Raw genomic sequence first — 115,343 nt, 5'->3', positions numbered from 1 at the left:
CGCCAGTCGTCCAGGTGCAGGTCCAGGGCGTCCTCATCGCGCTGGTGATGCGATGAGGCGTCAATGGGCGAAGCCAGCAGCCACTCGGCCAGGCGGCGTGGGCGCGTGCCCTTGCGCAGGCGTGGCCATCCTTGGATGCCATCAGCGGTCAATCGCCAGGCCCAGGCGTGGGTATCGGGCAGCGGTTCGCCCTGGCGCAGAAGGGTCGGCAGGGCGGTGCCCAGTACTTCGCCCAGCGGGGCATGGGTATAGCGCGACAACCAGCGCAGCGATTCCAGCAGTTCCCCGTGCAGCAGCTGGGTCTCATCGAGCACCGCCAGCACCTGGCGCAGTTCGGGCATCCCGTCGCCGCGAGCGGCGATCGCGACCACCACGCCGATCATCTCGCGCGCACCGAAAGGCACCCGTACCCGTTTTCCGACGTCCGCCGCCGACGGCGAATGGTCCGCAGGCGGCAGGTAGTCGAACCCGCGCGGCAGGGGCAACGGCAGGGCGACGCGGAAGAGGGAATCGATGGACATCAGTGCCAGTTTACCGACGGCGGCAAGGGCATCGCTGCGCTTGCTGCAGTTGCACGTCATTGTTGCTCTGCGGATGACGAAAAGCCCGCAAGTCACCGTCATGCATGGAGATTCTTCTTTATCCACATGGCCTGTGGATAAAACTGTGCATCAACCCATTGCTCCACGCTTGCGGAGGCTTGCTGCAAGCTCCGGCGTGAGGTTGGCTAAAAAAACACCAACGAAACAAAGTTCATACGAATCAACAAATTACCCGTGAAACAAGAATGTAATGGGAGGCCCGGGTCAGGCTGCGGCAATGTATGTGACCTTCTGGTGACGGCTGTGCACAACCTGTTTTCGATGCAAACCCTTGCGGAGCCTGGGAGAGCAGGTTTCAGGAATCTGTCAAGCGCCGACCGCCGGGTCGGAAACGCTTCCACCGCGGCTATGATGCGGCGACGAATCCCCCGGTTCCCTGATGCACAGTCACTTGAATGAAGCCGCGGCCGTGCCGGCCGCCCTCTCGGCCTTCCTGCGCGGCGTCGAACGCCGCGGCGCCCTGTTCGCGGAACTCCAGTGCGGCGATCGAGACGCCGGCGACACCGCCTTGGCCGCTGCCTTGCGCGCGTTCCGCAACCATGCCGGTGAGCTCGCCATGGCCGGATGGCCGCGGCGTTTCTGGAGCCTGCTGGTCTCCGCCCCGCCCTTGCGCCAGGCGTCGGCCTTGGCCCATTGGCCGCCCGGCCTCCAGTCGCTGGCGCCACTGGACTCCGCTGCCCGCCGGGCGTTGTTGCTGCGCCTGGTGGCGGGATTGCCGGAGGAGGAAGCGGCGCTGGTGCTCGGGCTGGATACGACCGTCTATCAGCAGGCGTTGGCCGATGCCTGTCCGCGCGATGCCAACGGCCAGCCCGATGCGCAGGCCTGGCGCTCGCTGGCCGAAGCCATCCAGCAGCAACTGCGCGACCTGCCGCCGGAACGCCTGGCGCGTCTGGCGCGTCTGCGCGAGGAGGCCATCGCCGGCATCCGCCACGAACGTCCCCGCGTCGGCACGGCATCCGCCGCGCCGCGGGAACCGGCCGCGACATCCATTCGCCGTCGCTGGCCATGGGTGGCGCTGGTGCTGGGCGCGTGCGCGCTGGGGTTGGCGGCGACCTGGTGGTGGCCGCGAGGGGAGGCCCCGTCGACGGCCGACTCCGTCCTCGAACAAGGCGTCCAGCGCCTACGGGACGAAGTGGAAATCGGCCGCGAGGAATTGCCGGAACAGGCGCCGGCGGCACGCTTCGATGCGACCACCGCGTTGCTTGCTCACCCGGATTTCGAATTGGTGATGGATGCGCAGGAGGAAGCCCTGGCGCGCGATGCCGATTTCCACGCCTGGTACATGGCTGGCGCCAATGCGGTGGGCGAAGAGGCGATGCCCACGATCGAATCGCCGGTTGCGGACAGCACTGGTGCAGCGGAGACCTCCGATGCGCAGTTCTGAACGAGCGCAGAGCCATTCGCTCCCACGCGGGACTGCGCTGCTGCTCGCGGCGCTGCTGGCGATGTTGTCGCAGTGGGTGTCCGCCTCCGGCCCGGAAACGCTGGCCGAAGCGCGAGCACTGCAGGAGCAACGCGCGGCCCGTCTGCAGGCGATGAGTTCCGAACGACGCGTGCAGTTCGGGCAACGCCTGGCCGAGTGGAAGGCGCTGCCGCTGGCCGAACGCGAGGATCGTCGCGCGCGTTACCAGGCCTGGCTGCAGCTGGAGGAAGCCGAGCGCCTGCGCCTGCGCGCGGTCGCGGCGGAAATCGCAACCTTCCCTCCGCAACGGCAGCAGGCATTGCGGGCGCAGTTCGATGCGTTGGATGCCAGCCAGCGCCGGGGCTGGCGACTCGGGCCGACGCTGGGCGCGGACTACGAAAAGCTGCAGTCGCTGCTGGCCTTTGTTCCGTCCGGACAACGCTTGCCGCTGCTGGCTTCGCTGCGGGCGATGACCGCCGGACAGCGTGCCGAACTGGCGGTGCTGGCCCAGCGCACGCCGCCGCAGGATCGGCAGGCGTTGCGTGCGGAATTGCTGGCCCAGCCGGGGGGACAACTCGAGGCCTGGTTGCGGCGGAAGCTTGCGCGCTGATGGAGCCTCCGGAACCTCTCTTTTTGATCGTCATGAACCGACGAATGTCGGGTCATGACGATTTGCTTTTCTTGAAGTTTGTCTTGAATAGCCTGCCCACGTTCCCGACGAGTGAGCCGGCTCTGCCAAGCGGATGGCACGCGACGCACGAAACGCATCCGGGCGCTCGCTGGCCAGATAGGTTTTGAAGAAGCCGCAGGCATCGCCGGTTAAGATGGCGCCCCTGCCGCGACCCGGAAGCCGTGCCCCCGCACGCCCGCAGTCGGGCCTCGAGCCTTCACTCCATGCTTCCGGACTCCCCTACAAGCCCGCGCTTCGGCACAGAAATGCGCAGCACGGCCAAGCTCGCGTTTCCCTTGGTGCTCGGCCATGTCTCCACCGGTCTGATCGGCTTCGTCGACAACGTCATCGCCGGCCACCACGGCACCCAGACGCTGGCCGCGGTCACCATCGGCACGGCCTTGCTGTGGCTGCCGATGATGGTGCCGATCGGCACGCTGATTTCGTTGACCGCTTCGGTGTCGCAATTGAACGGTGCCGGGCGCCGCGACGAGATCGGCCCGCTGTTCCGCCAGGCGCTGTGGCTGGCGCTGGGGCTGGGCCTGCTGATGTTCGCATTCCTCAGTTTCATTCCCGCAGCCTTGGCACCGTTCGGCATCGCCACGGAAATCATTCCCGGCGCGCGCGGTTTCCTGCACGGGATCCGCTGGGGCGCGCCGGCGCTGACGTTGTTCTTCTGCATGCGCTACCTGAGCGAGGGCATGCACTGGACCCTGCCGACGATGCTGATCGGCTTCGGCGGGTTGGCATTGCTGGCACCGCTGGGCTATGCATTTACCTTCGGTCGCTATGGATTGCCGGAAATGGGCGCAGCGGGCCTGGGCGTGGCCTCGGCGATCATGATGTGGGCCCAGGCCACCGCCTTCGCAGTCTATCTGTGGAATGCGAAGCGCTTCGCCAGCCTGAAGTTGTTCGCGCGCTTCGACGGCCCGCACGTACAGCCGATCAGACAATTGCTGCGCACCGGTTTGCCGATCGGGGTGACGGTGCTGATGGAAGGCGGTTTGTTCATCGCCACCGCGCTGCTGATCGCGCGCCTGGGCGCGGTGCCGGCGGCGGCGCACCAGATCGCGATCAACGTGTCGGCGCTGTGTTTCATGATCCCGATGGGCGTGGCCGAGGCGACCACCGTGCGCGTAGGCCATGCGCTGGGCATGGGCGACGTCCTCGGCGTGCGCCGCGCGGCCCATGCCGGCTATGCGATCGTGCTGGGCACGCAGGCGCTGTCGGCGACGGCGCTGCTGCTGGGCCACGACGCGGTGGTGGCGTTGTACACGGGCGACCTGGCGGTGGCCGGGCTGGCCGGCAGCCTGCTGCTGTACGCGGCGGCGTTCCAGTTTCCCGATGGCATCCAGGTGCTGTCGGCGGGCGCATTGCGCGGGCTCAAGGACACACGGGTGCCGATGTGGCTGGCGGCGCTGTCCTATTGGGGCCTGGGCATGCCGCTCGGCGCAGGACTCGGCCTGGGCCTGGGCTGGGGCCCGCAGGGGATGTGGCTGGGTCTGATCCTGGGCTTGACCGCGGCCGCGATCCTGATGGGCGCGCGCTTCCGGCGCAGCAGCCGGCGTTTGCTGGCCGCCCCTCCAAGCGGCCCAGTGACTTAAGGGGCATGTAAGCGCCTTGTGCAACCGGTAAGCTGGCGTCAGTTTCCCGGAGCTCAGCCATGAATCAAGTCGTCCGTCGCGGTCCCATCGCCGCCTTTTTCGTCGGCCTGTGGGACGTGATGAATTTCACCCGCAGGCTGATCCTCAATTTCCTGTTCTTCGGCCTGCTGTTCCTGTGCCTGGCGCTGTTCCTGCTGGCGGTGGGGCGCGGCAACGGGGTGAAGCCACTGCTGGAGCGCACCACCCTGGTGATCGCGCCGGAAGGCAAGCTGGTCGAGCAGTACAGCAGCGACCCGGCGACGCGCGCGCTGGCCAAGGCCTTCGGCGACAAGAACGCCGAGGAAATCCAGCTGCGCGACCTGGTCCGGGCCATCGATGCGGCCAAGGACGACAAGAATATCGAGCGCGTGCTGTTGCGGGTGGACCAGCTGCAGCCCAGCGGTTACGCCTCGATGCGCGAAGTCGCCGCCGCGCTGGCGCGCCTGCGCGCTTCCGGCAAGCAGATCGTGTCCTTCGGCGAGAACCTGCAGCAGGCGCAATACCTGCTGGCCGCGCAGGCCAACGAGGTCTACATCGACCCGATGGGCAGCATGATGCTGGAAGGCCTCGGCCGTTACCGCCAGTACTACCGCCAGGGCCTGCAGGACAAGCTCGGCGTGGACGTGCACCTGTTCCGCGTCGGCGAGTTCAAGTCCGCCGCCGAGCCCTACATCCTCGACGCCGCCTCCAAGGAATCGAAGGAAGCCGACCTGTTCTGGATGAACGATATCTGGCAGCGTTATCTGGCCGACATCGCCAAGGCGCGCAAGCTGACGCCGGAACAACTGGCCTCGGGCATCGACACGCTGCCCGAAGGCATCGCCGCCGCTGGCGGCGACCTGGCCAAGTTCGCCCTGCAGCAGAAGCTGGTGGACGGGCTGAAGACCCAGGAAGAAGTCGAGACGCTGCTGACCGAGCGCGGCGTGGCCGATGAAGATTCCGACAATGGCTTCCGCAGTGTTTCCCTGGCCGGCTACCTGGCCCAGGTGGACGCCAGGCACCTGAAGATCGCCGACGAACGTCCGCAGGTCGCGGTGGTCGTGGCGGCCGGCGAGATCACCGACGGCGAACAGCCGCCCGGCTCCATCGGCGGCAAGTCCACTTCGGCGCTGTTGCGCGAAGCGCGCGACGACGACGACGTGAAGGCCGTGGTGCTGCGTGTGGATTCGCCCGGCGGCGGCGTGTATCCGTCGGAAGAGATCCGTCGCGAAGTCGCCGCGCTGAAGGCCGCCGGCAAGCCGGTGGTGGTGTCGATGGGCGACCTGGCCGCTTCCGGCGGCTACTGGATCTCGATGAACGCCGACCGCATCTACGCCGATCCCTCGACGATCACCGGTTCCATCGGCATCTTCGGCCTGATCCCCAACATCACCCGCACCCTGGACAAGGCGGGCGTGCATACCGACGGCGTCGGCACCACGCGCTTCGCCGGCGCGTTCGACATTTCGCGTCCTTTGGATCCGGCGGTGGGTCGCGTGATCCAGTCGGTGATCGACAAGGGCTATGCGGACTTCACCGGCAAGGTCGCCGCCGCGCGCAAGAAGCCGGTGGAAGAGATAGACGCCATCGCCCGCGGCCGCGTCTGGAGCGGTGCGCAGGCGAAGGAACGCGGTCTGGTCGACGAGCTCGGCGGCTTCGATGCTGCCGTCGTCGATGCCGCGGCGCGGGCCAAGCTGGGCAAGCCGGATGCGTACCGCGTGCGCTATATCGAGAAGGCGAATTCGCCGTTCCCGCAGTTCCTGGGATCGTTCGCCGGCAGCCGCCTGGGTGCGGCCTGGCTGCACGATTCCAGCTTCGCCCGCGCGCTGTTGCTGAAGACGATGCCGGAAACGGCGGCGCAACTGCACTTCGTCGAGGATTCGATCAACAACCGCAACGGCGCGCCGGTGAAGGCGCTGGTGTATTGCTTCTGCGGGCTCTAGTTTTGCGGAAGGGCTGAGCAAGCCCATGCTGTGGACACTTCAGCAACATAGCGGCGACCTCGGGGTCGCCGTTATGGTTTGCGATGTAGATCCGAGCTTGCTCGGATGTTTTTGATCCTGCACCGAGAGCATCCGAGCAAGCTCGGATCTACAAGGATTAAAGGTCCGCAAGCTCCGGCCTAACCCCTACCGGCCTCCCCTGCTGCGCAAGGGGGGAGTTTTCAATTCGTCACTGCCTCGATTTCCGCGCGTTGCTTCTCGGCCGCTTCCTGGGTCGCGGCCTCGACCGCCTTGGCCTGGTCGATCGGTCGTTTGATCGCATCGCGTAATTCGGTGGCGCTGGCCTTGGGTTCCGGCGGCTGTTCGAGCGGCGGCGGTTCGGGTTTGCAGGCGGTCAGGCACGAAACCAGCAGGAGTACCAGGAACGGGCTGGCGACGCGCGACATCGATGCATTCATGACGGGACCTCCGCAGGATCGTGGCGTTATGCTACGCGCATCGATGCGAGGACGATGCAATGACCCCCAATCGCTGGCGGCTGGACGGACAACTCGCGCTGGTCACCGGTGCCAGCGCCGGCATCGGCCTGGCCATCGCCCGCGAGCTGCTGGGCTTCGGCGCCGACGCGATGCTGGTCGCGCGCGATGCCGATGCGCTGGAAGCGGTGCGCGACGAGCTGGCCGACGAATTCCCGGATCGCGCCGTCCACGCCATGGCCGCGGACGTGGCCGACGACGAGGATCGCCGCGAAATCCTCGACTGGGTCGAGGACCAGGACGATGGACTCAACATCCTGGTCAACAACGCCGGCGGCAACCTGACCAAGGCCACGGTCGACTACACCGAGGACGAGTGGCGCGGGATCTTCGAGATCAACCTGTTCTCCGCGTTCGAGCTGTCGCGTTACGCGCATCCGCTGTTGACCCGGCACGCGGTGTCCAGCATCGTCAATGTCGGCAGCGTCTCCGGCGTCACCGCGGTGCGCAGCGGCGCTCCGTACGGAATGACCAAGGCCGCGCTGCAGCAGCTCACCCGCAACCTGGCGGTGGAGTGGGCCGAGGACGGCGTGCGCGTCAATGCGGTGGCGCCGTGGTACATCCGCACGCGACGCACCTCGGGCAAGCTGGCCGATGCGGATTACTACGAAGAGGTCATCGACCGCACTCCGATGCGCCGCATCGGCGAGCCGGAGGAAGTCGCCGCCGCCGTGGGTTTCCTGTGCCTGCCGGCGGCCAGCTACATCACCGGCGAATGCATCGCGGTGGATGGCGGGTTCCTGCGTTATGGCTTCTGATCGAGCCTTGTCCCCCGGGGGGGCTTCCTTTTGGGCGTAGATCCGAGCTTGCTCGGATGCTTTTCGCATGAAGACAGCGCTTTCGATTCTGTGCCAAGAGCAGCCGAGCAAGCTCGGCTCTACAAGGTGATCGGTCACTTGCCGCAGGTGCTCTGGTCCCAGATCTTGCGCGTGCGTTCGAACTCTTCCTTGTTCTTTTGTTCGTTGCCGGGCCGGGCGAAGCGCCAGGCCACTTCGGTTTCGCCCAGGCGCTTCTTCCACGCATCGCACAGCGCGCCATCGGCGACCCGCGCGCAGGTGTCGCGCCTCATTTCGCAGGCCGCGCCGGCGCCGCCCTGCGGATTGCCGTCCAGGCCGACCGTGCGCAGCGCCACGCATCGCGACTGCGGTTCCGCGTCCTCGGTGATGTAGCTGTCCTTGTCGTAGGTGATGCACTGGAACAGCACCGGCGGTGGCAACCGGTCCGCGTCGGCGATGGCGGCGACTTCCGGTACGGGTCCGCTGGTCAGTATCCCGGGATCGGCGGTCGGCGCCGACGCTGCCGCTGCCGCTGCAGGGGTGTATGCATCGGCAGGTGTAGTCGTTGTGGCTGCCGGTGCAGCCGCAGGTATTGGTGGCGGTGCGGAGGCCGTGCCCATCGGCACCGTATTGACGCTCTGCATCACCTTCTTTTCCTGCTGGTCGCCTTTCGGGCACGGCATGTTCTGCAGGGTCAGCGCGCCACTGGCATCGGTGCAACGGTAGAACACCACTTCCTCGGCGGACGCGAAGGACATCGACATCGACAAAAGCAGCAAGGCGCAAAGCATCTTCATCAGGGGTTTCCGCAATCGTTGGACAGGCGCGCATCGATGCCGCGTTGTTCGAGCTCCAGCTGGCGCCGCTCGCCCTGCATCGCGCTGTTGTAGCGACGGATGATTTCATAGCGGCGGTCGGACAGGCGATCGCAGACTTCTTCCTGCGGCAAGGCATGGCATTCGTCGCGGATCCAGGTCGTGCCCGCGGGCAGGATCATGCCGGGACGGGGTGGCCGGCCCGGCCCGGGACTTCCGGGTGGGTTGTCCGGCGCTCTGGACCCATGCCCACCGTTGCGATGCGACCACATCGGATAGCCCAGGGTCCAGAGCGGCACCGAGCGTGGATTGCCTTCGCCGTTGTCGCTGGTGTAACGATCGCCATCGACGGTCACGCATTCGTACATCGGCCGCGGCGGAGTGCGATAGACGACCCGCACTTCGCGCACCGGTGCTGCGGCGGGCGGCCCGGGTGCCGCGATCGGCGCGGTTCCCGGTGCGGGATCCTTCGGTCGCGCCATCGATCGCACCTGCTGGGTCTCGCCCTTCAGGCATGGCGAATCGCGCAGGGCCAGCTCGCCGCCGGGGCCGATGCAACGATAGATGGTGACGTCCTCGGCGCGGGCGGGCGACGGCAGCGACATCAGCGCCAGCATCAGCAATAGCGTCAGGAAGCGGAAAAAGGCCATATGCGCATCTTGCGCGCATCGATGGGCATGGAAAAGAGCGGCCGCTGCGCTGTTCAGGCTCTCAGGATCCGTCCACTGAGGGCTTCGCGGATCGTGGTGGGTGAGGACAGGCCGTTGGTTTCACCACCGGTCACGCCATCCACAGCGGCGACCAGCAGCGGATCCAGCGCATCGCGCGCCGAGGGTGCGGGCTGGCCGGCGCGGTTGGCGCTGGTGGAGACGATCGCGCCGCCGAAGGCGTTGCAGAGCTCCATCACCTGCGGATGCGCGCTGATGCGCACGGCGACGCTGTCATGGGCGCCGGTGATCCAGCCCGGCGCGGCGCTGGCGGCGGGCATGATCCAGGTATGCGGCCCGGGCCAGCTCGCCAGCACCTCGGCCAGGCGATCGGCGGGCAACGCGGCGATGTCCAGGAACGGGCGCAACTGCTCCAGCTGCGAAGCGACCAGGATCAGGCCCTTGTCCGTCGCGCGCTGCTTGATCGCCAGCAGGCGCAGCACCGCGGCTTCGTTGCGCGGGTCGCAACCCAGGCCCCATACGCCTTCGGTGGGATAGGCGATCACGCCGCCGGTGTGCAGAGCGGTGATGGCTTCGGAGAGGGAGAGGGCGGGGGTGGCCATGGGGATCGATTAACTCTAAACAGATCGAAACAGCTCGTCATTCCCGCGAAGGCGGGAATCGCTCATCAACCGTCGAATGGCGGGTCAACCCAGCGGTTTTGCTTTCCACGCGACCCGAAAAGCGGGAAGCCGCTGGATAATCAGCCTTGCAACTGCTGAAGAGCGATTCCCGCCTTCGCGGGAATGACGAGCTCTGAAGTCGCGTTGGTCCACAGCCTCAGCTCGCCGCCTTCTTGATCAACACCTTCTTGCCCGTGAACGGTTTGGGCGTGAGCAGTGCAGGCTCGGCGACGGGCTCGACTGCGGCGGCGGTTTTCTTCACTGTCTTCTTTGCGACTTTCCCGGCCGTCTTCTTCGTCGCCTTCTTCGCGGCCTTTTTCACCGCTTTCTTGGCCGGCGCTTTCTTCGCCGCGGTCTTCTTGGTCGCGGGTTCTTTCTTCGCCGCCGTCTTCTTGCCGAAACCCTTGCGCATCGGCTTGCCGGTTTCCTCCATCAGCTTGACCACTTCCTCCAGGGTCAGCGAAGCCGGTTCGCGGTCCTTGGGAATGCGGCCGTTGAGCTTGCCGTCGCTGATGTAGGGGCCGTAGCGGCCGTTCAGCACCTGGATCTCGCTGCCGTCGAATTCCTTGATGATGCGGTTGCGCGCGATCTCTTCCTTTTCCTCGATCAGGAACACCGCCCGAGCCAGGTCGATGGTGTAGGGGTCGTCTTCCTTCTTCAGCGAGGCGTACACGCTGCCGCGCTTGGCGAACGCGCCGAAGCGGCCGATGCCGACGCTGACTTCCTCGTCCTTGTCCTGGCCCAGCTTGCGCGGCAGCTTGAACAGCTCCAGCGCGTCCTCCAGGGAAATGGTGTGCATGCTCTGGCCGGGACGCAGCGAGGCGAAGGTAGGCTTCTCCTCCTCGTCCTCGGCGGTGCTGCCGATCGCCGCGTAGGGTCCGTAACGGCCCAGGCGCACGCTGACCGGCTTGCCCGACTTGGGGTCGGTTCCGAGTTCGCGCGCGCCGGTGGCCTGGCTGCGGTCCACCGATTCCATCTTGTCGTCGACCATCTGCTTGAACGGACCCCAGAACCGCTCCATCAGCGGCACCCATTCCTCTTCGCCGCGCGACACCGCATCCAGCTCGTCCTCGAGCTTGGCGGTGAAGTCGTAATCGACGTACTGGGTGAAATGCCCGCTGAGGAAGTTCGATACGGCGCGACCCACGTCGCTGGGCTTGAAGCGGCGGCTGTCGAGTTCGACGTACTTGCGGAACAGCAGGGTGGCGATGATCGAGGCGTAGGTCGAGGGCCGGCCGATGCCGTATTCCTCCAGCGTCTTCACCAGCGAGGCTTCGGAGAAGCGCGGCGGCGGCTCGGTGAAATGCTGGTCGGTGTGGATGCGATCGAGCGGGATGCGGTCGCCGGTCTTCATCGCCGGCAGCTTGCGGCCCTCGTCGTCCTCGTCGGCGTTCTTCGCGTCCTTGCCTTCCTCGTACACGGCCAGGAAGCCGGGATCGACCACGGTGGTGCCCGAGACGCGGAAGCTGTGCTCGCTGCCGGCGGCCAGGTCGACCGACACCGTGTTGAGCGTGGCCGGGACCATCTGCGAGGCGACCGCGCGCTTCCAGATCAGTTCGTACAGGCGGCGGCCGTCGTCGTCGAGGAAGCGCGAGACCTGGGCCGGCGTGCGCAGCGCGGAGGTCGGGCGCACCGCTTCGTGGGCTTCCTGCGCGTTCTTGGACTTGGTCTGGTAGGTGTTGGGCTTGTCCGGCAAGGCGCCGGTGCCGTAGTCCCGCGCGATCACGTCGCGGATCTCGCTGACCGCCTCGGCCGACAGGCTGACCGAGTCGGTACGCATGTAGCTGATCAGGCCGACCGTGCCTTCCTCGCCGATGTCCATGCCTTCATAGAGCTTCTGCGCCACCTGCATGGTGCGCTTGGTGGTGAAGCCGAGCTTGCGCGCGGCTTCCTGCTGCAGGGTGGAAGTGGTGAACGGCGCGGCCGGGCGGCGCTTGCGTTCCTTGCTGGTGACGTCGGTGACATGCAGCGCGCCTTGCGCGGCCTGCTGGATGCGCAGGCGCGCGGCTTCGGCGGTCTCGCCGTCGGTGATGGTGAACTGCTCGAACTTCTTGCCGTCGAGCTTGGTCAGGCGCGCGGTGAACTGCTGCGACGGGTGCAGGCACTCGGCCTCGATCGACCAGTACTCGCGGGCGATGAAGGCTTCGATCTCTTCCTCGCGCTCGACGATCATGCGCAGCGCCGGCGACTGCACGCGGCCGGCGGACAGGCCGCGCTGGACCTTGCGCCACAGCACCGGCGACAGGTTGAAACCGACCAGGTAATCCAGTGCGCGCCGCGCCTGCTGCGCATCGACCAGGTCGCCGGCGATCTGCCGTGGCTTGGTCATGGCTTCCTTGATCGCGCGCGGGGTGATCTCGGTGAACACCACCCGGTGCAGCGGCTTGTCCTTGAGCAGGCCGCGTTCCTTCAGGATCTCGGCGATGTGCCAGCTGATGGCTTCACCCTCGCGGTCCGGGTCGGTGGCCAGGAAGATGTCGTCGGCGCCCTTGGCCGCCTTGGCGATGGCCTCGACGTGCTTCTCGTTCTTCTCGATCAGGTCGTAGCGCATGGCGAAGCCGTTGTCCGGATCGACCGCGCCCTCCTTCGGCACCAGGTCGCGGACATGGCCGTAGGAGGCCAGGACAGTGAAGTCCTTGCCGAGGTATTTGTTGATCGTCTTGGCTTTCGCGGGCGATTCGACGATGAGCAGGTGCTTGGGCATGTCCGTGGGTTCGAACGCCGGTCGGGCCGGCGAGTGTCCTTCAAATGGATGGGCCGAAGAAGCCAACGCCCGGGGTGTGGGCCCCGGGCGTTCAGGTTTCTTCTATTTATAGTGGAATCATGCCGGGCCTCGCCTGTCAAGCAGCGGCTCCGGAAATCTCAGCGCAGCGAGCCCGCTATCCCGATCAGGGCGAACGCCACGATCAGGCCGAAGAACAGCAACAGGATGCCGAAAATGGCCAGGATGACCACGGTCACCGTGCCGAGCTCGCGTTTCTGCCATTCAGGATGGGCGGTAAACGCCCACTTATCCACTACCAGGGTGTCGCAGATCATGTCGTGCAGGCCCTGCTTGCGCTCGGTGAAGGCCGCCATGATCAGGCCGATGCACAGGATCAGCGAGCTCAGCAGGAAGGCGAAATAGCGGCCTATGCCGCGGGCGAAGCTGATCGCCTCGCCATCGGTGCGCACCACCTTGATGCCGATCGCCATCTTGCCCAGGGTGGCCTGGTTGGCGGAGGAGTGGAACCAGGCGTAATAGCCGGCGGTGATCGCGATCGACACCAGGTTGGTGACCAGCTGGATGGCGAGGAAGCCGCCACCGCCCAGTCCGCCGTTGAGGCCGAAGACCGCGCCGATCACCCCGCCGAGGATGGCCCCGATGATCCCGCCGACGATGCCGACCACGAAGCTGTCGATGATGTTGGCCGCGACGCGTTTCCAGAAACCGGCATGGACCACTTCGCCGCCGTGGATCGCCGCATTGCCGGAAACGAGGGTCGCGCGCGGCGGTGCGTAAGGCGAGTCCAGCATGGCCGGCGCCGGGTCGCCGAAAGCGCCGGCTGGCGGCGCGGCGAATGGATCGGCTTGCGCGGATCGCGCTTCGGTCGGCCTGGATTCCACCGGGGTGTAGAAGGTTTCCGCCGGCGCCTGGTGCAGGGCCAGTTCCTGGGTGAAGTCGCGCAGCGGCTGCCATTCGGCCAAGCCGTCGCGCCAGACCAGCGTATCCAGGCGCAGCTTGCCCTGGTGGAAGCGTTGCGCCATTTCATCCGCCGACAGCGGGCCTTGCCGTTGCTGCTCGGCATCGGCGTAATACCAGTTGGACATCAGGTTATCCCCAAGGATCGATTGCGGAAGTTAACGCAAGCCGCTGGCAGTCGCTATCCGCGGCAAGTGGTCGGCAGGTACTTGTCGTCGATTTCCGAACTGCATTCCCACGAGGCGTCGGAGGGGTCGTATTCCAGCCAGATCTTCTTGCCGTCCAGGCGATCGCTGCCGGCGTTGCGCAGGATCAATTCCATGCCGCAGCGCTTGCTCTCGAAGGTGCCGAGAGTGATCGAGGCGAGATGGGTGCCGGCATAGGTCCCGGGAGCACCGAAGTCGGCGTCGCCATTGCTGGGGCAGGTCGAATTGCCGGCTAGATATGCGGCGATGTCTGTCTTGAGTGGCGCCGCATCCAGCAGCGCCGCACTGGTTCTGGCGCGCAAGGTGTAGTCCTGGTAGGCGGGGATGGCGATCGCCGCCAGGATCGCGACCATGGGCACGGCCACGACCGCGGCCACGATCAACGCGATCATGCAGCCGGAAAGGCCGGATTTCGGCGCGGATTGCAGGGGCGAGGCGTAAGCGGCCGGAGCAGGACGGGAGGGGGGCAGCGGGGGCGGCAACGGCGCGCCGGTACTGTTCGCCAGGCCAAGCTCGACGGCGAAGTCCCCCAGCGGTTGCCATCCGGCCAGGCCATCGCGCCAGACCAGCGTGTCCAGGCCGATGCGGCCATGGCGGAACTGGGCGACCAGGTCGTCGCTGGGAAGCGGCCCCTGGCGTTGGTCGTTACCCGCGGAGTAGTACCAGTCGCTCATGCGTTCCCTGCAAGGTTGGGATCAAAGGAGTGGATTTCCGGCGCGCCAAGGAGTGGCGCCACCGAAAGCCTGTCCATGGTATTTCATGAGCGCGTGGCGAAGCGTGCGGTATTTCTTTGGGTAGGAGCGGGCCTTGCCCGCGATGCCTTCCGTGACGCGGCGGGAAAAGCATCGCGGGCAAGGCCCGCTCCTACAAGGCAATCGAATCGCGGGAAATCGCCCGCAGGCTCAGTGCACCGGCTCGGGTTCGTCCTCGAACATCTGGGTTTCCATCCACGCGTAGGCGGCTTCGGAACCGGGCTGGTTGAACAGCACCATCAGCACCACCCATTTCAGGTCGTCCAGGTCCAGCTCGTCCTGGTCCAGGGCCATGGCCCGGTCCAGCACCAGCTCGCGCTGGTCGGCATCGAGCACGCCGTGCTGTTCAAGGAACAGCACGAAGCCACGGCACTCCACGTCCAGCTTTTCCAGTTCGGGGCCGTGGTAGACGCGGGTCGGGCCACCGATGCGCGGTTCGCTGGCGGGCGGGCGCTGTTCGGCCAGGGCATCGAGCCAGTCGAACGCCTTGCTGATCTCGGTGGGGCTGAAACCGGCCTGGATCAGGCCGTTCTGCAGTGAGTCGCGGTCGCGGACCGGGTCCGCGTCTTCGGTGAAGTAGTGTTCGAACAGGTAAAGCAGTACATCCAGGATGCTCTCTTTCATTGCCCCTCGGCCTGCGTCCACGACGCTGTGGAGGAAAGAAACTAGGTCTTGCGCGAGTAGCGCCCGTGTTCGACCGCCACCCTTCCATCCAGTTCCATGACCAGCAGCATGGAGGACAGTTCGGCGGCCGTCAATCCGGTCCGCTCGACCAGCGAATCCATACCGGTTGGGTCGTGACCCAGGGCCAGCCACAAGGGCTGGTAGTCGGGATTCAGTGGCGCAAGCGTCGCACCCGGCCCGGTATGGGGGCGGACGGTGCTGCCCGCAAGCCGGCCGCGGAGGAAGTCGGCCAGTTCGCTGGCCATGGGAACCAGGGCGTCCAGCACCTCCTGGGCGCATTCCACCAGTCCGGCTCCGTCCCGGATCAGGCGATGGCAACCCCGCGCCAGCGGGTTGTGGATGGAGCCGGGCACGGCGAATACTTCGCGTCCGTAATCGCCGGCCTGACGCGCGGTGATCAGGGCGCCGGAATGCTCGGTCGCCTCCACCACCAGGGTGCCCAGGGCCAGCCCGGCCAGGATCCGGTTGCGGCTGGGAAAATGCGACGGCTTGGCCGCCGTGCCCGGCGGATGCTCGCTGACCACCGCCCCGCGCGCGGCGATGCGGTCGCGCAAGCCGGCATGCGATGACGGATAGGCCAGGTCCGGCCCGGTTCCGAGCACGGCGACCGTGAATCCGTTTTCCACCGCCAGCGCGGCTTCATGGGCGGCCGCGTCGATGCCGGCCGCCATGCCGCTGATCACCGAGGTGCCGGACAGGGCGAAAGCCCGGGCGAAGGCGCGCGCATTGTCGCGCCCGCCCGCGGTCGGCGAACGGCTGCCGACGACGGCCACGCCCGCATGCCAGAGCAGGGAAGGGTCGCCATCCACGAACAAAGCCAGCGGTGGGCTACCGATCCTGCGCAACAGGGGCGGGTAGTCGGGCTGGTGCCAGCCGAGCAGGTGGTGGCGCGGCTGCTGCAGCCAGTCCAGCGCGCGCTGCAGCGGGCCCGGCTCAGGCTCGCGCAGCCCCCGGATCTGCATCTCGCCCAAACCGGCGGCCCTCCAGGCGGAGGCCCCGGCGGCAAGGCTGCGCGTGGCGGTTCCATGGGCGTCCAGCAGGCCGCGCTTCGGCGCCACCGCGCCGCCGCACAGGATCAGTTTCAACAGGGCCAGGATGTCGTCTTCGTGCATGCACCCAGACTAGGCCGCAAACAGCGACGGCGCCCTAGGGCGCCGTCGCGATGCCGCATAGGAAACTTCCGGGATCCGGCTCAGTAAGCCGCATCCGGGTGCTTGAGCACGTAGCCCACGCGCGACGGCTTGGTGCCTTCCATGACCAGGCCGTAACTGACCTTCTCGAAGGTGCGGAACACCATCACGTGGCCTGCGTATTCGTCCGGCAGCTGGATCTGGCCCTTGCCGCGGCGGTTCTCGGTGGGGCGGGAGTCCTGCGGATCGTGCTGGCGGTCGATGATGCCGCTGCCTTCGCGCCAGATCGAGAACACCGTTCCGTTGTCGATGCCTTCGCGGCTGCCGCCGGAGATGGCGACCACGTCGCGTGGGCCGCCCGATGTCAGGGCGTCGGCCACCGCGGCGATCTGCAGCTTGCCTTCCGGCTGCAGCACCTTGGGCACATGCGGGAAGAACTGCAGGTCGTAAGGCTGGGCCTCGACCGGGATCAGGCGATCGCCGGGGCGGACCTCGTAACCATTGCCCTCGAGCACCAGGGTGGCGGTATCGGAACCCGGGACCACGCCGCGGGTCACCGCGCCGGTGGCGACTTGGGTGAGTTCGTATCCCAGCAATTCGAGCTGCGCGCCGGTGTCCAGCGCGGCGCTGTTCCAGCTGCGTTCCCAGTCGATGGTCTGCGAGCCGACGCGCTTGCCGCGGAAATCCAGGTCTTCCTTGTAGGTGCCGTAATGGCCGTCGGAGGTGAAGTGGGTCTGGGTATAGCGCAGGCCGGGGCGGACGATGGCGTAACGCTGGCCCACCTGGGCGCTATCCAGGCCCAGGGCGTAGACCATCTGCCCGGCCATGGCGTGCAGGCGATCGTCTTCCAGGCCGACCACGCGCGGCAGCTGTTCGAAGCTGTCGGTCACGCGCAGGTTCTTCAGGAACGGTTCGATGTCGGCCAGCGGGATGGCGCCGATCGGGGCCTCCTGGCGCGGGCCGGGCTGGATCGCGACGCGGTCCAGGTAGGCCAGGCTGATGACGTCGCCCGGATAGATCAGGTGCGGGTTCTTGATCTGCGGGTTGGCCTGCCAGATTTCCGGCCACAGCCAGGGCTTCTTGAGGAATTTCCCGGAGATGTCCCAGAGCGTGTCGCCCCGCTTCACCACATAGGTGTCGGGATGCGGGCCGGCCATTTCGGCGGCCGCGGCATAGGTGGCCACGATGAATGCGGCGGCGGCAAGAACCGTACGAAATTTTCTGAACATGATGATCCCCACCTGGATTTCCCGACCTGAGTCCCCCACAGGTTGTCCGCACTATAGTCCAGAAACCGGGCCACTAAGCAAGCCCGCGAGTTAGAATCCGTGAGGCCTTGCCGAATTCCGACGGCATCCACATTTACAAACGACCATGGCACTGCTTCCCATCCTCGAATTCCCCGATCCCCGGCTGCGCACCAAGGCAGTGGCGGTGGATCCTGCCCAGGTACCGGACCCGGTCTTCCAGCGCTTGCTCGATGACATGTTCGAAACCATGTACGAGGCCCCCGGCATCGGCCTGGCGGCCAGCCAGGTGGATGTGCACAAGCGCTTCATGGTCATCGACATCAGCGAGGACAAGTCGGCGCCGATGGTGTTCATCAACCCGGAAATCCTGTCCCGCGAAGGCGAGCAGGTCTACCAGGAAGGCTGCCTGTCGGTCCCCGGCATCTTCGCCGACGTGACCCGCGCCGACTCCATCGACGTGCGTTTCCTCGATCGCAGCGGGCAACCGCAGCGGCTGCAGGTCGACGGCCTGCTGGCGGTATGCATCCAGCACGAAATGGATCACCTGGAAGGCAAGCTGTTCGTCGACTACCTGTCGCCGCTGAAGCGCGAGATGGTCCGCAAGAAACTGGCCAAGCAGCGCAAGCTGGCGGGCGACGCGGCTTGATGCGGTGAAAGGGTGAGGCGCTGAAGGGTCGAGTCGCGCGCGCTGCAAAGTCGGCCGCGATGCGGCCTGCCAAGTGAACCCCGGTTTTGCTTTTGCCCGTCACCCTTCGCAGCGCACGTAGTGCGCGACTTAACTCTTTCCCATTGACCCCGCCATGAGAATTGTTTTTGCCGGCACGCCGGCCTTCGCCGTCCCCAGTCTTCGCGCCGCGCATGCGTACGGCGAAGTCGTCGCGGTGTACACCCAGCCCGACCGTCCCGCGGGGCGTGGGCGCGGCCTGGCCGCGTCGCCGGTGAAGCTGGAGGCGATCCAGCGCGGCATTCCGGTGCTGCAGCCGGAAACGCTGAAGCGCAAGGAATCGCAGCAAGCGCTGCGCGACCTGGCGCCGGACCTGATGGTCGTGGTCGCCTACGGCCTGATCCTGCCGCGCGCGGTGCTGGAAATCCCGCGTTTCGGTTGTTGGAACGTGCACGCCTCGCTGTTGCCGCGCTGGCGTGGTGCCGCGCCGATCCAGCGCGCGATCGAAGCCGGCGACGCCGAGACCGGGGTGTGCCTGATGAAGATGGAAGCCGGCCTGGACACCGGTCCGGTGCTGCTGGCCCACAAGACCCCGATCGGCCCGGAAGAGACGGGCGGACAACTGCACGACCGCCTGGCGGAACTGGGAGCGGGCGTACTTGCCGATGGACTGGCCCTGCGGCGTGCCGATGTATTGCCGTTGCCATGGGTACAGCCCGAGACCGGCGTGACCTACGCGCACAAGCTGGACAAGGCGGAAGCGCGCCTGGACTGGAACCAGCCCGCCGCAGTGCTGGCGCGCAAGGTGCGTGCGTTCGAGCCCTGGCCGGTGGCCGAAGCGATGGTCGCGGGCGAGCGCCTGCGCATCCACGGCGCCGTGGCCCTGGACCTGCCGCATGCCTTCGCGCCGGGCACGCTGCTGGCCGCCGGCAAGCAGGGCATCGATATCGCCTGCGCCGAAGGCGCGCTGCGCCTGCGCGTGGTCCAGCGCGAAGGCGGCAAGGCGATCACCGCCGCCGATTATCTGAACGCGCGCCGCGACCTGGCCGGGCCATGACCACTACGCCCTGGGGCGCAACGCCCACCCGCGCTGCCTCCGGGGATGCCGCGCCCGGCGTGGCCACGCGCGTGCTCGCCGCCAGGGTGCTGGACGCGGTGATCCATCGCGGCCGCTCGCTGAAAGGCGAACTGGCCACTGCGCTGGCGCAACTGGCCGATCCGCGCGATCGCGCGTTGCTGGAAGCCATCTGTTTCTCCGCGTTGCGGCAACGCGCGCGCTACGACGCGGCATTGCAGTCGTGGTTGCAGAAACCGCTAGGCGAAAAAGACGGCGATCTGCGCTCGCTGCTGCTGGCCGGCTTCGCCCAGATCGACGCCATGGGCCTGCCCGCGCATGCCGCCCTGTCGGCGACCGTCGAAGCCACCCGCGTGCTGGGTCGCCCGCACCAGGCCGGCATGGTCAATGCGCTGCTGCGCCGGGCGACGCGCGAAGGCTTCCCCGAATCCGATCCCGCCGCTGCCTGGCCGGCCTGGTTGCGCAAGAAAATCGGCCTGGACTGGGGCGATCGCGCGCCGGCGATCTTCGAGGCCAGCGCCCATGCCGCGCCGCTGTGGTTGCGGGTGAATCGGATGAAGGGAACGCGCGACGACTACGCTTCGCGCCTGCAGGCGGTCGATATCGATTCCACTGCCGATGGAAACCTGGCCGATGCGCTGCGCATCGATTCGCCGGTCGCGGTTTCCGCGCTTCCCGGCTTCGCCGGAGGCGATGCTTCCGTGCAGGACGGATCGGCGCAACAGGTCGCCGATGCGCTGGCGCCCGCGCCCGGTGCGCGCGTGCTAGACGCCTGCGCCGCGCCCGGCGGCAAGGCCGCGCATCTGCTGGAACGCGACCCGTCGTTGCGCCTGCTCGCGCTGGACGTGGACTCGCGCCGGCTCGATCGCGTCCGCGAAACGCTGCAGCGGGTGGGCGTTGCCGCGGAGTTCCGCGCCGCCGATGCCGGCGACCTGGCGGCCTGGTGGGAGGGCGAACCCTTCGATGCCGTGCTGCTGGACGCACCTTGTTCGGCCACCGGCATCGTCCGCCGGCAACCGGACGTGTTGCTGCATCGGCGACCGGAAGACCTGGTCGCCCTGGTCGCCTTGCAGGCGCGACTGCTGGATGCGTTGTGGAAAACGGTCCGGCCCGGCGGCGTGCTGCTCTATGCCACTTGTTCCCTCCTCAAGGACGAGAACGAGCGGCAGGCTGCCGGGTTCCTGGCGCGCACGCCGGATGCGCGCGCCGAACCGCTGGACGACCGCTACGGCCATGACGCAGGATCGGGACGCCAGCGCCTGCCGGGCGAACAGGGCATGGACGGGTTTTTCTATGCGCGCTTCACCCGGGCGTCCTGATCGGATCGGCTATCCTTCTGCTCTTGCTGCGCCTGACCGGACCCGGCCCGTGAAAATCTCCGTGATCATCAGCACCTACGATTCCAGGGACAGGTTGGAAAAGGTCCTGAAGGGTTATGCGTGCCAGACCTACCGGGATTTCGAGGTGATCGTGGCCGACGACGGTTCGCCATCCAGCACACAGGTCCTGGTCGAACGCCATGCACAGGATTATCCGGTGCCGCTGCGCCACTTCTGGCACGAAGACAAAGGCTATCGGCGCCAGGAGATCCTCAACAAGGTGATCCCGGCCACCGTGCACGAGTACATCCTGTTCACCGATGGCGACTGCATCCCGCGCAACGATTTCGTCGCCACGCACGCGCTGCATGCCGAGAGGGGGCGTTTCCTGTCGGGCGGTTACTGCAAGCTGGGCATGGACCTGAGCAAGATGATTTCCGCCGACGACATCGGCGAGGGGCGCTGCTTCGATCTGCAATGGCTGGAGCGGCAGGAACGCATGAATCTGTCGAATCGCCTCAAGTTGGACGCCGGTCCGATCGCCGGCAAGTTGCTCGATACCATCACCACGGCCAGACCTACTTTCAACAACTGCAATTCCTCCGCATGGAAGCAGGACCTGCTGGCCATCAATGGTTACGACGAGCGCATGAAGTACGGCGGTCCCGACCGTGAACTGGGCGAAAGACTCGAAAACTACGGCGTGAGGGGCAAGCAAATCCGCCATCGTGCGGTTTGCGTGCACCTGGACCATCCGCGCGCGTACAAGACCGAGGAGTCGGTGCGGAACAATCTTGCCATCCGCGCCGAGACGCGCAGGAAGAAGATCGTCTGGGCATCGTGCGGCATCAAGAAATCAGGTCTGACGCTTTTTACTACTCCATGAACAACGCCAATGTACTGCTGACCGCCCGGGAGCGTTATGCGTTGCCCATCCTGAAGCCGCTTGCCGATGCCTTGCTGCGGGCCGGATACAACGTGCATGCCTGGTTCGATGGGCCGCTCGCGGCCGCTGGCGAGTCGATGCCGGCGCCGGTCAGCATGGTCGATACCCGCGGAGCGGTAGCGCTGAAGCCGATGGCCGTGTTCTGCGCGATGGACTGGGTCCCGCCTTTTTTCGGCGGCGCCAAGGTGCAGCTGTTCCATGGATTCAACACAAGCAAGCATTCGGACAAGCGCGGCCATTTCCGCATCCGCGGCTTGTTCGACCTGTACTGCACCCAGGGGCCAGCGACCACGCTGCCCTTCCAGAAACTGGCCGATGAGCTGGGGCACTTCACCGTGGTTGAAACGGGCTGGCCCAAGCTGGATCCGCTGTTCCGCGACGATGGCGGCGCGGCGCGGCAGATGCGCGACCGCGCCCAAGGAAAGCAGGTGGTCATGTTCGCCTCCACTTTCACCGAGCGGGTAAGCGCCGCGCCGCATCTGTACGAGGCCATCAAGGAAAGCATGGCGAAAGACGGCCGCTACTGGCTGCTGACCCTGCACCCGAAGTGTCCGCCGGAATTGTTCGCGCGCTATCGCGCGTTGGCGGGTGAAAATGCGTTCTTCGTCGAGCCGGAGCAGATCGTCACCGCGCAACGCGCCGCGGACGTGTTGCTGTCCGATACCACTTCGGTGGTTCCCGAGTTCGTGGTCCAGCACAAGCCCGTGGTTACCTTCCGTCATCGGGTGCCGCAGAGCTACATGCTTGATTTCACCGAGGCGGCGCGATTGCCGGAAATGCTGGAACGGGCGTTCTCGCCTTCGCGAGAATTGCAATCGGCAATCGTCGCCTATGCCAACGACATCCATCCTTATCGCGATGGGCGATCGTCCGAACGGGTGATCAAGGCGGTGGAAGAGGTGGTCGCCGGCGGTCTCGGCAGGTTGAAGCCGAAACCGTTCATGACGAAGGTCCGCGACTTGCAGCTTCGCAAGCGGCTGGGCTATTGGGGGCCTCGGGCATGATGGAGCACGGGCATCGCCTTTCCCACGACGCATGTCCGTCGGGCTGAGCAGGCAATGGGCGCAAACGAACTCGCGGATATCGATGCCGTCGTCACCTGGGTGGACGGCGCCGATCCCGCCCACCAGCAGAAACTGTCCGCTTACCTGTCGCGGACCGGCAGCGTACGCGGCGGCAGCGCGCATACGACCCGGTTCAACGATGCCGGCGAACTGGATTACTGCCTGGCCTCGCTGTTGCGCTTCGCTCCGTGGTTGCGGCGTATCCATGTCGTCACCGACATGCAGGTTCCACGGCAGCTGCCGAGGCTCGCGGATTCGGCTTACGCCGATCGTGTGCGGCTGGTGGATCACCGCGAAATATTTTCCGGCTTCGAGGAATTCCTGCCCACGTTCAACAGCGAGTCCATCAGCAGCGTCCTTTGGCGAATTCCGGGGCTTGCCGAGCAATTCCTGTACATAAACGACGACATGATGCTGTTGCGCCCCGTCCGGGAAGCCGATTTCTTCCGTGACGGGAAAATGGTCGTGCGCGGGAAATGGCTGCCGCAGTCCGAATACGACTGGAAGCGCCGCGTCGCCGGATGGTGGAAGCGCCTGACCGGCACGGTTTCCGCTCGTCACAGCAATCTCGCTACCCAGCAGGCGGGCGCGCGGCTGGCTGGATTCGATCGTCGCTATTACCGGCTCTACCACAACCCATATCCCATGCGCCGTAGCCTGTTGAAAGACTACTTCGAGAAGAATCCGGAAAAGCTGACCGGCAACATCAGCCACCGGCTGCGATCGCCGACCCAGTTCAACAGCGAGAGCCTTTCGATACACCTGGGCATAGCGCACGAGGCCGCCCTCCTGGATAACGCCTTGTATACGGTGCAGCTCAAGCCGCGCGATCAGTCGTCGCTGCGCTTGTGGCACAAGATGGCGCGCGCCGATGCCGATCCGCGCGCGGCCTTCGTCGTGGTGCAAAGCCTGGAACTGGCATCGCCTGAAGTGCAGGCGAGGATCGTCGCCTGGCTGGATCGCCGTGTCGGACATCTGGAAGATGTCCTGAGTGGCGCTACCTCACCAGCGCAAACGCTTGCGGGCCAGTGAATCCGCAAGCCGGGCATACAGCGCCCGGGCCTCGTTTTGCGGCAGGAAGCGGATGCGTAGCGGCGGGGCCAAGCCGCCGGCGCCGGCGGTGTCCAGGCGCAAGGTGGAGGTGCCGAAGTGGCGGTCGATCGGCGAGCGCTCCAGCCGCAGCGCCTGCAGCTTGTCGATCTCGGCGAAGCGCCACCACCGCGACCACCAGCCGCTGCGCACCGCGACCAGGTGTTCGTCCACGGCATAGCCCTCGCGCCGCGCCCGCTGCCGCGAGGCGTACGCGCCCCAAGGCAGCCACAGCAGCGGCAGCAGCGTCCATGCGTTGCCTAGACGCAGCAGCAGGCCGCCCGTAAGCAGCACGCAGAAGATCGCTGTCGGCAGGAACAACCGCCACCACGTGCCCGCCGCCAGCGCGGTCCATTCGCCGCGCGGCCATTGCGCCTGCGGCAACAGGTGGCGGACCAGCGCGTCGCAAGCCTCGGGGGTGGCGATCGGCGCCACTTCCCTGAAGGCGCGGTGATCGCTCTTGCCCATTTCGGCGACGGCGGTGTCGACCTGCAGACTGCGACGTTTCAGCAGGCGATGCAGGAAGCCTTCGTGCAGCGTCCACGACTGGATGCGGCGGCGGGCGACGCTGGTGCGCAGTTTCGCCAGCAGCCCGCGTTCCACCGTCAGCCGCTTCTGTTCCTCGCTGAGCAGGAAGCCGTGGTACTGGACCAGCGCCAGCGCCACCGAAAGCAGGCGCAGCAGGACTACCGCCAGCAGCACCATCGCGGCCACGGCCGCGGCGGTGGTCATCCAGCCCAGCTGCAGGTGGCTGGCGTACCCGAACAGTTCGCGTCCGGTGGTCTCGAAAAAATTGGCGACCACGCGATCGGGAAACAGTTGCCAGGCGCCGCCGAATGCCGCCGCCACCACGATCATGCCGCGGTTGGAAACCAGGCCCAGGCGGACGACTTCGGCGGTGGGCAGCGACAACAGGCGATCGGCAGCGTTGGCCGGCGTGCCGGCCTCCGGCAGTTGCCCGCGATGCTTGATCAGGTCCTCCAGCGCCAATGCCTGGTCCAGCCGCAGCACCCGCATCTGCGCCTCGGGTTTCTGTCCGCCTGCCGATTCCAGCCTGACCTCGGCCACGCCGAACAACCGGTGCAGCAGCGACTGATGCAGGACCACGTTGTGGATGCGCGAATAGGGAATATCGCGCAGGTTGCGATGCAGCAGGCCGTCGCGGATGCTCAGGCCGTCCCTGCCGATGCGATAGCGGTAGGTGAAGTACTGCAGCAGCGAAACCACGACCAGTACGCCCACCGCGACCAGCGGTCCGATCCCGGCCCAGAAGCCGCCCGCGCCACCGCCGCCGAAGACCAGCAAGGCCAGCAGCGGCACGAGGAACTGCTTCAATTGCTGGACCAGCACGAACAGCCACGACCACGGATGCAGCCGGCGCTCGGTTTCGTTGTCCACGGGAGCGGCGGCCTGCATCACAACGCGTCGTCGTCGTGGTCCAGCTGGCGCGACAGGCGGTCGCGCAGGCGCTCGGCGTCGTCGCTGTCCAGCCCGGAAACCGCTACCGCCGCCATGCGCGTGCCCGCGGTATGGATCACCAGCGTGGCCAGCCGCAGCCCGCGCTGCAACGGGCCGCGCTTCAGGTCCAGGTGCTGGACCCGCGATATCGGTACCCGGCTTTCGGTCTGCCACCAGCGGCCCTGGCGCAGGGCGAAGCCGCCCGGGTCCAGCTTCCACAAGGTCCGGCGATGGCGCTTGACCCCGATCCAGGCGCCCAGGGCCGCGCCCAGCGCGCCGACGAGGGGTGACAGCAGCCAGGGCGTGACCCATTCGGTCAGTTGCGCCACGAAACCGGAGGCGATCGCGCAGGGAATGGCGAAGGCGATCGCCATGCCCAGTGCTGCCAGCCCGGCACCGCGCGGCGGCAGGCGTTGCCAGTCGACCGCAGGTACGGCGTCCTCCTGCGGGCGCTCAGGCGCAGCCTCGTCGTCAGGCATCGGCGTTTCGGGATCGCTCATGTCGGGTCCGCTTCCTTGTAGGGATTGAGTTCGCCACTACCCGGTGGGCGGAGGCTGTAGCGTTTATAGGTCCACTGGTACTGGGCCGGATCGCGACGCGCGATGCGCTCGACCATGCCGTTGAGCGCGGCCGTGGCGACTACCGGATCGGAATCGGCGATGCCTTCCGGAGCCGGTTCCACATGCAGCGCGAATTCCAGGTCGACGCCGGTGTGTTCGCACCAGGCGAACAGGACCGTGGCCCCGGTGCGTTCGGCCAATCGCGACACCAGGGTCATGGTCAGCGCCTGCACGCCGAAGAACGGCGCGAATTCGCCGTCGCCCAGCTTGGGCTGCTGGTCGGGCAGGATGCCGACCGCGCCGCCTTCCTTCAGCACCTTCCACAACTGCCGGACCGCGGGCCCTTCGGCGCGCACCTGGCGGATGTTGTCGGCGCTGCGGACACGCAACAGGAAGGCGTCGCCCACCCGGGATTGGGGAGGTGCATAAACGATGGCGACGGGGCCGCGCGAGGAAAGCCACTGGTTGAGCAGCTCCCAGTTGCCGAAATGCGGTGCGGCCACGATGACGCCTTTCCCCGATGCCAGTGCCGCGTCGTACAGCGCTTCGCCGTTCCGCTCGACCAGCCGCGACAGGTTGTCGGCGTGCGGCCGCGTCCAGAAACGCAGGGTTTCCAGTGCCTGGCGGGCGGTGCTGCGCAGGATTCGGGCGTGCAACTCGTCGCGCTGGGAGGGCAGCATTTCCGGATATACGAGTTGCAGGTTGCGTCGCGCCACCCTGCTTTCGCGAGCGTCCACGCGCCGCCACAGCCAGGCCAGCGCATCGCCCAAGCGGCGCAGCCACGGCCAGGGCAGGCGGGTCAGCAGGGCGGTGGCGCGATAGAGCAGGCCAGCCAGGAGTTCGGGTTTCATGCGGCGGAGTTTAGCGGGCGGGCGAGGAGTGAGCGGAGAGGAGTGAGGAGTGAGCGAAAGCGGTTACGCTCTGCCCCGTTCCTCGTTCCTCGTTCCTCGTTCCTCACTCTTCACTCCTCACTCTTCACTCTTCACTCTTCACTCCTCACTCCTCACTCCTCGCCCCATGCTCAGCCTCATCCAGCGCGTCACCCAGGCCTCCGTCAGCGTCGATGGCCAGGCAGTGGGCAGCATCGGCCCAGGCCTGCTGGCCCTGGTCGCGGTCGAACCCGGCGATGGCGAGACCCAGTTCCTGCGCATGGCCGAGCGCCTGCTGGGCTACCGGGTCTTCGCCGATGAGGCGGGGAAGATGAACCGGTCGCTGGCCGATACCGGAGGCGGCCTGTTGCTGGTCAGCCAGTTCACCCTGGCGGCCGATACCCGTTCTGGCATGCGCCCGAGCTTCACCACCGCCGCTCCGCCGGAAGAGGCTGAACGCGGCTACAACCGTCTGGTGGCGATCTGTCGCGAAAAGCACCTGCCGGGGGTGGAAACCGGGCGTTTCGGTGCCCATATGGTGATCAGCCTGGTCAACGACGGGCCGGTGACCTTCCTGCTGCGGCCTTGAATCCGGGCTGGAAAGGGCCCGGCTCTCGGCGTCCTAGCCGTGAACGGTGGCCCCAGGGCCCGGCGCGCTGCGGCGCGTTCGGCCTTGATCGTGGGCCAAACCGGTCGAGGCGCGGCCAAATCCCCAGCGGCGCAGTATAATGCTGGGTTCCCCATTCTCTTATCCGGTGGCGCAAGCACACATGGCCAACGAACGTCCTGCCCAACAATCCGACATCAAGCTGCTGATCAGCAAGGGCCTGGAACAGGGCTACCTGACCTTTGCCGAAGTCAACGACCACCTGCCCGACGACATCGTCGATGCGGAACAGATCGAAGACATCATCGGCATGATCAACGGCATGGGTATCGAGGTGCACGAAGTCGCGCCCGATGCCGAAACGCTGCTGCTCGCCGGCAACAGCACGGGCAACCGTGAAGTCGACGACACCGCCGCCGAGGAAGCCGCCGCGGCGCTGACCCTCGATACCGAAGGCGGTCGCACCACCGATCCCGTGCGCATGTACATGCGCGAGATGGGCACGGTCGAACTGCTGACCCGCGAAGGCGAAATCGCCATCGCCAAGCGTATCGAGGAAGGCCTGGGCCAGGTCCAGGCGTCGCTGGGCAGTTTCCCGTGGACGATCGAGTTGCTGCTGGAAGACTACGAAACCCACAAGGCCGGCAAGAAGCGCCTGGCCGAGATCGTGGTCGGCTTCAACGACCTGATCGAGGAGGTACCCGAACCCGTGGTCGTGGCGCCACCTGCGGCCGACGATGCCGAAGCCGAGGAAGACGAGGCCGAAGAGGCCGTCGAGGAAGAGGCCGAGGAAGCCGGCCCGACCGGTCCGGATCCGGAAGAAGTCGCGCGCCGCATGCAGGCGATGGCCGATGCCTACGCCAAGTTCAAGAAGTCCTATTCCAAGAGCGGCGCCGACAACAAGACCGCGGTCAAGTTGCGCGCCGAGATGGCGGAGGTCTTCGTCACCCTCAAGCTGCCGCTGGCGCTGACCGACACGCTGGTGCGCAAGCAGCGCGAGGTCGTGCAGCAGATCAAGGACCACGAGCGTCGCGTGCTGTACCTGTCGACCAACTCGGCGAAGATGCCGCGCAAGGATTTCATCCGCGCCTGGGAAGGCAACCAGACCAACCTGGGCTGGGTGGACGAAGTGCTCAAGCGCAAGCAGAAGTGGTCGTCGGCGCTGCGCGACGTGCGCGAGCAGATCATCGCCGAGCAGGAGGCGACCATCGCCATCGAGCACGCGATGCACCTGAGCCTTGCCGACATCAAGGAAATCAGCCGGACCATGGCCTATGGCGAGGCCAAGGCGCGCAAGGCCAAGAAGGAAATGGTCGAAGCCAACCTGCGCCTGGTCATCTCCATCGCCAAGAAGTACACCAACCGCGGCCTGCAGTTCCTCGACCTGATCCAGGAAGGCAACATCGGCCTGATGAAAGCGGTCGACAAGTTCGAATACCGTCGCGGCTACAAGTTCTCGACCTATGCCACCTGGTGGATCCGCCAGGCGATCACCCGCTCGATCGCCGACCAGGCGCGGACCATCCGCATCCCGGTGCACATGATCGAGACGATCAACAAGTTGAACCGCATTTCCCGGCAGATGCTCCAGCAGTACGGCCGCGAGGCCACGCCGGAGGAGCTGGCCAAGGAAATGGACATGCCCGAGGACAAGATCCGCAAGGTGATGAAGATCGCGAAGGAACCGATCTCCATGGAAACCCCGATCGGCGACGACGAGGATTCGCACCTGGGCGACTTCATCGAGGACACCAACGTCGAGTCCCCGATCGAGAACACGGTCAACATCAACCTGTCGGAAACCGTGCGCGACGTGCTCGCCGGCCTGACCCCGCGGGAAGCCAAGGTGCTGCGCATGCGCTTCGGCATCGACATGAACACCGACCACACCCTCGAGGAAGTCGGCAAGCAGTTCGATGTCACCCGCGAGCGCATCCGCCAGATAGAGGCCAAGGCCTTGCGCAAGCTGCGCCATCCCTCGCGCTCGGAACAGCTGCGCAGCTTCCTCGACATCGAGTAAGCCCGCCAACTCAACGGCGCATCGAAAAAGCCCCGCGCATGCGGGGCTTTTTTGTTCTTGCTGGATCAACGGAAAGGATCGCCGTTGCCGTAGGAGCGCCCCTTGGGCGCGAGCTCTCGGCTTGTTCCGCGATCGGATCGGAGAGCTCGCGCCCAAGGGGCGCTCCTACGGTGTCCTTTTCGTGCCGCGGCCCCGGCTTCGGCCTCGCATCGTGTCCTGGCGCTAACGAACCGATGTCTACAATCGACCGGTTGCCCCGAACCGTGACCCCGCAGGAGCCAAGGTGCGCAGAAGAGAAGTGATATTGGGCGGCCTGTCGCTGCCGGTCGCGGCGTTTGCCGGCAGCGGCTTGCTGGTCCCGCGCCTGCTGGCGGCCGAACGAGTGCAGGCTGCCTTCGACGCCGGCACCGTGCCCGCGCTGGCCAGGCAACTGGCCGCGACGCCTTTCCGCAAGCCCGCGGTGGAATTGCCGCCATGGCTGCGCGACATCGGTTACGACGCGTACCGCGGCATCCGTTTCAATCCCACGCATGCCCTGTGGCGCGAGCAGGGGCTGCCGTTCCAGGCCCAGTTCTTCCATCCGGGGTTCCTGTTCAAGGACCGGGTGCAGGTCTTCACCGTGGCCAACGGCCGCGCGAGCGAGGTTCCATATTCGTCGGATCTGTTCTCCTTCCCCGCCGGAACGGTGCCGGGCCGCAGCGCGAACGATCTCGGCTTCGCCGGCTTCCGCCTGCATGGCCGCCTCAACCGCGCCGACTATTTCGACGAGATCTGCGCCTTCCTCGGCGCCAGCTATTTCCGCGCGGTGGCCAAGGGCCAGGCCTACGGACTTTCCGCGCGCGGACTGGCATTGAACACGCTGCAACCGCAGGGCGAGGAATTCCCGGTGTTCCGCTCGTTCTGGCTGGAAACCCCGGGAGCCGGCGCCGACGCGGTGGTCGTGCATGCATTGATGGACAGTCCCAGCGTGTCCGGCGCGTTCCGTTTCGCCATCCATCCCGGAGAGGAAACCCGCTTCGACGTGCAGGCGCGCCTGTACCCGCGCGTGGAACTGGCCCATGCCGGCATCGCCGCGCTGACCAGCATGTATTCGTTCGGCGCCAGCGACCGTGCCGGCGTGGACGACTACCGACCCGCGGTGCACGACTCCGATGGCCTGGCGCTGTGGACCGGCGCCGGCGAACAGATCTGGCGACCGCTGCAGAATCCGGCCACCGTGCAGGACAGCGGCTTCGAGGATTCCAACCCGCGCGGCTTCGGACTGATGCAGCGCCAGCGCGATTTCGCCGACTACGCCGACGACGAGGCCCACTACGAACGCCGCCCCAGCCTGTGGGTGGAACCGGTCGGCGACTGGGGCAAGGGCAGCGTGCACCTGATCGAACTGCCGACCGACGACGAATACCACGACAACATCGTCGCCTTCTGGCGTCCCGCCGCGCCGCTGGCGGCCGGACGCGAATACCGCTTCGACTACCGCCTGCACTGGTGCAATGCGCACACCTGGAATCCGAAGTTGGCGAGCGTGGCCGACACGCGGATCGGCGCGGTGCCGAAGACCGGCGCGCGTCGTGTCGTCATCGATTTCGAGGGAGAAGCATTGAAAGGCCTGCAGGCGGAGTCGGGGGTCCAGGCCGACGTCTGGTCCAATACCGGCAAGCTGCTCAACCCAGTGGCCCATCCGCTGGCCACGACCGGCGGTTGGCGGATCGGCTTCGAACTCGACCCGGGCGATGCGAAAGCGGTAGAGCTGCATGCGCGACTGAAGAAAGATGCACAGCCGCTCTCGGAAACCTGGTTGTACCGTTGGACACCATGAGCCCGATGCCGGCGCAGGCGACGCAATCGGCCGCCTACGAATCGCTGCCCACGCCCGCGCCGATCGCGATGCCGGTGCAATCCCTGCGCGAAGGCCGCCTTGATCGTCGTGCGCTGTCAACCACACCGGCCCGCATCGGTTGGCGCCGCTTCTACATGATCGGCGGCACCATCGCCTTGACTGCGCTCGCGGCCTGGCAGATGTGGCGGGTGTTGCGGGTGGACGGACTGCAGGTACTGGAAGGCGCGCTGCTGCTGCTGTTCGTTTTCCTGTTCGCCTGGGTCGCGCAATCGCTGCTGGGCGCGCTCGCCGGTTTCGTGCTGCTGCTCGCGCGGGGGCCGGGCCGCCTGGGCATCGATCCATCCCAGCCCTTGCCGGTGCTCGGCGCGCGTACTGCGTTGCTGATGCCGACCTACAACGAGGATCCGCACCGGTTGATGGCCGGCCTGCAGGCGATCTACGAATCGGTCCGCGACACCGGCCAACTGCAATGCTTCGACTTCTTCATCCTCAGCGACACCACCCGCGCCGAAATCGCCGAAGGCGAAATCGCCGAGTTCCATGCCCTGCTCGAGCGCACCGGCGGCCAGTCGCGGATCTTCTACCGGCGGCGCGCGGACAACAGCGAACGCAAGGCGGGCAACATCGCCGAATGGGTGCGCCGCTTCGGCGCCGCGTATCCGCACATGCTGATCCTGGATGCGGACAGCCTGATGACCGGCGACACCATCGTCCGCCTCGCCGCGGCGATCGAAACCCATGCCGATGTCGGCCTGATCCAGTCGCTGCCGGTGATCGTCGGCGGCACCAGCCTGTTCGCGCGCATGCAGCAGTTCTCCGGTCGTGTCTATGGCCCGGTGATCGCGCATGGGGTGGCCTGGTGGCACGGTGCGGAAAGCAATTACTGGGGGCATAACGCGATCATCCGCACCCGTGCCTTCGCCGAATGCACCGGCCTGCCGCGATTGCCGGGCAAGAAGCCGTTCGGTGGCCACGTGCTCAGCCACGATTTCGTCGAAGCCGCGCTGATGCGCCGCGGCGGCTGGGCCCTGCACATGGTGCCGACCCTGCACGGCAGCTACGAGGAAGGTCCGCCTTCGCTGACCGACCTGCTGGTACGCGACCGGCGCTGGTGCCAGGGCAATCTGCAGCACGCCGCGGTGCTGCCCGCGCGCGGCCTGCACTGGGTCAACCGCTGGCATTTCATGATCGGCATCGGCCACTACTTCACCGCGCCGATGTGGGCCATGTTGATGCTGGTCGGCATCGGCATCCCCCTGGAACAGGCGGGCATCGATCCGAACGGGGGTGCACTGGCGTCGTTCTCGCCTGCCGCTTACTGGCGTTCGCTGGATCCGGAGCGGATCGTGTGGTTGTTCGTGGCGACCATGGGCGCGCTGTTCGCGCCCAAGATCCTCGGCTATCTGGCGATGCTGCTGGATCCGGCGCAGCGGCGCGGCTGCGGCGGCGCCTTGCGCGCCTTCGTCAGCATGTTGCTGGAAAGCGTGCTGGCCGCGCTGATGGCGCCGATCGTGATGTTCGTGCAATCGCGCGGCGTGGCCGAAGTGCTGGCCGGCCGGGATTCGGGCTGGGAATCGCAGCGTCGCGACGACGGCACCCTGCCTCTTTCCGCATTGCTGAAGAGTTACGGTGGCCTGAGCCTGTTCGGGCTGTTCGCCGGCGTGGTCGCCTTGTTCGTCTCGCCTTCGCTGGCGGCGTGGATGTCGCCGGTGATACTGGGGCTGGTGCTGGCCATCCCCATCGTCGCCCTGACCTCGGCGCGCACGCCGGGCCAATGGCTGCGGGAAAGGAAGTTGCTCAACATCCCCGAGGAAACGGACCCCCCGCCGATCCTGGTACGCGCCACCACGCTGCGCAGGCAATCCGCCTAGAGCTCGGCCAGGCATGCGCGGTCGGGAACCGGCCAGTTACAATTGCGTTTCGCTGCGGGCCCATAGCTCAATGGTTAGAGCAGAGGACTCATAATCCTTTGGTTCCAGGTTCGAGTCCTGGTGGGCCCACCAATCAGTCAGCTGTAAACCGCAAGGTAGCCAGAATCCGGAAAGTTCCCGGGGAAATGGCTGTGGTGTGTGCGGGCAGGGTTCTCTCCGCAGGCGAGAGCGGGGCATTTCAAGGTCGATTTCCCAGTGGCCCAAATGGCCAAGCAAAGGTATGGCCCTGAGGTTGGGCTGAGAGGGGCCGCTGTCGACCCAAAGCGCACCCCTACCTGCTTGATGCCTGAAACTGCCCGATGCATCGTCTTTGATCCGAAGTCAGGGCTCCGCCCCTCTCGGCATACTCCCGTCGGATGGCCAATGCCGCGGGATGCGATCGCTCAGTATCAGTTCGGCGTTGGCATGCTTGCCGTCGCGAAGATAGCCGACGGCAACGCGCGTTCCTGGCGGCAGCTCGCGCAGGATTTCGCGCCATTGGCCGAGGCCGCGCGTGGTGACCTGCTCACCTCGGATCGAGACGATGCGGTCGTTCTCCCGTAGCTGCGCCCGCTCCGCGGCACTGCCGGCGGCGACATCGCCAACCCGCAGAGTGGAGCCATCTGCCTGCAGCCATAACCCACTGCGGTCGAACGGTTCGGGTGCTGCATTCTCGGCATTGGGTGTCAGGTACATGCGTTTCGCGCCGTAATCCAGACCGACCGTGAATCGGCGCAACACGCCGCCGCCGAGGATCGCGCCGTAGTCGGAGATGGCCAAGGCACCCTTGTCGGTGGTCGACAGATCCCCTGCCAGCCCTTCGACATCGATACCACCCAGGCTGAGCACGCCCAGTCGCGCCGGGTGCGCGCGGGCCGGGCCACCGATGCCCCAACCGAGTACTGCTTCGCCACCGGCACGATATTTTTCGAGCAGCCCGTGCGAGCGCACGAAGGGACTGTTCAGGCTCAACGAACCACGCGAGCCCGAATCGATCCACAGCCGTAGTGGAATGCCATCCAGCGTGCCCGAGAGGACCGGTGCACGGTCATCCTGCTCGAAGGTAAGCGCCACCGCATTGCTTGGCGGCCGGTAACGCGACGGTTCGGCGAAGCTGAGCACGCGCGCGGCATAGTCGAAGGTGGTGACGAAGCGGCGGAATGTCTCGTAGCCGATGAAGCCGTCGTAGTGCACGCCCATCGAATTCAGTTGTTGGCCCAGGTCGATGACGTAGAACACGGGGCGGGGAAGGTGCGCGTCACCCACCTGGAGATGGCGCGCCTGCGCCAGGCTCAGTTCGACGGCATTGTCGCCAGCGCCGTTGATGCTCAGCTTGCCCGCGCTGGAGATGCCCAAGCGCTTGGCCGCCGACGGCGTCAGCAGATTCACTGCCCCGGTGTCGACCAGGAAACGCGCCGGTTGGCCATCGACCTTGGCATCCACATAGACGTGGTTGTTGACCAGGTCGAATGGGACGTGGGTGACGCCGTCCTTGTCGTCCACGTATCCGTCGGCGGGCATCGGCGGTGGTGCGAACGCCGGGTCCGTGGGGGCCGTGTTGATGCGGTAGCGATGTACCTGCAGTTCGCTGCGCAGGCGCGGGTCGCTGCGGCCGGCGCTGTCGGCATTGTCAGTGGTTATGCGGTGCGGCAGGCGCAGTCCGTCGACGTCCCGATAGTCCCCAAGTAAGGAGACCGTCGAGCCGAGGGCAACCGGCAGGACGATGCGGGTGAGCAGGCCGGATCCGGCATCGAACCAGAGTTCGAGCGGGTCGCCACCTTCCGGCGTCGCCGCGACGATGTCGTAGCGGCGGCCCTCGAGCGTCTGCGACCGTGCCGGTGCATAGCTGGCGGGCATACGCTCCGCATACCAGTAGGCCCGCGCCGCCAGCCATGCCTGGGTGCGAGCGTTGCGCCGAGGTACGATGCCGTCGAGCAACCCGATCTCGCCGCCGTGATCGCGCCGCCATGCGCGCTGGCCATCGTAGCCGTGGGCCAATTCGAACTTGCCCAGGCGCGAAGATTCGACATGCCGGCCGGTATCCAGGTCCTGGGTGAGCCGCCACGCGCCGGCCAGGCCGCCAGCGGATTTCTCGCCCTCGATCTGCAGGCTATGCACCGCTTCCCAGCGCGGGCCGCCGCTGCTGGCCTTTGCACGGGCCAGCACGGTCGCGGCATCCTGCCCCAGCGCGTGGATCGGGGCGACGGCCAACAGCATGCCGAGCACTACCAGTTTGAATCGCATGACTTCATCCGTTCCGCCGAGCCAGCGGCAATGAGAGCAAAGCCCGTCGCGATGGTCGTCCGATCGTGCAGGATCGGACGTTCAGTGGCAGGTGGCGGCGTCCGCGACCTTGGCCAGCTCGCGGCGATACTCGCGCGGCGTCCGTCCGGTCATGCGCTTGAACACGGTGTTGAACGTCGACTTGCTGCCGAATCCTGACACCAGTGCGATTTCGAGCACGCTACGGCGGTCGCCGGCACCGGCCAGGCAAGCTGTTGCGGTGGCGATACGGAAAGTGTTTACGAACTCGAAGAAGTTCTGCCCAAGACCTTGGTTCAGCGCTTGCGACACATGGTTCGGTGACCAGCCACTGCGCTGGCTCAGGCGCAAAAGGTCGAAGCCGGGATCGACATACAGGCGCTCGGTTTCCATCAGCCGGGTCAGTTCGGCGGCTATCGCCAAGCAGTGTGCAGGGCTAAGTCCGGAGCGCCGGTATCGCGCGTCCTCAGCCTCGACCTCGGGCTCGGTGACAGGCGTTTGGCATCCATTCGGCGGCATCAGTCCGGCTGGCACAAGGATGCGCTGGCGTAATCCGAACCAGGCCAGCAGGTATATCGCCGCTGTGGTCAACCAGTTCAGGCCGACGCCGAACCAGGCCCAGTTCGACACGTCTGTCGTTTGCGGCCAGCGATCAATAGCGCTGGAGATCCAGCAGGCTCCGATTACAGCGACTAGCCAGCGTAGCCAGCCCAGGTGAAGCGCGGCTTCGTCTGCGCTGACCTGTTCAAGCAACGGCCGCGCGCCATACGAACGCCACATGGCCGCGAGCAGGTAGGGTACGCCCTGGAACATCCAGCCATGGAAACTGATCAGGAATATCGCGTTGCCGGCCGCTGTGGCGTCGAATGGGAACAGTGCGTTCGCCAGAGAGATGACAAACGCAATCGCGCAAGGCAGCAGATGCCAGAGCGCAATTGAACGTCCCGGCACGCGGCCGCTCGACGTCAGCGCGACCGCGTAGCCGTATAGCAACGGACCCAGCAGGTAGACCAAGGGCACCTCGATCACACGCAGCCACCGGACCGTATCGACTGACAGCCAGGCTCCTCCGCCGAGCAGGAGGGTGCCCAACAGATGGGCCAAGGCAAAGCACGCGAAGAACGCGGTCAAGAAGCGGGCGGGGCGCGTATGCAATCCCCATCCCAGTGCAGCGGTCAATGAGGCCAGGCCGAGCACGGCAGCCCCTGCCGCCAGGTTAAGCAGGTCCGGTGGAGTCATGGGCGCAGAATTGCATTGGCGATAGTCACTATGGAGCTATTGGGTCGAATGGCGGCCGCGGACGAAGGCCGCAGCGAGGCGCAGCGCATCCTCCTCATCGGGATCGCTGCGCAGTGCGCGCACCAGTGGGAGATTGGTCGGCAGCGAGGACCGCAAGGATGGATCGACTTGCTATGCGCCACGGCCATTCAACCACTGCTGCAGTAACCATGACCACTGGTTGCCACCACTCTGGTCATCAACCCTTCCGAGTTTCGAGCATGCGCTGAAGCAACTCCCGGAGGAGCTGCTGATCCGATGCGCTGAGCTGCTCGATGATCGGTGCCAGCGCCTGTTGCCCCTGGACACGCAGCCGCTTGACGAGCTTGGCCCCATCGCTCGTCAGAAAAACGTCTGTTGCCCTTCCATCTTCTTCGTTCGGCGCACGCGCCACCAGCCCTTTCTTTTCTGCTCGGGCGATAAGCCCCGACATGGTCTGCTTCTCCAGCCCGAGGTAGTCGGCGAGTTCGGCCATCCGTGGGCGCCGATCCCACAGGATTCCCAGGACGCGGATCAGCGAGAGGGACAAGTCGTTCTCGGCACCAATCTTGTTGATCACGGCCATCGTGACAAAGGCGGTCGTCACGAGTGCATCGGCCAGCCCTTCGCCGGGTGCGGGGGACTGCTTCATGGATTTTTTGCTTTTCCTCATGTATTCGATCTTGACATGGTTCGTATTACGTATCAATAATAGATCGTATTACGAACTTTATGGGTCGAGAGCCCCCCGAAGGAGAGCCCCATGAAAGCTGCTGTCATATCCTCGTTCGACCAACCGCCGCACTACGGGGACTACGCCGATCCCGTGCCCAGAGGGCCGGGGGAAATGCTCGTCGAAGTGCTCGCGGCGGGCCTGCATCGCATCACTCGCGGCCAAGCCTCAGGCGTTCATTACTCCAGCAGCGGCGGGGGGCTGCCGCTCGTGCCGGGGGTCGATGGCGTCGGGCGCGGTATCGACGGCAAGTTGCGCTACTTCGTACAGGGGCCCGGGCAGATTGGGACGATGGCCGACAGAACGGTGATTGAACTCGACCACAGCATCGAACTGCCGAGCGACAGTGACCCGGTTACGGTCGCGGGCGCGATGAATCCCGCGATGGCGTCCTGGCTCGCGCTGCGTTGCCGCGTGCCGTTTCAGAGCGGGCAGAAGGTGCTCATCCTCGGTGCCACCGGAAGCTCAGGAAGCATGGCCGTGCAGATCGCCCAGCACCTGGGCGCGTCGCAGGTCATCGCCGCGGGGCGCGACGAGGAGAAGCTCGCGAAGCTGCCCGCGCTTGGCGCCACAGAGATCGTGACGCTGGGGGATGCCCGGTTAGGCGCCCTCGCGCACGACGTGGATGTCGTACTCGATCTCGTCTGGGGGGCGAGCGCGGTTCGCGTCATGGAAACCGTACTCAATCAACGGATGAATCGCAGTCTGCCGATCACCTGGATACATATCGGCTCGATGGCGGGAGAAGTCGCCGCCATTCCAGGGGCCTTCCTGCGATCTGCAGATCTCCGGATCGTGGGCAGCGGGTACGGCTCGGTGTCGGGTCGCGAGATCCTAATGGAGTTACCAGCGCTAGCGAAAGAGATCGCGCGAGGAACGTTCCGCATCGACGTGAAGGCCACGCCGCTCCGCGATGTGGGGCAAGCGTGGGCCGAGGCGGCCCATACCAGCGAGCGCATCGTCTTCACGCCATGACGAACGGTCAGCGCCCATTGGGACAGAGAACTGAAATGAGCACAGTCAAAGATCGAATGAGACTCCCCCTGATCGCGTTCTGCAGGCTTGTGTTCCTTGGCGTGGGTGCAGAGCAAGCGATGGTCTCTGGAATCTAACGGCGTTGGATTCCACCAAACTAACATCGTTAGACGGATAGGAAATGCGCGTAGCAATCAAGCGGAAGCAAATCGTCGAGGCGGCTTTTGGCCTGCTGGACGAGGGTGGGATCGAAGGGGTGAACCTGCGCAAGCTGGCTTGCAGCCTCGGTATCCGCGCGCCGTCGTTGTACTGGCATTTCACCAGCAAGCAGGCGCTGATCGATGCGGTGACCGATACCGATGCCCTGATCCAAGACATCGCACGCGAGATCCCGGAAGAGCAGAGCAGGCGCGCCACCCTGCAACAAATCGCGCGCGAGCTCCGCCAGGGCTTCAAGTCGCACCGGGATGGCGCACGAGTTCACGCGGGCACCTACATCGCCAGCGAGAACGTGCTGCGTGTGGCCGAAGCGACTATCGCGGCGCTGGTCGGTGCGGGCGCGGAGATCGAGCTCGCCGCCAGCACTGCCCTGGACCTCATTTGCTACGTGATGGGCTTCGTCATCGAAGAGCAGGCTTTGCCCGATCGCGGCGGCGATATCGCTGGAGTGCAGCAGGCCCTTCATGATCTTGCGGAGGCTAGGGATCCGCATTGCTGGCAAGCACGACAGGCTCTAAGCGAGCCTAACTTCAAGGCGCGGTTCGGGAACGGCGTGGATCTGCTGCTGGATGGCGTGCAACAGCGCTTGATCAATGCGCGCGCACGCGGACGCCCGATGAAAAACAAATTTCCCTCCTTCAATCTTGCTTCGGAGCGCCCGTGAACGCGTCATCCGGGTTGTATCCGAAAGCTATCGTCTCTATTACATCTGGCGGGCTACTTATGCGTGCAGTGTTCTTGTGTTGGTCATCGTTGATGGTCGTTGCAGTGTCGCTCTCGGCATGCGGAGCGGGTAGTGACGAGGAAGAGAAGAAGGCCGAGGGTGCGTCGTCGCTCACCGTGGCCCTGGTGACGGCCCAATCGCAGCCCATGGCGCGCAGCGTGCTCGTCTCCGGCCCGGTGTCGGCTTATGAAGAAATGCAGTTGGGGGTGGAGCTCAGCGGCCAGCGGGTGACGGCGCTCAACGTCGATGTGGGCCAAACGGTACGCAAGGGACAAGTGCTGCTTCAGCTGGATCATCGCACCTTGGACAGCGAACTGGCGCAGGCCGAGGCCTCGGTGCGGCAGGTGCAGGCGAGTTTGGATCTGGCCAAGGTCAGCTACGAGCGCGGCGCGAAATTGGCGGCCGAGCAATTGATCAGCGCGGGCAACCTGGACGAACTGCGCGCCACCCGGGTGCAGGCCGAGGCGCAACTGGCCACGACGCGGGCCGGGCGCGACGCAGCCAAGCTGCGTCGCGGTTTCGCTGAACTGCGCGCACCCGCCGACGGCGTGATTTCCAAGCGGCTGGTGCAACCGGGCCAGGTCGTGACCTCGGGCAGCGAGCTGCTGCGACTGATCCGCGACGGTCGCCTGGAATGGCGCGCCGAATTGCCGGAGGATCAGCTTGCCGGCGTCGCCGTCGGCAATACGGTCGAGCTGTCCTACGTAGGCAGCACCATCGCCGGTCGCATCCGTGCGGTCACCCCTGGCGTCGATGCGCAGACACGCACCGGCACGGTCTACGTCGACTTGCCGGAACCCGGCGCGCTCAAGACGGGCGTCTATGTCGAAGGCCACATCGTCACCGGCGCCGGCCGCGCCCTGATGGTACCCAGCGCCGCGGTGATACAGCGCGACGGACATAGCTACGTGTTCACGATGAAAGACAAGCAAATCGTGCAGCGCCAACGCGTGCGCACGGGCCAGACCACGCAGAACCTGGTCGAGATCATCGAAGGTTTGAAGCAAGGCGATCAGGTGGTCGCCAAGGGTGCCGGCTTCCTGGGCGATGGCGACCGCGTACGCGTGGTCTCGGCCGCGGCGGCCGGGGCGGGCACGCGATGAATTTCTCTTCTTGGGCGATCAGCCGGCCGTTACCAGCGCTGATGGCGTTCTTCGTGCTGTGCGTCGCCGGGCTATGGGGCTTCTACAAGCTGCCGGTGGCGCACTTCCCCGATATCGCATTCCCGATGACCACCGTCACGGTGACTCAGCCTGGTGCTTCGCCGAGTCAGCTCGAAGCCGAGGTCACGCGTAAGGTCGAGGACTCGGTGGCGACCGTCACCAACGTCAAGCGGGTGATATCCACCGTCAGCGAAGGCGTCAGCACCACCAGCATCGAGTTCCAGCTGGAAGCCGACCTGGCTACTGCGTTGGACGACACGCGCGATGCGGTCACGCGCATCCGCACCGACCTGCCGCAGGATGTCCAGGAACCGGTAATTTCGAAAGTCGATATAGGCGGCTCGCTGATGACCTACGCGCTGGTCGCGCCGAAGATGAGCGCCGACGAGGCGAGCTGGTTCGTCGACCGCGAAGTCGCGCGTGCGATGTATGGCGTGACTGGCGTCGCTCGTGTCACCCGCGTGGGTGGCGTGCAGCGCCAGGTGCGTGTGGACCTGGACCCGAACGCCTTGCAGGCCTTCGGCGTCACCGCCGGCGACGTGTCGCGGCAGCTGGCGCTGATCCAGGTCGAGCGTGCCGGCGGCAAGGCCGAGCTGGATGGCGCGCAGCAAACCATCCGCACGCTGGGCACGGTCGGCAATGCGCAGTCGCTGCGCGACTATTCGATCAGCCTGGCGGACGGACGCGCGGTGCGGCTGTCGACGCTGGCCAAGGTCACCGATGCGGCGGCCGATCCCACCGAAGCGGCGATGCTGGACGGCCGCGACGTGGTCGCCTTCTCGATGTCGCGCACCCGCGGCTCGAACGAAATCAAGGTCGAAGAGGGTGTGCACAAAGCACTCGCGGCGCTGAAGACAGCCCATCCGGACGTCGACTTCCGCCTGGTCACGACCGCCATCGATGAAACCCATCGCTCCTACGATTCGTCGATGACCATGCTGTACGAGGGCGCCTTGCTGGCGCTGCTGGTGGTGTGGCTATTCCTGCGCGACTGGCGCGCGACCTGGGTCTCGGCGCTGGCGCTGCCCTTGTCGATCATCCCGACGTTCGCGGTAATGTACTTCTTTGGTTTCACCCTCAATATGATCACCTTGCTTGCACTGTCGGTGGTGGTCGGCATCCTGGTCGATGACGCTATCGTCGAGATCGAGAATATCGTGCGCCACCTGCGCATGGGAAAGCCGCCGATCGAGGCGGCGCGCGAAGCCGCCGGCGAGATCGGCAACGCGGTGATCGCCACCTCGCTGACCCTGGCGGCGGTGTTCGTGCCGGTGGCGTTCATGCCCGGCATCGCCGGCAAGTTCTTCCGCGAGTTCGGCTGGACGGCGGCGACCGCGGTCCTGTTCTCGTTGCTGGTCGCGCGATTGTTGACGCCGATGATGGCCGCCTACCTGCTCAAGCCGCATGGCGAGGAGAAGGGTGACTCCAAGCTGATGCGCTGGTATCTGGGCTGGGTGGACGCAGCGCTGCGTCATCGCGCGCGTACCCTGTGGATCGCCACCGGGTTGTTCCTCGCCTCGCTGGCGCTGGTGCCGCTGATTCCGGCGACCTTCATTCCGCAATCCGATCTGGGCCGCAGCAATCTCAGTCTTGAGTTGCCGCCCGGCACGCGCTTGCAGGAAACCGTGGCCATGGCCGAACAGGCGCGCGGTCTGCTCAAGGACATCCCCGAACTCAAGCAGGTCTACATGGCGATTGGCAGCGCGCTGGATCTGGGCGATCCTTCGACCCCGGGCATCGGCGAATCGCGCAAGGCCACTCTGGTGCTGGACTGGGGCATGGCCGATGGTCGCGGGCGCGATCAACGTGAGCTGGAGCGCGAGGCGCGCACGCGCCTGGCCGATCTGGCCGGTGTGCGGGTGAGCTATGTCAGTTCCGAACCCGGCAACCAGCTGCAACTGGTGCTGTCCGGCGACGATCCGCAGCGCTTGCAGGAAGCGTCCATCGCTCTGGAGCGCGATCTGCGCGGCATTCCCGGCTTGGGTAGCGTCACTTCGTCCGCTTCGCTGCTGCGGCCCGAGATCCAGATCGTGCCCGATCCGGCGCGTGCGGCCGATCTGGGCGTGGCCACGGCCGATATCGCCGAGGCAGCGCGCATTGCGACCTCTGGCGACTACGAGCAGCGTCTGGCCAAACTCAATCTGCCGGACCGGCAAGTCCCGATCCGGGTCGGATTCGCCGAATCGACCTTGTCGAACCAGGCATTGATCGGTCAGCTACGCGTGCCTGGTCGCTACGGTCCTGTGCCGCTGGCTGCCGTGGCCGACATCCGGATGGGCAGCGGTCCATCTCTGATTTCGCGTTACCAGCGCCAGCGCAACGTCACCCTGACGGCAGAGCTCAATGGCCGCCCGCTGGGTGATGTCATGGAGGCCGTGCAGAAACTGCCGAGTGTTCAGCAGTTGCCGGCCGGAATCAGCTTCTTGAACACCGGCGATGCCGAAGTCTTCGTCGAATTGTTCGTCGGCTTCCTGCTGGCGATGGCGGCGGGCGTGATCTGCATCTATATGGTGCTCTTGCTGTTGTTCAACCATGCGCTGATGCCGCTGACGATTCTGACGGCCGTGCCCTTATGCGCCGGCGGTGCCTTCGGCGCTTTGCTGCTGACCCAGAACATGTTGTCGCTACCGGCGCTGATCGGCCTGCTCATGTTGATCGGCATCGCCACCAAGAACTCGATCCTGCTGGTGGATTACGCGGTCATTGCAGAGGACAAGCACGGGCTCAGCCAGCACGACGCCCTGATCGACGCATGCCGCAAGCGCGCCCAGCCGATCGTCATGACCACGCTGGCGATGGGCGCAGGCATGATGCCGATCGCACTGGGTTTCGCCGGCGATTCGAGTTTCCGGGCGCCGATGGCGATTGCGGTGATCGGCGGTCTGATCACATCCACGTTGTTGAGCTTGATAGTGATTCCTGCTGCATTCACCGTGATCGACGACTTGGATGAATGGATGGCAAGGCGGTTCCGGAATCGCTTGTCGCATCCGTCTTTGAAGCTGAAACACGAGCCGGACATTTGAGGTTGTATTTCTTCAGGTAGTTGCCGGCTTCGCGCGGGCGATATTTCCCATCGGCTATTGCCATTGCCTTAGTCCTCGTTTGGGTTTCTTGTTCGCGTCCGAAGTCGGTATCGCGCAAGCGACGCGATCTAGGCGACGGTCCGTTATCACCCTCAGGTGGCAGCTCAATCTTTTGAATATGGATGCGCGGTCCAAGGGCGAAAGATCAGAGGTATGCCGTTTGCTGGTTAGGCCAAAGCCACCTTCGGGCCGATCCGGTTCCAGCTGTCGAAGTCCGCTTCTAGCCGGGAGCGGGCCCACGCAAAACGAGTACACCTTGCGCGAAATGTCGGTTTCCGGCCCAAAGCGGTCATTGGCGCCCGCGCAATCCCCGCCATTTTGACGCCATGAATTAAGCACGGTTTGGCTATAGGGGCCACGAAGGGACTTCGAGAGCCATCAACCGCCGGATTTTTGCAGCGCAGTAGCCCCTCCCCCATCACTCGACACCATAGGACCTGACCATGACGCCAAGTTTTGCTTCTTCCGACCTTCGTCGCGCCAACCGGCCCAGTCTGAAGTTTCTCTTTGATCTGCCAGATCTTCCGCCAGTCCCTAGCGCGTCAAAGCGCGCGCCCAATTGGTATCTGCGCGCCAGCTTGATCGTGGGAGCCGCGCTTTTTGGTTTCTCCGCCTATTCCGCTCGTGCAGCAGAGCATGAGGTTGACGAGGAAGACCAGGACCAATCGCACTGGGGATTGGGCTTGGGTGCAGGAGTGATGCAAAAGCCGTATCGCGATATCGGCGCGGATACCTTGGCGCTGCCAATTATTGTTTATGACAGCGAGTGGATCGACGTGTCCGGCGGTTCAATCAGCCTCAAACTACCCTCTGCCGGACCCGTCTCATTCGCCTTGTCCGCGGATTTCTCCAACGACGGCTACGAGGCCTCCGACTCGTCCTTCCTGGCAGGCATGGACGAGCGAAAGGACATGTTCTGGGCAGGCGCGTTGGTGAGATGGGAAAACAGCGTCGCTGATCTTTCCGCAACCTGGTCCACCGACATTTCCGGCTACAGCAAGGGTCGAAAGTTCTCCATAGAAATTGAACGCTCCTTCGAGGCGGGGCGCTTCGAGTTCGCGCCGAGAATTCGCGCTGTTTGGCTGGATGAGAAATACGTCAATTATTACTACGGCATTCGAGCCGATGAAATCACACCCACTCGTGCTTTCTACGCACCCGAGGCCACGGTCAATGTGGAGGCTGGGCTACGGACGTCCTATCGCCTTCCTTCGGGCAAATCTTCTGTGTTCTTGGACCTGAGCGTGCAATCGTTGGGTGCCGAGATCAAGGACAGCCCCATCGTCGATGCATCGACCGAATCTTCCGTCTTCTTGGGCTACGTCCACACGTTCTGATCCCTGACGTCTCGCGTCAGGCAGTCCACTACAAGGCCTTTGTCTTCATGGGGGCCAAATGAAAGTTTCCGTGTCCCTGCTATTTCCTTTATCTGGGCTGATATGGATCGATTTCCCTTCAGAGATTTGCTTTGGGCTAGACGCCATGAAGGCCGAACAAGCTATACGCAGCGCTGAACATCTCTTGGAAGATGTGTTCAGATTTGCGGAAGGAACTGGCGGTCATGATGATCCGGCGTGGGGTTTCAGCGACAAGTATGGGGTCGCCGTCGCTGGATCGGCTTTGAAGCAGGCGGTGTTGTCGCTACTGCCGAAAGGGATTGGCGTTGAGTATCGGAAAGCTGCGCACATAGCGATTCACGATATTAGCCTGTAGCAAGTTACAAGTTGTATGTAAGAGGATTCTCGGCGCCGCGGCATCGACGTGACCAGTTTGCTCAGTGAAGAGGTCTGACAATTAATTGTAGCGGACAGTGCTCTCGAGCTTGCTGTGGCCAAGGAGGAGCTGCACCGCTCTAAGGTTTTTGGTCCGCCGGTAGATCAGAGCCGCCTTGGTCCGTCGCATCGTGTGTGTTCCATAGCAGGAACTATCCAAGCCGATCTCGTGCACCCAGCGGTGAACGATTCGAGCGTACTGACGGGTCGATAGGTGCGGCGAGTCGCCCCATCGACTTGGGAAGAAAAAGCCGGAGCTCCGAAGCCCTGCCGCATGGGTCCACGCCTGGAGAGCATCCTTGCTCATCTCGGTGATCTCGAGCCGGACTGGTCGCTGGGTCTTTCTCTGCATCACTACCGCACGCGAGTCGACGTGATTCTCGTGTGCGATATCGCCGACGCGAAGGCCCGGTAGGTCGCAGGCGCGGAGCTTCGAATCGATCGCCAAGTTGAACAGGGCGAGGTCTCTGAGGTTGCTGCGAAGTTGCAGCCGGACGCGGATCTCCCAAATCTCCCGGAGCTTGAGCGGCGCCTTTTGGCCGACGATCTTGCCTTTGTTTCAGGGCACGCGGCGGTGCCTGCGCTTTGCAGGCGTATCTCGATACCTTCCAGGCGGAGATCGCCTCCGAGTCGCAATCTCGGGCCTACACCTTGGCGACCCGACATGGCGTGCGGTGTCTCTGGCGAAGTTTTATGCGGAGAATGCGCTGGCGCCAGCCGTGGTTGAGGCATTGGCTGCTCGGAACCTCGTTGCGACTCCAGGGAGCGGCTGCGGATGATCCTGTGAGGTGGGGCGATCATGGAGGGCCGAGGCGAGACGCAGGAGGAGCGCACTGAATAGACGTGCGGCGAGCTTAATGCCCTATCTGCGTCCAGGTCCTGCGAATGGCGGTACTGCTGCCGGGCCTGACTTCCGCATCAGCGCCTGGGCAGTTCCCTGGTGATAATCAGCTCTCTTTTCTCGTTCCGTTCAAGGAAACCGCCGCGGGTCAGCTCTCCGATCACGTGGTTGACCATTTCCCGGGTCGCACCTATGCGGTTGGCGATCTCTTGCTGGGTAAGCGCTGCGGGTATGAGGCGGACCCCATTGTTGGGTCGGGCCGCTTGCTCAAGCAGTGCAACCGTGCGCTCGAATACGTCATTCAGCGCCAGCCGCTTGCTGAGCTGGGTTGCGTGGCGCACTCGCGCGATGAGTTTGCGGATAAGAAATTCAGCGAAGGCCGGATACGATCTGATCAAACCGTGCGTCAACGCCTGGTCCACGACGATGCAGTGCGCTTCGGTCAGGGCGCTGACGGAGGCCGATCGCACATCCCCGTCCAGGAAGAGCTCGCCAAAGAGCTCGCCTGCCCGCAGAACGTTGTAAACCAGCTCGCGTCCCCGCTCGTCCTGCGTATAGACCTTCAGTTCGCCGGAGACCAGGACATACAGGCAATCGGACCGCTCACCCTCCGCGATGACCTTCTGGTTGCGGGCAAAGATCCGGACTTCGCCGCGCTCGGCGAGTTCGGCCAGAAGGTCTGGGGGTAAAGGCTCAGATCGATCAAGCTCCATGGGACCCAAACCTGCTTTTTGACGGGATTTGCCGAGAGTGAGTTTAGCCGGGCGAGCGGCTAACCACGAGGCGTGTGAATTATTTACGTTGCTGCGCAACGAGGCGGCAATCCAGAATGAGGCCTGAGGTCGGGGTCCGGGGAGGGGAGTCATCAGAACGCTATTTTCGATTCGCGCCCGCTGCAGCCTCTGCTGTGCCGTGGCCCTGGAATACCTGCGGCACAAGGGGGATGTTCTGCCGACGAGAGTCGAATGGTGGCTGGTTATGGCGGCCGTGGCGTTCTGGGCGACCACCGCTTTCGAACTGTTCGCTTGGCAGCGGCCATGACCAGGCGCAGGCCCGGATCGGCATCCGAGACGCGAGGGGATCGCGCCATATGCAATGTCCATTCGCCCGGATTGAATCGGACGGTCTAGGCAAGGCAAGGGGGGAGCACACGTATCGATGCGCATGGCTTTCCATCGCTTCGGGCGGCGATGTGCGGAAAAAGGCCTGCGGACCGCGATCCCATCCGATACATGCCGATGATTTCAGCAGTTTCCGCTTGCTGGCTGCACGTAATCTTGCGGTAGATATCCGGCCTTTCGCCGTCCGCAAGAATTCCGCATGAAGACTCCCGCCGAAGTGCCATCGTTCATCGATCTCCAACGGTTCGCCAGGACTTCGCATCCACCCGCTGGCGAAGCGCCATTGGCGCGTCGATACCTGCCGCTGCCGCCGGGTCCGGTATCGGTGGGCGCGTTGCATGTCGAGCCGGGTCGGCACTCGGAGACGATGGACGCCGACGAGTTCGTGATCGTTTGCGACGGCACCGTCGCGTTGCATGGCGATGGCGCGATCCTGTCGCTCGCGCCGGGGCAGTCCGCGGTGATCCGCTGCGGAAGCGCCGTGCGCTGGGAGGCCGACACGCAGGCCTTGCTGGTTTTCATGCGCTACCGCGCGCAGCCCGGCGACGGCGCAGGTATCGTCCCGATCGACTACGAGGCGGAACTCGTTCCCTCCGGCGCTCCGTTGGCCGAACTGCTGACGACGCCGACGCCCGCGTGCAGGAACTTCACCGACTACCGTTCGACGGACGGGGAGTTCGTCTGCGGGACATGGGACTCCACACCCTATGCGCGGCGGGCCATGCGTTATCGCCATTACGAACTGATGTACCTGCTGGAAGGCGAAGTGAGCTTCGAAGATGCGGTCGGCGCGCAGGCCACGTTCGTCCGCGGAGACATCTTCCTGGTCCGGCAGGACGCCGAATGCAGTTGGGACAGCAAGGTCCACGTGCACAAGGCTTACGCGATCTGGCGCCCGGCTTGATGCGGCGATGCGCGCTGGGTGCGCCGCGGGAACCGCGTTGCGGTCGCGCCGGCTTCAGCTGGCCGCGGGCAACTGGCGTTCGACCAGCGCGGCGAACCAGGCGATGCCGAGCGGCAATGCGTCGTCGTTGAAGTCGTAGCCGGGATGGTGCAGGGGATGTTCGCCGTCCGCGCCGGGATCGGCGCGGCCCTGGCCCAGCCATAGATAGGCGCCGGGACGTGCCTGCAGCATGAAGGCGAAGTCTTCCGAGGTGAATGCCGGTGCCGGCGCCATTGCGGATTTCAGGCCCGCGGCCGCGGCGGCGGCGAGCGCGATGGCGGCTTCGTCGGCGCTGTTGATGGTGGCGGGGTAGTAACGCAGGTAGTCGATCTCCATGCGCGTGCCGGTGGAAGCGGCCACGCCGGCGGCGACTTCGCGCAGCCGCGCCTCGATCCGGTCCTGCACCTGCGGATTGAAGCTGCGCACGGTGCCGATCACGACGACCCTGGCGGGCAGCACGTTGTGCGCGTGGCCGCCTTCGACTTTGGTCACCGACAGCACCGCCGATTCGGTCGGGTCGATATCGCGCGCGACGATGGTGTTGAGCTGCAGGACCAGGTGGCTGGCCGCAAGGATCGCGTCGGGCGTGGTCTGCGGGAACGCGGCATGCCCGCCACGGCCCTGCACGACGATCTCGAAGCGGTCGGCGGCGGCCATGATCGGCCCCGGCCGCGTCTGCGCGGTGCCCAGCGGCAGCGAGGGCCAGTTGTGCAGTGCGTATACCGCATCGCAGGGGAAACGTTCGAACAACCCATCCTTGATCATCGCATCGGCGCCGCCCTGGCCTTCCTCGGCGGGCTGGAAGATGAAATGCACGATGCCGTCGAAGTCGCGGGTGCGCGCCAGGTGGCGCGCCGCGCCGACCAGCATCGTGGTGTGGCCATCGTGACCGCAACCGTGGTGCGCGCCGGGGTGCCGGCTGGCATGGGGCAGACCGCTGGTTTCGACGATGGGCAGCGCGTCCATGTCGGCGCGCAGGCCGATGCTGCGCCGACTGCCGCCGTTGCGAAGCGTCGCGACCACGCCGGTGCCGCCGATGCCGGTGGTCACTTCCAGCCCGAGTCCGCGCATCGCCTCGGCGACCCGCGCGGCGGTGCGGTGCTCGGCGAACGCCAGCTCGGGATGCGCGTGCAGGTCGTGACGCAGTTCCAGCAGATCTGGCAGCAGGTCGGCGAAGGGGATGGTGGTGTTCACGGGAATGGCGGGCGATGGGGAGGGGAGGGGAATGAGGGCGCTCACACAGACCGGGCCATCTGCATCGCAGGCCCGGCCGGGAGCGATGCCGGCACCGCGCTGGCCGGCTGCAGTGCGTATTGTCCGGGGGTCATGCCGCAATGATGCTTGAAATGGCGGGTGAAATGGCTCTGGTCGTAAAAGCCGCAGGCATCGGCCACCGTGGCGGCGGATACGCCCTGTTGCAGCAATTCGCGCGCGTGCTCGATCCGGCACAGGCTGATGTAGCGGTGCGGCGGCACGCCCATGTGCTGGCGGAAGACGATGGAGAAACGCCATGGACTGAGACCCGCCAGTTCAGCCAGGGTCCGCAGCGACAGGCGTTCGGCGAGATGGCGCTTCACGTGATCGGTCACGCGGGTCAGCGCCGGGAGGCAATGGGGCTCATCGGGACCGGAGTTATGCATCGCTTGAGCCTAAACCCGGCGCTGGCGACGGTGATGCTGCTATGCCCGCGGAGCGCGGTAGATCGTGAGGTTGTGCAGGTGCCGGCAGCAGAACATTTCGCCGCCGGCGGGGTCACGTCGCGGTGGCGAAGCGCGCGATGTCGTAAGGCGACAGGTCGATGTCGCTGCGTCCCCTGGCGATCAGGTCGGCCATCACTTCGCCCACGCCGGGGCTGATGGCGAAGCCTTCGCCGCAGAAGCCGAAGGCGTAGTACAGGCCATCGACCCTGGCGCTGGCGCCCATCACCGGCTTGTTGTCCGGCAGGTAGCTCTCAACGCCGCTCCACACGCGGATCAGTTGCACCCGCGCGAACGCGGGCACGAGGCGTTGCAGCTCGCGGAACTGGCGCAGGATGTTGTCGGGGTTGACGTGGGCGCGGGCGTTGTCCAGGTCGACTTCGGCGCGGCGGCCGCCGCCGATCACGATATTGCCGCGTTCGATCTGGCGGAAGTACATCACCTCGTCGATCAGTCCGGAGTTCACCGCGATCATCGGGCCCGAACGGTACGGCAACGGTTCGGTCACCGCCATCGACGGCGCGCGGAATTCCAGTGGCGCGGGCTCGCCGAACTGTTCGCTGAGCCTGCTCGACCACGCGCCGCAACACACCACCAGCTGTTCGCTGCGCCATTGGCGGCCGTCGATGCAGGTGGCAAGGAAGCCGCTGCCATCGCGTTCGATGTGGGCGACTTCGGTGTGCTCGTGCAGCTCCACGCCCAGTCGGCGCGCCGCGCGCGCGAACGCCGGTGCGGCGATACGAGGGTTGGCGTGACCGTCTTCCGGCGACAGCGAGCCCATCACGACCTTGTCGCTGAAGATGCCGACGTGCCGCTTGAGCTGCCGCGGGGTGAGCAAGGTCAGTTCCAGCCCGGCGTGGCGGATGTCGCGCGCGTACTCGGCCATCACGTCGGCGCGTTCCTGCGAATAGCACACGCGCAGGTGCCCGTAGGGGCGGAACTCCAGATCTTCGCCGAGCAGTTCGCGCACGCGGCTCCAGGTGCGCAGCGCGAGGTGCGCGATGGGCATCTGCTGCGGCGTGCGGCCCTGGCGGCGCACACCGCCGAAATTGGTGCCGCTGGCCTGGCGGCCGACCAGTTCGCGCTCGAGCAGAGTCACCGAACGCTCGTGCATCAGGCGCAGGAAGAAGGCCGTCGCCGTGCCGATCGCGCCGCCGCCCAGCACCAGCACGTCGGTCCGGGTGGGGGCGCTCATCGGTTCGGCTCCGCTTCCAGCGTGTCCATCTGCAGCGGCTTCACCGGCGCCTGCGTGCGGATGCGGCCCACCGCTTCGACCGGCAGGCCGCTGGCGGCGGCGATGATCTCGGCGGATGCGTGGCCGCAGTAGCGGCCCTGGCAACGGCCCATGCCGACCCGGCTGAAGGCCTTGGCGCGATTGACTTCGTGCGCTTCCTTGTCGCCCACGCAACTGCGCAGTTCGCCGGCGCTGATCACTTCGCAACGGCAGACCACGGTGTCGTCCGGCAGTCGCGCGGCGTACTGGTGCGGCCACGGGAAAGCGCGCGCCAGCCCTTCGCGGAAGCGCGCCATGATGCGCAACGTCGCATGCAGCGAAGGCGCTTCGGCTTGGTAACGCGTCCTGGCGCCGGCGACATCCAGGTCGGCCAAGGCGGCCAGCGCCGCCAGGCGTCCGGCCGCTTCGGCACCGTCCGCGCCGAGGATGCGCACTCCGTCGCCGGCGAGATAGATGCCGGACACGCTGCTGCGGCCATCGGCGTCCGCCTTCGGCAGCCATTGCCGGCTGACCCGGTCGAAGACGAATTCGCAACGGCCCAGGTCGGCGAGCTGGGATTCGCTGCGCAGATGCCAGCCCATGCCGACTGCGTCGCAGGCGAAGCGTTCTTCGCCGTGCGGACTGCGCACCACCACCGCGCTGACGCCGGATTCCGCGTCGCCTTCGATGCGCAGCGGCACGACTTCCTTGCGCAGGACCACCCCGGCCTTGCGCAGGTCGCGGATCAGGCCCAGTCCGCGCAGGGCCAGCGATGGGCGTGCGAAAAGTCCGCGCAGCGCCGCAAGCGACGGGTATTTCGGCGCCGTGTCGAGCACGGCGACGACCGTCGCGCCGGCGGCGACGTACTGGCTGGCGACCAGGTACAGCAGCGGCCCGCTGCCCATGAATACGACTTGCGAACCGATCGCGCAGGCCTGCGCCTTCAGTGCGATCTGCGATGCGCCCAGGCTGTAGCAGCCGGCCCGGTTCCAGCCGGGCACCGGCATCAGCCGGTCGGTGGCGCCGCAGCAGACGAGCAATGCATCGAACGGCAGGTTGGCCGCGCGTCCGTCCTGCACGACATGCAGGACACCGGCCGACAGGTTCCAGGCCAGCGTGTCGGGCCGGTAGTCGATGCGCTCGCGCAGGGCGTCGAAATCGCGATGCACCGATTCGGCCTTGCCGGCCTCGCTGCCGTACAGCTTCGTGTAGCTGCGGGTGAAGCCTTCCGGCTGGCGGCGATAGACCTGGCCGCCGGAACGCTGGCCTTCGTCGATGACGACCGGACGAATGCCCGCTTCCACCAGCGCCTGCGCGGCGCGCACGCCGGCAGGGCCGGCGCCGACCACGATGATGCGCGGCGCGGCGCTCACGGGAAATCCTTTTCGCCGGCCTGCAGGTGCGCGGAGAAGGCGGTCATCAGGCTCCAGTCGTCGTGCGGGGGATGGGTGAACACCGTCATGCCCTCGGCGAGCGGAGTGGAGCATGCGCGCACGCGTTTGCCGGCGCCGTCCCAGATCCAGCAATCCTGGCAGGCGCCCATCAGGCAGAAACCGGCGCGCTTGCCGTCGCCGAATTCCGAAGCGCGCACGCTGCCGCGGTTCTGCAGCACCGCCACCAGCAGGGTGTCGTCTTGCAGTGCCGACGCCGGCTCACCATCGAGGAAGAAACTCATGGTGGGGCGATCGGTTTCCGACAAGCGGACGAATCGCGGCCTGGGGTTCGGACTGGGCTGAGTCATGGAAGGCTAGAGGTGTTGGCTGAACAACTGTTCGATCGGCAAGTGGGATTTGATGAAGGGCGTCTTGATGACGATGTAGCTGAAGTACTTCTCGATGCCGAGGTTGCGTTCCAGCAGCTCTTCCATCAGCGTCTGGTAGTGGTTGACGCCGCGGACGACGAACTTGAGCAGGTAGTCGTAGCCGCCGCTGACCAGGTGGCACTCGATCACTTCGTCGACCAGGCGGATGGACCTCTCGAAGCGGCTGAAGTCCTCGGCATGGTGATCGGAGAGAGTGACCTGGGTGAACACCGTCAGCACGTCGCCGAGCTTGGCCAGGTCGATGTGCGCCGAATAGTTGGTGATGTAGCCGGCCTGCTCCAGCCGCTTGACCCGGACCAGGCAGGGGCTGGGCGACAGGCACACGGCGTTGGAGAGTTCGACGTTGGTGATCCGGCCGTTCTTCTGCAGATGGGCCAGGATGCGCAGATCGATGCGGTCCAGCTTGAAGAGATTGACCACGTTGGTTGCCTGAGAAGATTGGACGCCGATGATTCTGTTTATGGGAAGCGAATAGGTCAACGTCCATGACCGCTGGAGATGTCCGATCAGGCCTTCAGCGCCGCGCGCACTTCCGGCAGCGCGAGTACCTCGTCGAGGACGTGGCGCAGACGCTGGCCGAGCAATTCGCATTCCGCCTCGGTGATGCACAGCGCGGGCGCGAAACCGAGGATCTGGTCCGAGAAGGAGCGGAACACCAGCCGGTTGCGATAGGCGATTTCGCCGATCTTGTCGGCCAGGCCCAGCTTCGGATCGAAGCCCTGCTTGCCGGCCTTGTCGCTGACCAGTTCGATCGCGCCAAGCAATCCACGGTAGCGCACTTCGCCCACCAGCGGGTGGTCGGCGAGGCCGTCCAGCGCCCTGCCGAAATGCGCGGCGACCTTTTCCCCGTTCGCCAGCAATCCGCCTTCCTGGTACAGGCGAATCACTTCCAGGGCGACCGCGGCGGCGACCGGGTGACCCGAATAGGTCGCGCCGTGGCCGACGACCGCGCCGGGCGGCGTGTGGTCGGCGATGCCGGCGTATACCTTGTCCGACAGCAGGGTCGCGCCCATCGGGATGTAGCCTGCGGTCAGGCCCTTGGCCAGGGTCATCAGGTCCGGTTCCACGCCTTCGGCATCGCAGGCGAACATCGGCCCGGTGCGGCCGAAGCCGGTGATGACTTCGTCGACGACGAACAGGATGTCCAGTTCGCGCGCGGCGTCCTGCATCGCCTTCAGCCAGCCTTTCGGCGGAATGATCACGCCGCCCGAACCCTGGATGGGTTCGCAGAAGAACGCGGCCACGTTGTCGGCGCCCAGTTCCGCCACCTTGGCGCGCAGCGTGGCGACCGAGGCGGCGATGACCGCCTGCGGATCGGATTCGGCGCTGCGATACGGATTGGGCGAGGGGATGTAGTGCTGCGTCGGCAGCGGCAGGTCGAAACCGCGATGGAATGCGGTCAGCGCGGTCAGGCCGGCGCCGGTGGAAGACGAACCGTGGTAGCCGCGCTGCAGGGCGATGAAGTGCTTCTTGTGCGGGCGACCCATGCTGTTCCAGTACTGCACGATCAGGCGCACGGCCGCATCGACCGCGTCCGATCCGCCGCCACTGAAGTACACGTGGCGCAGCGATGCGGGGCTGATCTCGACCAGCTTCCTGGCCAGGCGGATCGCCGGTTCGCTGCCGAACGAGAAATAGCCCGTCGCATAGGGCAGCTTGCGCAATTGCTCGGTCGCCGCGTCGATCACGCTCTGCTGCCCGTAACCGATATTGACGCACCACAAGCCGGCGAAGGCATCGAGCAGTTCGTTGCCGTCGGCGTCGCGCAGGGTGCAGCCGTGGCCGGATTCCAGCACCGTCACGCCGCGTCGCTCGTGGGCGCGCCAGGCGGAGACGGGATGGATCAGATGCTCGCGGTCCAGGGCGCGCAGCGACTGCAGCGCGGATTGCCCTTGCGCTGCCGACGGGTCGGCGGGAGCTTCGATGACGATCGGAGCGGGAGTCGCATGTTGCATGACCTGAAACCTGATCGGGGATAGTGCCTACAGAGTAGGATTACCGCGATGGCGTTACGTGCCGTCGCGACGGCGCCCCGGGCCTGCGCATGCTGTTGTTTCTGTGCTGCCGGAAGAAGATGCGGCGCTGTGCCGCACGGCGGAGGTCCTAACCCAGCGCCTGGGACGCCAGCGCGAACAGGCGCGCGCCGCCCGCATCGCGGGGGGGCAGGGGGGCGCGGGTCATCGCGGTCACGGTGCCCGCGCGCTGCAACTGCAGCTCTTCCATCCAGGTAGTGAGGCCGGAATCGTAATCGAGATCGATACGGACGAAACGGCCTCCCGCGGCGCCGATCAGGTGTCCGATCAAGGCGCGTGCGCCGATATCGTTCGAAGCGACGACCGGGCCGACGACCACGCCGCGCCCGAAGCGGCGCAGGAACGCAAAACCATCCAGCGTGCCGTCGTGATCCAGCACCATGACCCGTTCGGAGGTGTCCAGCCAGGTACGCAGCAACTGCGGCCGCTCCCAGCCACGCGCCTGCCTGTCGAGTTCGAACAACGCCGGCTCGTCGCTGTTGTCCAGCGGACGCAGGCGCCAGCCTTCGTCCAGCGCGATCAATGGCGCGTTGCTGGCGACACCCTGGTGCTGGCGGATCTCGCCGGTGCGGACGAAGCCCATGCGTTCGTACAGGCCGCGGCCTTCTTCGGTGGCATGCAGGGAGACGATGCGGTCTTCCAGGCCTTCCAGAATCCGGTTCATCAGCGCGCTGCCGATGCGTCGGCCGCGCATCAGCCCGGAAACGATGACCAGGCCGATGGTGGCGTGGGTTTCGCCCCACAGCCAGCGCATCGTGGTGCCGACCAATTGGCCATCGACCGTAGCGACGATGCCTTCGCCCAGGGACAAGGCGGTGGACCAATCGCGCGGCCGATGCGGCCAGTGCAGATCCAATGACAGATTCCACGCCGCGTCGAGGTCATCGGCACGCATGGCGCGGTATTCGATGCCTTGCTCAGGCTGGGGGAGGGGGTGGCGTGTGCTGTTCATCGCTTGCGATCGACGGACGGACTAGGGCGAACGGTTAGCACCATACGCACGTGGATGCGTACCCTATAGGACATTCTTGTTGCGGCAAAGACCGCGGCGACAAAGCAGCAGCTTACGCTGCGCCCGGGCTGTCTGACGGTATATGTTGCGCGCGGATCCAGGCCGAAGCGGAGCAAATCCCGCCGACCTTTGATGGGAAGACGCGGTCTTCATGCCGCCGTGCCGCCATCCCACGCCTGTCCGGATTTATTCCTGCCGGCATCGATGCCTCCTTGCGGCGGTTCAATTTCCCCCGGTCCGCTCGCTCCCCGGGTCGTGGGCGACCGATTGCCGATGCAATCCGTCGATTGCCGGTGTCGTTTTGGCGAGCGACCGGCATTCCGTGCTGCGGACCGCAAGCAAAAACGCATGCGCGTGTCGTAAGAGGCGTCAATCGCGGAGATCGTCTGCGTGGCAACGTGTTCCAATCCATTCTTGTCCACGGCTAGTGACAAGCGTGGACCGGGGCATGTTGCGGGGTCGGCTGCGACCAGGCTGCTTGGCGGATGCCATATCCACTAACTGACGGATCATTAGAGGTATCGGAAGGTGGGGCGATGAAGGTGCAGTCGTACTGGATGGACACCGTGCCGCGGTATGGACCGCGGCAGAGCGATTGGCCGGATACGGTCGACGTGGCCATTGTCGGTGCCGGCTTCACCGGGCTTTCCGCGGCGCTGGCGCTGGCGGCGCGCGGAGCGAGGGTCGCGGTGCTGGAGGCCGGCGATCGCGTCGCCTCCGAGGCTTCCGGCCGCAATGGCGGTCACGTCAACAACGGCCTGGCGCACGACTACGGCGAACTCGCCGCGCGGGTCGGCATCGAACAGGCGCGAGCCTGGTACCGTGCTTACGACGATGCGGTCGATACCGTGGAACGCATCGTGCGCGAGGAAGCCATCGACTGCGGCTTTGCCCGCAACGGCAAGCTGAAGCTGGCGACGCGTCCCGGCCACTACGACGCGCTGGCGCGCAGCGCCGAACGGCTGGTCGCCGACGGCGTGGATACCGACGTGGAACTGCTGGACGGCGCGCGCGTGCGTTCCGAGGAGATCTGCAGCGGCCGTTTCTTCGGCGGCCTGGTCTACAAACGCAGCGCGCAGATGCACATGGGGCGTTTCGCCAACGGCCTGGCCGAGGCGGTCGAGCGCAAGGGCGGACAGATCCTGCTCGATGCCGAAGTCGAACGCATCGAACACGGCGGCGCCGGCAAGCCATCGGTGTTGCATACCTCGCGCGGTTCCGTGCGGGCGACGCAGGTGCTGCTGGCCAGTGGCGCCGGCCGCCACGGCAGCTATGGCGAATTCGGCTGGCTGCGCCGGCGCATGGTGCCGGTGGGCAGCTTCATCATCGCGACCGCGCCACTGGGGCGCGAACGCGCGCAGAAACTCATCGCCCGTCGTCGCACTTGCACCACGGTAGCCAACATCCACCACTATTTCCGCCTGACCGACGACGACCGCCTGATCCTCGGCGGACGCGCGCACTTCGGCATGTCCTCGCCGAAGTCGGACGCGCGCAGCGCACCGATCCTGCGCGAAGGCATGCTCGGCATCTTCCCGGAGTTGGCCGATGTCGCCGTCGACTATTGCTGGGGCGGGGTGGTGGACATGACCCGCGACCGCTTGCCGCAAGCCGGCGAGCGCGACGGCATCTGGTACAGCACCGGCTACAGCGGCCACGGCACGCAGATGTCGGTGCACATGGGCCAGGTGATGGCGAAGATCCTCGCTGGCGAGCCGCAGGACAACCCATGGGGCGGCCGGCCGTGGCCGGCCATTCCGGGCCATTTCGGCCCGCCGTGGTTCCTGCCGCTGGTCGGCGCCTACTATCGAACCAAGGACCGTTTTTCATGAATTTCCTCATGAATTTCCTCATGAACAGATCCTCGCTTCCGCCACGGCATCGCCGGCGCGCAGGCATCCTGCTGGCGGTTGGAATGCTGGCCACCGTGCCATCGGCTTTCGCGGTCGAAGGCCGCACGCCGGGCCTGGCGCGCGCGGTGGATGCCGCCTGGCAGCGCGCCGCCGAGGCGCGCCGTGCCGAAGGCGAAACCGTGCGTGCCGCAACCGGTCGGCGCATCGCGCGCAGTTTCGCCGCCGACGAACCGGCGTTGAGCTACACGCGCACCGATGGCGAGTGGTACGGCGGCAGCCGCGCCGCCGAGGGCAGGGAAACCGAAGTGGCGCTGAGCTGGCCGCTGTGGATGCCCGGCCAGCGCGGTGCGGCGCTGCGCGCCGCGCGCGCCGATGTCGGCTGGGCCGATGCCAACCTCGCGCTGACGCGACTGGAAGTGGCCGGCAAGGTGCGCGAAGCCGCATGGGACATCGCCGTGCGCCAGGCCGAACTGGAACTGGTGCAGGCCCGCGTCGGCTTCATGAAGAAACTGGCCGAGGACGTCGACCGCCGCGTCGGCGCCGGCGATCTTGCGCGCAGCGATGCGCTGGCCGCGCGCGCCGACTTGCTCGAGGCCGAAGCGGAACGGGCCGACGCGCAACGCGGACTGCGTGCCGCCCAGGCCGAATGGCGCGTGCTGACCGGGCTGGAAGAAATGCCCGACGCCAACGAAATCGAAAACGAATCGCACCTCGATGTGGACAAGCTGGTCGCCGACGCCGGTACACCGCCGGTGCTGGCCGCCGCCGAGCAAGCGGTGCAGCGCGCCGAAGGCCAGCTGACCGCGGTACGCCGTTCGCTGGGCACGCCGCCGGAACTGGCCATAGGCACCAAGAAAGAGGTTCCCGGCCCGGGCCTGCCAGGCGAAAACAGCTTGACCGTGGAGCTGCGCGTGCCGCTGGGCCTGGGTGCGCGCCGCAGCCAGCTGCGCGCGCAAGCTCAGACCGAGCTGGACGCCAGCCAGGCCGAACTGACCCTGGCGCGCAGTCGCCAGGCCGCCGCACTGGAAGAATCCAGATTGGCGATCGCGCTGGCCGACCAGCAACTCGACAGCGAACGCCAACGCACGCAGTTGCTGGGCGAACGTTCGCGCCTGATGCAGCGCGCGTTCGCCGCCGGCGAAATCGACCTGGCCGAACTGCTGCGCACATTGCGCACTTCCACCGAAGCCGACGCCTCGCTCGCACGCCGCCACGCCGAACACGGCCTGGCCCACGCCCGCCTTTTGCAAGTCATTGGAATGCTGCCATGAGACCGCTTGTACGCCTGTTTTTCCTGAGCCTGTTGCTCGCATCGCCACTGTCGCTGACGGCATCGCCGGGCGCGCACGGCCCCAACGGGGAGCATCTCGACGGCCCCGCCGCCGGCAACGCCAGCTCCGACGGTCGGCCGCGTGCGGAAGGCTACAGCGAGCTGTTCGAGTTCGTCGCGCACCTGGAACAGGGCGCGCTGACCATGATGATGAATGTCTTCGAGACCAACGAGCCGGTGGACGGCGCCGACGTCGAAATCGAATTCAACGGCATCAAGGACAAGGCCAAGTTCAACCCGATCACCGGCGTGTACCGCTTCGAAAGCGCCAAGCTGATCGAAGCGTTGTCCGTTCCGGGCAAACATCCGCTGGCGTTCAACGTGACCAAGGGCGACGACTTCGACATCGTTCCCGGCACCCTGGTGGTCAACGCGGACACGCACCCGCATGCCGGCGGCAACCTGCGCTGGTGGTTGCTCGGGGTGGGCCTGCTGCTGGCCGCCGCCCTCGTCGTTTTCCTGCGCCGTAGCCGTCGGCGCCTTGCCGGAGCCCGCGCATGAACCGCACCCTAGCCACCTGTGCCATCGCCGCGGCGCTGGCCGCGACCCTCAGTCTGCTGCTGACCGCCGCCGTCGACCTGCAGGCCTCGCCCGGCGCGCATGGCCCCAACGGCGAACACCTCGACGCCCCGGGCGCCGGAAGCAATCCCGCTGGCGTGGCGCGCCTGCCCGATGGCAGCGTCAACGTGCCGATGGCGTCGCAGCGGCGCATGGTCATCCGCACGCGCGTCGCCCCGGAAACCGATGCCGCCGCCAGCGTCGAACTGCTGGGCAAGGTCGCCAACGATCCCAATGCCGGCGGCCTGGTGCAGGCCACCAGCAGCGGGCGCATCGAGCCGGGCCCGGGCGGCTTGCCGGTCATCGGTCAAACGGTCAAGCGCGGCCAGGTACTGGGCTACGTGCGCTACAACGCCGACCCGTACGCGCGTTCCGAGCAACAGTCCAGGCTGGCCGAACTGCGCAGCAACCGCCAGTTGGCGCGGCAGAAGGTCGCGCGCCTCGAATCGCTGGCCGATGTGGTGCCGCGCAAGGAAATCGAACAGGCGCGTGCCGAACTGCAGGCGTTCAGCAGCAGCGAACGCAGCGTCGGCGCCGGCCTGGCCGGGCGCGAACCGCTCATCGCCCCGGTATCCGGCGTGATCGCACAGGCCAGCGTGATCACCGGCCAGGTGGTCGAAGTCCGCGACGTGCTGTTCCAGATCGTCGACCCGGCGCACTTGCTGATCGAGGCCACCACCGCCGACCCGACCTTGGCCGAACGCATCGAAAGCGCGCGCGTGGCCGAGGCGCACGGCGCGCAGCTGCAACTGGTCGGCGCCGCGCGCAGCCTGCGCGACGGCCTGATCCCGATGAGCTTCCGCGCCGGCGCCGACGACGAGCACGACAGCCTGCAACTGGTGGTCGGCCAGCCGGTCACGGTGATCGCGCAGTTGCGCGAGCGCAGCAAGGGCTACGTGCTGCCGAACGAAGCGGTGGTGCGCAACTCCGCCAACGAACCGATCGTGTGGATCAAGTCCGGCGCCGAGCGCTACATCCCGCAGCCGGTGCAGGTGCGTCCGCTGGATGCGCGCAACGTGGTCGTCATCCAGGGACTGGGCGAAGAGAACCGCGTCGTGGTGCAGGGCGCCGCGCTGATCGCACAGATCCGCTGACCATCCACTCCGGGAAATACTCATGTTCAATTGGATAGTCAGTTTCGCGTTGCGCAACCGCCTGATGGTGCTGGCCTTCGCCGCGCTCCTGCTGGTGTACGGCATCATCGTTTCGCTGCGCACGCCGGTGGACGTGTTCCCGACGCTGGACAAGCCGACGGTCACCGTGCTGACCGAAGCCGGCGGCATGGCGCCGGAAGAGGTCGAGCAGACCGTCACCTTCCCCATCGAAACCGCGCTCAACGGCATGCCGGGCGTGACCCGCGTGCGTTCCACCTCGGGCGTGGGCCTGTCGATCGTCTACGCCGAGTTCGACTGGGGTACCGACGTCTACCGCAACCGGCAGATGGTGGCCGAGCGCCTGGTGCTGGTGCGCGAGCAACTGCCCGACGGCCTGGCTCCGGCGATGGGCCCGGTCAGTTCGATCATGGGCGAGATCATGCTGGTCGCGCTGCCGTTGTCCGCCGATGGCCACGCCGACGACCCGATGAAGGTGCGCGAGTACGTCGACTACGTGCTGCGCCCGCGTTTGCTGGCGGTGCCCGGCGTGTCCCAGGTGATTCCCATCGGTGGCGACGTGCGTACCCTGCGCGTTGAACCCGACACCGCGCGCATGGCCATGACCGGCGTGTCGCTGACCGAAATGAAGGACGCGCTGGCCGGATTCGCCAGCAACGCCGGCGGCGGCTTCATCGACCTCAACAGCCGCGAATACCTGATCCGCCACATCGGCCGCAGCCTGCGCATCGAAGACCTGCAGAACGTGCCGGTCGGCTGGAAGGACGGCGACGCGGTGCTGCTGTCGCAGGTGGCGCAGGTGCGCTATGCGCCGGCCAACAAGCGTGGCGACGCCAGCTATTCCGGATCGCCGGCGGTGATCGTCAGCGTGCAGAAACAGACGGGTGGCGACACGGTGAAGATCACCGAGGCGCTGGAAGGCGCGCTGGGCGAACTGGCCCAGGGCCTGCCGCACGGCGTCGAGAAGCCGCGCGTGCTGTTCCGCCAGGCGGACTTCATCGAAGCCTCCATCGGCAACGTTGCAGAGGCGTTGCGCGACGGCGCCATCATGGTCGCGATCGTGCTGTTCGCGTTCCTGCTGTCGGCGCGCACCACGTTGATCTCGCTGCTGGCGATCCCGTTGTCGCTGGCCGCGGCGGCGCTGGTGTTCCGCTACCTGGGCCTGTCGATCAACGTGATGACCATGGGCGGCCTGGCCATCGCCATCGGCGAACTGGTCGACGACGCGGTCGTCGACATCGAAAACATCCAGCGCCGGCTGAAGCAGAATCGCCTGCTGCCGGAGCCGCTGCCGGTGTTGCAGGTGGTGCGCCAGGCCAGCCTGGAGGTGCGTTCCGGCATCATCTACGCCACGGCCATCGTGGTGCTGGTGTTCGTGCCGCTGTTCGCGCTGCCGGGCATCGAAGGCCGGCTGTTCGCGCCGCTGGGCGTGGCCTACATCGTCTCCATCCTGGCGTCCCTGCTGGTGTCGGTGACGGTGACGCCGGTGCTGGCCAGTTACCTGCTGCCGAAGATGAAACGGCTGTCGCACGGCGATGGTCTGCTGGTGCGCAAACTGAAGGCGTGGGACGAACGCCTGCTGAGGTGGTCGTTCCCGCGCGCGCGCAAGCTGCTCATCGTGGCGACGGCCGCAGTGGCGCTGGCGGCCGCGTCGGTGCCGTTCTTCCCGCGCGCGTTCCTGCCGTCGTTCAACGAAGGCTCGCTGGTGCTGGGCATGCTGTTGAGCCCGGGCACCTCGCTGGAGGAATCCAACCGCATCGGTCGCGCCGCCGAGCAGCAGATCCTGCAGGTGCCGGAAGTGACCCAGGTAGGCCGCCGCACTGGCCGCGCCGAACTGGACGAACATGCCGAAGGCGTGCATTCCTCGGAAATCGACGTCGACCTGAAGCCTTCCGATCGCAGCCGCGAGGAAGTGCTGGCCGACCTGCGCGAGAAGCTCTCGGTGCTGCCGGCGCAGACCGCGATCGGCGCGCCCATCGCCCATCGCCTGGACCACTTGCTGTCGGGCGTGCGCGCGCAGGTGGCGTTGAAGATCTTCGGCGACGACCTGGATACCCTGCGTGGCCTGGCCGAGCAGTTGCGCGGGAAGCTGGCGACGGTCCCGGGCCTGGTCGACCTGACCGTGGAAAAGCAGGTGCTGATCCCGCAGATCACCGTGCGCATCGACCAGCGCCGCGCGGCGCAGGCCGGCCTGGCGCCGGGCGAGGCGGTGCGCCTGCTGCAGGCGCTCACCGACGGTGCGCACGGCGCGGAGATCATCGACGGCCAGCGCCGTTACGACATGGTCCTGCGCCTGCCCGACAACGCGCGCGGCCCGCATGACCTGATGCGCACGCTGATCGATACGCCCGCCGGACGCCTGCCGGTATCGGCCATCGCCGATATCGCCGAAACCGACGGCCCCAACCAGATCGGCCGCGAGAACGGCCGTCGCCGCATCGCGGTGTACGCCAACACCGATGGTTCGGACATGAGCCGGATCATCGCCGACGTGCGCAAGGTGGTGGCCGGGATGCAGTTGCCGGCGAACGACTTCATCACCCTGGAGGGCCAGTTCCAGGCCCAGGAGCAGGCCACGCGCCTGATCTCCGGCCTGGCGCTGGTGTCGCTGGCGCTGATCTTCCTGCTGCTGTACAGCCGTTACCGTTCGGCGGTGCTGGCCTGCATCATCATGGCCAACATTCCGCTGGCGCTGATCGGCAGCGTGATCGCGATGTGGCTCGCCGGGGTGGAGCTTTCGGTGGCGTCGATGGTCGGCTTCATCACCTTGGCCGGCATCTCCACGCGCAACGGCATCCTCAAGATCAGCCACTACATCAACCTGTGCAAGTTCGAGGGCGAAAGCTTCAGCCAGGCGATGATCGTGCGCGGCTCGCTGGAACGCCTGACCCCCGTGCTGATGACCGCGCTGACCGCGGCACTGGCGTTGACTCCGCTATTGCTCGCCGCCGACGCACCCGGCAAGGAGTTGCTGCATCCGGTGGCGGTGGTGATCTTCGGCGGCCTGGTCAGCTCGACCCTGCTGGATACGCTGCTGACGCCGGTGATCTATTGGCTGTTCGGCGAGAAGCCGACGCTGCGCCTGCTGCAACAGACCGAGGACAGCGAATCCGGTGGTAACGAGTCCATACAGGATGCGTTCTGAACAATGCATCCGGCGTGCCGCACGCGCGCCGGGTATCCGTCGTGAAACAGGCCCGCGTGGCGCCGCCTACGAGAGTGCCGCAATGCAAAACCCCACCCCCGAACAGGAGAGTCCCATGCGTCATCGTTCCCCCTTCTTCCTTGTGGCGGCCCTGTTGCTGGGTGCCGGCTTCCAGTTCAGCGCCGCGATGCCTGCGCAGGCCCATGGCGAGGCCAAGGCGCGCTTCGGCGGCATAGTCAAGGCCGCGCAGGAAATTTCCTTCGAACTCGTCTCCGCCGCGCCGGGCGGCGCGCAGGTCTACATGGACGACCACGGCGAGCTGATGTCGACCACGGGCATCACCGGCAAGATGACCGTCATCGGCAAGTCCGGCGGGAAGAAGGAAGCTGTCCTGACCACCGACGGCAAGAAGCTGAGCGCCGCCGGAGCCACGCCGGTTTCCGGCGACCGCGTGATCCTGGTCGTGGTGTTGCCTACCGCCCAGACCATCTCGGTCCGTTACGCGATTCCCTGACCCTGCGGAGATCCTGCGGGGATCCCGCGGACCTTGTTGCCGACCCTGCCGCCCGCGTGGTGAACCCACGCGGGCGGTTTCTTTTTTCGATGTGGACACACCCCCATGCAGGAGCGCACCTGGGCGCGGCAAAGCGTTCCCGGTAAAACCCGACCGCGGCTCGCGCCGCTCCTGCAGGTTGATCGGCTGCTCGGTTGCCGGGGCGTTGCACCAGTCTGGTGCCCGGAGCGAACGTGGTGGGTGCGGGAATATTCGTCCCGCGACGGCCGGAACGGTTGCAGGCAGGTGCTTCCAACATTGTTTCTCCGGCAACGATAAGGGACCCTGCCGATCCTGCATGCGCATCGCGCCACGCATGCGCGCAAGCGTGGCCGCGGAGTCGGATGCTGCGCTGCGGGGTGCGTCGGCAATGGCAGCGTGATCTGCCGGGAAAGCTCGCCTCGCCAATGCAAATGTATGGTGGGCGAGGGCATGTCGGCGCGTAATGTCGTTCTGATGACGGCAATATGTTTTGTACAAGACGAGGGGAAAACGATGTCGGGATGCTGCGTCCGCTCCATCCGCCAATGCCTATCGCCTTTACCCTCCGATTCAGGAACCGCCCATGTCCCGTCGCCATTCCGCATTCCGCATCCTGATTCCCACCTGCCTCGCCTGCTGCACCCAGATGGCGCTGGCGCAGGAAGCGGCCCAGGCCGCGTCCGCCACCGCACAAACCGATACCAGCGCCAAGACCCTGGATTCCGTCGAGGTCCGTGACGAGCGCAAGCCCTACCGCAACCTCAGCGTGACCGGCGCGACCAAGACCGATGCGCTGGTCAAGGACCTGCCGCAGAGCATCCAGATCCTCGATGCCGGCCTGCTGCGCGATGCCGGCGTGACCAACCTGGCAGGTGCGCTGGACCTGTCCGCAACCATCTCGCGCCAGAGCAATCTCGGCGGCTTGTGGGACAGTTATTCCATCCGCGGCTTCGCCGGGCACCCCGACTACGGCTCGGACTACATGGTCAACGGTTTCAATTCCAGCCGTGGCTACAACGGCGTGCGCGACGGCGCCAACACGAACAGCGTGGAAGTGCTCAAGGGCCCGTCCTCGGCCCTGTACGGCCGCGGCGAGCCCGGCGGCACGGTCAACATCTCCACCAAGAAGCCGATGTTCCTGCCCGCCAATTCGTTCGAGCTGGGCCTGGGCAGCTTCGATACCTACCGTGCCGCGGTCGACTCCACCGGCCCGCTGGGCGAAACGGTCGCTTACCGCATCAACGCCGCCTACCAGAGCGGCCACAGTTTCCGCGACACGGTCAAGTACGACCGCACCCTGATCGCACCGTCGTTCCTGTGGATGATTTCGCCCGACACCACGCTCTCCTACGAAATCGAAGTGGTGGAGCAGAACGCGCCGTTCGACCGTGGCGTGGTGGCCGTGAACGGAAAGCTGGGCGTAGTGCCGATCAGCAATTTCTACGGCGAGCCCAATGATGGCCAGCACGAGACCAAGTCCACCGGCCACCAGGTGTTCCTGCAGCACTACTTCAATGACGACTGGTCGATCCAGACCGGTTTCAGTTATCGCGAAAGTTCGCTGAAGGGCGTCAGTACCGAAGTCCGTCCTTACGGCGCGCTGCAGCCGGGCGACATCCTGCGCCGCCGTTACCGCGACCGTGATAACGAGGCCACCGACCTCTCGGGGCGCTTCGAGCTGATCGGCAAGGTCGCCACTGGCGCGATCACCCACAATCTGCTGATCGGTGTGGATGGCTATCAGTTCGACAACCACCGTCGCCAGAACGCGGCCGATCCGGCAGGCACGACCTACGGCATCGACCTGTGGAATCCCGTCTACGGCGCGCCCAAGCCCGCCTGGCGCCCGACCACGCAAACCGACGAGAACCAGGAGTCCTACGCTCTCTACGCGCAGGACCAGGTGGAATTGAGCGAGCATTGGAAGGCGCTGGTCGGCGTGCGCTACGACGAGTATCGGCAGACGGTCCACGACCTGTTGAATAACGCGGTCGTCAAGCAATCGCTGAATGCGACCAGCCCGCGCGTGGGCCTGGTCTACCAGCCGAACGAGCAGTGGTCGTTGTACGCGACCAGCGCAACCAGCTTCCGCCCCAACAGCGGCATCAGCCGCGACCTGCAGGGCTTCGATCCGGAAGAGGGCAAATCCTACGAGCTCGGGGCGAAATGGGACACCGGCCGCTTGAACAGCACGCTGGCGATCTACAAGATCATCAAGGAGAACGTGCTGACCCCCGATCCGCTGGATCCGAACAACTACAACATGGCCATTGGCGAGATGGAGAGCCAGGGCGTCGAGCTGGACGTGGCCGGGCAGCTCGCACCGGGTTTGCGGATGATGGCTTCCTATGCCTACACCGATGCGCACATCACCCAGGACAACGCTGCGCTGACCGGCTTGAGCCTGGTAGGCCGGCAGATGGCCAACGTGCCCAAGCAGGCCGCCAATGTCGTGTTGTTCAAGGACCTCACCCTGGGCGGGCGCAAACTGTCGATAGGCGGCGGACCGCAATACGTAGGCGAGCGCGAAGGTGCGGCGGCGGCCTTCAGCCAGATCGATTTCTTCACTCTGCCGTCCTACGTGATCTGGAACGCGATGGCTTCCTACGAAGCCAGCGAAAACCTCCAGTTGTCGCTGAACGCGAAGAATCTGCTCGACAAGGAGCACTACGTCAGCTCGTACAGCCTGTACTGGGTGATGCCTGGAAGCGAACGCAGCTTCATGCTGACCGCCCGTTACAAGTTCTGATCCGCCGGCGCGCGTCGCTACTGTGGCGCGCGCCAAAAAAACATCCACTTCAGGAATAAGAATATGAGCCGCAAACACCGTTCGCTCCGCCCGCTTTCCCTCCTGCCGTTGCTGATGCTGGTCACCGGCATCGCCCAGGCGCACCAGGTCTGGTACGAAGGAACACCCGGGGACTTGACCTTCCGTTACGGCGAGATGCACCTGAACATGCACGAAGTGACGCCGGGCGGCATGGATCGCTTCCGCAAGCTGGAAACCACCTGGATCACGCCGCAGGGCGAAAAGGCCGTGACCCTGACCAAGGAGGTCGACCGCATGGACCTGCCGAAGACCGTGCACCCGGGCGCGGCCGATTCGCTGGTGAGCGTGGACCTGGAATACCCGATGCACGACATCGTTCGCGACGGCAAGAGCAAGCACAATTTCTGGGTCCCGGCCACGCGCTGGGTGGGCGATTTCAGCGCACGCCAGCCGACGCTGACGATGGATATCGTGCCGACCGGCAAAGGCGGCAGCGAAGCGCCCGAGTTCCGGGTGACTTATCTGGGCGAGCCGCTCGCCGGCGAAACCCTGACCCTGGCCACGCCGTCCGGCTGGACGCGGATTGCCACCAGCGATGCCGACGGCCGCTTCAGTTTCGCCCTGCCGTGGCGCGGCGATTATGCGATCAACCTGTACTTCATCGACGAAGTCGCCGGTACGCGCAAGATCGCCGGCCAGCCGGATGAGGCTTACGAGACGGAGGGCTACAACACCACGCTGTCCTTCCGTGTAGAGCAGGGCCAGGATCCGTTGCCTGCGACCGCGAAGACGCTGCCGGCGTCGGTGCTGTTGGAGCAGGGCATCACCCCGCCCAAGCACTGATCCATTCCACGGCGCGGCCGGCCCTCTCCCCGGGGCCGGTCGTCGCCTGATGCGCGTCCAGGGGTGTGGTTTTTCCGATCATTCGCACGAGGTTCGCCATGTCGACCAGCACATCTTCCATTCCGGGCGCGATCGCGGCGTCCGCCGCCGTTACGGCGCACGGCAAGCGCATCACCTCGATCGACGCGCTGCGCGGCCTGGTGATGTGCATCATGATGATGGACCACGTTCGCGAGAACCTGTACCTGCATTACCCGGTCACCGATCCGATGACCATCGCCGATACCCCGTCGTTCCTGTTCTTCAGCCGCCTGGCGGCGCACTTCTGCGCGCCGGTGTTCGTGTTCCTCACCGGCCTGGGCGCATGGTTGTACGCCAACCCGCCGGGCGCCGCGCCGCGTTCGGCGCGCGAGTTCCTGCTCAAGCGCGGTGCGCTGCTGATCTTCCTCGAAATCACGGTGATGAGTTTCCTGTGGGTCGGCGAAGTGCCGAAGGTAGTCTGGCTGCAGGTGTTGTGGGCGATCGGTTTTTCGATGATGGTGCTGGCGTTCGCATCGAGCCTGCCGCGCAAGTGGCTGCTGGTTACCGGTTTGGTCATCGTTGTCGGGCACAACGCGCTGGCCGGCATCAGCCTGCCGCGCGAACATCCGCTGTACGAGTTGTGGACGCTGTTCCTGCACCGCGGCTGGTTGTTCGAATACACCACGCCGCAAGTCCGCGTGACCTATCCGGCGCTGCCGTGGGTCGGCGTTATCTTCCTGGGCTGGTGTACCGGGCCGATCTTCTCGCGCACCTTCGACAGCACGCGCCGGCGCAAGCTGCTGGTGCTGATGGGCGTGGGCTGCTGGCTGGCGCTGCTGGTGCTGCGCGGCTTCAACATCTATGGCGAAAACGCGCCGTGGACCCATCAGGCCACCACCCTGCAAACGGTGATGGATTTCCTCAACTACACCAAATACCCGCCGTCGCTGGACTTCCTGCTGATGACGCTGGGCGGCGGCTTCTTCGTGCTGGCGGCGATCGATCAGGCCGACAACGCCTTCACCCGATTCATGTCGGTCTTCGGCGGCGCGCCGATGTTCTATTACCTGCTGCATCTTGCGGTGCTGGTCACCGGCTACAAGATCCTGCTGGCGATCATCGGCGCCAACCAGGTCGGGCCGACCGGCATCGAGCGTTTCGGCGTGGGCCCCGAGCAGTTCTGGGTGGTGTGGGTGGTGACGGTGTTGATGTGGTTCGTGCTGTACTACCCGACCCGCTGGTTCGGAAACTTCAAACGCCGGACCTCGATCGGCTGGGTGAAGTATTTCTAGAGAAGTATTTCTAGAAAGGCGTTCGCCATTGCCGCATGCGCGGGCTTTCAACGGACGACGTGGCTCATGACCCGCCTAGTCGAACGCAGGCTTCGCCGCGCGCATCGTTGTGGCGATGCGCGCGGTTTCCTCGAACCATCCGCTCGACCGCACGGTCGATGCGGCCCCATCGCGAGTCGGAAATGAACGCAGCGGCAAAGACCCAGAACTCACCGGCCGAGACGCTCGAATCGATCGAGACGCCGGCGCTGGTGCTCGACCTGGCCCGGGTCGAACGCAATATCGCCCGCTTGAGCCAACGCCTGGAATCGCTCGGCGTGGGCTTCCGGCCGCACGTGAAAACCGCGAAATCGGTCGACGTCGCCGAACGACTGTTCGCGAGCGGGCGCGGGCCGATCACCGTCTCGACGATCAAGGAAGCGGAGTACTTCGCCGATGCGGGGTTCACCGACATGACCTATGCGGTGGGACTGGCGCCGGACAAGATCGCCCGGGTCCAGGCGCTGGTGGAGCGCGGCATCGGCGTCACGGTACTTATCGATACCATTGAGCAGGCGCAAGCGCTGGCGGATGCGGCGCCGACCGGGAACATGCCCGGGGTCCTGATCGAGATCGATTGCGATGGACATCGCGGCGGCCTGGTGCCGGGCGACCCGCAACTGCCGGCCATCGCCGGAATCCTGCGTGCCGGCGGCGTGGAGCTTTGCGGCGTGCTGACCCATGCCGGCGAGTCCTACAACTGCCGCAACGGCGAGGGGATACCCGAAGCCGCGGAACAGGAGCGCGCCGCGGCGGTGGAGGCCGCCGAATTCCTGCGCCGCCACGGGCACGCCGCGCCCGTGGTCAGCGTCGGCTCGACCCCGACCGCGCATTTCGCCCGCGACCTGCGCGGAGTGACCGAGGTACGCGCAGGCGTGTTCATGTTCTTCGACCTGGTGATGAGCGGCATCGGCGTGTGCACGCCGGACGACATCGCGCTGTCGGTGCTGGCGACGGTGATCGGACACAAGCCCGACAAGGGCTGGATACTGACCGATGCCGGCTGGATGGCGATGTCGCGCGACCGCGGTACGGCGCGCCATCCGGTGGATCAGGGTTATGGCGTGGTCTGCGACATCGACGGCGTCGTCCATCCCGACGTGATCGTCACCGATGCCAGCCAGGAGCACGGCACTGTCTCGGTGCGTCCGGGCAGTACGGCCTCGCTTCCCGACCTTGCCATCGGCCAACGCATCCGGATCCTGCCGAACCATGCCTGCGCCACGGGTGCGCAGCACGACAGGTATCAGGTCGTGCGCTCCGGCGACCGCGAGATCGTGGCGACCTGGCAACGCATGCGGGGCTGGTAGCGATGAACGAAGTGCAATGCACGGCGATCGCGCCGGGCGACGTCGCCCCTCCGGGCGGACACTACAGTCATGCGATGCGTTTCGGCGACCTCGTGTTCACCTCCGGACAGCTCGGCGTGCGCGCCGACGGCACGCATACCGCCGATCTGCCGTTCGAGGACCAGGCCCGGCAGGCGATCGGCAATGTGCTGGCCGCATTGCGTGCGGCCGGCGCGGAGCCGGCCGACATCCTGAAGGTGACCGTGCATATCGCCGATGTCGATCTGTGGCCGCGTTTCAACGCGGTCTATGCCGGGATCATGGGCGATGCCAGGCCCGCGCGGACCGTGGTCCCCGCGGCCGGCCTGCATCACGGATACCTGGTCGAAATCGATGCGGTTGCCGCCTGCCGGGCGCAGCCGCCCGCACAAACCTAGAGGTTTCATGGCGATGACCGACTTGTTCGACAAGCTCATGGCGGGCGGCCCGATCCGCAACGCCGCCTACATCGGCGGACGATGGATGCCGCTGCAAGGCGCGATGCTGCCCATCGTCAACCCGGCCACGGAACAGGTGGCCGGCGAAATCGCCAGCGGCAACGCGGCGGACGTAGATCGCGCGGTGGCGGCGGCACGCGCGGCGTTCCCTGCGTTCGCGGCCTTGCCGGCCAGCGAACGCGCGGCCTATCTCGACCGGATCCGTGCGCTGGTGCTGGAGCGGACGGAGGAATTCGCGCAGGCCATCTCGCGCGAAATGGGCGCGGCCATCGGCTATGCGCGCAATGCGCAAGTGCCGTTGGCCGCGGAGCACCTGCGCGTGGCCCGCGATCTGCTGGCCGACTATCCCTTCCAGTCGATGAAGGGAACCACGGCCATCGTGCGCGAACCCATCGGCGTGTGTGCGCTGATCACGCCCTGGAACTGGCCCCTCTACCAGATCACGGCCAAGGTGGCGCCGGCGCTTGCGGCCGGTTGCACTGTGGTGCTCAAGCCCAGCGAGCTTTCGCCGCTGAGTGCGTTGCTGTTCGCCCAGGCGATCCACGACGCCGGCTTGCCCGCCGGCGTGTTCAACCTGGTCAACGGCACCGGCTCCGAGGTTGGCGAGGCGATGGCCTCGCATCCCGGTGTGGACATGATTTCCATCACCGGTTCCAACCGTGCCGGCATCCTCGTCGCGCAGGCGGCTGCGCCGACGATCAAGCGCGTCACCCAGGAACTGGGCGGCAAATCGCCCAACGTGCTGTTGCCCGACGCCGACCTGGCCAAGGCCGTGCCGTTGGGGGTGATGGCTGCGTTCCGCAACGTCGGCCAGTCGTGCAGCGCGCCCACGCGCATGGTCGTGCCGCGCGCGCATCTGGCCGAGGTGGAAAGGCTGGGCGCGGAAACCGCGCAGGCCATCGCCGTCGGCGACCCGCGCGAGGAAGAGACCGTGCTGGGGCCGCTGGCGAACCGCGCGCAGTTCGAACGGGTGCAGGAAATGATCGGCGTGGGCATCGCCGAAGGCGCCAGGCTGCTGTGCGGCGGCCCCGGCCGGCCCGAAGGACTGGAACAGGGCTTCTTCGCCAGGCCGACGATCTTCTCCGAAGTAGCCACGTCGATGCGTATCGCGCAGGATGAAATCTTCGGACCGGTGTTGTGCGTCATCCCCTACGACACCGTGGACGAGGCGGTCGCCATCGCCAACGACACGCTGTACGGTCTGGGCGGACACGTGCAGGGCAGGGACGTGGAACAGACCCGCGCCGTGGCCCGGCGCATCCGCACCGGGCAGGTGCACATCAACCATCCCGCATGGGACCCGCACGCGCCGTTCGGCGGCTACAAGCGCTCGGGCAACGGCCGCGAATACGGCGAACACGGACTGGGCGAGTTCCTCGAGGTCAAATCGATCCTCGGTTACGGCTGAGGCTGCGGAAGGGGCGGCTTCAGCCGTTTCCGGACGCTAGCGACCTCGTTTTCCCGTGGTGAAGGTGGCGCCTCGAGGCCGCCATAATCTGCTGGACAGTACGCGGCAAACCGCAGTTTCGCGCCGGCCCCGGCTCGACTACGCGATAACGCCACGTCGGGCGCATGCTTCAATCTCAGCAGGCCCGGGACAGGGGCCATGATTCCTTTCGATCCCCTCTCTTGCGATAGGCGCGCCGCGATGACTTTCAGGCCCAAGTACATCTCCTTCGACTGCTACGGCACGTTGATCAACTACAAGCCTAACGACATGGCGCGGGTGATCTTCGCCGACCGCGTCAGCGTGGAGCATATGCCGCAGTTCCTGGCCGACTTCACCGCCTACCGCCTCGACGAGGCGCTGGGCCCGTGGCAACCGCTGGGCGACGTGCTGAAGAACTCACTGCGCCGGCTGACCCGCAAGTGGAAGCTGCAGTACGTCGACGCCGAAGCGCAAAGCATCTGCGACGCGGTGCCGACCTGGGGCCCGCACCCGGACGTCGCCGCCGGCCTGGCCAGGATCGCCGACAAGATCCCACTGGTGATCCTGTCCAATGCCGACGACAAGGACATCCTGAAGAACGTCGAACTGCTCGGCGTGCCGTTCCACCGCGTCTACACCGCCGAGCAGGCGCAGGCCTACAAGCCGCGCATGCGTCCGTTCGAATACATGATCGATGCGCTCGGCTGCAATCCGGAAGACATGCTGCATGTGTCCTCCAGCCTGCGCTACGACCTGATGACCGCCCACGACGTCGGCATCCGCGACAAGGCGTGGATCAATCGCGGCCACGGCCCGGGCACTCCGGAGTATGGCTACACCGAGATCGCCGACGCCGGCGGCCTGGCTGCGTTGGTCGGCCTGTAAGCGACACCGGCGCATGAGCGACGACGCGCTGCGCGATCGACTGGGACCGGCCGACAGTGGCCGTGTCCTGGACGCGCTCGCGCGCGGCGCCTCGCGCCGGGACGTGTTGAAACTGCTTGCCGGCGCGGGCATGGCCCTGGCGGGCGCTTCGAACCTCATCACCCTGGCCGAAGCCGCGGTCGCGGTGCGCCCGCGCCAGGGCGGTCGCCTGCGCGTGGCCAGCGCGACCTCGTCCATCGCCGACACCCTGGACCCGGCCAAGCTGGCCAACCAGACCGACTATGCGCGCTCGCGCATGCTGTACAGCTGCCTGACCGGTTTCGACGGGCACCTGGCCCCGCAGCCCGCGTTGGCGGAACGTTTCGAGACCGCCGATGCGCGGCACTGGCGCTTCCACCTGCGCCGGGGCGTGACCTTCCACGACGGCAAGCCGTTGCACGCCGACGACGTGGTGTTCTCGCTGATGCGGCACAAGGACCCGGCCACGGTGTCCAAGGCGAAGATCTTCGCCGACCAGATCGAAAGCGTGCGTGCGCTGTCGCCGAGCGAGGTCGAGGTGCGCCTGCACCAGGCCAATGCCGACCTGCCGGTGACGCTGGCCACCTTCTGGTTCGCCATCGTTCCTGCAGGTATGCGGGACTTCAATCGAGGCATCGGCACCGGTCCGTTCCGGCTCAAGGAATTCAAGCGCGGCTTGCGATCGGTGGTGGTGCGCAACCCGGACTACTGGCGCAACGGCCGTCCCTACGTGGACGAGGTCGAACTCTCCGGGCTGGGCGACGAAGGCGCGCGGGTCAATGCGCTGTTGTCCGGCGACCTGGACCTGGTGGCCGCGATCGACCCGCGTTCGGTACGCCGCGTGGAACAGAGCCGCGGCTACCGCGTGTTCCGCCAGTCGTCCGGCCAGTACAGCAACCTGGCGATGCGCCAGGACATCGCGCCGGGCCGCAGCGCGGACTTCACCGCGGCGATGAAGCTGTTGTTCGACCGCAGGCGCATCGTCGATTCGGTGGCGCTGGGCAATGCGGTCGTCGCCAACGACCAGCCGATCCATCCGTCCAATCGTTTCTGGTTCGCGGGCCTGCCGCAGCGCGAACAGGACCTGGACAAGGCGCGCCATCACTTCCGCCGCAGCGGCATCGGCAATGCACCGATACCGGTCGTCGCTTCGCCGGCGGCGACCTACAGCGTCGAGATGACCCTGGCCCTGCAGCAGAGCGCGCGCCGCATCGGCATGAACCTGCAGTTGCAGCGGATGCCGCCCGACGGCTACTGGTCGAACCACTGGGGCAAGAGCCCGGTGGGCTGGGGCAACGTCAATCCGCGTCCGAACGCCGACGCGGTGCTGACCCAGTTCTTCAAGTCCGACGCAAGCAGCAACGATGCGCACTGGCAGGACCCGAAATTCGACCAGCTGTTGCTGGTCGCGCGCTCGGAAATCGACGAAGCCAGGCGCAAGGCGCTGTACGCCGACATGCAGGTGATGATCCATGAGAAGGGCGGGGTGGCGATCCCGTTGTTCATTTCGTCGCTGGACGCGCACAACGTACGCCTGCAAGGCCTGGCGGCGATCCCGGTCGGCGGCCTGATGGGCTACGAGTTCGCCGAACACGTGTGGTGGGAGGCATGAAGCAGGTGCTGCGCCTGTTGCTGCAACGGCTGGGCCTGGCGGTGCTGTCCCTGCTGCTGGTTTCGGTGGTGGTGTTCACGATCACCGCGGTATTGCCGGGCGATGCCGCCGAGGAATTGCTCGGCCAGGACGCGACGCCGGAAACGCTGGCCGCGCTGCGCGCGCAGATGGGCCTGGACCAGCCGCTGGCGACGCGCTACCTGCATTGGCTGGGTGGGCTGGCGACCGGGGACCCGGGCCGTTCGCTGGTCAGCGATGCGCCGGTGATGGAACTGATCGGCAACCGCCTGCCCAATTCGCTGTTGCTGGCGGCGGTGACCGCGTCGATCGGCGTGCCGCTGGCCTTGCTGCTGGGTACGCTGGCCGCGGTGTTCCGCGGCAGCTGGCTGGACCGCCTGCTCAACAGCGGCGCGGTCGCGATGGTGTCGGTGCCGGAATTCCTGATCGCGACCATCGCGGTGCTGGTGCTGTCGGTGCAACTGGGCTGGCTGCCGGCGTTGTCCTACGCCAGCGACATCGATTCGTTCTCCGGCGCGTTGCGCGTGTTCGTGATGCCGGTGCTGACCCTGTGCTGCGTCATCGTGGCGCAGATGATGCGCATGACCCGCGCGGCGTTGGCCGACCAGCTGGACGCGCCGTACATCGAGATGGCGCGGCTGAAGGGCGTGCCGCCGCTGCGGCTGGTGCTGGGCCACGCGATGCCGAACGCGATCGGCCCCATCGCCAATGCGGTGGCGCTGAGCACGTCGTACCTGCTGGGCGGCGTGATCGTGATCGAGACGATCTTCTATTACCCCGGCGTGGCCAAGCTGATGGTCGACGGCGTCAGCCAGCGCGACATCCCGCTGGTGCAGACCTGCACGATGATCTTCTGCGCCGGCTACCTGCTGCTGGTCATGATCGCCGACATGATCGGCATCCTCGCCAACCCACGATTGCGCCACGCCCGATGAACGTACCGGCCGCCACGAATCCCGCTCCCGCGACAGGCGCGCGCCGCAAGCGCGTGCTCGGCCTGGGCCTGCCCGGGACCCTCGGCCTGCTGGTCGTCGTCGGCTGGCTGCTGGTCGCACTGGTCGCGCCGTGGTGGGTGCCGGCCAGCGCGCAGGACATCGGCGCACTGCCGGTGTTCGCGCCGGCCCAGGCCGGCCACTGGCTGGGTGCGGATTACCTCGGGCGCGACATGCTGGTCAGGGTATTGCTGGGCGCGCGCTACACCGTTGCGGTGGCGCTGGTCGCGGCGATCCTGGCCAGCGCCACCGGCACCTGCTTGGCGATGCTCGCCGCGGTCAGCGGCGGCTGGCTGGACGCGGTGCTCAGCCGCGGCATGGACACACTGATCTCGATCCCCAGCAAGCTGTTCGCGATGATCATGGTCGCCGCGTTCGGCGCCTCGGTGCCGCTGTTGATGCTGACCGCGACGGTCATCTACGTGCCCGGCGCCTACCGCATCGCGCGCGCGCTGGCGATAAACGTTTCCGCACTGGATTACGTGGTGGTCGCGCGCACGCGCGGCGAATCGCGCTGGTACCTGATGCTGCACGAAGTGCTGCCGAACATCATCGCGCCGGTGACGGTCGACCTGGGCCTGCGCTTCGTCTACGTGGTGCTGCTGCTGGCCAGCCTGAGCTTCCTTGGCCTGGGCGTGCAGCCGCCGGCCGCCGACTGGGGCACGCTGGTGCGCGAGAACCTGGGCGCGTTGTGGGAAGGCGGCCTGGCCGTGGTCGCGCCGGCGCTGGCCATCGCCAGCCTGACCATGGCGGTGAACCTGGTGGTCGATGGGCTGCCCGGCCGCGATGCGCGCAAGGCGGTGCACTGATGGGCGCCCGCATCGAAGTTGATGGCCTGCGCATCGTCGCCGGCGCCAGCATCCTGGTGCAGGACATCGGCTTCACCGTCGAACCGGGACAGGTGCTGGCGCTGATCGGCGAATCCGGCTCCGGAAAGACCACCATCGCGTTGGCCCTGATGGGTTACGCCCGGCGCGGTTGCCGCATCGCCGGTGGCCGCGTGCGCATCGGCGATACCGAGGTGCTGGCCCTGCCGGAATCCGGCAAGCGCGCCTTGCGCGGGCGCCGCATGGCCTACATCGCGCAGAGCGCGGCGGCCTCTTTCAACCCGTCGCGGCGCATCCTCGACCAGGTGGTCGAACCGGCGTTGCTGCACGGCCTGCTGGAGCGCGAGGCCGCCGAACGCAAGGCGGTCGAATTGTTCCGCGAACTGGCGCTGCCTGACCCCGAAACCATAGGCCAGCGCTATCCGCACGAAGTCTCGGGCGGGCAGTTGCAGCGGGTGATGGCGGCGATGGCATTGATCGCCGATCCGGACGTGGTGATCTTCGACGAGCCGACCACCGCGCTGGACGTGACCACGCAGATCGAGGTGCTGGCCGCGTTCCGGCGCGCTATCCGCGAACGCGGAGTCAGCGCGATCTACGTTAGCCACGACCTGGCCGTGGTCGCGCAGATGGCCGACCGCATCCTGGTGTTGCGCCATGGGCGCATGCGCGAGTGCGCCGGTACCGCGCAGATCCTCGCAAGCCCCAATGATGAGTACACGCGAAGCCTGCTGGACGCCGCACGCGTGGGCGAACGCGCTCCGGACGCGCCGCCGGCAACGGCCGGCACGCCGCTGCTGGAAGTCGCGGGACTGTCGGCCGGTTACGGCCGTGTGCGCGACGGCAAGCCGGAGTTCCCGGTGCTGGCGGATGTCGATTTCAAGCTGTATCGCGGCCAGGCCATCGGCGTGATCGGCGAATCGGGTTCCGGCAAGTCGACGCTGGCGCGTTGCATCGCCGGCCTGATCGCGCCGGTGGCTGGCACGATCCACTTCGATGGCAAGGCACTGCCCGGTCAGCTGGCCCAGCGCGACCGCGAAACCTTGCGCCGCGTGCAGATCGTATTCCAGCACGCCGACACCGCACTCAATCCTGCGCACACGGTCGGCCGCATCCTCGAACGACCGCTGGCGTTCTTCCATGGGATGGACGCAGCATCGCGGCGGCGTCGCGTGGCCGAACTGCTCGACCTGGTCAAGCTGCCGGCGGCGCTGGCCGACCGCACTTCCGTTGGCCTGTCCGGCGGGCAGAAGCAGCGCATCAACCTGGCCCGCGCACTGGCCGCGCAGCCGGACCTGATCCTGTGCGACGAAGTGACGTCCGCGCTGGATCCGGTGGTCGCCGCGGCGATCCTCGACCTGATCGCCGAATTGCGCCGCGAGGTCAACGCCTCGTACCTGTTCATCAGCCACGACATGCACAGCGTGCGTGCGGTCTGCGACAGCATCGTGGTGATGCGGCACGGACGCAAGCTGGCCCAGATCGCCCGCGAAGACCATGCGCGCGGTCCCCACCATCCCTATTACGAACAACTGGCGCGTTCGGTTCCCGAACTGCGCACCGGCTGGCTGGACGACGTGCTGGCCGCATCCGGACGCGGGACCCGCGCACCGACAGGAGAAACCGCATCGTGAGCAAGTATCGCATCGCCGTCATGCCGGGCGACGGCATCGGCCAGGAAGTCATGCCCGAGGGCCTGCGCGTACTGGAAGCCGCCGCCGCGCGCTTCGGCATCGGGCTCGATTTCGTCCATCGCGACTGGGCCCACTGCGACTACTACGCCAAGCACGGGCAGATGATGCCCGACGACTGGAAGTCGCAACTGGAAAGCATGGATGCGCTGTACTTCGGCGCGGTCGGCTGGCCGGACACGGTGCCGGACCATGTTTCGCTGTGGGGTTCGTTGCTGAAGTTCCGCCGCGAATTCGACCAGTACATCAACCTGCGCCCGGTGCGCCTGTTCGAGGGCGTGCCGTGCCCGCTGGTCGGTCGCAAGCCCGGCGACATCGAATACTACGTGGTGCGCGAGAACACCGAGGGCGAATACACCGCGCTGGGCGGCATCATGTATGCCGGCACCGAACGCGAGATCGTCGTGCAGGAAACCGTGATGTCGCGCTTCGGCGCCGACCGGGTGCTGAAGTACGCCTTCGAGATGGCCAATGCGCGCCCGCGCAAGCACCTGACCGTGGCCACCAAGAGCAACGGCATCGCGATCAGCATGCCGTGGTGGGACGGCCGCGCCGATGCGGTCGGCGCCGGCTATCCGCAGGTGACCGTCGACAAGCAGCACATCGATATCCTTTGCGCGCGCTTCGTGCTGCAACCGGGCCGCTTCGACGTGGTGGTGGCTTCGAACCTGTTCGGCGACATCCTTTCCGACCTGGGCCCCGCCACTACCGGCACGATAGGCCTGGCGCCTTCGGCCAACCTCAACCCGGAGCGCACGTTCCCGTCGCTGTTCGAGCCGGTGCACGGTTCCGCGCCGGATATCGCAGGGCAGGGCATCGCCAATCCGATCGCGATGATCTGGTCGGGCGCGCTGATGCTCGATTTCCTCGACAAGGGGCAGGGGGCCGGACGCGCTGCGCACGATGCGATTCTCGCCGCCATCGAGCAGGTGCTGCGCGAGGGTCCGCGGACGCGCGACTTGGGCGGTACCACGTCCACGCGCGAGATCGGCGAGGCCATCGCCCGCCTCGTCGCCGCGGCTTGACCCCGCGTCGTTCCCAAAACCCATTCTGCAGGCCGTGCCCATGCCGCTGACATTGCAACGCCCCGATCTGCTGCGTTCGGCCCATTACATCGGCGGCCGCTGGTGCGAAGCGGCCGGTGGCGCGCGCTACGACGTCGAAGACCCGGCATTGGCCCGCGTCTTCGCCAGCGTTCCCGACAGCGACGCGCGCGATGGCGCCGCCGCGCTGGAAGCGGCGCACGCCGCGCTCCCGGCCTGGCGCGCGGTGCCGGCACGCGAGCGTTCGCGCATCCTCGCACGCTGGAATGCGCTGGTGCTGCAGCACAAGGAAGACCTGGGCAGGCTGATCTCGCGCGAGCAGGGCAAGCCACTGGCCGAGGCCATCGGCGAGATCGTCTACGCGGCAAGCTACATCGAATGGTTCGCCGGCGAAGCCGCGCGCATCCACGGCGACGTGATCGCGGCGCCGGTGGCGGGGCGGCAGATGCTGGCGGTGAAGGAGCCGGTCGGCGTCATCGCGGCGATTTCGCCGTGGAATTTCCCCGCGGCGATGATCGCGCGCAAGATCGCGCCGGCGCTGGCTGCCGGCTGTACCGTGGTCGCGAAACCTGCCGAGGACACCCCGTTGACGGCGCTGGCGCTGGTCGCGCTGGCCGAGGACGCCGGTGTGCCGGCGGGCGTGCTGAACCTGGTGACGGCTTCGCGCAGCAATGCGCCTGGCGTGGTCGATGTCTGGCTGGACGATGCGCGCGTGCGCAAGCTGACCTTCACCGGCTCCACGCCGGTCGGCCGCCACCTGGCGCGCGCCAGCGCCGATACGTTCAAGAAACTGTCGCTGGAACTGGGCGGAAACGCACCGTTCATCGTGTTCGAAGACGCCGACCTCGACGCCGCGGTGGACGGACTGATGTCGGCGAAGTTCCGCAACGCCGGCCAGACCTGCGTATGTCCGAACCGCGTCTACGTCCACGACGCGGTGCACGACGATTTCGTCGCCAGGCTGGCCGCGCGCGTCGCCGCGCTGCGGGTGGCGCCGGCCACCGATCCGCAGGCGCAGATCGGCCCGCTGATCAACGCCAAGGCGGTCGAGAAGGTCGGCCGGCACGTGCAGGACGCGTTGGCCAAGGGCGCGACGCTGGTGACCGGCGGCAAGCGCTTGCCGGAACTCGGCGTGAATTTCTACCAGCCGACGGTGCTGACCGGCGTCGGCAACGACATGGAGTTCGCCTGCGAGGAAACCTTCGGCCCGATGGTGCCGGTGTTCCGCTTCGCCGACGAGGAGGCCGTGGTCGCCGAGGCCAACGGCACGCCCTACGGGCTGGCGGCGTATTTCTACACCCGCGACGTGCGCCGCATCGCGCGCCTGGGCTCGGCACTGGAAGCCGGCCTGGTCGGCATCAACGAAGGCGCGGTCGCGTCCGAAGCCGCGCCTTTCGGCGGCATCAAGGCATCGGGTTACGGACGCGAAGGTTCGCGCCATGGCCTCGACGAGTACATGCACATCAAATACCTGTGCCAGGGTGGACTGGACTGATACGCAACCATGACGCCGCCGCATGCCTCGCCTGAGCATGCCAGGCATTGAAGCATCCGGGGAAGACCTGCAATGACAACGCGAATCGAACACGACCTGCTGGGCGACCGAGAGGTTCCCGCGGACGCCTACTGGGGCGTGCACACGCTGCGCGCGGTGGAGAACTTCCCGATAAGCGGCGTGCGCATCGGCCAGTACGCGTCGCTGATCGAGGCGCTGGCCAACATCAAGCATGCCGCGGCCCTCGCCAATGGCGAACTCGGCCTGCTCGATGCACGGCATGTGGATGCGATATCGCGTGCCTGCGAGGAGATCCGCAATGGCGCGTTGCACGACCAGTTCGTCGTCGACGTGATCCAGGGTGGGGCCGGTACTTCGACCAACATGAATGCCAACGAGGTGATCGCCAATCGCGCCCTGGAACTCATGGGCAATGCCAAGGGCGAGTACCGCTACCTGCACCCCAACGAACACGTCAACCTGGGACAAAGCACCAACGACGTCTACCCGACGGCGTTGAAGCTGGCCGCCTGGTTCGATGCGCAGGCATTGCTGTTGGCGATGGCCGGATTGCGCGATGCGTTCGCCGCCAAGCGCGACGAATTCGCCGACATCCTGAAAGTAGGGCGCACGCAACTGCAGGATGCCGTGCCGATGACGCTGGGCCAGGAGTTCGGCACCTATGCGGTGATGATGGACGAGGACATGCTGCGGTTGCGCGAGGCGATGGCCTTCCTGCGCGAGATCAACCTCGGTGCGACCGCCATCGGCACCGGCATCAATTCGCATCCGCAGTACGCGGCCCTGGTCTGCCGCAAGCTGTCCGAGCTGACCGGCGTCGACCTGTTGACCGCGCCCGACCTGATCGAATCGACCCAGGACTGCGGCGTGTTCGTCCACCTGTCCGGTGCGTTGAAGCGCGTCGCGGTGAAGCTGGGCAAGACCTGCAACGACCTGCGCCTGTTGTCGTCGGGCCCGCGCGCAGGCTTTGGCGAGATCAACCTGCCGCCCTGCCAGTCCGGCTCGTCGATCATGCCGGGCAAGATCAATCCGGTGATCCCGGAAGTGGTCAACCAGATCGCCTTCGAAGTGATCGGCAACGACCTGACCGTGACCTTGGCCGCGCAGGCCGGGCAGTTGCAGTTGAACGCCTTCGAACCGATCCTGGCGCTGAGCCTGTTCCGCAGCCTGTCGCACCTGCGTCGCGGTTGCGAGACGCTGACCAGGAATTGCGTGGTGGGCATTACCGCCAACCCCGACCAGTTGCGTCGGCAGGTCGAACGCTCCATCGGCATCGCCACGGCGTTGAACCCGCATATCGGCTACGTCGCCGCGACGGAAGTAGCGGTCGAGGCGCAGGTGACGGGCGGCAGCGTGGGCGAGATCGTATTGCGGCGGGGGCTGCTTTCACAGGAAGCGCTGGACGAGATCCTGCGGCCGGCGAAGCTGGCACGGCCGCCTGCCTGAGGCGTTTCGCTCCCCGGTGGCGGCTGATGGCCGACGGATCTTGCGGGATCTCCGGCGAGGATCGGAGACGGATTCCGGGCCGGGTCTATGCGCGATGGCCCAGCCTCGCAGTTCCTGCGGCCTTGCATGCATGTGGATTATCTGTCGCCGCCTATGCCGATGAAGCTACCCGCGACGCAACAGGATCGATCCGGCAGGAGCCAGACGACTGCATGGGGAAATTCGTCGCGTCGCAGTGGAATGGAACCCGGCAAACGATGGGCAAGCCATGTTTCCGTTGCAGCCAATCCTGGATAAGCGGATCGCACCGGGTCACAGCGATTCGTTCGCGCGGGGGTGTTCGACATCCTCATGCGCGCAGTGCATGGTTGGCGCAAAGCCTTCGAAGGATCGCACGTGCCAGTGCGACTGGAGCGCCAGTACATTCCGGCATGCTGCCGATGCCGTGAGAGACATCGACCGGTAGCGTCGGCAGCCGTCTTGGGATGGCGGAGTGCAGCGCAAGACGTGCCGACCTGCAACGGGTTTGGTGCAGGCAGCCGATTGGATTTGGTTTGGATGGGGTCGATTGGATCCTCTCCATCGGCGGTCCGCTCGTAGTCTTGTGCGTATGGGGGCCGAGCAATGCGCAATGCTTTGCGGGGAAAAGAAAAAGCCCCTGTGCTGCGGACAGTATTCTTGGTTACACAACCAGGAAAAAAGCTTACGAAACAGCCTTGTATCAGATGCAACTAATCGTGTCGCGGAGCCTGTCGCCGTATTGCTGCACTGCACGGTGACAAACTCGGCAAGGCTTGACTAGGCTGCGCTCACTCTATGTTAGCGCTACCACCCATGCTGGCATCGAGATGCGGATCAGGTTGTTGGGGCGTCGCCTTTGCGCGGGAGTTCAGGACGCGGGATGAAGCACCGGGAAACCGATATTGCTGCAGCGGGTGTCTTTACCAGCACCCGGTCTTGAAAAGGTGGGCTTGCGGCCCGCGGGTGCCCCGGGGGAGGGCGATACATCCATCGATCGAAAAGGAAGGGGAGTCCACATGAGAGGGTGCAGGTTCCAATGCGACGCACTAAAGGCGGCCCTGGCGAATGCCGATGCCGTGTCACATGCAGTGAATGATTTTGTCGTTGGCCGTTCAATCACAGTGCTGAGGAAATACCCATGAGCCACAAGTCGAAGCGATTCAAGTCGAAGGCCATGTTCACCTTCGTGGGCGGCATGCTGATCATCAATCCGGCGTTCGCGCAGGACGCAGCGCAGGACACGTCGGCGCAGAGCGCGCCTGCACAGAGCACGCCTGCACAAAGCGCGCAACAAACGACCGACGACGCCACCACGCTCGACACCGTCGTGGTCACGGGTATCCGCAGCAGCCTCAACCAGGCGATGGGAATCAAGCGCGACTCCGCTGGCGTGGTCGATGCGATCAGCGCCGAGGATATCGGCAAGTTCCCGGACACCAACCTGGCCGAATCGTTGCAGCGCATCACCGGCATCTCGATCGAGCGTCGCGATGGCGAAGGCGCGCAGGTCACGGCACGCGGCTTCGGCCCGCAGTTCAACATGGTCACGCTCAATGGCCGGCAGATGCCCGGCGCGGATGCGTTCGGCGCCTCTGGCCAAGTCGCTATCGGCGGCGTGGATGGCGGTACCCGCGCGTTCAACTTCGCCCAGCTCGCGGCCGAAGCGATCAGCGGCATCGAGGTCTACAAGACCGGCCAGGCGCAGGTTCCGAGCGGCGGCATCGGCGCGACCATCAACATCCTCACCGACAAGCCCTTCAACCACGAGGGCATCGTCGCAAGCGCCGGGGTCAAGGCGGTCTCCGACCGCTCGCAGCCGTTCGACAACGACATCACCCCGGAAGTCTCCGGCATCTTCAGCTTCACCAATGCCGACAAGACCTTCGGCATCGGCGTCAGCGCCAGCTCGCAGAAGCGCCAGGGCGGCTCGGTGCAGGCGACCGAGAACTACTGGAACATCCAGCCGTGGACCGGGACCATGCCGGGCGCTCCGGACGTGGTGAATGCGCCGGCCATCGGTGAGCTCTACGCCCGTCCCAACGACTTGCGCTATGCCTTCTCCGAGTTCGAGCGCGAGCGGGTCAACGGCCAGGTGGTGGTGCAGTTCGCGCCGATCGACAGCCTGACCATGACCCTGGACTACACCTACTCGACCAACGAGATCACCGAGAATCGCGGCGAGCAGAGCATGTGGCTGCAGAACAGCCAATACACCGACATCGAGTTCGACACCAGCGGCGCGGTCGCCACCCCGGTCTACATCCGCGAAATCGCCGGGACCAAGGACTTCGGCCTGGAACAGCAGCGCAGCATGCAGAAATACAAGCTGAGCTCGCTGGGCTTCAATGCGCAGTGGGATGTCAACGACGATTTCCGCCTGACTTTCGACGCGCACAACTCCAAGAACGAGAGCCGGCCGAACGATCCGCTGACCGGCGGCGGCTCGATCTTCATGAGCATCGCCGGCACCAACAACTGCACCACCGGCCCGCACTGCGGCGGTTCGTGGGTGCAGGAGATGTTCTTCAACAACGGCCTGCCGGTCGGTTCGCAGACCTGGTATCCGACTACGGCCGACGCCCTTGCCGGCACCAACGGCGTGGTCAATCCCGGCTTCGTCGAAGGTGAAGTCGGGTCGCAGGTATTGCGCATCAACGCGCAGACCCAGGTCAGCGAGATCAAGCAGGCCCGGCTGGACGGCGAATGGACTTTCGACACGGGTCGCTTCCAGTTCGGCGTGGATACGGCGAAGTCCTCCACCCACCGCCTGCAGGCGGCGGAGGCGTACTCCGCCCTCGGCGACTGGGGCGTGGCCAACGTCGACTCGGACGTGGCCGGAGGTCTGATGGATCACCTGCAGCCGGTCAACCTGGTCGGGTTGTTCGATGACTACAACATCGCCAGCTACCAGGGTTGGAGGGGCGATGCCGGCGAGCTGACCGAATGGGCAGCGGGCCAGTACGGCCTCAATATCGGCGTCAGCCCACAGAACTCCGCCAACGATCGTGTGGAGGAAAAGACCAATGCCGCCTATATGCAGGTGGACCTGGAGGGCGAGCTGGGCGGCATGCGCACCAATACCCGCATCGGCGTGCGCTACGAGAAGACGGATGTGGTTTCGACCTCGGTCATCGCCATCCCCGAAGCCATCGAGTGGTCGGCCAATAACGATTTCCGCATCGTGCTGTCCGATGAGCAACAGCCGTTCAGTGAAAAGGCCAGCTACAGCTACGTGCTGCCCAACCTGGACTTCAGCATCGACTTCACCGACGAGTTGAAGGGCCGCGCTTCATTCGGCAAGACCATCGCACGCGCGCCTTACGGCAATCTGTACGCTGGCCCCGGTACTGCGCAGCAGCCGTTCGGCTCGGTGCTGCTCGACCCCTCGGTCCGCGCCAGCGGTAACGATCAGAATCCCATGCTGAAGCCGTTGGAATCGGACAACCTGGATCTGGCGCTGGAGTGGTATTTCGCCGACGCCAGCTACGTTTCGTTGACTTATTGGAACAAGTCGGTAGCAAACTTCATCGGCAATGGCGTGACGCAGCAACCGCTGTACGGCCTGACCGATCCGACTTCCGGCCCCGATGCACAGGCGGCGTTGGACTTCCTGCAGAGCGCGGCCTGCATAACCCAGGTGGGCGCGGCCAACGCCGCCGCCTGTTCGGGCAACGACACCTCGCTGTTCACCGCGCTGGCGCTGTTGCGCAACGATCCCGCCGGGTTGGCGGCCTTCAACGGCACCGGCGCGCAGGCGCTGGCGACGGAAGCGGCTTACAACCTGGTCGGCGAAGCCGACGATCCGCTGTACATGTTCAACGTCAACCGCCCGGTCAACCAGAACCAGGCCAAGTTGCATGGCTGGGAACTGGGTGGACAGTACTTCTTCGGCGACAGTGGTTTCGGCATCTTCGCCAACTACACCATCGTCAAGGGCGACGTGGGCTACGACGACGCGGGCGATCCCAACATCGACCAGTTCTCGCTGACCGGGCTGAGCGACACCGCCAACGCCATGTTCATGTACGAGAAATACGGCTGGTCCGTGCGCCTGGCCTGGAACTGGCGCGACGAATACCTGATCCTGGCCAACCAGGGCGCCAGCCGCAATCCGTACTACGTGGAGGCCTACGATCAGTGGGACCTGAGCGTGAACTACGCGCTCAACGACCACTGGTCGTTCGGCCTGGAGGCGATCAACCTGACCGGCGAGGACGTGCGCTGGCACGCCCGCACCGACAAGCAGATCGTCAAGCTGGCCGACCAGAGCCCGCGCTACATGCTCGGGGTGCGTTACAAGTTCTGAGTCCTGCGATACATCCTCCCCGGATGTCGCGTGGCGGGACCGCTGCGAAAGCAGCGGTCCCTTTTATCGAGGAGCGCGGCGCAAACGATCCCGCTTGCCGATGCAATGGTTTTCTGCAATCGTCGTCGTGGCCCAGGCCGCACCTGTTTCATTGCCGGAACCGAAATGGCCCGATACGAACTGCTCGACAACGTGACCCACAAGGATCTGCGCGTGGTCACCCGCTTCGGCCGCGAATTCGGCGACGACATCGGCATGGTGCCGGCGTTCCCGAGCGAATACGCCGAGCTGCAGAGGGAATATCCGATCTTCTTCCGCAAGGACCGCGACAGCGGCGAATGGCAGTCGGTGGCGCTGCTGGGGTTCGAACAGCATGAGAACCTGTTCCTGCGGGACGGCCGCTGGAACGCCGCCTACCTGCCGGGCGCCGTCGCCAAGGGGCCGTTCCTGATCGGCTTCCAGGAACAGCGCATCGATGGCGAACTGCGCATGGAGCCGGTCATGCACGTCGACCTGGAACATCCGCGCGTCGGTTCCAGCGAAGGCGAGGCGGTATTCCTGCCGCAAGGCGGGCAAAGCCCGTATCTGCAACATATCGCCAGCGTACTGCGCGGCATCCGCGATGGCGCGGAATTCGGCAAGGCGATGTTCGCGATGTTCGATTCGATGGGGCTGGTCCAGCCGGTCGACCTCGACGTGCGACTCGACGAAAAGAACCGGGTCAGCGTCAGCGGGCTGCATGGCATCGACCGCGAAAAGCTGGCCGCACTCGACGCCGCATCGCTGCAGCGCCTGAACCAGGCCGGCTACCTCGAAGGCGCCTACCTGGTGCTGGCCTCGATGCACAACATGCGCCGGCTGATGGCGGAAAAGCAGCGTCGCTTGCGCGAACAGGACGCTGCCGCGCCCGAACGCGCGGCGTGAGCGACATGGCCGTGGCGGCAGGCGACATCCGCGTGATCGAAGGCTGCAAGCCCGACGCGTTGCCACTGGACGAATTGCTCGCGGCGGGACGGCCCGCGGTGCTGAAGGGCGCCGTCCGCGATTGGGAGCTGGTACGGGCAGGGCTGGAGTCGCCGCAGGCGGCGATGGCCTGCCTGCGTGGCCACTACAACGGCAAGCCGGTGCAGTATTCCCATGGCGGCCCGGAGGTCGCGGGGCGTCCGTTCTACAATGACGACTTCAGCGCATTGAACTGCGAGGTCCGGCGTGGCGGGCTGGACCAGGTGCTGGACGAAATCGCGGCGCACGCGGAAGACGCGCATCCGCCCACCTACTACATCGCTTCGTTGCTGGTCGACGGCTGCCTGCCGGGCCTGCGCGCCGGCAACGATCTCGACTTCGCCGCGCATGGCGTGCAGGCGCCGCCAAGCATCTGGATCGGCAACCGCGTCACCGCGTCCTGCCATTACGACGCGCCGAACAACATCGCCTGCTGCACGGTCGGGCGACGGCGGTTCACCCTGTTTCCGCCGGAACAGATCGTCAACCTGTATCCCGGTCCGCTGGAACCGACGCCCGGCGGACAGGCGGTGAGCGTGGTCGATTTCGCCGATCCCGACTTCGAGCGCCATCCGCGTTTCCGCGAAGCGCTGGCGTCGGGACAAGCCGCGGTGCTGGAACCGGGCGATGCGATCTTCATCCCCAGCATGTGGTGGCACCACGTGCAGGGGCTGGATGCGTTCACCGTGCTGGTCAACTACTGGTGGAGCAGCGTGCCGGCCTACCTGCCGACGCCGATGCATGCGCTGTACCACGCGCTGTGGACGATCCGCGACCGCCCCGAGCGCGAGAAGCAGGCCTGGCGCGAGGTCTTCGACTACTACGTGTTCGGCCCCGGCGAGCGCGCCGGCGAGCACCTGCCGCCGGCCGCGCGCGACCTGCTCGGCCCCATCGACGAAAACCTGGCCCGGCGGATGCGGGCGATGCTGATCGGCAAGCTCAACCGCTGAGCCGGATGCGCCAACCAACGATTGCGAAAGCGAAGGGGACGAATTGAACAGCAGCGGATCGAACGACAGCAGCTTGAACGACAACGCATCGGGCAAGGCCAGGATCCGCAAGGTCGTGATCGCCGGTGGCGGCACCTCGGGCTGGCTGGCCGCGGCCACCCTGGCGCACCAGTTCCGCGACCTGCTCGACATCACCCTGATCGAATCGGAACAGATCGGCACCGTCGGCGTCGGCGAATCGACGGTGCCGACGATCCGCACCTTCCACCGTTTCCTGCAGATCGACGAGCAGGAGTTCCTGCGCACCGTCGCCGGCACCTTCAAGGTCGGCATCTCCTTCGAGAACTGGCGCCGCCCGGGCGACCGCTTCATCCATCCGTTCGGGGTCACCGGGCAGAGCACCCTGGCTTGCGCCTTCCACCATTTCTGGCTGGAAAGCCAGCGCCGCGGCATGCAATCGGAACTGGGCGACTTCTGCCTGGAGACGCTGGCCGCGCGCGGCGACCTGTTCGGGCAGCCGCAACAACCGCAGATCAATTACGCCTACCACTTCGACGCGAGCCTCTACACGCGCTTCCTGCGGCGCATGGCCGAGGGCCACGGCCTCAAGCGCGTCGAAGGCAAGATCCACGAAGTGCGGCAGCACCCGCAAAGCGGCGATATACAGGCGCTGGTGCTGGAGGACGGGCAGGTGCTGGAAGGCGACCTGTTCATCGACTGCACCGGCTTCCGCGGATTGCTGATCGAACAGACCCTGCACACCGGCTACGAAGACTGGAACCACTGGCTGCCCAGCGACCGCGCCGTGGCGGTGCAGACCGAATCGGTCGGCCCGCCAGTGCCGTACACGCGCGCCATCGCCCACGAGGCCGGCTGGCGCTGGCACATTCCGCTGCAGCATCGCAATGGCGGCGGGCTGGTCTTTTCCAGCCGGCACATGTCCGACGACGAGGCCCGGGCCAAGCTGTTGCGCGACGTTGGAGCGACGCCGATCAAGGAGCCGTGGCTGGTGCCTTTCCGCACCGGCCGCCGGCTCAAGACCTGGAACAGGAACGTGGTGTCGCTGGGCTTCGCCAGCGGCTTCATCGAGCCGCTGGAATCGACCAGCATCCACCTGACCATCAGCGCCATCGTGCGCCTGGTCCAGCTGTTCCCGTTCGACGGCATCTCCCCGACCCTGGTCGACCTGTACAACAACGCCGGCCGCGCGGAAATGGAGCATGTGCGCGATTTCATCATCCTGCATTACCACGCCAACCAGCGCGACGAACCGATGTGGAAGGAATGCCGCGAGATGGAATTGCCGGAATCGCTGGCCTTGCGCCTGCGCGCGTGGCGCGATCGCGCGCACGCATGGCAGGGCGCGGACGAACTGTTCCGGATCGATTCGTGGACGCATGTGTTGCTGGGGCAAGGCATCGCGCCGCAGCAACACCATCCGGTGACGCGGGCGCTGCCCGACGAGAACATGCGCCAGCTGTTCGATTCGATCCGCCAGCCCATCGGCCGGGCCATCGCGCAGATGCCGTCGCAGCAGGAATTCATCGAGCGCTATTGCAAAGCCGCGCCCGAAGTCTGGGCGGCGAAGACGGCGTTGGCGACGCCTTGACCGGCAGGCTCGCCAGGAAGACCCATGCTCCTGAATCGCCATCCCGGGATCCGCATCAGCAAGCTCTCCATCGGCGCGGAAGGAGCGCCGTTGCTGGTCATCGACGACCTGGTCTCCGATCCCGACCGGCTGGTGCGCAAGGCCGCGACCAGCCATTTCGTCGCACAATCCTCGGGTTTTCCCGGCATCCGCGCCCCCGCGCCGCTGGCGTACCGGCATTTCCTGGAAACGACGCTGAACCCGCTGCTGGCGGAATGCTTCGGCTTGCAGCCGGGCCGGTTCGCATTCCCGATGTGCCACTTTTCCCTGGTCACCCTGCCGCCGGAAAAGCTGTCGTTCCTGCAGCGCGTGCCGCATGTCGATTCGGTCCAGGGCGATGGCCTGGCGACCGTGCACTACCTGTTCCGTGGCGAATGGGGCGGAACGGCTTTCTACCGGCACCGCCAAAGCGGTTTCGAATGCATCGATCCGTCGCGCCGTGATTCTTACTACCGCTCCCTGGAGCTGGAAAGCCGTCGCAGCGACGCCACCGGCGAAGGCTACATCGACGACGACACATCGCTGTTCGAGCGCGTCGCCCATGTGGATGGCGCGTTCAACCGGATGCTGGTCTACCGGCGCAACTCGCTGCATTCCGGGCGCATCGACAATGCCCGCATCCCGCCCGCCGATCCGCTGGCGGGACGGCTGTCCATCAACACTTTCATCGACGTGGTGCACTGAGGCGATACGGGTCGGGTACCCTCGATGCATGCATTCCCCAAAGACCCGTGACATGGCTTTCCGCCATGGCGCGGGACATCCAGATAAAACATCCGCCGGGAGCCGAACACCATGAAGCCAGCCATCCGTCCGTATCCGCACGAACCACGTCTTTCCCGCCCTCGCTTTCCCGTCCTCTGTTTGCTGGCCATGGCCCTCTGCGTATCGGGTTCGGTGGGGGCGCAGGATCCCGGATCCGCCGGTGATCCGGAGGCGAATCGATCCGCCCAGGCGCATCCCGGACTATGGCCGGCGATGCGATCGCCGGTGAAGCAGGATCCCGAACTCGAGCGTCGCGTGCGCGAGTTGCTGTCCAGGATGAGCGTCGAGGAAAAAGTCGGCCAGGTCGTGCAGGGCGACATCGCCAGCGTGACTCCCGAGGACGTGCGCAAATACCGGCTCGGCTCGGTGCTGGCGGGCGGAAACTCCGATCCCGGCAACGACTTCCATGCGACCGCGGCGCAGTGGGTGGCGCTGGCCGATGCTTTCTACCAGGCCTCGATGGACACCAGCGGCGGCGATAACGCCATCCCGGTCCTGTTCGGCATCGATGCGGTGCACGGCCACAACAACCTGGTGGGAGCGACCCTGTTTCCGCACAACATCGGACTGGGCGCCACCCGCGACCCGGAACTGCTGCGCGAGATCGCCGCCGCGACCGCGGTCGAAATCCGCGCCACCGGCCTGGACTGGACCTTCGCTCCCACTTTGGCCGTGCCCAGGGACGATCGCTGGGGGCGCACCTACGAAGGTTATTCGGAGCATCCCGAAATCGCGGCGCTTTACGCAGGACCCCTGGTCGAAGGTCTGCAGGGCAAGGTCAACAGCAAGTCGTTCCTGGCGCCCGGGCACGTGATCGCCACGGCCAAGCACTTCCTCGGCGATGGCGGCACCTACGAAGGCCGCGACCAGGGCGATGCCAGGGTCAGCGAAGAAGAGCTGCGCGACGTGCAGGGCGCCGGCTATCCGCCGGCGCTGCAAGCCGGCGTGCAGGCGGTGATGGCTTCGTTCTCCAGCTGGAACGGGGTCAAGATGCACGGCAACGAAAGCCTGCTGACCGAAGTCCTGAAGAAGCGCATGGGCTTCGACGGTTTCGTGGTCGGCGACTGGAATGCGCAGGGCCAGGTTCCCGGCTGCAGCAACACCGATTGCGCCGCTGCGTTCAACGCGGGCGTGGACATGATGATGACGCCCGATACCTGGAAGGGTTATTACGAAAGCACCCTGAAGCATGTGAAGTCGGGCGAGATCTCGATGGCGCGGCTGGATGACGCGGTCACCCGGATCCTCAGGGTGAAGATGCGGGCGGGGCTGTTCGAGGCCCCGCGACCCTCGCAACGCCCGCTGGCCGGCAACGACAATCTGCTGGGCGATCCGAAGCATCGCGCGATCGCCCGCCGCGCGGTCCGCGAGTCGCTGGTATTGCTGAAGAACCAGGGTGGGATATTGCCGCTGGATCCGAAAGCCAGCGTGCTGGTGGCCGGCGATGGCGCGGACGATATCGGCAAGCAGTCCGGCGGCTGGACCCTGACCTGGCAAGGTACGGGCTTGAAACCTTCCGATTTTCCGAAGGCGCAGTCGATCTGGTCGGGCATCGCCGAGCAGGTCGCGGCCGCCGGCGGCAAGGCGACGCTGTCGGTGGAGGGAAAATACGCAACAAAACCCGACGTGGCCGTGGTCGTGTTCGGCGAGGAGCCTTATGCCGAATTCCAGGGCGACATCAAGACCGTCGCCTACAAGCCGACCAGCACCGCCGACCTGGACCTGATCAAGCGCCTGAAGCAGGAAGGCATCCCCGTGGTCGCCGTATTCCTGTCGGGCCGTCCGCTGTGGGTGAACCGCGAGATCAACGTCTCCGATGCCTTCGTCGCGGCGTGGTTGCCGGGTTCGGAAGGCGGCGGCGTAGCCGATGTCCTGCTGCGCGACGGACAGGGCAAGGTCGCCCACGATTTCAGCGGCAAGTTGTCCTACTCATGGCCGCGCAGTGCGGCACAGACGCCGCTCAACGCCGGGCAGGGCGGCGATCCGCAATTCGCGTACGGCTATGGCCTGAAGTACGGAGAAGACGGCAACCTCGCGCCGTTGAGCGAGGATCCCGGCCTGGACCTGAGCGCGGTGCAGAGCGCGCGCTTCTTCGAAAGGGGGGCGTTGGCCAAGGGCTGGCGACTGCGCGTGGCCCACGCCGGCGTACCCGCCTATTCCACTGTCGTTGCCGAAGCGAAGGATGCGAACGTCACCGTCACCGCGGTCGACCACAAGGCCCAGGAAGACGCCTGGCGATACGCCTGGGTGGCGGACGGTCCTTCGAGCGTCGCGCTGGTGGCTCCCGATGCGCTCGACCTCAGCCGCGAGACCAATGGCGACGTGCTGTTGCTGCTGACGATGCGGATCGAAACCCCGACACCCAGGGAGACGGCCTTGTTCGTGGAGTGCGGCGACGATTGCGCCGGACGGGTGCCGGTAGGCGCGCAACTGGCGGCGCTGCCGGTCAATCAATGGACCAGCATCGGCATGCCATTGAAGTGCTTCGCCGCCGCCGGCGCCAACATGGGCAAGCTGACCGTGGCGGCGGGCATCGAATCCAGCGCGGGCTATCGGCTGGCGATCAGCGAGGTCGGTTACGGAACCGTCGCCGACCATGTGCTCGGTTGCGACGGCCCCTAGCGCCGCTCGCACCGCGTCGCCTCCCGTCTTCGCCAGGCGGGCGGCGACGGAGGGCAGGCCGATTCACGATGGCGATCGGGCACGACGCCAATATCGCCGGCCTGGGCGGATTGCTGGAACTGCAGCGGAAAGTACCCGGCTATCCGCCCCATCATCGTCTGGCGCACGCTGGCCGAACAGGGCGCTGCCTGCGAAGTGATCGTCGCTGCGGTCGCCTGGGCCGAGCCGGGATTCGGTCGTCACCATGCCCGGGAATTTCCCCGCGCCCGGCCACACCTGGTGTTGGCGTAGAGCGATGCCATCCGGGTGGACCGATCCTGTCCGATGCCACCAGAACCGGAGGCTGGCGGTCATCCGAAGTCATTCACACACAACATAGTGAATGTTGACGGCGGCCGCCGATTGACTGCATGATCGGGCTGCAGCGTCGACGCCAGTCGACTGGATTGCCTGGGAGGGCGCCAATGAACAACCCCGTTGCGAGGGTGGTCCCGTGCGTGCCCGGCAGACCGGGCGGGCATTTCCGCTGGCGTGCGCCCGATCCCGGGTCGGCATGAGCCGCGCGCCGATGGGGGTTGCCGAGGCTTCGCCTGGCGGATCGATCCCGCAGACCGCATATCCGTCGCCAGCGGCATCCAAAGCCCCGGGTGCCAGGGCCTGGGTCGCTCTGGGGATGCTGTGCTTCATCTATGTCCTCAACTTCCTCGACCGGCAGTTGCTGGCGATCCTGGCCAAACCCATCCAGGACACGCTGCACGTATCCGATAGCCAGTTGGGACTGATCGGCGGCCTGTACTTCGCGCTGTTCTACTGCTTCATTTCCATTCCGGTGGCCTGGCTGGCCGACCGCAGCAATCGGGTGAAGGTCCTGTCTCTCGCCTGTGCGCTGTGGAGCGCGGCGACCTTGGCCTGCGGCATGGCCAACACGTATCCGCAGCTGGTCGTGGCACGCATGGCGGTGGGCGTGGGCGAAGCCGGTGGCGTGCCGCCTTCCTACGCCATCATTTCCGACTATTTCCCGCGCGGCCGTCGCGGCACCGCACTGGGCATCTTCAACCTGGGGCCGCCGATCGGCGCGGCGCTGGGCATTGCCTTCGGCGCCTCGATCGCCGCGGCCTTCAGCTGGCGCCATGCCTTCATCGTTCTCGGCGCGATCGGCATCGCGGCTGCGATCGCGCTGCTGCTGATCGTGCGCGAGCCGCGCCGCGGCGGCCTCGATGAAGCCGTCGTTGCGGCGCCCATCGGTCCGGCGAACAAGACTCCGCAGTTCTTGCCGACACTGAGGATGTTCTTTACCCGTCCCGAACTTCTCCTGGCCGCGCTCGGCAGCGGCGCCACGCAGTTCGTCACTTACGGAATGGGCAACTTCACCACGCTGTTCCTGATGCGCGAGAAGGGCATGACGCTCAACGAAGTCGCCGTCTATTACGCGCTGGTCGTCGGCATCGGCATGAGTGCGGGAATCTTCGTCTCGGGACGCCTGCTGGACCGCTATACGCGACGCTACCGGCAAGCCTATGCGTTGCTGCCGGCGGCGTCGCTGGTGCTCGCGATACCGTTCTACATCGGATTCGTATGGGCGCCGAGCTGGCCGCTTGCGATTGCGCTGCTGATTGGTCCCACCTTCCTCAATTACTTCTATCTGTCGGCGTCGGTCACCCTGGTGCAGGAGGAAGTCCGACCCGACCAGCGGGTCATGTCCGGTGCGCTGCTGCTGCTGATCATGAACCTGATCGGCCTGGGCCTGGGCCCGACGTATGTGGGCGCGGCCAGCGACTATTTCCGCGCCAGCCATCCGGACAACTCGCTGCAGATGGCGTTGTACACGCTGGTGCCGGCCTACTTCGTCGCCATTGCACTCTTCCTGTGGCTCGCGCGGGTGCTCCGCCGCGGCAAACAGCCAACCTTGAATGGAGAACCCGTCCAATGAACCTGCGTAGCATGGCCTTCTGCTGCTCTCTGGCCGCCTGCCTTGCGGCTCCAACCTCTTTCAGTGCCGAGCGAGACTCTTCGATGCCCACCGAGATCCCAGCCGACGCGAGAACCGGTTCCTTCAGCCTCATCGACACGCCCTCCGGCCAGCTGGTGGGCAAGTTCGAAGGTTCGCTGCACGTGTTCAAGGGCATTCCCTATGCCGCTCCGCCGGTGGGCGCGGCGCGCTGGAAGCCGCCTGCGCCGCTGCCGCCCTGGAAGGAAGCGCGCCAGGCGACGGAATTCGGGGCGTCGTGCATCCAGCCGGTGACGCCGGTGCCCAACCTCTACACGTCGGATATCACACCGACCAGCGAGGACTGCCTGAACTTGAATGTCTGGGCGCCCGCGGATGCGGCCGGTGCGCCCGTGTTCGTCTGGATCCACGGCGGTGCGCTGGTGAAGGGATCGAGCAAGGAGCCCTTGTACGACGGTGCGCGCATGGCGCAACAGGGCCTCGTCGTCGTGTCGATCAACTATCGGCTTGGCGTACTCGGTTACCTGGCCCATCCGGGACTCAGCGCGGAGTCGCCGGACGGCGTGTCGGGCAATTATGGTTTGCTCGACCAGATCGCGGCGTTGCGCTGGATCAAGGACAACATCGGCGCATTCGGCGGCGATCCGGCGAATGTCACCATCGTCGGCGAGTCCGCCGGCGGCCTCAGCGTGATGTACCTGATGGCGTCGCCGCAGGCGCGCGGCCTGTTCGCCAAGGCGATCGCGCAAAGCGCGTACATGATTTCCACGCCGGAACTGAAGGAAAGGAAATTCGGCGAGCGGCCTGCGCAGGAAGCCGGCGCGCTGCTGGGCGCCGCCGTGCATGCCGACAACATCGCCGACCTCCGTAAAGCCGGCGCGCAGGAGCTGACCGAGGCGGCCGCCAAGCTGGGGTTCCTGCCGTTCGCCACCGTCGACGGCCATGTGTTGCCGCGCCAACTGGTCGATATTTTCGAGCGCGGGGAACAGGCGCCGGTGCCGCTGCTCGCGGGATTCAACAGCGGCGAGATCCGTTCGCTCAGCTTCCTTGCGCCGCCGGTGCCGGCGACGGCCGACAAGTACGAAGCGGCGATCCGCGAACGCTACGGCGACCTGGCCGACGAGTTCCTGCGCCTGTATCCGTCCACGCAGCTGCAGGAAAGCATCTACGCCACCACCCGCGACGCGCTGTACGGATGGACGGCGGAGCGGCTGGTGCGCAACCAGGAGGCGATCGGGCAGGCGTCGTACCTCTACCTGTTCGACCATGGTTATCCGGCTGCCGACGCGGCGGGTCTGCACGCCTTCCATGCCAGCGAGCTGCCTTACGTCTTCGGTAATGCCGGCCGCACGCCAGCGCTGTGGCCGGCGATCCCCGCCACGGCGAACGAGACGCGGATGGCCGATGCGATGCTCGCCTATTGGAGCAGCTTTGCGCGTACCGGCATACCCAGGGCGGAAGGCGAGGCGACCTGGCCGCGTTACGGCAAGACAGAAGGCTTCATGGCCTTCGGCGAAACGCCGCAAGCTTCCGTGCGCCTGATGCCTGGCATGTACGAGTTGCATGAGGAAACCGTGCGCAGGCGCCGGGCGACGGGCAAGGATCCGTGGAACTGGAACACCGGACTGGCGTCTCCGCCGCTGGCGAAGTAAGCCCGACTCGGAAGCGGGCCCGACTAACCGCGGCGTTTGGCCCTGGTCTTGGCTTTGGCCGCTGGCTGGGGCGCGAATGAAAGGAAGCCGGCAGCCATGAACTTCGCCATGCGCTGCTTGACCGCCATGAAATCATCGGAGTGGCAGAGTCCGCCGGAAAGCCGGTCGATGCGTCCGGTGCGGGCCAGCGTATTCATCAGCGCGCCGGTCACGAAGTGATAGCCCCAGAAGATGTCCTGGTCGGAATGGTCGGGCAGGGCACGCTTCAGGATGCCGACCAGCTTGAGCACCACCGGATCGAAGTACACGTCCATCAGCGCCGCGCCTTCCGGCGTGTTGCTCACCCGCGCGCCGAAGGCGGCGTAATTCATCCAGTTCTCGCCACCGGCGACATAGAGATCGAAGTCGGTATCCAGGAAGGCATGCAGCGCGCCTTCGACCGTGGGCCGGTCGCCGGCCTCGGCTTCGTATTGTTCCAGCGCCGCCATGCGCGCGCCGCTGCTCACTCCGGCGCGGCGGGCGAACACGGATTCGAACAGATGTTGCTTGTCCTTGAAGTAGTAGTGGACCAGCGTAGTGTGGATTCCCACCTGCTTGGCCACGTCGCTCAGGGTCACGCCATGCAGTCCGTTCCTGGAGAACAGGTATTCGGCCACGTCCAGAATCTGCTCGATGCTCTCCGCACGTTGCTCGGCCTTGCTGCGGTGAACTCGCTTTTTCGTGGCTTTGGGCATCGCGCCGCGGCGGTCTTCGGAAGGGGTATCCGAGTCTAGGCAGTCCACTCCGCAGCCGTCAATCGCGCATCCGCTCCGGGGCGAGACCGGCTGCCACAGCTCCGGCGCGCAGTCGCTCCCTGTCTATCTTTCCGGTAGCGGCCAGTGGCATGGCATCCACGACGATGATTTCGTCGGGGATCCACCAGGCGGCCACCTGGCCTTGCAGGCTTGCGAGCAGATCCTCATGGCGGAAGGATCGCCCGGCGTGGAGTTCGATGACGAGCACCGGGCGTTCTCCCCATTTCGGGTCGGGCTTGGCGACGACCGCAAGCTGGCGAAGGGAAGCATGGCGACCGACGATGTCTTCGATTTCCGCCGGATTGATCCATTCGCCACCGGACTTGATCAGGTCTTTGGAGCGTCCGCGGATGGTCAGGTTGCCATCTTCGTCGAGACTGGCCAGGTCGCCCGTGTCGAAGTAGCCCTCGCTGTCCAATGCGTCGGCATCGGACTTGTAGTAGCGATCCAGCACGCTGGCGCCCTTGACCTTGAGATGACCGACGGAGCCGTCCCGCTGCTGCGGCAGCGACGCGCCAGCGGCATCGGTGAGTTTGAGATCCAGGCCCATCGGCGGACGTCCGGACGCCTGATCGACTCTCGTGGTGCCCAGCGTAGCGATCGTGCCCATCGGCGAAAGTTCGGTCATTCCCCAACTGGTCTGTACCTGGACGCCCAGGCATTCCTCGATCCGCTTGATCAGCGCGTCGGGGCAACTGGAGCCGCCGATCAGCACGCGCTTCAAGCTGGGCAATCGCATGCCGGTCGAGTCGACGTGGTCTATCACTCCAAGCCACAGGGTGTGGACGCCGACGGCGACAGTGACGCCTTCATCGCGGATCAGGTTCGCCAGGCTGGCACCGTCGGCATGGCGGCCCGGCAGCACCAGCTTCGCGCCGACCGCAGGCGCGGCATAGGGCAGGCCCCAACCGTTGGCATGGAACATCGGCACCGCCGCCAGCACGACATCGTCGGCGGTCAGGGCCATGGCGTCCGCCTGCAGGGCACGCAGGGTGTGCAGGTAGTTGGAACGATGACTGTAGAGCACGCCTTTCGGCGCGCCCGTGGTGCCCGATGTGTAGCAGAGTCCCGCAGGCGCGTTCTCGTCGAAGTTTCCCCAGGCGACAGCAGCGCCGTGTTCTTCCATCAGGATTTCGTGCGACCACAGCTTTGCCCTGGATCCCTCGAGTCCGGATCCTTCCAGGATCGGAAGCGCGGACACGTTTCCATCAAGCAGCACGACATGCTCGACCGTCGGACATAGCGGCGCCAACTCCTGCAGCAATGGCGCCAGGCTCGAAGACACGGCGAGCAGGCGGTCCCCGGCTTCGTTGATGATCGTCGCCAGATGGGCGACGGTGAAGCGCGGATTGAGCGTGTGGCAAACCAGTCCCGCACCCATCGTCGCGTAATAGGTTTCCAGGTGGTGCTGGCTATTCCATGCCAGCGTGCCGACCCGATCGCCGACACTCAACCCGAGCGACTTGAATGCGCCGGACAAGCGATTACTGCGTTCGCGCAGCCCGGAATAGCCGAGGCGATCCTGCACGATCCCCTGTTCCGCCCAGACGATCTCGCGCCGCGACGACCATTTGGCGGCGTGCTCCAGGAATTTGTCGACGGTCAGCGCGTAAGTCTGCATGGGCTTGCCGAAATCGGGATCTTCCGTGATGCCAACCGCCGCGTGCGAGGACGCGACGGATGGCGGGCCGCTGCCTGGATCAGAACCACCTGACGATCCGCAGCCCGTACTGGCGCGGCGCACCGGCGAAGCGCAGGCCGGAGTTGATCGCCGCGACGTAGTGCTGGTCGTTGAGGTTGGTGCCGTACAGCGTCACCACGTACTGGCCGTGTTTCCAGGCGACCTGGGCATTGATCATCCTGCGGCTCTCGATGCGATCGCCGCGCGCTTCGTTCTGGAACAGCGTGGCCCACTGTTCGGAAACGTAGCCGTAGTTGATGCGCGGCGTGAGGGTGTCGTTTCCGAAAGTGAACTCCCGCTCGACGCCGACATTGAAAGTCAGGTCGGGCGCGTAGGTCTGGTCGCGACCCTCGAGCGCGTGGCAACTGGCGCTTTCCGGTCCGCTTTCCGGAGTGCACGGCACGACTGCGATCGCTCTGGGGTCAGTGGCATAGAACTCGCCGAGTTCGCTTTTCAGCCAACCCAGGCCGCCCGTCAGCGTCCACTCGCCCAGGGAGGCTTGCACTTGCGCTTCGATGCCGGAGATCTTCGTGGTGTCGGGAACGTTGACTTCGATGCCGAACACCGGGAAATCCGGGTAGCCGATGATCACCTGGAAGTTGTCGTAGTCGTTGTGGAACGCGGTGAGCTGCGTACGCACGCTGCCGTCCAGCCACACCGATTTCCAGCCCAGCTCGTAGCTGGTCACTTCTTCTTCATCGAACGGCTCCGGCTGGCCGAAGCCGACCGGAACGTTCAACCCGCCCGGCCGGTGGCCGGTGGCGGCGAACGCATACAGGAACTGCGACTCGCTGAGTTCGTAGTTGAGCGCCAGCTTGCCGGAGAAGTTGCTGAACCTGGCGGTCTGCACCGATTCGAGCGGCACGCCGTACTGGCGGACGGAAACGTCATTGGAGGTGCTGCTTCGCGAGTAGCGGCCGCCGAGCTGGACTTGCAGGCGGTCGGTGAACTGGTAACCGAGCTGGCCGAACAGCGCCGAAGTCTTTTTCGGATTGGTGCCGTCCAGGACGTACTCGGTGGCCGGGTTTCCGGGAGGCGCGCCGATCACGAATTCGCCGGGCAGGAAGTGGTAGGTGTCCTTCTGCCAGTACGCGCCGACGATCCACGACAGCTTGCCCTCGTCGGGCGAGATCAGGTTGAATTCCTGCGAGTAGATGGTTTCGTCCACCGAGTCGCGGAAGGTGGTGTTGCCGATGCTGGTGCCGTCCAGGTCGCCCCGATAGGCCGTGTTGCCGTCCTGGTAACCGCTGATCGAGCGGAAGCTGACTCCATTGTCGAACCGGTAGTCCACGGTCAGGCCGGAACGCACGAACCTGTCCAGCGCTTTCAGGTCGGCATTGGCGGTGACGTCGAAGGGATCGTTGGGCGAATTGACCGGGTCGGCCGGGTAGGCGCCCATGTCCAGGTGGCTGTAGTCGGTCTTCCACAGCACCGACAACGCGCTGGAAGGCTGCCATAGCAATCCCAGTCGCGCACTGCGCGAACGCAGCCGCGCGTCGGAACCGGTGTAGGGACCATCGATGTCCCAGAAGCTGTCGCGGTTCTCCGCGTTCAACGCGACGCGCGCGGCCAGCGTGTCGCTGATCGGCAGGTTGATCGCGCCCTGCACGCCGAGGTCGTTGTAGTTGCCGATCTGTCCGGATACGTAGCCGGTGTGTCCGCCGCCGATGATCGGGTTGTTGGAATTGACGAAAACCGCGCCGCCGGTGGCGTTCTGGCCGACGAAGGTGCCCTGCGGGCCGCGCAGGATTTCCACGGTCGACAGGTCGTAGTAGGGCTCCGCGGTGAAATAACCGGGAAACGAGGCGATGCCGTCGCGGTAGGTGATGACGCCGGTGGTGGTCTGCGTGTTGTGCTCGGCCTTGCCGATGCCGCGGATATTGAAATCGATGCCCTGGCCGAAGTTGTTGACCGTCGCCGACGGCGTGGCGAATTGCAGCTGGTCGATCACGTTGACGCCCATCTTGGCCAGTTCTTCGCCACTGAGCACGGTCGCCGAGATCGGGGTGGTCTGCAGCGGTTCGCTGCGACGCTCGGCGGTGACGACCACTTCAGTCAGTGTCTTGGTGTCCTCGCTGGCCTGGTCGGCTTCATTGGCGGGCTCTGGTGCCGTGGTCTGCGCGGAGGCGACCCCGCAGCAAGGCAGGATCAGCATCGAAATGGCCACCCACAGCGCATTCTTCTTGACAGTGCGATTCATAACCCTTCCCTCCCAGGAATCGGTTCGTGTGCCCGGCCGGTTCGCGCGGGAGGTGCATGTTTGCCATATCTTCAGTCTTGCGTCAACATTCATTCGCATGTGAATTAGTATTATTTCGGATGAACTTGCCGGACCCAGGCCCACGGGCGTGATCGGAAAGATTCGGGTATCCCTATTTTTGCCAAGCAGGAGAGGACGATGATCGATTTGAAGGGCCGGGTGGCGATCGTGACTGGTGCCGGCGGTGGCCTGGGCCGGGCGCATGCGCTGCTGCTGGCGCAACGCGGCGCGCAACTGGTGGTCAACGACCTGGGTCCCGGGGCCGCGCAGGTGGTCGCGGAAATAAACGCCGCCGGCGGGCAGGCGCGTGCCGCCGTGGGTTCGGTGGCGGATGCCGGATTCGTGCAGCGCATGGTCGAGGACACGCTGCAGGCCTGGGGCCGGATCGACATCCTGGTCAACAACGCCGGGATCCTGCGCGACAAGTCCTTCGCCAAGATGGAGCTCGACGATTTCCGGCTTGTGCTGGAAGTGCACCTGATGGGAGCCGCCAACTGCACCAGGGCGGTTTGGGAACCGATGCGCAGCCAGGGCTACGGTCGCATCGTGATGACTACTTCATCCTCCGGACTCTATGGAAACTTCGGCCAGGCGAACTACGCGGCCGCCAAGATGGGCCTGGTCGGGCTGATGCAGACCTTGGCGATCGAAGGCGAAAAATACGGCATCCACGTCAACTGCCTGGCGCCCAGCGCCTCGACCCAGATGATGGAGGGGTTGCTACCCGCCGAGCAGTTGGACCTGCTGCGCCCGGAGCTGGTCAGCCCCGCGGTGCTCGCACTGGTCTCCGAACAGGCTCCGACGCGCGCGATCGTCTGCGCGGGTGCCGGCAGTTTCGAATTGGCGCATATCACGCTGACCCACGGTATCCATCTTGCCGACCGTTCGACCGCCGCCGAAAACCTGCTCGAACGCTGGTCGGAAGTCGCCGACCGCAGGAACGACTATGTACCCGCGCAGGGATTCGACCAAAGCGGACTTGAGCTGCGGAAGGCGGGCTTGGACGCCCCCTAAGGACGCCTCTCCGATATCCGCGGACCGCGTGCGCCCGGTTGGGAATCTCCAGCCGGGTTGCTTCCAACTGATTGTTTCAAAAGAAATTCCGCGCTGCAGCAGGCTTTTTTTCGAGGGGCTGGTTAAAGTGCGGGCAATCACGGGGCAAGTGCCGGGGCAGCAAGTGCAAACAAACGTTTCCAGGGCTCGCCCTTTTTTTTGCCAGCGGAATGGTAGCGCTAACTCTTTTTATGTTGGAGGACGTTGCCGATGACTCTGACCGCCGGTATCGATGCGGGAACGCAGAGCGTAAAAGTGCTCGTCTACGATGCCGACGCACGTCGCGCGGTAGCGTCCGCGAGCGCGCCGCTGGAGCTGATCAGTGGCGATGACGGCAGTCGCGAGCAGCACCCGGATGCGTGGGTCGAAGCGGTAGGCGCGTGCTTCGCCAACATCGATCCGGGATTGCGTCGCGGGATCGAGGCGCTCGCGGTTTCCGGACAGCAGCACGGCTTCGTGCCGGTCGGCGCCGAGGGCGAAGTCCTGGCCCCGGCCAAGCTGTGGTGCGACACCAGCAGCAGCGCCGAATGCACCGAGATAATGGAAGCGCTGGGCGGCGTGGAAGCCAGTATCGCCCTGGCCGGCAATCCGATCCTGGCCGGTTACACCGCCTCGAAACTGCCGTGGACGCGCAAGCACCGGCCCGAGGTCTATCGGCGCCTGGCCAAGATCCTGCTGCCGCACGACTACCTCAATTTCTGGCTCACCGGCGAAGCGTTCTGCGAACACGGCGACGCCTCGGGCACCGGATGGCTGGACGTGCGCACGCGGCGGTGGTCCGCCGCGATGCTGCGGGCGATCGATCCGCAGCGCGATCTTGCGGACTGCCTGCCGCCGCTGGTTTCCACCGAAAGCACGTTCCCGCTGCGTGCCGACCGTGCCGCCGAACTGGGCCTGCCGCCAGGCGTGCTGGTCGCGGTGGGCGGCGGCGACAACATGATGGCGGCGATCGGTACCGGCTGCGTGGTGCCGGGCAAACTGGCGATGAGCCTGGGCACTTCGGGCACGCTGTTCGCCTATTCGGACACGCCGGTGATCGACCCGGCGGGCGGCTGGGCGGCGTTCTGTTCCTCCACCGGCGGATGGCTGCCGCTGATCTGCACCATGAACTGCACCGTGGCCACCGAGACCATCGCCAGGTTGTTCGGCTTCAGCACCCGCGCCGGCGATGCGCATATCGCCGCCACGCCGCCGGGCGCCGACGGGCTGAGCATGTTGCCGTTCCTGAACGGCGAACGTACCCCCGACCTGCCGCTGGGCAAGGGCGTGCTGACCGGCCTCGATCCGCACAATGCAAGCCCGGCCCATTTCTACCGCGCGGCGATGGAAGGCGCGACGTTCACGCTGAAGCACGGGTACGACACTTTCCGTGCCGCCGGCATGTCGTTCGATCGCATCGTCCTGACCGGCGGCGGCGCCACCAGCGCCGCGTGGCGGCAGATGATCGCCGACGTGTTCGACCTGACCGTGGAAGTCCCGCGCGAGGCCGAAGGCGCCGCGTTCGGCGCTGCGTTGCAGGCCTTGTGGTCGCTCTCGCAGGCGCAAGGGGACAAGACTCCCTTGCCCGAACTGGTCGCCGCGCACGTGAGCAACGACGAGGCGCTCACGTGCAAGCCGAACGCCGGACACGTGAGCGCCTACCGCGAGCCGTACCACCGTTTCCTGGAACACCTTGCCGCCGTGCAACGCATCTACGCCGCATGACGCGCCTTCCTCCTTCACGACAGACCACAGGAACACCCCCATGAGCACCCAATACTTCGTCGGCGACAAGGAATTCTTCCCCGGTATCGGCCGCATCCCGTTCGAGGGCCGCGGCTCGGACAATCCATTGGCTTTCAAGGTCTACGACGCGCAGAAGAAGATCGGCGGCAAGACCATGGCCGAACACCTGCGTTTCGCGGTCTGCTACTGGCACAGCTTCTGCAATGCCGGGCACGATCCCTTCGGCCCCGGTACCCGCGCCTATGGCTGGGATGCGGGCGGCGGCAGCGCGCTGCACAAGGCCGAGGCCAAGGTCGATGCCGCGTTCGAGTTCTTCACCAAGCTGGGCGCACCGTACTGGTGTTTCCACGACGTCGACCTGGCGCCCGATTCCGACGACATCGGCGAGTACGAAAAGAACCTGAAGCACATGGTCGGCCTGGCCAAGGCGCGCCAGGACGCGACCGGCATGAAGCTGCTGTGGGGCACGGCGAACCTGTTCTCGCATCCGCGCTACATGAATGGCGCGTCGACCAATCCGGATTTCGCCGTGGTCGCGCGCGCGGCGGTGCAGGTCAAGGCCGCACTCGAGGCCACCGTCGAACTGGGTGGAGAGCACTACGTGTTCTGGGGCGGCCGCGAGGGCTATGCGTCGCTGGTCAACACGCAGATGAAGCGCGAGGTCGATCACTTCGCCCGCTTCCTGACCATGGCGCGCGACTACGGTCGCAGCATCGGCTTGAAGGGCAACTTCCTGATCGAGCCCAAGCCGATGGAGCCGATGAAGCACCAGTACGACTTCGACAGCGCCACCGTCGCCGGTTTCCTGCGCGAACATGGCCTGGACAAGGACTTCAAGCTCAACATCGAAGCCAACCACGCCACGCTTTCGGGCCACACCTTCGAGCACGACCTGCAGGTGGCGTCCGACCACGGCCTGCTCGGCAGCATCGACGCCAACCGCGGCAATGCGCAGAACGGCTGGGATACCGACCAGTTCCCGAGCGACCTCTACGACACGGTCGGCGCGATGCTGGTCGTATTGCGCCAGGGCGGGCTGGAAGGCGGCCTGAATTTCGACGCCAAGCTGCGCCGGGAATCCACGGACAACGAGGATCTTTTCATCGCCCATATCGGCGGCATGGACAGCTTCGCCCGCGGCCTGGAAGTGGCGCACGCGCTGTTGACCGATTCGCCGTGGGAACAGTGGCGCAGCGAGCGCTACGCCAGCTTCGACGGTGGCGCGGGTCGCGACTTCGAGCAGGGCAAACTGGATCTCGCCGGCCTGCACGCGCTGGCGCTCAAGCAGGGCGAGCCGAAACAGACCAGCGGCAAGCAGGAGCGTTACGAGAACCTGTTGAACCAGTACCTGCTGCGCTGAAGTACCCGCTTCCCGTAGGAGCGCCCCTTGGGCGCGATGCTCTTCATGCGGTGCTGGCGGAAAAGCATCGCGCCCAAGGGGCGCTCCTACGGGTCATGAAATCTTGATGACAACCAGGGCACATCCGATGAGCAATGCAGCAGCGCATGGCGGCGAAAACACCAGGTTCATCATCCTCATAAGTTGCGTGGCCACCATCGGCGGCTTCCTGTTCGGTTTCGACAGCGGAGTCATCAACGGGACCGTGGATGGACTGAAGCAAACTTTCCACTCCAGTTCCGCGGGCACCGGTTTCGAAGTGGCTTCGATGTTGCTGGGCTGCGCGTTCGGCGCTTTCTTCGCCGGCCGCCTGGCCGACCGCTGGGGCCGGCGCGCGGTGCTGATCATCTCGGCGGTGCTGTTCCTGGCATCGGCGCTGGGCGCGGGCATGGCGGGCAGTTCGCTGGTCTTCATCGTCGCCCGCGTGTTCGGCGGATTCGCCGTCGGCGCCGCCAGCGTGATGTCGCCGGCCTATATCGCCGAGGTCGCCTCCGCGCGCTATCGCGGACGACTGGCGACCGTGCAGCAGATCGCGATCATCAGCGGCCTGTTCTGCGCGTTCCTCAGCAACTACCTGCTGGCCAAGGCCGCCGGCGCCTCCACCGAAGCGCTGTGGCTGGGCCATGCGGCCTGGCGCTGGATGTTCTGGATGCAGGCGATCCCGTCCGCGGTGTTCCTGCTGCTGTTGCTGCTGATCCCGGAGAGTCCACGCTACCTGGTGGTGAAGGGCCGCAAGGAAGACGCGCTGAAGGTGCTGACCCGTCTCTACGGATCCGTGGAAGCGAAAACCAAGCTGGTCGAAATCGAGGGCTCGCTGTCGCAGGACGGGCATCGCCCGCGGCTGTCCGACCTGGTCGACAAAGCCTCGGGCAAGGTGCGCCGCATCGTCTGGATCGGCATCGGCCTGGCCACTTTCCAGCAACTGGTCGGCATCAACGTGGTGTTCTATTACGGCGCGGTGCTGTGGCAGGCGGTCGGGTTCTCCGAGAACGACGCGCTGCTGATCAACGTGCTCTCGGGTGCGCTGAGCATCGGCGCCTGCGTGCTGGCCCTGGTCCTGATCGACCGCATCGGCCGCAAGCCGCTGCTGTGGATCGGCTCGGCCGGCATGGCGGTGTCGTTGGCATTGGTGACCATTGCCTTCGCCAGCGCCGGACTGGATGCCGGCGGCAAGCTGGCGTTGTCCGATTCGATGGGCGTGCTGGCGCTGGTCGCCGCCAACGTCTACGTGGTGTTCTTCAACATGTCCTGGGGTCCGGTCATGTGGGTGATGCTGGGGGAGATGTTCCCCAACCAGATCCGCGGCTCGGGCCTGGCGGTGGCGGGCGCGGCGCAATGGACTTCCAATTTCGCCATCACCGTGACCTTCCCGATCCTGCTGGCCAGCATCGGCCTGGCCGGCGCCTACGGCATCTATACCGTGGCCGCGGTCATCTCCGTGTTCTTCGTGCTCAAGTACGTCTACGAGACCAAGGGCAGGGAGCTGGAACAGATGCAGGGTTGAGACGGCCATGGGCTCGCCGGCAGGTCATGCGTTCCACGGAAGCCGGATCGGCCGCTTGCCCTGTTCGGATGAATGCCGATGCGGCGGACGCCCGTCAGCCTTTCGCCGGACGTTTCCGCTTGGCGATGGGTGCGACCGAGTCGCGCGTCACCAGTTGGTGCGGGGCGACATGATCGACCACGACGCGCGTGCCGCGATCCTTGCGCCGGATGTTGCGCAGAAGGATGTCGATCGCGGAATCCGCCATCGAGGCGACCGGCTGGTGGATGGTGGTGAGCTCCGGCCAGACCGTGGTTGCGGCGGAGCTGTCGTCGAATCCCACCACCGAGAGGTCGTGCGGGACATCCATGCCCTTGCGATGGGCGACCGAAACCACGGCCGCGGCCATGTCGTCGTTGCTGGCGAAGATGGCGGTGGGCGGCGGCCGGTGGGCAAGCAGTTTTTCGCTCGCTTCCAGGCCGGACCGGTAGGTGAAGTAACCCTGCTGCACCAGCGTCGGGTCGTGGGCGATGCCCGCTTCGCTGAGCGCGGCCTGGAAGCCTTCGTAGCGGTGGGCGCTGGCGGTCTGGTTGGGATGGCCCTTGATGTAGCCGATCCGGGTGTGGCCCTGGGAAACCAGGTGCGCGGTCATTTCCTTGCTGGCGCGGAAATCGTCGATGCGCACGCAGGAGATCTCGTTGCTGAAACGTCCGGAAGCGATCGACACCACCGGGATGCCGGCGCTGACGAATTCCTTGACCACCGCCTTGGATTCGCACAACGGCGGGGGCAGGATGACGCCGGCCACGCTCTTGGCCAGGGTGCGCGCGGCACTGCGCTGCTCCTCGGCATTGAGGTTGTCCCAGGTGTCGATGACCAGCTGGGCAGCAGTGCGCGCGGCGCCGCTCAATGCGCCCACCAGCAGTTCGCGCAGGTAGGCCGAACTGGGGTTGGTGTAGATCAGCGCGATGCGCGTGTGCTGCGCGGCCGCCAGCGAACTGGCCGCCAGGTTGGGCGTATAGCCCAGGTCGCGTACCGCGCGCATGACGTTCTCGCGGGTGGAGTCGCGCACCTTGCCCTGGCCGTTGACCACGCGCGACACGGTCATCGGCGATACGCCGGCCTGTGCCGCGACTTCGTCGATGGTGACGGCGCGTCCCTTGCGGCGGACCGATTTCTTGGGTTTTTCCAACGCTCGCACCTTTGTCCTGCTGGCGGTCGCGGAGGCCGCAGCACGCGGACGCCGCCTCGATGACCCTGGAAACCAACCTCTATCACGAATCCGAGACTGGCATGACGACTGTTCGAATGGTAACGCTAACAGGCAGGTACGGCGATAGTCGGAATCGATCCGGCGCTCGCGTCGGCAGCGATGGGTCGGTGCGCAAGCGTCCACTTTCGCCTTCCAGGATGCTCGCTGCAGCATTCTTATCCGTACTGGCAGTCATGTCGTGGATGCCTGCCGCGCATGCCGAAGATGGCCACGAGCTCTGGCTGCGTTATCGGCAGATCGAGACCGTGCAGGCGAATGCCTATCGCGCCGACGCGTCTCAATTGATCGCAGGGCAGGGCACCCCGACCCAGGTCGCCGCGCGCGATGAGCTGCTGCGCGGCCTCGGCGGCCTGCTCGGCGCGACCTTGCCCGCATCCGATAGCGTGACCCGTGACGGCGCCATCGTCATGGGCACTGCCGCCTCGTCGCCGTTGATCGCCCGGCTGGGATTGGATCTGGATGACGTGGGAGCCGAAGGCTACCTGATCCGCAGCGTGGCGATCGACGGCCATCGCACGACGGTGATCGCGGCGCGCGAGGATATCGGCGCGCTCTACGGGGCTTTCCATTTCCTGCGCCTGGTCCAGACCGGGCAGTCGCTGGCGAAGCTCGATGTGCGCGAATCGCCGCGGCTGAAGCTGCGCGTGCTCAACCACTGGGACAACCTGGACGGGCATGTGGAGCGTGGCTATGCGGGCGCTTCGATCTGGGACTGGCACAAGCTGCCCGATTACCTCGATCCGCGTTACACCGAATACGCGCGCGCCAATGCGTCGCTGGGCATCAACGGCAGCGTGCTCAACAACGTCAACTCCAATGCGCTCAGCCTGACCCCGATGTATCTGCAGAAGGCCGCGGCGCTGGCCGGTGTGTTCCGCCCTTATGGCATCCGCGTCTTCCTCAGCGCGCGCTTCAGCGCGCCCATCGAGATCGGCGGACTGAAGACGGCCGATCCGCTGGATCCGGAAGTGCGGCGCTGGTGGCGTGCGAAGGCCGACGAGATCTACCGCATCATTCCCGATTTCGGCGGCTTGCTGGTCAAGGCCAATTCGGAAGGGCAACCGGGGCCGCAGGACTACGGCCGCACGCATGCCGAAGGCGCCAACCTGCTGGCCGACGCGCTTGCTCCGCACGGCGGCACGGTGATGTGGCGTGCCTTCGTCTACTCGGACGAGGAACCCGACGACCGCGCCAAGCAGGCTTACACCGAGTTCGTGCCGCTGGACGGCAAGTTCCGCGACAACGTGCTGGTGCAGGTGAAGAACGGGGCGATCGATTTCCAGCCGCGCGAGCCCTTCCACCCGCTGTTCGGGGCGATGCCGAAGACGCCGTTGATGATGGAGTTCCAGATCACCAAGGAGTACCTGGGGTTCGCCACGCACCTGGTGTACCTGGGGCCGTTGTACGAGGAGACGCTGCGCGCCGACACCTATGCGCGCGGCAAGGGCTCGACGGTGACCAAGGTGATCGACGGCTCGCTCGACGGCGACGTACCGGGCAGGAGCGGGCTGACCGGCATGGCCGGGGTGGCCAACATCGGCGCCGACCGCAACTGGAGCGGCTCGCATTTCGACCAGGCCAACTGGTACGCCTATGGCCGCCTGGCGTGGAATCCGGATCTGTCCTCGCGCGCGATCGCCGAAGAGTGGGTGCGGATGACGTTCTCCAACGACGAAAGATTCGTCGCGCCGGTGGTCGGCATGATGATGGATTCGCGCGAGGCGGTGGTCGATTATATGACCCCGCTGGGGTTGCATCACCTGATGGGCCGTGGCCATCACTACGGCCCGATGCCATGGGACGCCGGCGGGCCGCGCGCCGACTGGACGCCGGTGTACTACCACCGCGCCGATAAGAACGGCATCGGCTTCGACCGCAGCGCGACCGGCAGCAACGCGGACGCGCAGTACGCGCCGCCGCTGGCGGAGCAGTTCGGCGACGTGGAGCGCGTGCCGGAACAGTTCCTGCTGTGGTTCCACCACGTACCCTGGGATCACCGGATGCGGTCGGGCCGTCCGCTGTGGGACGAACTGGTCCATCGCTACACGCATGGCGTCGATGAAGTGAAGAAGATGCGCGCGACCTGGGACGGCCTGTCCGCCTACGTCGACGCCGGGCGGCATGCGCAGGTCTCCGCCTTCCTTGCGATCCAGCAGGACGAAGCGCAGTGGTGGCGCGATGCCAGCATCGCCTATTGGCAGAGCCTCAATGGCCTGCCGCTGCCGCAGGGCCAGGCGCCGCCAGCGCATACGCTCGGGTACTACCAGTCGCTTTCCTTTCCGCACGCACCGGGAAATTGAACATGATGCAACGCGACCGGTACTCCATCGCCTCTCCGCGGATCCATTGTCCACCGCGCGCGGCGGCCTTCGCCCGCGTAGAGCGGAGCTTGCTCCGCTGCCCTTGGATCCGGGGCGTGAACAGCCGAGCAAGCTCGGCTCTACTGCTGGCGTTCGGGATCGTGGCGCCGGCGATGGCCGGCGATGCCGGCGCGTTGCGCCTGCATCCGATGTTCCAGGACCACGCGGTGCTGCAACGCGACCAGGCGATACGGGTCTGGGGCGAGGCGAGGCCAGGCGATGAAGTGACGGTGACGTTGGCGAAGTCCCGGGCCAAGGCCCGCGCGGATGCGTCGGGGCATTGGCAAGCGTCGTTGCCGGCGTTGAAGGCGGGCGGGCCGTACACGTTGACCGCGAGTTCGGGCGACGCGACGCGAAGCGCCGGCGACGTGCTGGTCGGCGACGTGTGGCTGTGCTCGGGCCAGTCGAACATGGAGCTGCAGGTCAAGCGCACGCTGAATTCGCGTGCCGAGATCGCCGACGCGGACAACGATCGCATCCGCATGCTGAAGGTCGGGCAGAAGGAAAGCGTGGCGCCGCGGTACGATTTCGCCCTACCGGTGCAGTGGCAGAAGACCAATCCGGAGAAAGTGCCGGAATTCTCCGCGGCCTGTTACTACTTCGCTCGCGAACTGCAGAAGACCATCGATGTGCCGATGGGCCTGGTCAATTCCTCGTGGGGCGGTTCGCGGATAGAGACGTGGATCAGCGCCGAAGCATTGCGCAAGGTCGGCGGCTACGACGACGCGCTCGACGTGCTCGCGCAGTACGCGACCGATCCGCTGGCGGCGACCGCCAGTTGGGGCGAGGTCTGGGCGAAGTGGTGGCACGGCCGGCCCGGCGTGGCCCAGGGCGACGAGCCGTGGCGCGCGGATTACGCAATGGGCAAAGACTGGCGCGCCGCACCGCGCGAGCTCGGCGCATGGGAAACCTGGGGCGTGCCCGAACTGGCCGACTTCAACGGCATGCTCTGGTATCGGACCACGCTCAAGCTCACCGCGGAGCAGGCCGCGCAGGACGCGGTGCTGGCGCTGGGCACGGTCGACGAAATCGACATGACCTGGGTCAACGGCCGCGGCGTGGGCAGCGCCTACATCGGCGAGAAGCGCGAATACCCGCTGCCGCGCGGCCTGCTGCACGCGGGCGACAACACGCTGGTGGTCAATGCGCTGGACACCTACGTCTACGGCGGCATCACCGGGCCTTCGTCCACGCGCGCGCTGCGCTTCGCCGATGGTTCGTCGCTGCCGCTCGACGGCGCCTGGCGATACCGCATCGTGCCGATCGCGGTCGGCACGCCGCCGCTGGCGCCGTGGATGTCGGCTTCCGGCAAGACTACGCTGTACAACGGCATGGTCGCGCCGCTGGGCGGCTATGGTTTCCGCGGCGCGCTGTGGTACCAGGGCGAGTCGAACACCGGCGACCCCGTCGCCTACCGCGGCCTGCTGCGCGCGTATCGCGACGATCTGCGTGCGCACTACGGAGCGGACCTGCCGCTGCTGGTGGCGCAACTGGCCGGCTACGGCGCCGCGTCGACCCGGCCGGTCGAAAGCGGCTGGGCGGAATTGCGCGAAGTGCAGCGCGAAGTGGTGGACGAGGACAGGCATAGCGGCCTGGCCGTGGCCATCGACATCGGCGACCGCTACGACATCCATCCGGCCAACAAGCAGGAACTCGGCCGTCGCCTCGCCCGCGCCGCACGGCACGTGGTCTACGGCGAGAAGCTTCCGGCTTCCGGGCCGGTGCCGCTGTCGGCGAAACGCATCGACAGCGATGGCGAAGCGGTGGCGGTCGCGTTCGGCGACATCACCGACGGCCTGGTCGCCTACGGCGCCGAGGGTCCCATCGGTTTCGAGTTGTGCGGCAGCGAAGCCGGTTCCTGCCGTTACGCCGAGGCGCGGATCCGCAGCAAGGAAGTCGTCCTGCGCGCCCCCGTCGCCAATCCGGTGCGGGTGCGCTACGGCTGGGCCGACAGCCCGGTCGTGACCCTGTTCGATGGCGCCGGCCTGCCGGCGGGGCCGTTCGAGATCGACATTCCCTGAAGCACCTCCAAAGCGGACTTTTCCAATGAACAGCCAAGTCGTCAAAGAAACCAGTACCCACGGCTCCTCGCGCGACCGCGAGATCGTCGACGCCAGGGTCATCGTCACCTGTCCGGGCCGCAACTTCGTCACCCTGAAGATCACCACGCGTTCCGGCGTTTACGGGCTCGGCGATGCGACCCTCAACGGCCGCGAACTGGCGGTAGCGTCCTACCTGCAGGAGCACGTGGTTCCCAACCTGATCGGCCGTGATGCCGGCCGCATCGAGGATCTCTGGCAATTCCTGTATCGCGGCGCGTACTGGCGTCGTGGACCGGTGACGATGACCGCGATCGCCGCGGTCGATGTCGCGCTGTGGGACATCCTGGGCAAGATGGCCGGGATGCCCGTCTACCAGTTGCTGGGCGGGCGCTCGCGCGAAGGCGCGCTGGTCTATGCGCATGCCAACGGCCGCGACATCGCCGAGGCCAGCGACCAGGTCGGCATGTACATGGAAAAGGGTTTCCTGGCCATCCGTGCGCAATGCGGTGTGCCGGGCGTGAAGAAGGCCTATGGCGTCTCCACCGGCACCAAGCCCTACGAGCCGGCCGAGAGCGAATTGCCGGCCGAAACGGTGTGGAATACGCCGCGTTATCTGCAAACCGCGCCGAAACTGTTCGAACAGCTGCGCAAGGACCATGGCAACGACCTCGAGCTGTTGCACGACGTGCATCACCGCCTGACTCCCATCGAGGCCGCGCGCCTTGCACGCGACCTGGAGCCGTATCGTTTGTTCTGGCTGGAGGATGCGACGCCCGCGGAGAACCAGAAATCGTTCGAACTGATCCGCCAGCATTCGGTCACGGCATTGGCGGTGGGCGAGGTGTTCAATTCGATCTGGGACTGCAAGCACCTGATCGAGAACCAGCTGATCGACTATATCCGCACCACCATCGTCCATGGCGGCGGCATCACCCACATCCGCCGGCTGGCCGATTTCGCCGCCCTGCACCAGGTGCGTACCGGCTTCCATGGCGCTACCGACCTGTCGCCGGTCTGCATGGGCGCGGCATTGCACTTCGACACCTGGGTGCCCAACTTCGGCATCCAGGAATACATGTTCCATTCGGACGAAACCAACGAAGTGTTCCCGCACGACTACGTGTTCCGCGACGGCCGGCTGCATGTCGGCGATACCCCGGGCCATGGCGTGGATATCGACGAAAAGCTCGCCGCACGCTTCCCGTACGCGCCCAAGCAGCTGCCGGTCGCGCGCCTGGAAGACGGTGCGATGTGGGACTGGTGAGCACGCGCGGTAGCGAGGGATGATGAAGATGCGCATGAAAATCGGAATGCTGGTGCTGTGCTCGATGTTCGCGGTACCGGTCCTTGCGCGGCAGCCGGTGCTGTTCGACTGGTTCGAATACAGCGGCAAGGACACGGTATTCGAAACCCCCGTGCCCGAAGGAAGTTACCGCAATCCGGTGCTGGCCGGTTTCCATCCCGATCCCAGCATCGCCCGGGCCGGCGACCGCTTTTATCTGGTGAACTCCAGCTTCGCGTTCTTCCCCGGCATCCCGGTGTTCGAAAGCACGGACCTGGTCCACTGGCGACAGATCGGCAACGTCATCGACCGTCCCTCGCAACTGGACTTCGACGGACTGGGCATGTCGCGCGGCGTATTCGCGCCGGCCATCGAGTACCACGACGGCGTCTTCTACGTGGTCAACACCGCCGTGGACAGCGGCGGCAACTTCCTCGCCACGGCCACCGATCCGGCCGGGCCCTGGTCCGATCCTGTCTGGTTGCCCACGATCGGCGGCATCGATCCCTCGCTGTTCTTCGACGACGACGGGCGCACCTATCTGCTCAACAACGATGCGCCGGTCGGCACGCCGCGCTACGACGGCCATCGTGCGATCTGGATGCAGGAATTCGACCTGGCG

Annotated in this window: 90 protein-coding genes and 1 tRNA gene (2 of these 91 cut by a window edge); 60 read left to right on the top strand and 31 right to left on the bottom strand. The window is 66.0% G+C overall.

Annotated elements, in window-relative coordinates:
* Positions 1-524, bottom strand: the 5' portion of a protein-coding gene (locus CSC74_RS11645; protein ID WP_425501460.1) for a primosomal protein N'. 1,735 nt of this gene lie to the left of the window's left edge; 524 of the gene's 2,259 nt are visible here — the first part of the coding sequence; it begins with the start codon at positions 522-524; its stop codon lies beyond the left edge, outside the window.
* On the opposite strand from CSC74_RS11645, the gene CSC74_RS11640 reads away from it, so the two are divergent.
* The 5 genes from CSC74_RS11640 to sppA all read left to right on the top strand — a co-directional run bounded on the left by CSC74_RS11640 (position 514) and on the right by sppA (position 6,239).
* Complete coding sequence (locus CSC74_RS11640; protein ID WP_162314620.1) at positions 514-780, top strand: hypothetical protein; 267 nt, start codon at positions 514-516, stop codon at positions 778-780. The genes CSC74_RS11645 and CSC74_RS11640 overlap by 11 nt on opposite strands.
* Before the next feature lie 201 nt (positions 781-981).
* Entirely contained in the window at positions 982-1,986 is a 1,005-nt protein-coding gene (locus tag CSC74_RS11635; RefSeq protein WP_162314619.1) for a hypothetical protein, read from the top strand.
* Positions 1,973-2,614, top strand: a complete 642-nt coding sequence (locus tag CSC74_RS11630; RefSeq protein WP_162314618.1) for a DUF3106 domain-containing protein — start codon at positions 1,973-1,975, stop codon at positions 2,612-2,614. The genes CSC74_RS11635 and CSC74_RS11630 overlap by 14 nt, the downstream gene beginning before the upstream one ends.
* Positions 2,615-2,898: 284 nt before the next feature.
* Positions 2,899-4,278 carry an MATE family efflux transporter gene (locus tag CSC74_RS11625; RefSeq protein ID WP_162314617.1) on the top strand — a complete coding sequence of 460 codons (1,380 nt, stop codon included), beginning with the start codon at positions 2,899-2,901 and terminating at the stop codon, positions 4,276-4,278.
* Between the two features lie 59 nt (positions 4,279-4,337).
* Entirely contained in the window at positions 4,338-6,239 is a 1,902-nt protein-coding gene (gene sppA, locus CSC74_RS11620; protein WP_162314616.1) for a signal peptide peptidase SppA, read from the top strand.
* Positions 6,240-6,460: 221 nt separating this feature from the next.
* Here sppA and CSC74_RS11615 read toward each other — a convergent pair whose 3' ends face one another.
* Complete coding sequence (locus tag CSC74_RS11615; RefSeq protein WP_425501457.1) at positions 6,461-6,697, bottom strand: hypothetical protein; 237 nt, start codon at positions 6,695-6,697, stop codon at positions 6,461-6,463.
* A 59-nt stretch (positions 6,698-6,756) separates the two neighbouring features.
* Here CSC74_RS11615 and CSC74_RS11610 point away from each other — a divergent pair, with 59 nt between their 5' ends.
* Positions 6,757-7,533 (top strand): SDR family oxidoreductase, encoded by a 777-nt coding sequence (locus CSC74_RS11610; protein WP_162314615.1) that lies wholly within the window; start codon positions 6,757-6,759, stop codon positions 7,531-7,533.
* A 134-nt stretch (positions 7,534-7,667) separates the two neighbouring features.
* Here CSC74_RS11610 and CSC74_RS11605 read toward each other — a convergent pair whose 3' ends face one another.
* From CSC74_RS11605 to CSC74_RS11565, 9 genes are all read right to left on the bottom strand, one after another.
* The gene (locus tag CSC74_RS11605) at positions 7,668-8,348 is read right to left on the bottom strand and encodes a DUF4124 domain-containing protein (RefSeq protein WP_162314614.1); all 681 of its coding nucleotides are present in this window, start codon (positions 8,346-8,348) and stop codon (positions 7,668-7,670) included.
* Positions 8,348-9,016 (bottom strand): DUF4124 domain-containing protein, encoded by a 669-nt coding sequence (locus CSC74_RS11600; RefSeq protein WP_162314613.1) that lies wholly within the window; start codon positions 9,014-9,016, stop codon positions 8,348-8,350. The genes CSC74_RS11605 and CSC74_RS11600 overlap by 1 nt, the downstream gene beginning before the upstream one ends.
* 53 nt (positions 9,017-9,069) lie before the next feature.
* On the bottom strand, positions 9,070-9,636 hold the full coding sequence (tsaC, locus tag CSC74_RS11595) for an L-threonylcarbamoyladenylate synthase type 1 TsaC (RefSeq protein WP_162314612.1): 567 nt from the start codon (positions 9,634-9,636) through the stop codon (positions 9,070-9,072).
* Positions 9,637-9,853: 217 nt separating this feature from the next.
* The gene (locus tag CSC74_RS11590) at positions 9,854-12,400 is read right to left on the bottom strand and encodes a DNA topoisomerase I (protein WP_162314611.1); all 2,547 of its coding nucleotides are present in this window, start codon (positions 12,398-12,400) and stop codon (positions 9,854-9,856) included.
* A 158-nt stretch (positions 12,401-12,558) separates the two neighbouring features.
* Positions 12,559-13,506, bottom strand: coding sequence for an RDD family protein (locus CSC74_RS11585; protein ID WP_162314610.1), 948 nt, complete (start codon positions 13,504-13,506; stop codon positions 12,559-12,561).
* A gap of 53 nt (positions 13,507-13,559) precedes the next feature.
* The gene (locus tag CSC74_RS11580) at positions 13,560-14,258 is read right to left on the bottom strand and encodes a pilin (protein ID WP_162314609.1); all 699 of its coding nucleotides are present in this window, start codon (positions 14,256-14,258) and stop codon (positions 13,560-13,562) included.
* Between the two features lie 228 nt (positions 14,259-14,486).
* The gene (locus tag CSC74_RS11575) at positions 14,487-14,960 is read right to left on the bottom strand and encodes a DUF494 family protein (RefSeq protein WP_162314608.1); all 474 of its coding nucleotides are present in this window, start codon (positions 14,958-14,960) and stop codon (positions 14,487-14,489) included.
* A 41-nt stretch (positions 14,961-15,001) separates the two neighbouring features.
* On the bottom strand, positions 15,002-16,132 hold the full coding sequence (dprA, locus tag CSC74_RS11570; RefSeq protein WP_162314607.1) for a DNA-processing protein DprA: 1,131 nt from the start codon (positions 16,130-16,132) through the stop codon (positions 15,002-15,004).
* A gap of 80 nt (positions 16,133-16,212) precedes the next feature.
* Entirely contained in the window at positions 16,213-17,379 is a 1,167-nt protein-coding gene (locus CSC74_RS11565) for a LysM peptidoglycan-binding domain-containing protein (protein ID WP_162314606.1), read from the bottom strand.
* Positions 17,380-17,524: 145 nt separating this feature from the next.
* Here CSC74_RS11565 and def point away from each other — a divergent pair, with 145 nt between their 5' ends.
* From def to CSC74_RS11535, 6 genes are all read left to right on the top strand, one after another.
* Complete coding sequence (gene def / locus CSC74_RS11560; RefSeq protein ID WP_162314605.1) at positions 17,525-18,046, top strand: peptide deformylase; 522 nt, start codon at positions 17,525-17,527, stop codon at positions 18,044-18,046.
* 154 nt (positions 18,047-18,200) lie between these two features.
* A complete protein-coding gene (fmt, locus tag CSC74_RS11555; protein WP_162314604.1) occupies positions 18,201-19,121 on the top strand; it encodes a methionyl-tRNA formyltransferase in 921 nt (306 codons plus the stop codon).
* Positions 19,118-20,458: a 16S rRNA (cytosine(967)-C(5))-methyltransferase RsmB gene (gene rsmB / locus CSC74_RS11550; protein ID WP_162314603.1), complete on the top strand. Its 1,341-nt coding sequence runs from the start codon at positions 19,118-19,120 to the stop codon at positions 20,456-20,458. The genes fmt and rsmB overlap by 4 nt, the downstream gene beginning before the upstream one ends.
* A gap of 49 nt (positions 20,459-20,507) precedes the next feature.
* On the top strand, positions 20,508-21,344 hold the full coding sequence (locus tag CSC74_RS11545; RefSeq protein ID WP_211369629.1) for a glycosyltransferase: 837 nt from the start codon (positions 20,508-20,510) through the stop codon (positions 21,342-21,344).
* Positions 21,341-22,408 (top strand): CDP-glycerol glycerophosphotransferase family protein, encoded by a 1,068-nt coding sequence (locus CSC74_RS11540; protein ID WP_162314602.1) that lies wholly within the window; start codon positions 21,341-21,343, stop codon positions 22,406-22,408. The genes CSC74_RS11545 and CSC74_RS11540 overlap by 4 nt, the downstream gene beginning before the upstream one ends.
* 54 nt (positions 22,409-22,462) lie before the next feature.
* Positions 22,463-23,500: a stealth family protein gene (locus CSC74_RS11535; RefSeq protein ID WP_162314601.1), complete on the top strand. Its 1,038-nt coding sequence runs from the start codon at positions 22,463-22,465 to the stop codon at positions 23,498-23,500.
* Here the strand turns inward: CSC74_RS11535 and CSC74_RS11530 are convergent.
* The 3 genes from CSC74_RS11530 to CSC74_RS11520 are packed head-to-tail and all read right to left on the bottom strand — an operon-like array spanning position 23,471 to position 26,426.
* Positions 23,471-24,973 (bottom strand): PH domain-containing protein, encoded by a 1,503-nt coding sequence (locus CSC74_RS11530; protein WP_162314600.1) that lies wholly within the window; start codon positions 24,971-24,973, stop codon positions 23,471-23,473. The two genes, CSC74_RS11535 and CSC74_RS11530, sit on opposite strands and share 30 nt — an antisense overlap.
* Entirely contained in the window at positions 24,973-25,515 is a 543-nt protein-coding gene (locus tag CSC74_RS11525) for a PH domain-containing protein (protein WP_162314599.1), read from the bottom strand. Before CSC74_RS11525 ends, CSC74_RS11530 begins: the two co-directional genes overlap by 1 nt.
* The gene (locus tag CSC74_RS11520; RefSeq protein ID WP_162314598.1) at positions 25,512-26,426 is read right to left on the bottom strand and encodes a lauroyl acyltransferase; all 915 of its coding nucleotides are present in this window, start codon (positions 26,424-26,426) and stop codon (positions 25,512-25,514) included. Before CSC74_RS11520 ends, CSC74_RS11525 begins: the two co-directional genes overlap by 4 nt.
* Positions 26,427-26,592: 166 nt before the next feature.
* On the opposite strand from CSC74_RS11520, the gene dtd reads away from it, so the two are divergent.
* The 5 genes from dtd to CSC74_RS11495 all read left to right on the top strand — a co-directional run bounded on the left by dtd (position 26,593) and on the right by CSC74_RS11495 (position 32,914).
* Positions 26,593-27,033, top strand: coding sequence for a D-aminoacyl-tRNA deacylase (gene dtd / locus CSC74_RS11515; protein ID WP_162314597.1), 441 nt, complete (start codon positions 26,593-26,595; stop codon positions 27,031-27,033).
* Positions 27,034-27,214: 181 nt separating this feature from the next.
* Positions 27,215-29,071: an RNA polymerase sigma factor RpoD gene (gene rpoD, locus CSC74_RS11510; RefSeq protein ID WP_162314596.1), complete on the top strand. Its 1,857-nt coding sequence runs from the start codon at positions 27,215-27,217 to the stop codon at positions 29,069-29,071.
* A 283-nt stretch (positions 29,072-29,354) separates the two neighbouring features.
* Positions 29,355-30,890, top strand: coding sequence for an OpgD/OpgG family glucan biosynthesis protein (locus tag CSC74_RS11505; RefSeq protein WP_162314595.1), 1,536 nt, complete (start codon positions 29,355-29,357; stop codon positions 30,888-30,890).
* Positions 30,887-32,782, top strand: coding sequence for a glucans biosynthesis glucosyltransferase MdoH (mdoH, locus tag CSC74_RS11500; protein WP_162314594.1), 1,896 nt, complete (start codon positions 30,887-30,889; stop codon positions 32,780-32,782). Before CSC74_RS11505 ends, mdoH begins: the two co-directional genes overlap by 4 nt.
* Positions 32,783-32,838: 56 nt before the next feature.
* Positions 32,839-32,914 (top strand) — tRNA-Ile (locus tag CSC74_RS11495).
* A gap of 249 nt (positions 32,915-33,163) precedes the next feature.
* On the opposite strand, the gene CSC74_RS11490 is transcribed toward CSC74_RS11495, so the two are convergent.
* From CSC74_RS11490 to CSC74_RS11480, 3 genes are all read right to left on the bottom strand, one after another.
* Positions 33,164-35,065: an aspartyl protease family protein gene (locus tag CSC74_RS11490; protein ID WP_162314593.1), complete on the bottom strand. Its 1,902-nt coding sequence runs from the start codon at positions 35,063-35,065 to the stop codon at positions 33,164-33,166.
* A gap of 81 nt (positions 35,066-35,146) precedes the next feature.
* Positions 35,147-36,322: an AraC family transcriptional regulator gene (locus tag CSC74_RS11485; protein WP_162314592.1), complete on the bottom strand. Its 1,176-nt coding sequence runs from the start codon at positions 36,320-36,322 to the stop codon at positions 35,147-35,149.
* Between the two features lie 238 nt (positions 36,323-36,560).
* Positions 36,561-36,992: a MarR family winged helix-turn-helix transcriptional regulator gene (locus CSC74_RS11480; RefSeq protein ID WP_162314591.1), complete on the bottom strand. Its 432-nt coding sequence runs from the start codon at positions 36,990-36,992 to the stop codon at positions 36,561-36,563.
* A gap of 111 nt (positions 36,993-37,103) precedes the next feature.
* Between CSC74_RS11480 and CSC74_RS11475 the strand changes: the two genes are divergently transcribed.
* The 6 genes from CSC74_RS11475 to CSC74_RS11450 all read left to right on the top strand — a co-directional run bounded on the left by CSC74_RS11475 (position 37,104) and on the right by CSC74_RS11450 (position 44,953).
* Positions 37,104-38,048, top strand: coding sequence for a quinone oxidoreductase family protein (locus CSC74_RS11475; protein ID WP_162314590.1), 945 nt, complete (start codon positions 37,104-37,106; stop codon positions 38,046-38,048).
* Between the two features lie 181 nt (positions 38,049-38,229).
* Positions 38,230-38,931, top strand: coding sequence for a TetR/AcrR family transcriptional regulator C-terminal domain-containing protein (locus CSC74_RS11470; protein WP_162314589.1), 702 nt, complete (start codon positions 38,230-38,232; stop codon positions 38,929-38,931).
* Between the two features lie 92 nt (positions 38,932-39,023).
* Positions 39,024-40,094, top strand: a complete 1,071-nt coding sequence (locus CSC74_RS11465) for an efflux RND transporter periplasmic adaptor subunit (RefSeq protein WP_246193175.1) — start codon at positions 39,024-39,026, stop codon at positions 40,092-40,094.
* Positions 40,091-43,180, top strand: coding sequence for an efflux RND transporter permease subunit (locus CSC74_RS11460; protein ID WP_162314587.1), 3,090 nt, complete (start codon positions 40,091-40,093; stop codon positions 43,178-43,180). The genes CSC74_RS11465 and CSC74_RS11460 overlap by 4 nt, the downstream gene beginning before the upstream one ends.
* A gap of 503 nt (positions 43,181-43,683) precedes the next feature.
* Positions 43,684-44,577, top strand: coding sequence for a MipA/OmpV family protein (locus CSC74_RS11455; protein WP_162314586.1), 894 nt, complete (start codon positions 43,684-43,686; stop codon positions 44,575-44,577).
* Positions 44,578-44,647: 70 nt separating this feature from the next.
* On the top strand, positions 44,648-44,953 hold the full coding sequence (locus CSC74_RS11450; protein ID WP_211369628.1) for a hypothetical protein: 306 nt from the start codon (positions 44,648-44,650) through the stop codon (positions 44,951-44,953).
* Between the two features lie 81 nt (positions 44,954-45,034).
* Here the strand turns inward: CSC74_RS11450 and CSC74_RS11445 are convergent, their stop codons facing one another.
* Both CSC74_RS11445 and CSC74_RS11440 read right to left on the bottom strand, forming a co-directional pair.
* Positions 45,035-45,460: a tyrosine-type recombinase/integrase gene (locus CSC74_RS11445; protein WP_246193173.1), complete on the bottom strand. Its 426-nt coding sequence runs from the start codon at positions 45,458-45,460 to the stop codon at positions 45,035-45,037.
* Positions 45,461-45,930: 470 nt separating this feature from the next.
* Positions 45,931-46,566, bottom strand: coding sequence for a Crp/Fnr family transcriptional regulator (locus CSC74_RS11440; protein WP_162314584.1), 636 nt, complete (start codon positions 46,564-46,566; stop codon positions 45,931-45,933).
* 607 nt (positions 46,567-47,173) lie between these two features.
* Here CSC74_RS11440 and CSC74_RS11435 point away from each other — a divergent pair.
* A complete protein-coding gene (locus CSC74_RS11435; protein WP_162314583.1) occupies positions 47,174-47,878 on the top strand; it encodes a cupin domain-containing protein in 705 nt (234 codons plus the stop codon).
* Between the two features lie 54 nt (positions 47,879-47,932).
* Here CSC74_RS11435 and CSC74_RS11430 read toward each other — a convergent pair whose 3' ends face one another.
* From CSC74_RS11430 to CSC74_RS11395, 8 genes are all read right to left on the bottom strand, one after another.
* Positions 47,933-49,111 (bottom strand): M20 aminoacylase family protein, encoded by a 1,179-nt coding sequence (locus CSC74_RS11430; RefSeq protein WP_211369627.1) that lies wholly within the window; start codon positions 49,109-49,111, stop codon positions 47,933-47,935.
* Positions 49,112-49,152: 41 nt separating this feature from the next.
* Entirely contained in the window at positions 49,153-49,506 is a 354-nt protein-coding gene (locus tag CSC74_RS11425; RefSeq protein WP_211369626.1) for a helix-turn-helix transcriptional regulator, read from the bottom strand.
* Between the two features lie 163 nt (positions 49,507-49,669).
* Positions 49,670-50,809, bottom strand: coding sequence for an NAD(P)/FAD-dependent oxidoreductase (locus CSC74_RS11420; RefSeq protein ID WP_162314581.1), 1,140 nt, complete (start codon positions 50,807-50,809; stop codon positions 49,670-49,672).
* Positions 50,806-52,200: an FAD/NAD(P)-dependent oxidoreductase gene (locus tag CSC74_RS11415; protein ID WP_162314580.1), complete on the bottom strand. Its 1,395-nt coding sequence runs from the start codon at positions 52,198-52,200 to the stop codon at positions 50,806-50,808. The genes CSC74_RS11420 and CSC74_RS11415 overlap by 4 nt, the downstream gene beginning before the upstream one ends.
* Positions 52,197-52,502 (bottom strand): (2Fe-2S)-binding protein, encoded by a 306-nt coding sequence (locus tag CSC74_RS11410; protein WP_211369625.1) that lies wholly within the window; start codon positions 52,500-52,502, stop codon positions 52,197-52,199. Before CSC74_RS11410 ends, CSC74_RS11415 begins: the two co-directional genes overlap by 4 nt.
* Positions 52,503-52,574: 72 nt before the next feature.
* Complete coding sequence (locus CSC74_RS11405) at positions 52,575-53,069, bottom strand: Lrp/AsnC family transcriptional regulator (RefSeq protein WP_162314578.1); 495 nt, start codon at positions 53,067-53,069, stop codon at positions 52,575-52,577.
* An 86-nt stretch (positions 53,070-53,155) separates the two neighbouring features.
* Entirely contained in the window at positions 53,156-54,604 is a 1,449-nt protein-coding gene (locus tag CSC74_RS11400; RefSeq protein WP_162314577.1) for an aminotransferase class III-fold pyridoxal phosphate-dependent enzyme, read from the bottom strand.
* Between the two features lie 148 nt (positions 54,605-54,752).
* Positions 54,753-55,577 carry a GNAT family N-acetyltransferase gene (locus tag CSC74_RS11395; protein ID WP_162314576.1) on the bottom strand — a complete coding sequence of 275 codons (825 nt, stop codon included), beginning with the start codon at positions 55,575-55,577 and terminating at the stop codon, positions 54,753-54,755.
* A gap of 653 nt (positions 55,578-56,230) precedes the next feature.
* Between CSC74_RS11395 and CSC74_RS11390 the strand changes: the two genes are divergently transcribed.
* From CSC74_RS11390 to CSC74_RS11255, 28 genes are all read left to right on the top strand, one after another.
* Complete coding sequence (locus tag CSC74_RS11390) at positions 56,231-57,526, top strand: NAD(P)/FAD-dependent oxidoreductase (protein WP_162314575.1); 1,296 nt, start codon at positions 56,231-56,233, stop codon at positions 57,524-57,526.
* Positions 57,527-57,546: 20 nt separating this feature from the next.
* Positions 57,547-58,818 (top strand): TolC family protein, encoded by a 1,272-nt coding sequence (locus CSC74_RS11385; protein ID WP_162314574.1) that lies wholly within the window; start codon positions 57,547-57,549, stop codon positions 58,816-58,818.
* The gene (locus CSC74_RS11380; protein ID WP_211369624.1) at positions 58,815-59,378 is read left to right on the top strand and encodes a hypothetical protein; all 564 of its coding nucleotides are present in this window, start codon (positions 58,815-58,817) and stop codon (positions 59,376-59,378) included. Before CSC74_RS11385 ends, CSC74_RS11380 begins: the two co-directional genes overlap by 4 nt.
* A complete protein-coding gene (locus tag CSC74_RS11375; RefSeq protein WP_162314573.1) occupies positions 59,375-60,529 on the top strand; it encodes an efflux RND transporter periplasmic adaptor subunit in 1,155 nt (384 codons plus the stop codon). Before CSC74_RS11380 ends, CSC74_RS11375 begins: the two co-directional genes overlap by 4 nt.
* A 22-nt stretch (positions 60,530-60,551) precedes the next feature.
* Complete coding sequence (locus tag CSC74_RS11370) at positions 60,552-63,692, top strand: efflux RND transporter permease subunit (RefSeq protein WP_162314572.1); 3,141 nt, start codon at positions 60,552-60,554, stop codon at positions 63,690-63,692.
* Positions 63,693-63,807: 115 nt separating this feature from the next.
* Complete coding sequence (locus tag CSC74_RS11365; protein ID WP_162314571.1) at positions 63,808-64,206, top strand: hypothetical protein; 399 nt, start codon at positions 63,808-63,810, stop codon at positions 64,204-64,206.
* A 604-nt stretch (positions 64,207-64,810) separates the two neighbouring features.
* Positions 64,811-66,976: a TonB-dependent siderophore receptor gene (locus CSC74_RS11360; RefSeq protein WP_162314570.1), complete on the top strand. Its 2,166-nt coding sequence runs from the start codon at positions 64,811-64,813 to the stop codon at positions 66,974-66,976.
* 63 nt (positions 66,977-67,039) lie between these two features.
* Positions 67,040-67,840 carry a DUF4198 domain-containing protein gene (locus CSC74_RS11355; RefSeq protein WP_162314569.1) on the top strand — a complete coding sequence of 267 codons (801 nt, stop codon included), beginning with the start codon at positions 67,040-67,042 and terminating at the stop codon, positions 67,838-67,840.
* A 98-nt stretch (positions 67,841-67,938) separates the two neighbouring features.
* Entirely contained in the window at positions 67,939-69,153 is a 1,215-nt protein-coding gene (locus CSC74_RS11350) for an acetyltransferase domain-containing protein (protein ID WP_162314568.1), read from the top strand.
* 182 nt (positions 69,154-69,335) lie between these two features.
* On the top strand, positions 69,336-70,502 hold the full coding sequence (locus tag CSC74_RS11345) for an alanine racemase (protein ID WP_162314567.1): 1,167 nt from the start codon (positions 69,336-69,338) through the stop codon (positions 70,500-70,502).
* A gap of 2 nt (positions 70,503-70,504) precedes the next feature.
* Positions 70,505-70,918 (top strand): RidA family protein, encoded by a 414-nt coding sequence (locus CSC74_RS11340; protein WP_162314566.1) that lies wholly within the window; start codon positions 70,505-70,507, stop codon positions 70,916-70,918.
* A gap of 13 nt (positions 70,919-70,931) precedes the next feature.
* Positions 70,932-72,386: an aldehyde dehydrogenase family protein gene (locus tag CSC74_RS11335; protein WP_162314565.1), complete on the top strand. Its 1,455-nt coding sequence runs from the start codon at positions 70,932-70,934 to the stop codon at positions 72,384-72,386.
* Positions 72,387-72,626: 240 nt separating this feature from the next.
* Positions 72,627-73,292: a haloacid dehalogenase type II gene (locus CSC74_RS11330; protein WP_162314564.1), complete on the top strand. Its 666-nt coding sequence runs from the start codon at positions 72,627-72,629 to the stop codon at positions 73,290-73,292.
* Between the two features lie 13 nt (positions 73,293-73,305).
* Positions 73,306-74,922 (top strand): ABC transporter substrate-binding protein, encoded by a 1,617-nt coding sequence (locus tag CSC74_RS11325; RefSeq protein WP_162314563.1) that lies wholly within the window; start codon positions 73,306-73,308, stop codon positions 74,920-74,922.
* A complete protein-coding gene (locus CSC74_RS11320) occupies positions 74,919-75,875 on the top strand; it encodes an ABC transporter permease (protein WP_162314562.1) in 957 nt (318 codons plus the stop codon). Before CSC74_RS11325 ends, CSC74_RS11320 begins: the two co-directional genes overlap by 4 nt.
* Entirely contained in the window at positions 75,872-76,741 is an 870-nt protein-coding gene (locus CSC74_RS11315) for an ABC transporter permease (RefSeq protein ID WP_162314561.1), read from the top strand. The genes CSC74_RS11320 and CSC74_RS11315 overlap by 4 nt, the downstream gene beginning before the upstream one ends.
* Complete coding sequence (locus tag CSC74_RS11310) at positions 76,741-78,393, top strand: ABC transporter ATP-binding protein (RefSeq protein WP_162314560.1); 1,653 nt, start codon at positions 76,741-76,743, stop codon at positions 78,391-78,393. The genes CSC74_RS11315 and CSC74_RS11310 overlap by 1 nt, the downstream gene beginning before the upstream one ends.
* Positions 78,390-79,475, top strand: coding sequence for a tartrate dehydrogenase (locus tag CSC74_RS11305; protein ID WP_281349753.1), 1,086 nt, complete (start codon positions 78,390-78,392; stop codon positions 79,473-79,475). Before CSC74_RS11310 ends, CSC74_RS11305 begins: the two co-directional genes overlap by 4 nt.
* 40 nt (positions 79,476-79,515) lie before the next feature.
* On the top strand, positions 79,516-80,988 hold the full coding sequence (locus CSC74_RS11300; RefSeq protein WP_162314559.1) for an NAD-dependent succinate-semialdehyde dehydrogenase: 1,473 nt from the start codon (positions 79,516-79,518) through the stop codon (positions 80,986-80,988).
* A 72-nt stretch (positions 80,989-81,060) separates the two neighbouring features.
* Entirely contained in the window at positions 81,061-82,455 is a 1,395-nt protein-coding gene (locus CSC74_RS11295) for an aspartate ammonia-lyase (protein WP_162314558.1), read from the top strand.
* A 1,159-nt stretch (positions 82,456-83,614) separates the two neighbouring features.
* Positions 83,615-86,782 carry a TonB-dependent receptor gene (locus CSC74_RS11290; protein ID WP_162314557.1) on the top strand — a complete coding sequence of 1,056 codons (3,168 nt, stop codon included), beginning with the start codon at positions 83,615-83,617 and terminating at the stop codon, positions 86,780-86,782.
* Positions 86,783-86,947: 165 nt separating this feature from the next.
* Positions 86,948-87,706 (top strand): SapC family protein, encoded by a 759-nt coding sequence (locus CSC74_RS11285; protein ID WP_162314556.1) that lies wholly within the window; start codon positions 86,948-86,950, stop codon positions 87,704-87,706.
* Between the two features lie 5 nt (positions 87,707-87,711).
* Positions 87,712-88,734, top strand: a complete 1,023-nt coding sequence (locus CSC74_RS11280) for a cupin-like domain-containing protein (RefSeq protein ID WP_162314702.1) — start codon at positions 87,712-87,714, stop codon at positions 88,732-88,734.
* Between the two features lie 73 nt (positions 88,735-88,807).
* Positions 88,808-90,343, top strand: coding sequence for a tryptophan halogenase family protein (locus tag CSC74_RS11275; RefSeq protein WP_162314555.1), 1,536 nt, complete (start codon positions 88,808-88,810; stop codon positions 90,341-90,343).
* A gap of 24 nt (positions 90,344-90,367) precedes the next feature.
* Positions 90,368-91,066, top strand: a complete 699-nt coding sequence (locus CSC74_RS11270) for a DUF6445 family protein (protein ID WP_162314554.1) — start codon at positions 90,368-90,370, stop codon at positions 91,064-91,066.
* 306 nt (positions 91,067-91,372) lie between these two features.
* Positions 91,373-93,769: a glycoside hydrolase family 3 protein gene (locus tag CSC74_RS11265; protein WP_425501456.1), complete on the top strand. Its 2,397-nt coding sequence runs from the start codon at positions 91,373-91,375 to the stop codon at positions 93,767-93,769.
* Positions 93,770-94,322: 553 nt separating this feature from the next.
* On the top strand, positions 94,323-95,699 hold the full coding sequence (locus CSC74_RS11260) for a spinster family MFS transporter (protein WP_246193171.1): 1,377 nt from the start codon (positions 94,323-94,325) through the stop codon (positions 95,697-95,699).
* Between the two features lie 83 nt (positions 95,700-95,782).
* Positions 95,783-97,369, top strand: coding sequence for a carboxylesterase/lipase family protein (locus CSC74_RS11255; RefSeq protein WP_162314552.1), 1,587 nt, complete (start codon positions 95,783-95,785; stop codon positions 97,367-97,369).
* 23 nt (positions 97,370-97,392) lie between these two features.
* On the opposite strand, the gene CSC74_RS11250 is transcribed toward CSC74_RS11255, so the two are convergent.
* The 3 genes from CSC74_RS11250 to CSC74_RS11240 all read right to left on the bottom strand — a co-directional run bounded on the left by CSC74_RS11250 (position 97,393) and on the right by CSC74_RS11240 (position 102,044).
* On the bottom strand, positions 97,393-98,103 hold the full coding sequence (locus CSC74_RS11250; protein WP_162314551.1) for a TetR/AcrR family transcriptional regulator: 711 nt from the start codon (positions 98,101-98,103) through the stop codon (positions 97,393-97,395).
* Between the two features lie 58 nt (positions 98,104-98,161).
* Positions 98,162-99,784, bottom strand: a complete 1,623-nt coding sequence (locus CSC74_RS11245) for an AMP-binding protein (RefSeq protein WP_162314550.1) — start codon at positions 99,782-99,784, stop codon at positions 98,162-98,164.
* A gap of 79 nt (positions 99,785-99,863) precedes the next feature.
* Complete coding sequence (locus CSC74_RS11240) at positions 99,864-102,044, bottom strand: TonB-dependent receptor (protein WP_211369623.1); 2,181 nt, start codon at positions 102,042-102,044, stop codon at positions 99,864-99,866.
* Between the two features lie 198 nt (positions 102,045-102,242).
* Here CSC74_RS11240 and CSC74_RS11235 point away from each other — a divergent pair, with 198 nt between their 5' ends.
* The 4 genes from CSC74_RS11235 (at position 102,243) to CSC74_RS11220 (ending at position 107,785) form a co-directional block, all read left to right on the top strand.
* Positions 102,243-103,118, top strand: a complete 876-nt coding sequence (locus tag CSC74_RS11235; RefSeq protein ID WP_162314549.1) for an SDR family NAD(P)-dependent oxidoreductase — start codon at positions 102,243-102,245, stop codon at positions 103,116-103,118.
* 249 nt (positions 103,119-103,367) lie between these two features.
* Positions 103,368-104,861 (top strand): xylulokinase, encoded by a 1,494-nt coding sequence (gene xylB, locus CSC74_RS11230; protein WP_162314548.1) that lies wholly within the window; start codon positions 103,368-103,370, stop codon positions 104,859-104,861.
* Positions 104,862-104,901: 40 nt separating this feature from the next.
* Complete coding sequence (gene xylA / locus CSC74_RS11225) at positions 104,902-106,242, top strand: xylose isomerase (RefSeq protein ID WP_162314547.1); 1,341 nt, start codon at positions 104,902-104,904, stop codon at positions 106,240-106,242.
* A 127-nt stretch (positions 106,243-106,369) separates the two neighbouring features.
* Complete coding sequence (locus tag CSC74_RS11220) at positions 106,370-107,785, top strand: sugar porter family MFS transporter (protein ID WP_162314546.1); 1,416 nt, start codon at positions 106,370-106,372, stop codon at positions 107,783-107,785.
* Positions 107,786-107,879: 94 nt separating this feature from the next.
* Here the strand turns inward: CSC74_RS11220 and CSC74_RS11215 are convergent, their stop codons facing one another.
* Positions 107,880-108,956: a LacI family DNA-binding transcriptional regulator gene (locus CSC74_RS11215; protein ID WP_162314545.1), complete on the bottom strand. Its 1,077-nt coding sequence runs from the start codon at positions 108,954-108,956 to the stop codon at positions 107,880-107,882.
* A 218-nt stretch (positions 108,957-109,174) separates the two neighbouring features.
* On the opposite strand from CSC74_RS11215, the gene CSC74_RS11210 reads away from it, so the two are divergent.
* The 4 genes from CSC74_RS11210 to CSC74_RS11195 all read left to right on the top strand — a co-directional run.
* Positions 109,175-111,337, top strand: coding sequence for an alpha-glucuronidase family glycosyl hydrolase (locus CSC74_RS11210; protein WP_162314544.1), 2,163 nt, complete (start codon positions 109,175-109,177; stop codon positions 111,335-111,337).
* 173 nt (positions 111,338-111,510) lie between these two features.
* Positions 111,511-113,418, top strand: a complete 1,908-nt coding sequence (locus CSC74_RS11205) for a sialate O-acetylesterase (protein ID WP_162314699.1) — start codon at positions 111,511-111,513, stop codon at positions 113,416-113,418.
* A 25-nt stretch (positions 113,419-113,443) separates the two neighbouring features.
* Positions 113,444-114,703: a D-mannonate dehydratase ManD gene (gene manD / locus CSC74_RS11200; protein ID WP_162314543.1), complete on the top strand. Its 1,260-nt coding sequence runs from the start codon at positions 113,444-113,446 to the stop codon at positions 114,701-114,703.
* Between the two features lie 34 nt (positions 114,704-114,737).
* On the top strand, positions 114,738-115,343 hold the start of the coding sequence (locus tag CSC74_RS11195; RefSeq protein WP_425501455.1) for a glycoside hydrolase family 43 protein. Its footprint extends 1,071 nt past the window's final position; the window shows 606 of its 1,677 coding nt (coding positions 1-606); its start codon is at positions 114,738-114,740; the stop codon falls past the right edge of the window.

The sequence above is a fragment of the Pseudoxanthomonas yeongjuensis genome, from assembly GCF_010093345.1.
GTDB lineage: Bacteria > Pseudomonadota > Gammaproteobacteria > Xanthomonadales > Xanthomonadaceae > Pseudoxanthomonas_A > Pseudoxanthomonas_A yeongjuensis.
Note: the sequence above shows the minus strand (reverse complement) of the source record. Positions and strands in the feature narration are given on the sequence as shown.

What these genes read in the sequence shown, in the direction of transcription:
- CSC74_RS11640 (WP_162314620.1), top strand. Translation starts at nt 514, where the DNA reads ATGGACATCAGTGCCAGTTTACCGACGGCGGCAAGGGCATCGCTGCGC.
- CSC74_RS11635 (WP_162314619.1), top strand. Translation starts at nt 982, where the DNA reads ATGCACAGTCACTTGAATGAAGCCGCGGCCGTGCCGGCCGCCCTCTCG.
- CSC74_RS11630 (WP_162314618.1), top strand. Translation starts at nt 1,973, where the DNA reads ATGCGCAGTTCTGAACGAGCGCAGAGCCATTCGCTCCCACGCGGGACT.
- CSC74_RS11625 (WP_162314617.1), top strand. Translation starts at nt 2,899, where the DNA reads ATGCTTCCGGACTCCCCTACAAGCCCGCGCTTCGGCACAGAAATGCGC.
- sppA (WP_162314616.1), top strand. Translation starts at nt 4,338, where the DNA reads ATGAATCAAGTCGTCCGTCGCGGTCCCATCGCCGCCTTTTTCGTCGGC.
- CSC74_RS11615 (WP_425501457.1), bottom strand. Translation starts at nt 6,697, where the DNA reads ATGAATGCATCGATGTCGCGCGTCGCCAGCCCGTTCCTGGTACTCCTG.
- CSC74_RS11610 (WP_162314615.1), top strand. Translation starts at nt 6,757, where the DNA reads ATGACCCCCAATCGCTGGCGGCTGGACGGACAACTCGCGCTGGTCACC.
- CSC74_RS11605 (WP_162314614.1), bottom strand. Translation starts at nt 8,348, where the DNA reads ATGAAGATGCTTTGCGCCTTGCTGCTTTTGTCGATGTCGATGTCCTTC.
- CSC74_RS11600 (WP_162314613.1), bottom strand. Translation starts at nt 9,016, where the DNA reads ATGGCCTTTTTCCGCTTCCTGACGCTATTGCTGATGCTGGCGCTGATG.
- tsaC (WP_162314612.1), bottom strand. Translation starts at nt 9,636, where the DNA reads ATGGCCACCCCCGCCCTCTCCCTCTCCGAAGCCATCACCGCTCTGCAC.
- CSC74_RS11590 (WP_162314611.1), bottom strand. Translation starts at nt 12,400, where the DNA reads ATGCCCAAGCACCTGCTCATCGTCGAATCGCCCGCGAAAGCCAAGACG.
- CSC74_RS11585 (WP_162314610.1), bottom strand. Translation starts at nt 13,506, where the DNA reads ATGTCCAACTGGTATTACGCCGATGCCGAGCAGCAACGGCAAGGCCCG.
- CSC74_RS11580 (WP_162314609.1), bottom strand. Translation starts at nt 14,258, where the DNA reads ATGAGCGACTGGTACTACTCCGCGGGTAACGACCAACGCCAGGGGCCG.
- CSC74_RS11575 (WP_162314608.1), bottom strand. Translation starts at nt 14,960, where the DNA reads ATGAAAGAGAGCATCCTGGATGTACTGCTTTACCTGTTCGAACACTAC.
- dprA (WP_162314607.1), bottom strand. Translation starts at nt 16,132, where the DNA reads ATGCACGAAGACGACATCCTGGCCCTGTTGAAACTGATCCTGTGCGGC.
- CSC74_RS11565 (WP_162314606.1), bottom strand. Translation starts at nt 17,379, where the DNA reads ATGTTCAGAAAATTTCGTACGGTTCTTGCCGCCGCCGCATTCATCGTG.
- def (WP_162314605.1), top strand. Translation starts at nt 17,525, where the DNA reads ATGGCACTGCTTCCCATCCTCGAATTCCCCGATCCCCGGCTGCGCACC.
- fmt (WP_162314604.1), top strand. Translation starts at nt 18,201, where the DNA reads ATGAGAATTGTTTTTGCCGGCACGCCGGCCTTCGCCGTCCCCAGTCTT.
- rsmB (WP_162314603.1), top strand. Translation starts at nt 19,118, where the DNA reads ATGACCACTACGCCCTGGGGCGCAACGCCCACCCGCGCTGCCTCCGGG.
- CSC74_RS11540 (WP_162314602.1), top strand. Translation starts at nt 21,341, where the DNA reads ATGAACAACGCCAATGTACTGCTGACCGCCCGGGAGCGTTATGCGTTG.
- CSC74_RS11535 (WP_162314601.1), top strand. Translation starts at nt 22,463, where the DNA reads ATGGGCGCAAACGAACTCGCGGATATCGATGCCGTCGTCACCTGGGTG.
- CSC74_RS11530 (WP_162314600.1), bottom strand. Translation starts at nt 24,973, where the DNA reads ATGCAGGCCGCCGCTCCCGTGGACAACGAAACCGAGCGCCGGCTGCAT.
- CSC74_RS11525 (WP_162314599.1), bottom strand. Translation starts at nt 25,515, where the DNA reads ATGAGCGATCCCGAAACGCCGATGCCTGACGACGAGGCTGCGCCTGAG.
- CSC74_RS11520 (WP_162314598.1), bottom strand. Translation starts at nt 26,426, where the DNA reads ATGAAACCCGAACTCCTGGCTGGCCTGCTCTATCGCGCCACCGCCCTG.
- dtd (WP_162314597.1), top strand. Translation starts at nt 26,593, where the DNA reads ATGCTCAGCCTCATCCAGCGCGTCACCCAGGCCTCCGTCAGCGTCGAT.
- rpoD (WP_162314596.1), top strand. Translation starts at nt 27,215, where the DNA reads ATGGCCAACGAACGTCCTGCCCAACAATCCGACATCAAGCTGCTGATC.
- mdoH (WP_162314594.1), top strand. Translation starts at nt 30,887, where the DNA reads ATGAGCCCGATGCCGGCGCAGGCGACGCAATCGGCCGCCTACGAATCG.
- CSC74_RS11490 (WP_162314593.1), bottom strand. Translation starts at nt 35,065, where the DNA reads ATGCGATTCAAACTGGTAGTGCTCGGCATGCTGTTGGCCGTCGCCCCG.
- CSC74_RS11485 (WP_162314592.1), bottom strand. Translation starts at nt 36,322, where the DNA reads ATGACTCCACCGGACCTGCTTAACCTGGCGGCAGGGGCTGCCGTGCTC.
- CSC74_RS11480 (WP_162314591.1), bottom strand. Translation starts at nt 36,992, where the DNA reads ATGAAGCAGTCCCCCGCACCCGGCGAAGGGCTGGCCGATGCACTCGTG.
- CSC74_RS11475 (WP_162314590.1), top strand. Translation starts at nt 37,104, where the DNA reads ATGAAAGCTGCTGTCATATCCTCGTTCGACCAACCGCCGCACTACGGG.
- CSC74_RS11470 (WP_162314589.1), top strand. Translation starts at nt 38,230, where the DNA reads ATGCGCGTAGCAATCAAGCGGAAGCAAATCGTCGAGGCGGCTTTTGGC.
- CSC74_RS11465 (WP_246193175.1), top strand. Translation starts at nt 39,024, where the DNA reads ATGGTCGTTGCAGTGTCGCTCTCGGCATGCGGAGCGGGTAGTGACGAG.
- CSC74_RS11460 (WP_162314587.1), top strand. Translation starts at nt 40,091, where the DNA reads ATGAATTTCTCTTCTTGGGCGATCAGCCGGCCGTTACCAGCGCTGATG.
- CSC74_RS11455 (WP_162314586.1), top strand. Translation starts at nt 43,684, where the DNA reads ATGACGCCAAGTTTTGCTTCTTCCGACCTTCGTCGCGCCAACCGGCCC.
- CSC74_RS11440 (WP_162314584.1), bottom strand. Translation starts at nt 46,566, where the DNA reads ATGGAGCTTGATCGATCTGAGCCTTTACCCCCAGACCTTCTGGCCGAA.
- CSC74_RS11435 (WP_162314583.1), top strand. Translation starts at nt 47,174, where the DNA reads ATGAAGACTCCCGCCGAAGTGCCATCGTTCATCGATCTCCAACGGTTC.
- CSC74_RS11420 (WP_162314581.1), bottom strand. Translation starts at nt 50,809, where the DNA reads ATGAGCGCCCCCACCCGGACCGACGTGCTGGTGCTGGGCGGCGGCGCG.
- CSC74_RS11410 (WP_211369625.1), bottom strand. Translation starts at nt 52,502, where the DNA reads ATGAGTTTCTTCCTCGATGGTGAGCCGGCGTCGGCACTGCAAGACGAC.
- CSC74_RS11400 (WP_162314577.1), bottom strand. Translation starts at nt 54,604, where the DNA reads ATGCAACATGCGACTCCCGCTCCGATCGTCATCGAAGCTCCCGCCGAC.
- CSC74_RS11395 (WP_162314576.1), bottom strand. Translation starts at nt 55,577, where the DNA reads ATGCGTGCCGATGACCTCGACGCGGCGTGGAATCTGTCATTGGATCTG.
- CSC74_RS11390 (WP_162314575.1), top strand. Translation starts at nt 56,231, where the DNA reads ATGAAGGTGCAGTCGTACTGGATGGACACCGTGCCGCGGTATGGACCG.
- CSC74_RS11385 (WP_162314574.1), top strand. Translation starts at nt 57,547, where the DNA reads ATGAACAGATCCTCGCTTCCGCCACGGCATCGCCGGCGCGCAGGCATC.
- CSC74_RS11380 (WP_211369624.1), top strand. Translation starts at nt 58,815, where the DNA reads ATGAGACCGCTTGTACGCCTGTTTTTCCTGAGCCTGTTGCTCGCATCG.
- CSC74_RS11375 (WP_162314573.1), top strand. Translation starts at nt 59,375, where the DNA reads ATGAACCGCACCCTAGCCACCTGTGCCATCGCCGCGGCGCTGGCCGCG.
- CSC74_RS11370 (WP_162314572.1), top strand. Translation starts at nt 60,552, where the DNA reads ATGTTCAATTGGATAGTCAGTTTCGCGTTGCGCAACCGCCTGATGGTG.
- CSC74_RS11365 (WP_162314571.1), top strand. Translation starts at nt 63,808, where the DNA reads ATGCGTCATCGTTCCCCCTTCTTCCTTGTGGCGGCCCTGTTGCTGGGT.
- CSC74_RS11360 (WP_162314570.1), top strand. Translation starts at nt 64,811, where the DNA reads ATGTCCCGTCGCCATTCCGCATTCCGCATCCTGATTCCCACCTGCCTC.
- CSC74_RS11355 (WP_162314569.1), top strand. Translation starts at nt 67,040, where the DNA reads ATGAGCCGCAAACACCGTTCGCTCCGCCCGCTTTCCCTCCTGCCGTTG.
- CSC74_RS11350 (WP_162314568.1), top strand. Translation starts at nt 67,939, where the DNA reads ATGTCGACCAGCACATCTTCCATTCCGGGCGCGATCGCGGCGTCCGCC.
- CSC74_RS11345 (WP_162314567.1), top strand. Translation starts at nt 69,336, where the DNA reads ATGAACGCAGCGGCAAAGACCCAGAACTCACCGGCCGAGACGCTCGAA.
- CSC74_RS11340 (WP_162314566.1), top strand. Translation starts at nt 70,505, where the DNA reads ATGAACGAAGTGCAATGCACGGCGATCGCGCCGGGCGACGTCGCCCCT.
- CSC74_RS11335 (WP_162314565.1), top strand. Translation starts at nt 70,932, where the DNA reads ATGACCGACTTGTTCGACAAGCTCATGGCGGGCGGCCCGATCCGCAAC.
- CSC74_RS11330 (WP_162314564.1), top strand. Translation starts at nt 72,627, where the DNA reads ATGACTTTCAGGCCCAAGTACATCTCCTTCGACTGCTACGGCACGTTG.
- CSC74_RS11325 (WP_162314563.1), top strand. Translation starts at nt 73,306, where the DNA reads ATGAGCGACGACGCGCTGCGCGATCGACTGGGACCGGCCGACAGTGGC.
- CSC74_RS11320 (WP_162314562.1), top strand. Translation starts at nt 74,919, where the DNA reads ATGAAGCAGGTGCTGCGCCTGTTGCTGCAACGGCTGGGCCTGGCGGTG.
- CSC74_RS11315 (WP_162314561.1), top strand. Translation starts at nt 75,872, where the DNA reads ATGAACGTACCGGCCGCCACGAATCCCGCTCCCGCGACAGGCGCGCGC.
- CSC74_RS11310 (WP_162314560.1), top strand. Translation starts at nt 76,741, where the DNA reads ATGGGCGCCCGCATCGAAGTTGATGGCCTGCGCATCGTCGCCGGCGCC.
- CSC74_RS11300 (WP_162314559.1), top strand. Translation starts at nt 79,516, where the DNA reads ATGCCGCTGACATTGCAACGCCCCGATCTGCTGCGTTCGGCCCATTAC.
- CSC74_RS11295 (WP_162314558.1), top strand. Translation starts at nt 81,061, where the DNA reads ATGACAACGCGAATCGAACACGACCTGCTGGGCGACCGAGAGGTTCCC.
- CSC74_RS11290 (WP_162314557.1), top strand. Translation starts at nt 83,615, where the DNA reads ATGAGCCACAAGTCGAAGCGATTCAAGTCGAAGGCCATGTTCACCTTC.
- CSC74_RS11285 (WP_162314556.1), top strand. Translation starts at nt 86,948, where the DNA reads ATGGCCCGATACGAACTGCTCGACAACGTGACCCACAAGGATCTGCGC.
- CSC74_RS11280 (WP_162314702.1), top strand. Translation starts at nt 87,712, where the DNA reads ATGGCCGTGGCGGCAGGCGACATCCGCGTGATCGAAGGCTGCAAGCCC.
- CSC74_RS11270 (WP_162314554.1), top strand. Translation starts at nt 90,368, where the DNA reads ATGCTCCTGAATCGCCATCCCGGGATCCGCATCAGCAAGCTCTCCATC.
- CSC74_RS11260 (WP_246193171.1), top strand. Translation starts at nt 94,323, where the DNA reads ATGAGCCGCGCGCCGATGGGGGTTGCCGAGGCTTCGCCTGGCGGATCG.
- CSC74_RS11255 (WP_162314552.1), top strand. Translation starts at nt 95,783, where the DNA reads ATGCCCACCGAGATCCCAGCCGACGCGAGAACCGGTTCCTTCAGCCTC.
- CSC74_RS11250 (WP_162314551.1), bottom strand. Translation starts at nt 98,103, where the DNA reads ATGCCCAAAGCCACGAAAAAGCGAGTTCACCGCAGCAAGGCCGAGCAA.
- CSC74_RS11245 (WP_162314550.1), bottom strand. Translation starts at nt 99,784, where the DNA reads ATGCAGACTTACGCGCTGACCGTCGACAAATTCCTGGAGCACGCCGCC.
- CSC74_RS11240 (WP_211369623.1), bottom strand. Translation starts at nt 102,044, where the DNA reads ATGAATCGCACTGTCAAGAAGAATGCGCTGTGGGTGGCCATTTCGATG.
- CSC74_RS11235 (WP_162314549.1), top strand. Translation starts at nt 102,243, where the DNA reads ATGATCGATTTGAAGGGCCGGGTGGCGATCGTGACTGGTGCCGGCGGT.
- xylB (WP_162314548.1), top strand. Translation starts at nt 103,368, where the DNA reads ATGACTCTGACCGCCGGTATCGATGCGGGAACGCAGAGCGTAAAAGTG.
- xylA (WP_162314547.1), top strand. Translation starts at nt 104,902, where the DNA reads ATGAGCACCCAATACTTCGTCGGCGACAAGGAATTCTTCCCCGGTATC.
- CSC74_RS11220 (WP_162314546.1), top strand. Translation starts at nt 106,370, where the DNA reads ATGAGCAATGCAGCAGCGCATGGCGGCGAAAACACCAGGTTCATCATC.
- CSC74_RS11210 (WP_162314544.1), top strand. Translation starts at nt 109,175, where the DNA reads ATGCTCGCTGCAGCATTCTTATCCGTACTGGCAGTCATGTCGTGGATG.
- CSC74_RS11205 (WP_162314699.1), top strand. Translation starts at nt 111,511, where the DNA reads ATGGCCGGCGATGCCGGCGCGTTGCGCCTGCATCCGATGTTCCAGGAC.
- manD (WP_162314543.1), top strand. Translation starts at nt 113,444, where the DNA reads ATGAACAGCCAAGTCGTCAAAGAAACCAGTACCCACGGCTCCTCGCGC.